Here is a 114,488-nt window from a genome sequence, read left to right as displayed (position 1 = left end):
CAGCGGTCACGTGCCCTCATCCCCCTGGACATTCAGCATCTTGAATATTTGCCGGTACCTATAGCGTTAACGCCGCCGACTGCGGTAGGTAACGGCCAGCGGGGCGACATATCTAGGCTGTGCGGGTGCCCGACGACTCCTTGCCGCTGAAGCCCGCCCCCCTCAACCCAGGTGACCAGGTGGTACTGATCTCCCCGGCCGGACCGGTCGCCCCCGAACACGTCGAACGCGGCGCCGCGCTGCTGCGCGAGTGGGGACTGTCCGTCACCATCGGGGCACACGCCTACGACCGGGACGGTCTGGTCGCCGGCACCGACAACGACCGGCTCGCCGACCTGAACACCGCCCTGGCAGACCCCGCGATCCGTGCCGTGTTGTGCACCCGCGGTGGCTATGGCAGCCAACGAATCGTCGGCGGGATCGATACGGCCCTGGTCCGGCGCGATCCGAAGATCGTGCTCGGTTTCTCCGACATCACCGCCCTGCACCTGGCGCTGTGGCGCGGCGCACGCCTCGCCACGCTGCACGGCCCGGCGCTGTCGTTGCGCACCGAGCCGGACCCGGTGACCCGCGCCGCGCTGCGGGCCGCCCTGTTCGACCCGACACCGGTACGAGTCGTCGCCGAACCCGCCGAGCCCACCACCGCGGTGACCACCTCCGGGTGCGCGCGCGGCCGGCTGCTCGGCGGCAACCTCGCGATGCTCGCCGCGACCGCCGGTACCCCGGACGCGCCGGACCTGGCCGGCGCCGTACTGCTGCTGGAGGACATCGCCGAGCCCGCCTACAAGGTGGACCGGATGGTGCTGCAACTGGAGCGCGCCGGCCTGCTCACCGACCTGGCCGGCGTCGCGGTCGGCCAGTTCACCGACTGCCCCGCCGGCCACCCGTCGGTACCGGAGGTCCTCGCCGACCGCCTGCACCGCCTCGGTGTCCCGGTGCTCGGCGGCCTGCCGATCGGCCACGGCGCGGTGCGGGTGACGGTGCCGCTGGGTACCCGGGCCGTGCTCGACGCCGACGCCGGCACCCTCACCGTGGACCCCGCGCTCCGACGGCCGTAGCCCGGCAAGCCGAGGAGGGGTACTCACCACGCTTTGCTCTGCGCACCTGGGTGCACCACGGATGGTGCATCAGGGTGCGCAGAGCAAAGGGGCGCGTGAAGGGGGTCCTGCCCCGACAAACGTGCCGGTCGGGCCCGGGTCGGCGGGCGAGCCGGTCGGGCCCGGTCCAGGTCGGCGAGCGAGCCGGTCGGGCCCGGTCGAGGGTGGCGGGCGAGCGGGTCAGGCCAGGTCGAGGTCGGCGAGCGAGTAGGCGGCGCGGTACTCCAGCCCGGCGGCGCGGACCGCATCGCCGGCGCCACGGTCGACGACGACGGCGACGCCGACCACCTCGGCGCCCTCCGCCCGCAACGCCTCGACCGCGTCCAGCACGCTGCCACCGGTGGTGGAGGTGTCCTCGACCGCGAGCACCCGGCGGCCGGCGACGTCCGGACCCTCGATCCGCCGCTGCAGGCCGTGCGCCTTGCCCTGCTTGCGCACCACGAACGCGTCGACACCGTGCCCGCGCGCCGCGGCCGCGTGCAGTACCGCGGTGGCGACCGGGTCGGCGCCCAGGGTCAGCCCACCGACGGCGTCGTACCCCCAATCGGCGGTCAGGTCGAGCAGCACCCGGCCGACCAGCGGCGCGGCGGCGTGGTGCAGCGTTATGCGGCGCAGGTCGACGTAGTAGTCGGCCTCCCGACCGCTGGACAGCACGACCTTGCCGTGCACCACCGCGAGGTCCTTGATCAGCTGACGCAGGTTCTCCCGATCCGACACGGCCACAGCTTACGGGTCGTCACTCCCGGGTGCGGCTGCCGCCCGCGCTCGGCATCCGGTGCAGCACCGCGCGGGGCAACCGGCTCAGCACCGCCGCGGCCGCCTTGTACCGCAACGACGGCACGCTGAGCAGCTTGCCGCGGCGCAGGTCACGCAGCCCCTCGACGACGACCCGGTCGGCGTCGAGCCAGGCGAAGCCCGGCACGCCGGACATGTCGATACCGGCGCTGTCGTGGAACTCGGTGTGTGTGTAGCCCGGGCAGAGCGCCATCACCCGCACGCCGTGCCGGCGCACCTGCGCCCCGATCGACTCGCTGAAGTTCGTCACCCAGGCCTTGCTGGCCGGGTATGTCGAGCCGGGCATCACCGCGGCGAACCCGGACACCGACGACACGTTCACGACCGCGCCGGAGCGGCGCGGCACCATCACCGCCAGCGCGGCGTGCGTCAACCGCAGCACCGAGCGGACGTTCAGCCACAGCAGCCGTTCCTCGTCGTCGGCGCTGTTGCTGGTGAACGGCTTGTGCAGGGAGATACCGGCGTTGTTGACCAGCAGCGCGACCGGCTGCTCGGCGCTGCCGACCCGGGCCTCGACCGCGCCGCAGCCGGCCGCGGTGGACAGGTCGGCGGGCAGCACCTCGACCGCCACCCCGTACCGCTCGGTGAGTTCGGCCGCCCGCTCGGCGAGCCGCTGCTCGGTGCGGGCGACCAGGACCAGATCCCGGCCGGTCCGGGCGAGCCGGTCGGCGAAGGCCGCGCCGATCCCCGCGGTCGCGCCCGTCACCAACGCGGTTGCCATCGCCACCTCCTGCTTCGGCCGGCGGTCCCGAGCCGCCGCCTACCGGGGCGGCCCGTAGCCGGGGCCGTCACCGTAACCGGGGCCGGACTGCGGCGGGCCACCGTAACCCGGGCCGGACGCCGGCGGGCCACCGTAACCGGGACCCGAGGCGGGCGGGCCACCGTAACCCGGACCCGAAGCGGGCGGCGTGCCGTATGCGGAGCCGTAGCCGGTACCCGGATCACCGTAGCTGGTCTGGTCGCCGTACGGGCTCGGCGCGGCGTAGCCCTGGTCGGGTGCTGCCGGGTAGCCACCCACCGGGCCGCCCGGGTACGAGGGGTGGTTGGGGCCCGGCCCGGCCGGCGCCTTCTTGGTGAAGTACTGGCTGGACTGTTTGATCGCGAGCAGCACGATCGCGGCGCCGTGGCAGAGCACCAGCAGCACGGCCAGCAGGGTCGAGACCGGCACGTACCAGCCGGGCATCATGCTGCTGGTGTCGACGTTCGAGGTGGTCGCGGTGTTGGTCAGGTTGCCGAGGACACCGCAGAACCCGCACACCACGAACAGGCCGGAGATCACGAACGTGGCGATCCAGGTGCCCCGCTTGCCGCGCAGGTTGCCCAGCGCGAGCAGCACGATCGTGACCGCGAGCAGCAGGTAGATGATGATCGAGACGACCTGGATGACCTTGAAGATCGAGGTCGCGGAGTCGACGGTGCTCTGCGACACACCCTGAGCGGCCATCCAGTCGCTGATCCGGGCGATCGCCAGCAGCGAGATCGCGACCGTCACCACGTTGACCAGGACCGCGGCGAGCATGCATGCGGCGGCGGCGGTCACGGTGGTCGGACGACCACCCGCCGCGGCGGAGAAGCCAGGCGCCGCGGGTGGCACCGATGGTGGGGGGTACATCATCGGACCTTTCTGTCTCGGGTGCGCCCACCGTACCGGGAGACGGCGATCAGTACCCGTACGGCCGGTACGGCTGGGCCGGTGCGGCGGGCGCGGCAGGCCGGGCGGCGCGGAACCAGGCGCCGACCGGGCGCAGCCCGACCACGATCATCGCGACCGTCACCCCGGCCAGCGCGAGCACCCCGAAGATGGCCGAACCGGCGATCTCCCACCCCGGCGCGAGCTGCGAGATCGACATGTCCGAGTCGGATGCGGCGCTGCCGACGGCCGCGTTGATCGCACCGAACATGCCGATCCCGGACAGGCAGCACAGCCGCAGCGCGGCGCACAACCCGCCGACCGACCAGATCAGGATCCGGCCGACCGGCTGCCGCCGGACGGTGAGCAGTGCGGCCAGCCCGAGACCGATCGTGACCAGCATGTTCAACACGATCGTGATGATCAGCCAGGGCTGCATGCTGGTGCCCAGCTCGCCGGTGCTGTCCAGCTCGCTGAAGGACTGGAAGATCAGGATCTCGAACACGGTCTCGGCCAGGGTCATCGCCGCCGCCGCGAACACCGCCAGGGCGCCGACCATCACCTGCACCGGCCGGCCCGGCGCCGGTGGTGGCGGCGCCGAGTATGCCGCGCCGTACATCCCGCCTCCCCACATTCGTCCCGGGTTGTCGGTGGGCGTACCACCACCGTTCGATGGGACCGTAGGCGAGGCACGCAAACGGCCGGAGCGGCAGCACGCCACTCCGGCCGTTCGTGGTGTTGCTCAGGCGCGGCCCACCAGCAGCCCGGAGCCGTCCTCGGCGGTACGCACCGAGACGGTGTCGCCGTCCCGCACCCCACCGGCGAGCAGCTCCTTGGCCAGCTGGTCGCCGATCGCCGTCTGGATCAACCGGCGCACCGGGCGCGCCCCGTACAGCGGGTCGTAGCCGTGCTCGGCCAGCCACTTGTGCGCGTCGTCGGCGACCCGCAGGGTCAGCCGGCGGTCGGTCAACCGCTTCGCCAGCCGGGCGACCTGGATGTCCACGATGGCCTCCATCTCGCTGGTGTCCAGCGCGTGGAAGACCACCACGTCGTCCAGCCGGTTCACGAACTCCGGCTTGAAGTGCTCCCGCACCAGCGACAGCACCGCCTGCTTCTTCTCCTCCTCGGCCAGCGTCGGGTCGATCAGGATCTGCGAGCCGAGGTTGGAGGTGAGGATCAGGATCGTGTTGCGGAAGTCGACCGTGCGGCCCTGGCCGTCGGTCAGCCGCCCGTCGTCCAACACCTGCAGCAGGATGTCGAACACGTCCGCGTGTGCCTTCTCCACCTCGTCCAGCAGCACCACCGAGTAGGGCCGGCGCCGCACCGCCTCGGTCAGCTGGCCGCCCTCTTCGTACCCGACGTAGCCGGGCGGGGCGCCGACCAGCCGCGCCACCGAGTGCTTCTCGCCGTACTCGGACATGTCGATCCGGACCATCGCCCGCTCGTCGTCGAACAGGAAGTCGGCCAGCGCCTTCGCCAGTTCGGTCTTGCCGACCCCGGTCGGGCCGAGGAACAGGAACGAGCCGGTCGGCCGGTTCTCGTCGGCGATGCCGGACCGGGCCCGGCGTACGCTGTCCGCGATGGCGCCGACGGCCTCGGACTGGCCGATGACCCGCTTGCCCAGCTCCTCCTCCATCCGGAGCAGCTTCGCGGTCTCGCCCTCCATCAGCCGGCCGGCGGGGATGCCGGTCCAGGACGCCACCACGTCGGCGATGTCGTCCGGGCTGACCTCCTCGTTCAGCATGGCGCCCTTGGCCTGCAGCGCGGCGAGTTCCTGGCCGGCGTCGGCGAGCTTCTTCTCCAGCTCCGGGATCCGCCCGTACCGCAGCTCGGAGGCGCGGCCCAGGTCCCCGTCGCGTTCGGCCAGCTCGGCCTCCCGCTTGATCTGGTCCAGCTCCTCCTTGGTCTCGGAGATCGCGCTGATGTGCTGCTTCTCGTTCTGCCACCGCTCGTTCAGCACGGTGAGCTGCTCGCGCTTGTCGGCCAGCTCCCGGCGCAGCTTCTCCAGCCGCTGCTTCGAGGCGTCGTCGTCCTCCTTGGACAGCGCCATCTCCTCGATCTCCAGCCGCCGCACCGCGCGCTCGATCTCGTCCACCTCGACCGGCCGCGAGTCGATCTCCATCCGCAGCCGGGACGCGGACTCGTCGACCAGGTCGATCGCCTTGTCCGGCAGGAACCGGTCGGTGATGTACCGGTCGGACAGCGCCGCCGCGGCCACCAGCGCGGCGTCGGTGATGCGCACGCCGTGGTGGACCTCGTACCGCTCCTTGAGGCCGCGCAGGATGCCGACGGTGTCCTCGACGCTGGGCTCGCCGACGAACACCGGCTGGAACCGCCGCTCCAGCGCCGGGTCCTTCTCGATGTGCTCGCGGTACTCGTCCAGCGTGGTGGCGCCGACCATCCGCAGCTCGCCGCGGGCCAGCATCGGCTTGAGCATGTTGCCGGCGTCCATCGAGCCGTCCGCCTTACCGGCGCCGACGACGGTGTGCAGCTCGTCGATGAACGTGATGATCTGGCCCTCGGAGCCGGTGATCTCCTCCAGCACCGACTTGAGCCGCTCCTCGAACTGGCCACGGTACTGCGCGCCGGCCACCATCGCGCCCAGGTCGAGCGAGACGAGCCGCTTGTTCTTCAGGCTCTCCGGCACGTCGCCGGCGACGACCCGCTGCGCGAGGCCCTCGACGATAGCGGTCTTGCCGACACCGGGCTCGCCGATCAGCACCGGGTTGTTCTTGGTACGCCGGGACAGCACCTGCACGACCCGGCGCACCTCGGCGTCCCGGCCGATCACCGGGTCGAGCTTGCCCTCGCGGGCCTGCGCGGTCAGGTCGATGCCGTACTTCTCCAGCGCCTTGTACGTCTGCTCCGGGTCCGGCGTGGTGACCCGCCGGTCGCCGCCGCGGACCACCGGGAACGCGGCCACCAGGTTGTCCTCGGTGGCACCGGCGTCCTTGAGCGCCTCGGCGACCTGGCCACCCACCCGGGCCAGCGCGGCCAGCAGGTGCTCGGTCGACAGGTACTCGTCGCCGAGCGGCCGGGCGATCTGCTCGGCGGCGTTGATCGTGTTGACGATCTCCCGCGACACGGTCGGCTCGGCGATGCTGCTGCCGGCGACGGTCGGCAGCTTCGCCAGCGCGGCCTGGGTGGCGCTCTCCACCCGACCCGGGTCGGCACCGGCGGCCCGCAGCAGCGCGGTCGCGGTCGACCCCTCGGTCGACAGCAGCGCGTCCAGCAGGTGCCAGGCCTCGACGGTGGCGTGCCCCTTGCCGGTCGCCGCGGACACGGCCGCGGCAATGACCTCACGACTCTTGGTGGTCAGGCGTTCGACGTTCATGCTCTCCCCGACTTCGGATCTCCCAGGCTTGTCAGCGCCCGCGGGCCGGCCCGCGGGGATGTGCTGCACTCCCTCGGTCCAACCTGGCAAGAGTTGAGTCTATTCCGCTCAACCTGAGGTGGGTACCGGCGCCGAGGATCCGGGCATGACATCGCCCACTCGGTACCACCGATCCCGGCCCGGCGCGGCACCGAAGCAGCACGACACCCAGGGCAGCGCGCCCGCCGACCCCGGCGCGGCATTGAGCAGCACGGCACCCGGGCAGTACCGGGGTGCCCCGGCCCCGGCGCGGCACCGGCCGGGGGCCGGGGCTCCCCGTCGCGCCGGGGTCGGGTGGGTGCTCGCCGTCGGGACGCGCCGGGCGGCCGGGTCAGCGTTCCGGGTCGGGGCGGCTGGCCAGTTCGGACAGACTCATCGCCATGGTCCGGTGTACCGCCGGGACCCAGTCCAGCGCGCGCAGCGCGGTGTTGCGGACCCCGCGCAGCGGAGCGGCGCCGACGGTGGCGACCCGGGTCATCCGGTGGGTGAACGCCACCACCTCCTCGGCCACCGGCCGCCGCTGGGCCTCGTACTCGTCCAGGACGGTCTCGGCGGCGCCGTCCCGCAGCACCGCGGTGAGCTTGTGGCCGAGCGTCACCGCGTCCTGGATGCCGGTGTTCATCCCCTGCCCGCCGGCCGGGCTGTGCACGTGCGCCGCGTCACCGGCGAGCAGCAGCCGGCCGGCCCGGTACCGGGCGGCGAGCCGGTGGTGCACCCGGAACCGGGAACTCCAGCCGACCTCGTCGACCCGGGCCGGGTTCGCCTGCGGCCCGCGGGCGTCCAGCAGCGCCTGCACGTCGGCCAGGCTCGGCTTCTCCGGCGCCTCGTCGACGGTGGCGACGATCCGGTGCCGGCCACCCGGCAGCGGCGCGACGACCGTCACCCCGTCGGCGGAGAAGTACAGGATGACCTGGTCGTTCGGTTCGGCCCAGGTCAGCCGCACGTCGGCCAGTACGAACGACTCCGGATAGCTGTCGCCGGTGAACTCGATCCCGGTCCGCTCCCGGACGAAGCTGTGCATCCCGTCGCAGCCCACCGCGTACCGGGCGCGCACCGTCTCACCGGTCGCCAGCGTGCCGCGCACGCCGCCGGCGTCGACGTCGAGGCCGACCAGCCGGTACGGCCGGTGCACGGCGCCGCCGGCCCGGCGCAGCCGCGCGGTGAGCACCCGCTCGGTGACGTCCTGCGGTACCAGCAGGGTGAACGGGAAGTCCGTGGGCAGCTCGGTGAACTCGACGGTCAGCAGCACCCGGTCGCGCTCCCGCACGGTGAACCGGGGTACCACGATGCCCTGCGCGATCAGCTCGTCGGCGAGGTCGATCTCGCGCAGCACCTCCAGGGTGCGGGCGTGCACGACGGCGGCCCGGGAGGTGTTGGTCGCCTCGGCCGCCTGGTCGACGACGACCGCGTCGATGCCGGCGTCGGCGAGCACGGTGGCGAGGGTGAGACCGACGGGTCCGGCACCGACGATCAGGGCGTCGGTGCTGCGCGGAATGTCCGGCACGTACTACCTCCTCGGATTGCGAACGTGTGTTTGCAAACAACCAGACGCTACAGTGCGCGTCATCGTTTGCCAACGCCCGGTTGCAGACCGGTGCTCGCATACACTCGGCGGCATGGCCTTCACCGAACGATCCGCCGCGGCACGGCGTGCGATCCTGGCCGCGGCCCGCGAGTCGTTCGCCACCACCGGGTACGAGCAGAGCACCATCCGGTCCATCGCCGCCGCCGCCGGCGTGCACTCCTCCATGGTCATCCGGTACTTCGGCAGCAAGTCCGACCTGTTCGTGGCCACCGTCGCGAACGAGTCGCCGATACCGGAGGTCGGCGACCTCGACGACTTCGGCGCCCGCTTCGCCCGCCGCTTCGTCGAGTACTGGGAGGGCAGCGACTGCGCCGGCCCCGGCGCCCTGCTCCGGGTGGCGCCGACCCACCAGGACGCGGCGGAGCAGGTACAGGCGGTCTTCGACCGGTTGATCGCCGGCCCGGTGCGGGTCGCACTGGCCGGCGACCCGGACGTGGAGCGACGGGTGGCGCTGCTGGTCGCCACCGCGGTCGGCTTCGTCTACACCCGGCACATCCTGCGTCTCGAACCCGTCGCCTCGATCCCGCCCGAGGCCCTGGTCCCCGCCCTCGCCGCGACCTTCCAGTCGCACCTCACCGGTCCGCTCGCTGCGGAGCCCGCCGGGCGGGGTGACGAGGGTCGCGGGCGGGAATAGTGGACCGGGCGTTCTAGTACCGGTAGCGTCCTCGGCGTGGGACGACCCAAGGAGTTCGACGTCGACGAGGCGGTCGACGCCGCGACGCAGGCCTTCCGGGACCGTGGCTACGAGGCCACGTCCACCCAGGACCTGTGCGACGCCACCGGGTTGTGCCGCAGCAGCATCTACCACACGTTCGGCAGCAAGCGTGAGCTGTTCGAGCGTTCCCTGACCCGCTACACCGAGCAGCAGACCGGCGAGCTGATCGACCTGCTGCACGCCGACACACCGGTACCGGAACGGTTGCGCGCGCTGTTCGACGCGATCATCACGGCCGGTCCGGACGGCTGCTTCACCGTCAACTCGGTGGTGGAGCTGGCCGGCCGGGACGACGAACTGACCGCGTGCGCGCTGCGCGGCATGGCGTCGCTGCGCGGCGAGCTGCGCTGCGCGATCGAGGCCGGGCAGGCGGCCGGGGAGATCCGCGCCGGGTCGTCGCCGGACGAGCTGGCCGACTTCGTCCAGGCGACCATCGCCGGCCTGCAGGTGATGGCGCGGGGCGGGGTGGACGGCACCGCGATGCGGCACGCCGCGAAGGTGGCGCTCGCCGCCATGTGACCGACCCGACGGGACCGACGGGTCCCGGCCCGGCCCGCAGGACGGCCGGCCACCCGCAGCGCGGGCCACCCGTTGCCGCGCCACCGACCAGCACCACACCGATCACCCCGGATCGTCGAACGAGCCGGGCCCGCCCACCGGAAAGCCTTGCCGGCCAACGACGTCCGGATATTAGAACGATCAGTCCAGAAACCTCGTCTCCGGGAGACCCGCCATGCCGCTCGCGGTCTACATCCTCGCGCTGAGCGTCTTTTCCCTAGGTACCAGTGAATTCGTCATCTCCGGGCTGTTACCCGAGGTGGCCGGCGACCTGCACGTGTCGATCCCGACCGCCGGGCTGCTCATCTCCGGCTTCGCGATCGGGATGCTCGTCGGCGCCCCGATCCTCGCCGCAGCCACTCTCAAGCTGCCCCGCAAGGTCACGCTGACCGGCGCGCTCGCCGTGTTCATCGCCGGCAACGTACTCGCCTCGATCGCCCCGAACTACCCGATGCTGTTCGGCGCGCGAGTGGTCACCGCGCTGGCCACCGCCGCGTTCTGGGCGGTCGGCGCGGCCACCGCGGTCAAGCTGGCCCCGGCCGGCGCGCACACCCGGGCGCTCGCCGTGATGGTCGGCGGGCTGACCGTCTCCAACATCATCGGCGTACCGTTCGGCACCCTGATCGGCCAGCACCTCGGCTGGCGGGCGGCGTTCCTGGTGGTCGCCGGCCTCGCCGCGATCGGCCTGGTGGGGGTGCTGAAGGTGGTACCGGGTGGGCACTCCGCCGACCCGGCCGACCGGCCGAACCTGCGCGGCGAGCTGGCCGCGTTCCGCAGCGGCCGGCTGTGGCTCGCGCTCGCCACCACCGCGCTGGTACAGACCGGGTTCATCGCGGTGTTCAGCTACCTGACGCCGCTGCTGACCCGGGTCGCCGGGGTCCCCAGCGGGCTGATCCCGGGCGTGCTGCTGCTGTTCGGGCTGGGCAACCTGGTCGGCATCACGATCGCCGGCCGGTTCGCCGACGCCCGCCAGCTCGGCACCCTGTACGCGGCGATGTCCGGGATGATCCTGGTACTGGCCTCGCTGGCGCTGTTCGCCGGCTCGACCATCGCCGCGGTCGCGCTCGCGTTCGGGCTCGGCATGTTCGGTATGGCGTGCGCACCGTCGCTGAACGGCCGGGTCTTCTCGCTGGCCGGCGCCGCGCCGACGCTCGCGTCCTCGGTCAACGTGTCCGCGTTCAACGCCGGCAACACCATCGGGCCGTGGCTCGGCGGGCTGGTCATCGGCGGCGGCCTCGGGTACGCCTCGACCGCCTGGGTCGGCGCCCTGGTCGCGGTCGGTGCGCTCACCCTGGCCGTACTGTCCGGGCTGATCGACCGGCGGTCCCGCCGCACCGGGCCGGTGCGCACCGAGGTACCGGCGACCGAACTGGCCGACCTGGCCGCCTGACCGACGTAGCAGTCCGACCGATCTGGTCGGCCGGGCCACCTGACCCCCGGCCGACCTGGTCGCCCGACCGAACTGCTCGCCCGACCGAACTGGTCGCCCGACCGAGCGGGTCGCCCGACCGACGGGGCGGTCCGATCGGCGCGGGCCGGCACGAATCCCGCACCGCCCGGCACCGGGTGGTGCGGGATTCGTTGTCTGCCCGGCGGGCTGATGTTAGTGTCGATCACATTGTGAAAGCCACTAACATCGAGACGCCGGGGGACCCCGTGGAGATGCGTCGACTCGGCCGCAGCGACATCCGGGTCAGCCCGATCGGGCTGGGCTGCATGCAGTTCTCCGGCGGCGGGCTGGCCGGCCTCGCCATCCGCACCATCGGCCAGAACACCGTCGACCGGATCGTCGAGGTCGCCCTGGACGCCGGCATCACCTGGTTCGACACCGCCGAGATGTACGGCCGCGGCAGGTCCGAGCGGGCCCTCGCCGCCGCGCTGCGGGCGGCCGGCCGCGAACCCGGCGACGTCGTGGTGGCGACCAAGTGGCTGCCCACCGGGCGGTTCGCCGGCAACATCCCGCGCACCGTCGGGCACCGGCTGCGCGCGCTCGACCCGTACCCGATCGACCTGTACCAGATCCACGAACCGTTCAGCAGCCTGTCGTCGATGCCGGCCCAGCTGCGGGCAATGGCCCGGGTGCTGCGGGCCGGCAAGATCCGCGCGGTCGGCGTCAGCAACGTCGGCGGACGCCGGCTGCGGGCCGCCCACCGGGTGCTGCGCGACGAGGGCATCGAGCTGGCCGCCAACCAGTTGCAGATCAACCTGGTGCACCGGGCGATCGAGGACAACGGCGTGCTCGACGCCGCCCGGGAACTCGGCATCAGCCTGATCGCGTACTCGCCGCTCGCCGGCGGCCTGCTGACCGGCCGCTACCACGACGCGCCGGACGAGGTCGCCGCGCTGCGGCCGGGCCGGCGCTACACCAGCCGCGGCGCGTTCTCCGCCGCCGGGCTGGCCCGCACCCGGCCGCTGATCACCGAACTCCGGGCGATCGCCGACCGGCACCACGCCACCCCCGGGCAGGTGGCGCTGAGCTGGCTGATCCGGTACTACGGCGACACCGTGGTGGCCATCCCCGGCGCCTCGAAACCGCGGCACGCCACCGAGGCGGCCGGCGCGATGGACGTCCGGCTCACCGCCGACGAACTCGCCCGGCTCGACCAGCTGTCCCGGCCCGCCGTCCGGTGACCGTGCCGGCGATGCCGCACCGAACGCCGCCGCGGGCCCGGCGAGCCGGCCCGGCCACGAGCCCGCCACCAGGGCCCGAGTCGTAACCTTGCCGCGTGCGTCGAGCCGGCAGGAAACAGCACTACCACCACGGCGACCTGCGCGCCGCGCTGGTCGACACGGCGATCGAACTGATCGCCGAACGCGGCGTCGCCGGGTTCTCGCTGGCCGAGGCGAGCCGGCGGCTCGGCGTCGCGGTCAGCGCGCCGTACCGGCACTTCGCCGACCGGCAGGAGCTGCTCGCCGCCGTCGCGGTACGCGCCTGCGAGGTGCTCACCGACACCGTCGCCGCCGAGTCCGCCGACGCGCACACCTCGATCGAGGCGCTCGTCGCCGCGGCCCGCGGGTACGTCCGGTTCGGGGTCGAGCAGCGGGCGCTGTTCGAGGCGGCGTTCGGCAGCGCGCTCGACCGGCCCCGGCACCCCGAACTGGTGCGCGCCACCGGCCCGCTCAAGGACGCGTTCCTGGGCGCCGCACTGGACCTCTCCGACGGCGACCCGGACCGGGCGGGTGCGCTCGCCCTCGCCGTCGCCACCACCGCGCACGGGCACGCCGTGATGGCCCACCTCGGCGCCTTCGGTACCGGCCCGGACGCCGCCGAACTCGCCATCGGGCGAGCCGGCGACGCCACCCGGGCCCTGCTCACCGGACGCCGCGCCATCCCGCCGCTGCCCAACGCGCTGCACCTCGACACCCCCTGACCCCTCGCCGCCCGCACACCAGCCACCCCGGTACCGGCCGGTCCGGCCCGGAGGACGCACCCACGATCGCCTTGTAGGGTTGCCACTCCGGCCGAAGCAAGAGGACTGCAAGGCGGTGAACACCGTGCGGGTACGGGTCGAGAAGGCCGTGCTACCAGGCATCGGCGTGCGGCACGACCTGGCCACCACGTCCGGTCGCCGGATCGGCGTCGTCACGCACCGGTCGGGCCAACGCGACCTGGTCGTGTACGACCCGGAGGACCCGGACGAGAGCAGCGACACGGTGCCGCTGACCGACGACGAGGCCGACGCGCTCGCAGTGATCCTGGACGCGTCCCGGGTGCTCAGCCAGCTCGCCGGGCTGCACGACCAGGTGGCCGGCACCCTGGTCATCGAGCAGATCCCGGTCCGGGCCGGCTCGCCGTTCGCCGGCCGGGCGATGGGCGACACCCAGGCCCGCACCCGGACCGGTGCGTCCATCGTCGCGGTGCTGCGGCACGGCGAGGCCGTCGCGTCACCCACCCCCGACTTCCGGCTGGCCGGCGGCGACCTGATCGTCGTCGTCGGTACCCGCGAGGGTGTCGACGGGGTGGCCGACATCATCGCCCACGGTCAGCCGGGGTAGCCGGTGGACAGTGCCGCACTCCTCACCGAAATCGGTGCGCTGCTGCTCGGCCTCGCCCTGCTCGGCCGCGTCGCCCGGCGCGTCGGGCTGACCCCCATCCCGCTCTACCTGCTCGCCGGGCTCGCCTTCGGCCACGGCGGGCTGCTGCCGCTGTCGGCCAGCCAGGAGTTCACCGAGGCCGGCTCGGAGATCGGCGTCGTCCTGCTGCTGGTCATGCTCGGGCTCGAATACTCACCGAGCGAGCTGGTCGGCAACCTGAAACGGCACGCGCCGTCCGGCCTGCTCGACGCGGTCCTCAACGCGGTACCCGGCGCCGCGCTCGCGCTGATCCTGGGCTGGGGCCCGGTCGCCGCCGTGGTGCTGGCCGGCATCACCTGGGTCTCCTCGTCCGGCGTGATCGCGAAGGTACTCACCGACCTCGGCCGGCTGGGCAACCGGGAGACGCCGACGGTGCTGTCGGTGCTGGTCACCGAGGACCTGGCGATGGCGCTCTACCTGCCGATCCTGACCGCGGTGCTGGCCGGCTCCGGGCTGCTGATGGGCGGCCTGACGCTCGGCATCGCGGTCCTCACCATCACCGCGGTGCTGGTCGTCGCGATCCGGTACGGCGGGTTCATCTCGGCGCTGGTCTCGGCCAGGAACGCCGAGTCGTTCCTGCTCGGTGTGCTCGGCCTGACGCTGCTCGTCGCCGGCGTCGCGCAGGGGTTGAAGGTGTCGTCCGCGGTCGGCGCGTTCCTCGTCGGTATCGCGCTCTCCGGTGAGGTCGCCGAGCACGCCAGCCAGCTGCTCAGCCCGCTGCGCGACCTGTTCGCCGCGGTGTTCTTCGTCTTCTTCGGCCTGCACACCGATCCGCGGTCGATCCCGTCGGTACTGCTGCCGGCGGTGGCACTGGCCGTGGTGACGATGGGGACGAAGGTCGCGACCGGGTACCTCGCCGCGAAACGGGCCGGCATCGCACCACGCGGCCGGTGGCGAGCCGGGCTCGCCCTCACCCCGCGGGGCGAGTTCTCCATCGTCATCGCCGGGCTGGCGGTGGCGGCCGGGATCGAGAAGCAGATCGGGCCGCTGGCCACCGCGTACGTGATGATCACCGTGGTGGTCGGGCCGCTGCTGGCCCGGCTGACCGACATCGGCCGGCCACGCCGGCGGGTCCGGAGGATCGCCGCGCCGGCCGCCGCGGGCGCGCCGATCGCGGTCGACGACCTGATCGGCCCCGCGGAACACGCCGCGATGCTGCCCACGCAGCCCGCCCCGGCACGTGAACCGGACGCGCCCAGCGTGCTCGACGAGACCTCCGCCGAGCGCGACGACGTGCACTGACGCCACCACGCCGCGGTCGACCACCGCCGCAGCGCTGCTGCGCTGCGGCCGGCCCGATCGCCGCCGGCCGCCCGGCCAGCTCCAGCCGGGCAGGTCAGCTCCGGCCGGGCGAGTCAGCTCCGGCCGGACGGGCCAGCTCCGGCCGGACGGGCCAGTTTCGGCCGGGCGAGTCAGTTCCGGCCGGACGCGCCCGTGGCGCCGCCGGCCTGTTCGCCACCGGTCGGACCGGCGCCGCCCTGCTCCGAGCCCGGTGCCTGCTGGTCCTGCTCGGCGAACCGGTCCAGGCTGTCCTTGGCCCGGCCGACCCCGGTCCCGATCCTGTCGGAGTACTTCCCGCCGGTCTTCTCGTCGAGGAAGCCGGCCGCCCGATCCAGCTTCGCGTCGATCCTGTCGTTGTGCTCGGCCGCCAGCCCGCGGGCCCGGTCGGTGGCCTTGTCGGCCAGCTCGGTGGCCCGATCGGCGAACTCGTCGAACCTCTCCCACAAGCTCGGTCGCTGACGCTCGCTCATTCGGTGGAGCCCCTTCCGCATGATCGGTCGATCTCCATCGTGCCCCGCCGGTGCCGCGCCGCCCAGCCTCGCGGACCGAAACCGGGGTAAACCCGGGGTTGTCCCGCACACGAGAAAGGTCCTGGCCGCATCCGACGGATGCGGCCAGGACCGTGTTCATCGCCCCGAGGGGGACGATCAGCGATCGTCGCCCATGTTGCCCATGAAGTCCTTGCCCTTTTCGCTGGCGGCGTCCAGCTTGTCGTCGTACTTGCCGCCGGTCTTCTCGCTCGCCATGTCGCGGGCCTTGTCCACGCCCTGCTCGGCCTGATCCTTGTGCTCGCCGAGCATGTCCTTGGCCTTGTCCTTCATGTCGTCGAACTTGTCCTTCATCCCCATGACCCGTTGTCCCTCTCGTTGCGATCCGCGATGACCGGCCGGCCACCGCCACCACCCGGAAGGCGGCTCCGGTGACCGACGCTACCGAGCGGCAACGGGCTGGCCTCGATCTTCGACGTTTCGCCGGTACCGGCCACCCGGACGTGCGACACTGCCCCCACGCACGCGCCCGGCCGGGGAACGGCGCGTTCCCCGGCCGGGCGCGTGGTGGTGTGGGTGGGTCGGCTCAGCGGTCGCGGCGCCGCTGTTGGGCGGTGCGTGGCCGCCAGACGACCAGCGCGGTCTCCTGGGTCGGCACCAGATCCCGCCCGTACGACGGGGACATGGCCTGCATCTCGGCGAGCTGGTGGCGCGCCTCGATCAGCTGCTCCTCCAGCTCGGCGACCCGGCTCTGCATCAACCGGGTGGCCTGCTCCAGCTCGATGATCCGCTTGATCCCGGCGAGGTTGACCCCCTCCTCCTGGGACAGCCGCTGGATCTCGCGCAGCAGTGCCACATCGCGCGCGCTGTACCGCCGGCCGCCGCCCGCGGTGCGGCCCGGCTGCACCAGCCCGAGCCGGTCGTACTGCCGGAGGGTCTGCGGGTGCATCCCGGCCATCCGGGCGGCGACGGAGATGACGATGACCTTCGCGTCGGACGTCGACTCGATGTCGACGAAGAACTCCATGGCCATGCCCGACCTCCTCAGTGCTCCTGCCGGCGGACCCGGGCGTCGATCTGGTTCCGCGGCGCGGCCGGCGTCTCCGCCGCGAACTCGGCCAGCGCCTTGCGGGCACGTTCGGACAGCTCCGGCGGTACCGCCACGTCGATCGTCACCAGCAGGTCGCCGGCACCCGTCTTCGCCGGCACACCCTTGCCGCGGACCCGCAGCACCCGGCCGCTGGGCGTACCCGGCGGGACCCGCACGGTGACCACCCCGTCCACCGTGGGCACCCGCAGGTCGGCGCCCAACGCCGCCTCGGCGAACGTGACCGGCACGGTCAGCGTGATGTTCTTGCCGCTGCGGCCGAACAGGTCGTCCGGCGTGACGTGCACCAGCACGTACAGATCGCCGGCCGGGCCGCCGCGGCCACCCGGCTCACCCTTGCCCCGCACCCGGATCCGCTGCCCGTCCGACACCCCGGCCGGCAGCCGGACCGACATCGTCCGGGTCTTGGTGACCCCGCCGCTGCCGCGGCACTCCGGGCACTTCTCGTCCACGATCGACCCGGTACCGGAGCAGTCCTTGCACGGCTCGGAGAAGCTGAACGCCCCCTGGTTGCTGGAGGTCAGCCCGCTGCCGTGGCAGGTCGGGCAGGTGCGCGGCGAGGTGCCCGGCTTCGCGCCCGTTCCGTGGCACAGGTCGCAGACGCCGGGCGAGCGCAGCGACAGCGGCAGCGTCGTGCCGAGCACCGCGTCGGTGAACCCGACCGACACCTCCGCCTCGATGTCGCGCCCCATCCGGTCGGTCGGCGGCGCGTTGTGCCGGCCGCCGCCGAACAGCGAACCGAACAGGTCGGTGAACCCGCCCGCCCGGTTCTGCGCGTTGCCGATCAGGTCGGACAGGTCGAACGGCATGCCGCCGCCACCCGGCGCCCCGCCCGGCATCCGGCCGCCCAGGCCGCTGCCGAACAGCGACCTGGTCTCGTCGTACTCCTTGCGCTTCTTGTCGTCGGAGAGCACGGAGTATGCCTCGGAGACGTCCTTGAACCGCTCCCGGGCGGCGTCGTCACCGGGGTTGTGGTCGGGGTGCAGCTCCCGAGCCAGCTTGCGGAAGGCCTTCTTGATGTCGCTCGCCGGCGCATCCTTCGGCACCCCGAGGACCTCGTAGTAGTCCTTCTCCAGCCAGTCCTGTTGGCTCACCGCAGCAGCCCCCCTTCCACCTGTCCACGCAGCGGACCGGTCAGCTCTCCGACCCGTCCGTGCTCGACTCGTCCGTGCTCTTCTGGTCGCCGGCGTCGGCGGCCTTGCCCGACTCGGTCGCCGCCTCGGCCGGCGGCGCGTCCGGGTCCGGGTCGGCGACCGCGACCATCGCCGGTCGCAGCATCCGCTCGCCGTGCCGGTAGCCGCGCCGCATCACCATCACGCAGGTCGGCTCCGTCACGTCCGGCGACAGCGAGTGCGCCACCGCCTCGTGGTGCATCGGGTCGAACGGGTCGCCGGCCTCGCCGTACGGCGTGAGGCCCGCCTTGGTCAGCGCCGAGACGAGCTGGTCGGCGACCGCGCCGAACGGACCGACCAGGTCACCGTGCTCGCGGGCCCGGTCCAGGTCGTCCAGCACCGGCAGCAGCGACGCCAGCACCGCGCCGGTCGCCTGCTCGGCGGCCACGTTGCGGTCCCGCTCGACCCGCCGCCGGTAGTTCGCGTACTCGGCGACGACCCGCTTCAGGTCGGCGGTGCGCTCAGCGAGCTCGGTACTCAACTTCTCCACCTCACCGGCGTCGGGCGCGGCGGTCGGCTCCGACGTACCAGCCGCTGCGGGCTCGGCATCCGCCGCCGCGGGCTCGGCATCCGCCGGGGCGGCGGTCTCCGTACCCCCGCGGGGCGAGGTGCCGTTCGGATCGATGCGACGCCGGTCGCGCACGACTATCCGCTCCTCCTGCTCTTCGTCCTCGCGCGGGCCGGTGCCCCCGGCGGCCGGGGGCACCTTTCCTGCGTCGGCGCTGTTGCGCTCGGTCACTTCTTGTCGTCCTCGTCCACGATCTCGGCGTCCACGACGTCGTCCTTGCCACCCGCGGCGGAGCCGGCCTGCGCCCCCGCGTCACCGGTCGCACCGGCGCCGGCGGCACCCTCGGCGCCCGCCGAGGCACCCTCACCGGCGGCCTGGGACGCCGCGTACATCGCGGCACCGGCCTCCTGGGAGACCTTCGCGAGCTTCTCCTGCGCCGTCTTGATGGCCTCGATGTCCTGGCCGCCGAGCGCGCCACGCAGCTCGCCCAGGGCCTCCTCCATCTCGGACTTCTTGTCGGCCGGGATCTTCTCGCCGTTCTCCGCGAGGAACTTCTCGGTCTGGAACTGCAGGCCCTCCGCCAGGTTGCGGGTCTCCGCCTCCTCGCGACGCTTCTTGTCCTCGTCGGCGTGGTCCTGCGCCTCGCGCATCATCCGCTCGATGTCCTCCTTCGGCAGCGAGGAGCCGCCGGAGATGGTCATCGACTGCGCCTTGCCGGTCGCCTCGTCCTTGGCGGACACGTTGACGATGCCGTTCTCGTCGATGTCGAAGGACACCTCGATCTTCGGCACGCCCCGCGGCGCCGGCGGCAGCCCGGTCAGCTCGAAGGTGCCGAGCTTCTTGTTGTACGCGGCGATCTCGCGCTCGCCCTGGAACACCTGGATGAGCACCGACGGCTGGTTGTCGTCGGCGGTGGTGAACACCTCGGACCGCTTCACCGGGATCTTGGTGTTGCGCTCGATCAGCTTGGTGAACACGCCACCCTTGGTCTCGATGCCCAGCGACAGCGGGGTCACGTCGACCAGCAGGACGTCCTTGACCTCGCCCTTGAGCACGCCGGCCTGCAGCGCGGCACCGACCGAAACGACCTCGTCCGGGTTGACGCCCTTGTGCGCGTCCTTGCCGACCAGCTCCTTGACGACCTCGTTCACGGCGGGCATCCGGGTGGAGCCGCCGACCAGGATCACGTCGTCGATGTCGGACACCTTGATGCCGGCGTCGCGCACCGCCTGCTCGAACGGGGCCTTGGTGCGGTCCAGCAGGTCCTGGGTGAGGCGCTGGAACTCGCTGCGGGACAGCGAGATGTCCATGTGCAGCGGGCCGTCCGGGCCGGCCGTGATGTACGGCAGGTTGATCGTGGTGTTCGTGGTGGCGGACAGCTCGATCTTGGCCTTCTCCGCAGCCTCCTTGAGGCGCTGCAGGGCCATCTTGTCCTTGCCCAGGTCGACGCCGTGCTGCCCCTGGAAGGTCTGCACCAGGTGCTTGATGATGCGCTCGTCCCAGTCGTCGCCGCCGAGGTGGTTGTCACCGTTGGTGGCGAGCACCTGGATCACGCCGTCGCCGATCTCCAGCAGCGAGACGTCGAACGTACCGCCGCCGAGGTCGAAGACCAGCACGGTCTCTTCCTTGTCGCCCTTGTCCAGCCCGTACGCCAGGGCGGCCGCGGTGGGCTCGTTGATGATGCGCAGGACGTTGAAACCGGCGATCTCGCCGGCCTCCTTCGTCGCGGTGCGCTGCGCGTCCTCGAAGTACGCCGGGACGGTGATCACTGCGTCGGTGACCTGCTCGCCCAGGTAGGCCTCGGCGTCGCGCTTCAGCTTCTGCAGGGTGCGGGCGCTGATCTCCTGCGCGGTGTACTTCTTGTCGTCGATGTCGATCGACCAGTCGGTGCCCATGTGCCGCTTGACCGACCGCACGGTCCGGTCCGGGTTGGTGATCGCCTGCCGCTTGGCGACCTCACCGACGAGGACCTCGCCGTTCTTGGCGAACGCGACGATCGACGGGGTGGTGCGGGCGCCTTCGGCGTTCGCGATGACGGTGGGCTCGCCGCCCTCCAGGACGCTGACCACAGAGTTGGTGGTGCCGAGGTCGATGCCGACCGCACGTGCCATGTTGTCTTCCTCCGATACTGATGCCAGGTGGCCGTTTTCTGGTGCCATGTGGCGAAGTTGAGTGCGCTTGACTCAATGTTGACGCGACCGTGGACCGATCGTCAACTCGGGTTGAGTCTGTCTCACGCAACCTTCATGGTCACACAACGCGGCACCCGGGGTTCGCATTCCCCCGGACGGTGCCGGAACACGGCTACGACCAGTGACGGAGCACACCGGGCGACCCATCCGGGCCGACCCGGTCGGCGGTAGCGGGTCGGAGGCGCCGGGCAGGTCAGTGCCGGCCGGCGTCCCCGGCGGCGCGCAGCGCGCGGGGCAGGTTACCGAGCACCGGCAACTCCTGGGTAGCGCGGGCACGGTGCCCGACCAGACGCTCGGCCGAGCGCTCGATCGGCACCTCGGCAGCGTCGGCGGGGTCCGCGCGGCGGCGCCGGCCGCGGGTCGGCGCGCCGGCCCGGGTCGCCGGGACGAGACCGGCCGCACGCTGCGCGAACGACGGCCGGTCCGCGGCCACGGCATGCCGGCCGGTGCCCTGCGCGGGCAGTTCGGTGACCTCCCGGCCGGGGTCCGGCTCGGCGGCATGGGTCGCCGGGTCGATGCCGGCCGCCGCGCCGGCCGGCCGCAGCGGCGGCGCGGCCGACCGCACCACTCGCCCGGCCGCGCCGGCGTCGCCGGTCGCCCGGGGCGCGCCGGCCCGCCGCACCACGCTCGCCGCCCCGGAGTCGGCCGCCCGCCGAGAACCGCCGGCCGCCCCCGCGGCGTCCGACCGCCGCAGCCCGCCAGCCGCCCCGGGGTCGGCCGCCCGCCGCGGCGTCGTACCCGGTGGGCAGACATCGGCGAGGATCGAGTCGGCGACCTCCCAGCTCGGGCACGGCCACGAGCTGTGACATTCGGCGCACTCGGTACCGAGCAGGCTGTCCGGCTGGTGCCCGTACCAGATGTCGGCGGCGAGTGCCCACGCCGTCACCTCGACGACCGCCGCCGGTGGCTGGCGCGGCGGCGGATCATCCAGCGTGTACGGACTGCGCATGGCTGCGGGTACCTCCTCGGCCGCGGCGCGGCGTCCCCCTGCCGGTCGCCGGCCACTCGGCTCTGTTCGAGTCGCCGGCGGGCGGCCCGCCGCACGGCTGGTTTGCGGGCCGCGCCCGAAGCCGTACGGATTCCGGGGCCACCCCTGGCGCCTCTACTGCTAACGCAAAACCACCGAGGGCGGTCACGCAAGCACTGTCCGTACCGGTGATTGCGGAAGGCCAGGTTGCCCGGGGTGAACACGTAGGGTGTGAGCGTCGGATCGGACCCGTTCGGCCGGAGTTCGCGGGTTCGCGCGCCCGACCGGACAAACCCGGCCGCGCGGGGCCGGTCGGCGGCCGGGCGGCGGGCCGGACCCCACGTGCTACCGGCGAGTAATAAGCTGTCGGCAGCCCACACCCGCAACCCGGGAGGAACGCGGACCATGCACGCGCTCCAGATCGTCGCCACCGCGGTGGCCTGGCTGGTGTTCGCCGGCGCCGTCGTGATGGCCGTCCGTGCCGCGCGATACTTCGTCCGGCTGTTCCGGGTCGGCGCGAGCGACCCGAGCCGGTTCGTCGCCAAGGGCCAACGCACCGCGACCATGCTGCGCGAGATCCTCGGCCACACCCGGATGCTCAAGTGGACCCGGGTCGGCGTCGCGCACTGGTTCGTGATGGTCGCGTTCGGCTCCCTGCTGTTCACCATCGTCGAGGCGTTCGGCGAGGTGTCCAACCCGCGGTTCGAGTGGCCGGTGATCGGCCACTGGACGGTGTACGGCCTGCTCATGGAGCTGATCGCCGGCCTGTGCTGGGTCGCGATCACGGTGCTGATCATCATCCGCCAGGTGAACCTGCCGCGCCGGCGCAGCCGGTCGCGGTTCCTCGGCTCCACCGCCTGGCAGGCGTACTACGTGGAGTGGACGATCTTCGCGATCTGCGCGTCGATCTTCGCCATCCGCACCTTCAAGATCGCCGCCGGCGACTTCCCGTACCCGACCTGGGCGACGCCGCTGTCGCACGCGTTCGGCTCGATCTTCACCGGCATGTCCACCGACACCGCGCTCACCCTGGTCACGGTCTGCGCCCTGGTCAAACTGCTGGTGTCGTGGGTGTGGTTCATCGTCATCGGGCTGAACCTGACGATGGGTGTCGCCTGGCACCGGTTCCTCGCGTTCTTCAACATCTTCTTCAAGCGCAACTCCGACGGTGCCGCCGCGCTCGGCCCGCTGCGGCCGATGATGGCCGACGGCAAGCCGCTCGACTTCGAGGAGGCCGACCCGGAGAAGGACCCGTTCGGGGTGGCGCAGGTCGAGCAGTTCAGCTGGAAGGGCCTGCTCGACTTCACCACCTGTACCGAGTGCGGCCGGTGCCAGTCGCAGTGCCCGGCCTGGAACACCGGTAAGCCGCTGTCACCGAAGCTGATGATCCTGTCGCTGCGCGACCACGCGCACGCGAAGGCGCCCTACCTGCTCGCCGGCGGCGGCAAGGACGCCACCGGCGAGGAGAAGGCGAGCCAGGAACAGCTGGCCGGGGTGGACGCGCTGGCGCTCGCCGAGGCGGACCGCCCACTGATCGGCGGCCCGGACGAGAACGGCGTCATCGACCCGGACGTGCTGTGGTCCTGCACCACCTGCGGCGCCTGCGTCGAACAGTGCCCGGTGGACATCGAGCACGTCGACCACATCGTCGACATGCGCCGCTACCAGGTGCTGATCGAGTCGAGCTTCCCCACCGAGGCCGGCGTGATGCTGCGCAACCTGGAGAACAAGGGCAACCCGTGGGGTGCGAACCCCAACACCCGGGAGGACTGGACCAAGTCGCTCGACTTCGAGATCCCGCGGGTGGGGAGCGACGAGGCCGCGGACTTCGAGTACCTGTACTGGGTGGGCTGCGCCGGCGCGTTCGACGACCGGGCGAAGAAGACCGCGAAGTCGGTGGCCACCCTGCTGCACGAGGCGGGCGTCAGGTTCGCGATCCTGGGCGAGGGCGAGACCTGCACCGGTGATCCGGCCCGGCGGATGGGCAACGAGTTCGTGTTCCAGATGCTCGCCCAGCAGAACGTGGAGACGCTGAACGAGGCGTTCGAGGGCCGGGAGAAGGCGCAGCGCAAGATCGTCGCGTCCTGCGCGCACTGCTTCAACACGCTGGCCCGGGAGTACGAGCAGCTCGGCGGCGAGTACGCGGTGGTGCACCACACGCAGTTGCTGGCCGACCTGGTGTCCGCCGGCCGGCTCACCCCGGTCACCCCGGTCGACGGCGGTGTCACCTACCACGACCCGTGCTACCTGGGCCGGCACAACCGGATCTTCGAGCCGCCGCGCGAACTCGTCGGTGCCGCCGCCGGCAACGGTACGGCCGGGGACGGCGCGGCGGGCGGGCTGACCGAGATGCCACGGTTCGCGGAGCGCTCGTTCTGCTGCGGCGCCGGTGGCGCCCGGATGTGGATGGAAGAGCGGATCGGCAAGCGGATCAACGTGGAGCGGGTCGAGGAGGCCCGCTCGACCGGGGCGAAGACGCTCGCGGTGGCCTGCCCGTTCTGCATGACGATGATGTCCGACGGGGTGAACGCCACCAAGCCGGACGGGGTGGACGCCGAGGACGACATCGAGGTGCTCGACGTCGCGACCGTGTTGCTGCGCTCCATCCAGCCGGCCGAGCGCGGTGGCGCGCCGGCACAGCACGGGTAATCTGCACGTCGTGGAGCACGCAGCCGGCGGCGACGATCGACCTGGTCCGGGTCGATCGTCGGCCGAGCCCGCCCCGGCCGCGGCCGGCCGGGCGAACGGGAAGCACCCCGTGCTGCGCGACGACCCGCTGCAGCCGGGTGACGACGAGCCCTCCGAACAGCCGGACGATCCGGACCAGCCGATCTGGCAGCGGCACCGGCCACCGATCTGGTACCAGCCTCGGGTGCTGCTGGCGGTGCTGATCGTGGTGGTGTTCGTCGGTGCGGTGGCGCTCGCCGCCCGGCACGGCACCTGGCCGCCGAAGGCGCAGTGTGGCACGCCCAAGATCACCGGTTCGGTCGGCCACGTCAAGAAGGGCAACCCGGTGTACTGGGCGGCCACCGGCAGGACCGCCGAGTACGCGGTGACCTTCGGCGCCACGTCCGCCCGGGTGGTCGGCGGGACCGTCCAGCCGGTCGGCAGCGAGTCGATGGCGGACGGCAAGGCGTTCGTGGTGCGGCAGCCCGCGACGCTGTCCGGCTGCCGGTACATCGGGCACTTCGCCATGCCGTTCCCGACCGGCGAGTACCACCTGCGACTGTTCCGGATCGACGGCTCGACCGTGACCCAGGTGGCCAGCGCCCGCGTCGACTCGGACGGGTGATCACGCTGTCGACGGTTCTACCGCTGGCCGCATTCGTGCTGCTCACCGGGGCGAACGCCTTCTTCGTGGTGGCCGAGTACGCGCTGGTGACAGCAGACCGGGCCACCATCGAGCGGCAGGCGACCGGCGGCGACCGGCGGGCCCGGCAGGTACTCGCGGCGTTTCGCCGGCTGTCGTTCCAGCTGTCCGGGGCGCAGCTGGGGGTCACGCTGTCCGCGCTGCTGACCGGCTACCTGGCCCAGCCCGCGCTGGCGAGGCTGCTCCGGCCGCTGTTCGACGGCCTGGGTGGCGAGGTCGCGGCGAACATCGCCGCGGTGCTGGCGCTGGTGATCGCGACGCTGTTCTCGATGCTGTTCGGTGAGCTGATCCCGAAGAACGCGACGCTGGCCCGGCCGATGGGCGCGGTTCGGGCGGTGACCCCGATCCTGCGCGGCTTCTCGGCGGTTTTCGGGTGGCTGATCCGGATCCTGAACGGCTCGGCGAACGCGGTGGTGCGCCGGTTCGGGGTGCAGCCGCAGGAGGAGCTGGCGAGCGCCCGGTCCGCGGAGGAGCTGGGGTTGCTGGCCGCGATGTCGGCGCGGGCCGGGGCGCTGCCGCGGGAGACCGCGATGCTGGTGCAGCGGACGATCCGGTTCGGTGACAAGCGGGCGGCGGAGGCGATGACGCCCCGGGTCGACGTGGTGGCGCTGCCGGCCGAGTCGACCGTCACCGACATGCTGGCGCTGGCCAACGAGTCGGGGCGCAGCCGCTTCCCGGTGTACGTGGACACGCTCGACTCGATCGTCGGGGTCGCGGTCATCTCCGACGTGCTCGCGGTACCGCCGGATCAGCGGCGGGCCACGCTGGTCCGGCGCTACGCGCGCGAGCCGGTCTTCGTGCCGGAGAGCCTGCGGCTGGACAAGGTGCTGGAGGCGCTGCGGCAGGGCGGTCGCGACCTGGCCGTGGTGGTCGACGAGTACGGCGGTACCGACGGCGTGGTGAGCCTGGAGGACCTGGTCGAGGAACTCGTCGGCGACATCGAGGACGAGTACGACCGGCCGGAGGAGGAGTCGGCGTCGGCGCAGGCGGTGGAGATCACCGCGCCCGGTGTCGACCCGGCGAAGCTGGTGCCCGGCGTGTTGCGCGCCGACGAGCTGTACGAGCAGTGCGGCTTCCGGCTGCCCGACGGGCCGTACGAGACGCTCGCCGGGTTCGTGCTGGCCCAGCTGGGGCACATCCCGGTCGCCGGGGAGAGCGCCGAGCACGACGGCTGGGAGTTCACCGTCACGTCGGTGGAGAAGCACCGGATCGAGCAGGTCCGGGTGCAGCCGCCGGTCGGCTGGGAGCCGCCCAGCGAGTACGTCCCGCAGGACCCGTCGTGACCGCCCCGAACCGGCGCACGGCGTCGACGCGGGCGTCACGTGGCGGTACGGGCGTGGAGGTGTCACGGTGAGTGTCGGGGCGCTGGTCGTCACGGTGGTGCTGCTGGCCGGCAACGCGTTCTTCGTGGCCGGCGAGTTCGCCATCATCGCCTCCCGGCGTACCCAGATCGAGGCGGAGGCGGGCCGATCGCGGCGCGGCCGGTGGACGCTGTCCGCGATGAGCCAGCTGCCGCTGATGGTGGCCGGTACCCAGCTGGGCGTGACGATCTGCTCGCTGGGGCTGGGTGCCGCGGCCGAGCCGGCGTTCGCCCGGCTGCTGCGGATCCCGTTCGAGGCGGTGCACGTACCGGACGGGTTGGTGCATCCGGTGTCGTTCGTGCTGGCGCTCGCGATCGTCACCTACCTGCACACGGTGCTGGGCGAGATGGTGCCGAAGAACCTGACCCTGGTCGGGCCGGAACGCGCGGTGCTGTGGCTGGCGCCGCCGCTGCTCGGGTTCTGCACGATCACCCGCCCGGTGCTGATGGCCGTGCAGTGGCTGGCCCGGCTGGTACTCAAGCTGTTCCGGATCGAGCCGCCGGACGAGGCGAAGTCGGTCTTCAACGCCGACGAGTTCGCCGGGCTGGTCAGCGAGTCGCGTACCGAGGGGCTGCTGGCCGAGCCGGAGCACGCCCGGCTCGCCGGCGCGCTGGCGCTGGGCCGGCTGACCGCGGCCGACGCGCTGCTGCCGTGGATGGACGTGGTGGCGGTGCCGGACGACATCTCACCGGCGGCGCTGGAGCTGACCGCGAACCGCACCCACCGGTCCCGGTTCCCGGTGGTGGCCCGGTCGTCCCGCCGGGTGCTCGGGTTCATCCACGTCAAGGACGTGCTGGAGGTGACCGGCCCGGCCCGGCGCAAGCCGCTGCCGGCGACCGCGATCCGGCCGCTGCCGGTGGTGGCACCGAACCGGACGCTCGCCGACCTGCTGCTGTCGATGCGCCGCGGCCGGCACCACATCGCCCTGGTCGGTACCGAGGGTGCGCCCATCGGCATCGTCACCCTCGACGACGTGCTGTCCGCCGTCGTCGGTACCTCCGAGTCCGCCGCCCCCCGAACCCGCTGACGACCCGGTTTCCGTTGTTCGACGATCGGCGGTTTCCGGGCCGATTAGCCTGAGTACGGGCACGTCGCGGGTGCCGGTGTGGCCGCCAGCGGGCGATCGGAGCGCCCGGACCGGGCTGAGGTGGGGCGGCGTCGGCGGTTCGCGGCGCGCTGCAGCGCGGGCCGAGGAACGGGGACGGGGCGATGCCGAAATCCGGCCGGTCACTGGTGTCATGGCGTACTCGCTGGCGGGTCTACGAGTACCTGCGCAACACGCTGTGGATCGTCCCGTTCGGGTGCGTCGTGCTGGCCGTGGTGTTGGCGGTCGTCATGCCCGACGTCGACCGGCACACCACCGCCACGATCGGGATCCGGTTCGGCTCGGACGCCGCCCGCGGCGTGCTGGGGGCCGTCGCCAGCGGCATGATCACCTTCACCGGTTTCGTCTTCTCGATCCTGCTGCTGGCCGTGCAGTTCGGTTCGAACCAGTTCTCGCCGCGGATGTTGCGGCGGTTCCTGCGCGATCCGACCACCAAGATGGCGCTCGGCACCTTCATGGCGACCTTCGTGTACGCGCTGATGGTGTTGCGCGTGGTGGGCACCGGGAACGATGCGAACTTCGTCCCGGACAACTCGATCTCGGTCGGGCTGCTCCTTCTGCTGTTGAGCATGCTGATGTTCCTGCGGCTGCTCAGCCGCACCACGCAGGGGCTGCGGGTGGCCGCGGTGCTCGCCGATCTCGGCCGCGACGCGCGGCGGGTGATGGACCGGATGTACCCGGATCCGGCCGGGGCCACCGAGTCGCCCGGCCCGGAACCCGGAGACCCGGCGCGGGCCGTCGGTTACCGCGGTGGTCCGGCGATCGTGCAGAGCGTCGACCTGCCGAGCCTGGTCGAGCGGGCCCGGCAGGCCGACGCGGTGATCGAGTTCGTGCCCCGGTTCGGTGACCTGGTCGCCGACGGGGCACCGCTGTTCCGGCTGTACGGGGACCGCGCCGCCGCCATCGGCGACGACTGGCTGCGCTCGACGGTGGCGACCGGCGACGAGCGGAACCTCCGGCACGATCCGGCGTTCGCCTTCCGCCTGCTCGCGGACATCTCGGCCAAGGCGCTGTCGCCGGGTGTGAACGACCCGACGACGTCGGGCCAGGCGCTCGACCAGATCGAGCTGCTGTTGCGGCAGATCGGTGGCCGCCGGCTCGGACCGGGCGTCGGTGTCGACGCCACCGGCTCGGTCCGGGTCCGGTACCGGGTGCCGTCCTGGGAGGACTACCTGAGCCTGGCGATCGACGAGACCCGCCAGTTCGGCGCCGGCTCGATCCAGGTGGTGCGCCGGCTACGCGCGCTGCTGCGCAACGTTCGCGCCGCGGTCCCGGAAATCCGGTGGCCGGCGATCGACGCGGAGCTGGCGACGTTGAACGCGTCCGCCGGACGGATGTTCCACGAGGAGTCGGACCGGCTCGTCGCGGCGGCCAGCGACGGGCAGGGCCTCGGCGCGACCGACGACCCGGGCCCGCCGCCGCCGTCGGCTGCCTGACCGGCGCAGGCGTGGGAGGGGCGTCGCCCCTTCCCGCGCCTGCGCCGGGTTGCCGCCGACCTTCCCGCGGCTGCGCCGGGTTGCCGCGGCGTACGGGGCTGGCCGTTCGTCCACCCCGGCATCGTGCCAGCGCGTTACACGGGCCGTACCGTCACCTGGTCGGCGCGGACGAAGCCGATCCGGTGCCCGAACTGGATCTCGTAGTACCGGTCGTGCCCGACCACGACGGTGTGGTCGTCCGGCAACGAACTGTCGATCGTCTTCGCGTAGTAGTAATCGGTGACCACGTTGGTCAACCCCAGCGGGTAGCGCTGCCCGGCGCTCATCGTGTAGCCGAGATCGGTGACCGACTGCACCGGCACGGCCGTGCCGTCGTAGGCGCTCGCCTCCGGGTACGCCTTGCCGTAGATCGGCACCGTGGCGCCGCGCTTCGGCGTCGCGACGAACCCGTGCGCCGCGGTCGCGGTGCGGCTGCGGTGCGGGTCGAGGAACCACGCCTTGACCCCCGCGTACCAGATCGCGGTCCAGTCACCGGACCGGCCGGCGAGCGCGAACTGCTGGCCGTCGACCGCGCGGGCCGCCCAGTCGGCGATGTCGGTGGTACCGGGGCCGGCGTGCAGGCCCGGGTCGGACACCAGCGGCGAGTCGGCGCTCGGCCCGGTGTGCAGGTAGACGAAGTTGGTGCCCTGCGCCGCGCACGGGGTGCCGGAACCGGACTTGTCGCACCCGGTGACCGGCTGCTGGTTGGTGGCGAAGTCGGGCGAGATCGTCACCAGGCCGCCGTGCCGGCTGCCGCGCTGGGTGTGCCCGCGCACCAGCTCCATGTAGTGGTTCCAGTCCCAGTAGGGGCCCGGGTCCCAGTGCATGTTCCGGATCCCGCCGGCGGTGGTGGCCGGTACGTTGTCGTGCCCGATGATGTGCTGCCGGTCCAGCGGGATCCGGTACTTCGCGGCGAGGTAGCGCACCAGCTTCGCGGACTGCCGGTACATCGCCTCGGTGTACCAGGTCGCGCCGGTGGCGGCGAACCCCTCGTGCTCGATGCCGATCGAGTGCGCGTTGATGTACCAGTTGCCGGCCTGCCAGGCGACGTCGGTGTTGCGCACCATCTGCGTCACGTGGCCGTCGGAGCTGCGCAGCTCGTAGTGCGCCGCCGCGTACGCCGCCGGGTTCTGGAACCAGCTCAGGGTGCCGTTGTAGTAGCCCTCGTTGTCGTGGATGACGATGTACTGGATCTTCAGCTTGCTCGGCCGGTCCGCGGTGTCGTAGTTGCCGTAGTCGGCCTTGTCCGCGCTGTTCAGCGCGTAGGCGGCCGGCACGAAGTCGCAGTCCATGCTGGCCGGGCACGCCGGCTTCGGGGTGTCCGCGTCGGCCTTCGCCTCGGCCAGGTGCAGCGCCGCGAGCTGGCCGGTCTTCGGGGCCACCGACGGCTGCGCGGCCAGCCGTACCGGGTCGCCGCTGTCCGTGCGGCGGGCCTCGCCGTCGCGGATGACCTGGTACACCTCGTCGGCGAACTCGCGCGCGCCGGCCGCGTCGGTGGCGCCGGAGTAGCGGGCGACCGCGCCGTACCAGTCGGCGGCGGCGCTGCCCGTCGCGCCGAGCTGCCGCTGGTAGTCGGCGAGCAGCGCGGCACCGGCGTCGATGTTGGCCGCCGGGTCGGTCCGCAGGGTGCTGGTGCTCGCCCCGGTCAGCGCGGCGGCCGCGTCCATCGTGTGCAGCGCCGGGTCGTCGGTGGTACCGGCCGGCCGGGCCGGCGTGGTCATCGGCCGCGCACCGTCGCCACGGGCGTCGCCGCGCGCGGTCGGCGCGGCGACCCGGGACACGTCGGTCAGGTGCATCGGGCCGTACCCGCCGGCGCTGCTCGGCTGGCCCGGGTGCGCGTCCCACCGGGACTCCAGGTAGGAGACTCCCAGCAGGACGGACAGCGGCACGTGGTGGCGGGCCGCGGCGGCGGCGAACTGCTGCTGCCGGTCGGCCCCGGTCGCGGTCGGCGCCGGCGCCGCCGTACCGGCCGCTGCCGGTACCAGGGCGACCAGGCCGGCGGTGGCCGCGAACGCGGCGGCGAGTCTTCGGGATGGCGGTCGGTGCATCGGGTTCCTCCCTCACGGAGCCGCCCCGGGGTGACGGCGTCACCCCGGGGCGGGCAATGGCTGTCAGGCGGGGACGACGACCACGTCGGCGGCGTTCACGAACGCGATCCGGTGGCCCAGCTGGATGCGCAGGTACCGGTCGTGGCCGTGCACGTCGGTGTGATCGCCCGGGATGCTGTCGTCGATCGTCTTCGCGTAGTAGTAGTCGGTGACCGCCCGGCCTCCGTACACATAGGACTGTCCGGAGTGGATGGTGTAGGTGAGCGGGCTGATGCTCACCGGGGGGATGTCGGCCGGGAAGGCGGACTTCTCCGGGTAGGCGACGCCGTAGGTCGGGATGCTGTCCTTACCCGGCTTCGGCCGGACCACCAGCGCCCGGGACGGCGACGCCGCGCGGGTGCCGTCGAACCACACCTTCGCCCCGTCGTACCAGATCGCGATCCACTTGCCGTGCCGCCCGGCCACCACGTACTGCTGGCCGGCGCTGGCCTTGTCGCCCCAGTCGGCGGCGCAGTCGGTACCGCCGGTCTGCTGCGGGTCCAGCCCCGGGTCGTCGAACAGCGGCGCGTCGTCGCTCGGCCCGGTACGCAGCCAGACGAACGAGCTGCCCTGCTCGGCCACCGGCTGGTTCTGCTCGCAGTCGCGCACCTGCTGCCTGTTCGCCGCGAACCGCGGGTCGATCGTCACGACGTGCCGTCCCGGCAGCGGGATCGTCGGCCGGCCGAGCAGGTTCATGAAGTGGTTCCAGTCCCAGAACGGGCCCGGGTCCCAGTGCATGCCCGGGATGCCGGCGGCGCTGATGCCCGGCACGTTCTCGTGGCCGAGGATGTGCTGCCGGTCCAGCGGCACGTCGTACTTCGCGGCGAGGTAACGGACCAGCGCCGCGGTCGAGTGGTACAGCGGCTCGGTGAACCAGGTCGCGCCCTGGACCGCGAACCCCTCCTGCTCGATGCCGATCGAGTGCGAGTTGATGTACCAGTTGCCGGCCTGCCAGGCCACGTCCTTGGTGGGCACCATCTGCGTCACGTGCCCGTCGTTGGACCGGACCACGTAGTGCGCGGACACGTAGCTCGCCGGGTTGGTGAACGTGTCGAGGGTGTCGGAGAACGTCTCCTCGGTGTCGTGCAGCACGATCGTGTCGATCTTGACCTGCTTCGGCCGGTCGGCGACGTCGTAGTTGCCGTAGTTGCGCGGGTTCGAGCCGTCGCCGTCGAGCTGGTACGCGGCCGGTACGAAGTCGCAGTCGAGCACCCGCGGGCACTCCGGCCGGCGGCTGCTGGCCGGCTTCGGCAGGCCCAGCTCCGCCACCTCGGCGCGCTTCGGCGTCACCTTGCGGGCGGTCAACGTCAGGCGCTGGCCGTCCGCGGTGGTGGCGTGCGCGCCGGCGGCGATGGTCGCGTACACCGAGTCGGCGAAGCTCTGCGCGCCCTGCTCCGTGGTTGCCTGCGCGTACTTCGCGACCGCGCCGTACCAGCCGCCGACGTCGCCGGGCAGGCTGCCGTGCCCCAGGTCGCGGGCGTACTTCGCGAGCAGCGCGGCGCCGCCGTCGATGTTGCTGGCCTCGTCGCCGCGCACCGTCGCCGGATCCACCCCGAGCAGCGCAGCCGCGGTACGGGCGGTGTGCCGGGCGGCGCCGTCGGCGGTGCTGCCGCCGGCCGCGGCGCTCGGGCGGACCACGCCGTCACCGCGCTGGCTCCGCTCCGGCGCGGTGCCCTTCGCGCCCCGGGTCGCGGCGGCCACGTCGGTGAGCGCCATCGGCCCGTACGCGCCCGAGGTGCTCGGCGCGCCGCCGTGCGCCTCCCAGCGCGTCTCCTGGTAGGACACCGCGAGCAGCACGTCGGCCGGTACTCCGGCGCGGCTCGCCGCCGCGGCGAACTCGGCCTGGCGCCGGGCGGTCCCGGGCGTGTCCTGCGCGCCGGCGCCGGTGGCCATGGCCCCGGCGCCGAGCACTCCGGCCGCGGCGACCGCGGCAACTCGAACGATGCGTCGCACAGCCTCATCTCCTCGTCGGCGATGGTCACCCGTCGTTTCGGGTATGGCGGTTGATCAGACGCTAACCGCTTGTGGACACACTTGTCCGACCTTGCGCCGACGTCAACACCCGCCGGTCCAAGGGGTGGGTTTTGGAAGAATTTTTCACCGGCCGGTAACGGCAGCCCCTACCGAAGCGGCGGAAAACACCCCGGTGAGCGGCGGCGGGCATCACGGCCCGCTGCCGGGCCGAGGCGGGGCGGCGGCCGGAGCGGGACGGGGGTCAGCTGGTGGGCCAGGTGCGCCAGTTCTGCCAGGAACGGCTCGGTGTCGGGCCGCGCTGGCCCTGGTAGCGCGAGCCGTAGACGGCCGAGCCGTACGGCGCCGAGGCGGGCGAGGACAGCCGGAAGAGGCACAACTGCCCGATCTTCATCCCCGGCCACAGCATGATCGGCAGGTTCGCCACGTTGGACAGCTCCAGCGTCACGTGGCCGGAGAAACCCGGGTCGATGAACCCGGCGGTGGAGTGCGTCAGCAGCCCCAGCCGGCCCAGGCTCGACTTGCCCTCCAGCCGGCCGGCCAGGTCGTCCGGCAGCGTCACGACTTCCAGTGTCGAGGCCAGCACGAACTCGTTCGGGTGCAGCACGAACGGCTCGCCGTCCGGCACCTCGCGCAGGCTGGTCAGGTCGTCCTGCTGGCGGGCCGGGTCGATGTGCGTGTACCGCGAGTTGTTGAACACCCGGAACCAGCGATCCAGCCGCACGTCGATGCTGGACGGCTGGATCAGCGCCGGATCGTACGGGTCGAGGCGCAGCCGGCCGCCGTCGATCTCCTTGGCCAGATCCCGGTCGGACAGCAACATTCGCGCAGCGTACCGACCGCGCCGGGGTGGCACCCGCACCGGCCCCGGCGGCGCCGCCACGCCGGCCCGGCCCGTTCCGCGGTAGCCGGCTCGTTCTGTCGTTGCGCGGGCCCGACCGCGGCACGGCTCGTTCCGCGGGCCTGGCCGCGGCACGGCTCGTTCCGCGGGCCTGGCCGCGGCACGGCTCGTTCCGCGGGCCTGGCCGGCGAGGAAAACCTACAAGAGATGTTTTGAAACATCTGTTGTAGGTGTACCGTCACGGCCATGGACGATCAGGGCCCCGACATCCGCCTGGACACCGCGACGCTGCGGGTGCTGGCCCACCCGGTGCGGCTGACCGTGCTCAACCTGCTCCGCGAACGCGGTCCGGCGACGGCCACCGGCATCGCCGCCGAGCTGGGCATCAACCCGGGAGCGGCCAGCTACCATCTGCGCCGCCTCGCCGCCGGCGGGCTGATCGTCGAGGACGCGGACCTCGGTACCGGCCGGGACCGGTGGTGGAGGGCGGCGCACCGGCAGTCGATCCACGACCCGTCCGCCGGACCCGCCGAGCAACGGGCGGCCGGCCGGTCGTACACGCACGCGCTGGTGCTGTCCCGCATCGAGCAACTGCGCCGGGCGGCGGAGGAGGTGCCGCTGCTGCCACCGGAGTGGGCCGACGTCAGCACGTACGGGGACTTCACGCTCACGCTCGCCCCCGCCGAGGTGGCCCGGCTGCGCGCCGAGCTGTTCGACGTGATCCGCCGGTACCGGGACGCGCCCGCCAGCGCGGCCGGCGTACCGGTGTCGGTACAGGTCCAGGCGTTCCCGGTGCCGGGCACGGTGCCACTCGGCGGAGCGCCGGAATGAGCGAGCGCACCGCGGGCGCAGCGCCGTCCCACCGCACGAGCGAGCGCACCGCGGGCGCAGCGCCGTCCCACCGCACGAGCGACCACACCGCTCGGGCGGCGCGGCCCCACCATGCGAGCGTGCCCGACGGGCACCCGGCGCGGGCCCACCGCACGAGCACCGGCGCGCCGCCGGGACGCTCGTGAGCACCCCGACCGTGGTCGCCCGGCCAGCGCACCGCGATCCGAACGTGCTGCGCTGGCTCACCGCGTACACCGCCTCGGTGACCGGCGACGTGGTGTACTTCCTGGCGCTGTCCTGGGCCGCCACCCGGATCGCCGGCCCTTCGTACGTCGGGCTCGTGGTGGCGTGCGGCGCGGTGCCCCGGGCGGTGCTCATGCTCGCTGGTGGCGTGGTCGCCGACCGGTTCGGGCCGCGCCGGATCGCGATCGCCAGCGACACCACCCGCTGCGTCGTGATCGGCGCCGTCGCCGCGCTGATCCTGCTGACCTCGCCGGGCATCGGGGTGCTGATCGCCGTCGCGGTGCTCTTCGGGGTGGTGGACGCGCTGTTCATGCCGGCGGTCGGCGCGCTCCCGCCGCGAATCACCCGGGCCGACCAGCTCGCCCGGCTGCAGGGGATGCGCGGGCTGTCGGTCCGGCTGAGCAACGCGGTCGGTCCGGTGCTGGCCGGCGTCGTCCTCGCGGCCGGCGGCTCCCCGGCCGCGTTCGCCGCGGCCAGCGCGCTGTTCGCGGTCTCCCTGGTCCTGCTGCTCGTGGTGCGCACCACCGGGGCGTCGACCGCGCTGACCGCCGGCGCGCAGGGCACCCGGACCGGCCCCGACCGGGTACCGGCCTGGCGCGGGCTCGGCGAGGGCCTGCGCTACCTGCGCGGCCACCGGGTGTTGGCGCCGCTGGTCGTGGTCGTCGGGCTGAGCGAGATGTGCTTCAGCGGCCCGGTCGCCCTCGGTCTGGTGCTGCTCGCCGACGAGCGCGGCTGGGGCGCGACCGGGATGGGCTGGATCGCCGGCGCGTTCAGCGTCGGTGGTGCCGCCGCCGCGCTGCTGGTCGCGCTGCGCCGGCGGATTCCGCGGGCCGGACTGGTCGCGGCCGGCGCGCTGCTCCTGACGGCGGCGGACACCGCCGCGGTCGGGCTCGCGCCGAGCCTGCCGCTCGCCGTACTGCTCGGCGGGTCGATGGGGTTGACCAGCGGAATCACCAGCACCCTGACCAGTGCGCTGGTGCAGACCGAGGCGAACCCCGGCTACCTCGGCCGGATCACCTCGGTCACCACGCTGCTCACCCTGGGGCTCACGCCGATCCTGTTCCCCGCGGTCGGCCTCACCGTGGCCGCCTGGGGATCGGGCACGTTCTTCCTCGGCTGCGCCGCGATCTGCCTGCTCGCCGCCGCGGTCGGCCTCGCCGCCCGTGCCCTCCGGCGCGCCGAACTGCACCCGGCCGGTACGACCGGGTAGCCGGCGTGCGAAGGCGCAGCGCGGCCCGGTGCGTTCGGTAGGCTGCGCCGCCATGGAAGCATCGACGTCCTTCATCCATCACGTGGGCGTGTTCGCGTCGGACTTCGAGGCGAGCGAGCGGTTCTACACCGCCGCGCTGGAGACGCTCGGCATCGTCGCCGGGCACCGGAGCGAGACGGTGGCCGAGTACTGGCATCCGGAGCGGGACACCCCGTCGCTGTCGCTGGAGACCGCGGAGCGGGCGAGGGACACCACCCGCGGGATGCACCTCGCGTTCGCCGCGGACGACCGGGACGCGGTCGACGTCTTCCATGCGGTCGCCGTGTCGGCCGGCGGCACGTCCCGGCACGCGCCCCGCTTCTGGAGCGAGTACCGCGCCTACTGCGCGTTCGTCAGCGATCCCGACGGCAACAACATCGAGGCGGTACACAAGGAGATCGGGTAGCGGCCCGGGCCCGCCGACGCGTCAGCCGACCCGGCGGAGTGCGTCCGGGGTGAGGTCGGCGAGGGTCGGGTAGCCGTCGACCGCCATGATCAGGTCCAGCTCGGCGAGCAGCGAGCGCAGCACGTGCACCGCGCCCGCGGTGCCGCGCAACGCCAGCCCGTACGCGTACGGCCGCCCGATGCCGACCGCGGTGGCGCCGAACGCGAGTGCCTTGGCGATGTCCGCGCCGGACCTGATCCCCGAGTCGAACAGCACCGGTTTGCCGGCGCTCGCCGCGACGATCTCCGGCAGTACGTCCAGGGCCGGCAACCCGCCGTTGGCCTGCCGGCCGCCATGGTTCGAGCAGTAGACCGCGTCGGCGCCGCCGTCCAGCGCGCGGCGCGCGTCGTCCGGGTGGCAGATGCCCTTCACCACCAGCGGCAGCGTGGTCAGCGACCGCAACCACGGCAGGTCGTCCCAGGTCAGCGGGTTACCGAAGACCTGCACCCACTTGAGTACGGCGGCCCGCGGGTCCTGCTCCGGCGGCTGGTCCAGCAGCCGCCGGAACACCGGATCGGACGTGTAGTTCGTCAGGCACTTCCCGCGCAGCTGCGGGAAGTTGCCCGTCGCCAGATCGCGGGGCCGCCACCCGGTCACCCAGGTGTCCAGCGTGACCACGATCCCCTGGTATCCCGCTGCTTCGGCCCGGCCCACCAGGCTGGCGGCGAGCTCCCGATCGGTCGGCGTGTACAGCTGGAACAGCCCCGGCGTCGCCCCCAGCGCACCGGCGACCTCCTCCAGCGGATCCTCGCTCAGCGTCGACGCGACCATCGGTACCCCGGTCTGCGCCGCCGCCCGCGCCGCCGCCAGATCGCCGTGCCCGTCCTGGCTGCACAGGCCGAGCAGGCCGATCGGAGCCAGGAACACCGGCGCCGGCAGGTCCAGGTCGAACAGTCGTACCGAGAGGTCACGCTGCGCCGCGCCGACGAACATCCGCGGCACCAGCCCCCAGCGCTCGAACGCGCCGACGTTGGCCCGCTGGGTGTGCTCGTCGCCCGCACCGCCCGCCAGGTACGACCAGACCGACGGCGGCAACGCCTGCTCCGCCCGCGCCGCCAGCTCGGCGTACGCCACCGGCAGGTCCGGCGGGCTGCCGAGCAACGCCTGGAAGTAGAGCTCGTTCTGGTAGTCGCCGAATGCGGGCATGCGGTCTCCTCCTCGTCGCAGCGAGACTCTGCCACCTCACCGGCCGGTCCGCCGCCCGGCAGCCCGATTCGGTACCGCGGGCCGGCGCCCGGCCTCGACCACCGGGGCGGCGCCCGGCGCTGGCGGTGCTGGTACCCGGCGCGATCCTGCTCCGGCTGGCGCTCACCGACCCGGTCACCGCGGTAAGGACCGCCGGGCGGCGTCCGGCCAGGACGGCGGCGACGCGTCGGGCCGGGGTCGGGTCGGGCCGGGGTCGGGTCGGGCCGGGCCGGGCCGGGGTCGGGTCGGGGTCGGGTCGTCCGAACGGGGGGCCAAAACAGTGGTTGTTCGAACATATGTTCGATAGAATGAGACCCATGGTCACCTGGGCAGAGTTCGCCGACGCGGCACCCGAGCTGGCCGAGGCCATCCGCGACCTCGTGCACCAGTTCGGGCAGGGCTTCGGCTTCCTCGCCACGGTCCGGCGCGACGGCGGGCCGCGGGTCCATCCGGTCAGCCCGGTGATCACCGATGACGGGCTGTTCTGCTTCCTGATCGACTCGCCGAAGCGGGGCGATCTGGAGCGCGACGGGCGCTACGCGCTGCACGCGTTCCCGGCCGACGACCGCGACGACGAGGCATATCTCGCGGGTCGCGCGATCGTCGTTCGAGATCGCCGTCGGCTGGCCCGATTGGCTCAGCTCGGTCGCGCCGCCGGCACGGTCGACTGGCGCCTGTTCGAGTTCCTCATCGACGCCGCGATGGTCGGTCGCCGCGACCGCCCGGCCGTCACGCCCGGCCGTCCGGGCACCGGCTCCGCCCACCTCACCGTCTGGCGCGCGCCTAGCGCGCCAGGCAGCGCCACCGCGCTCCACCGTCCTGCCGCACCAGCCACGATCATGGAGGCTCCGTGACCAGCTTCGCCGCACCAGCCACCGGCGCCGGCATCACCCTGGTCGGCGAGATCGTCGACCTCGACTCCCGCAGCGGATCCGAGCTGTCCAGCATGTCCGTCCGCTGGCTCGGCGTCACCGTCGGCCCGTCCCGCGAGGCGCCGGAGCCGCCGGGCGACCGCGGCTCCGGCGCCGCGGGCGAGACGGGCGCTGCCACCGCCGACCCGGCCTGGGGCTCCGGCGCGTTCCTGGCGTCCGCGATGCGCGCCGCGGACGGCGGCGGCGCGTCGTTCATCCCGCCACAGCGCAGCGGCGACGACCAGGGGCGCGCCGACGGCCCGGACCGGGACCGGCGCGCCGGCCGCCGTGGGCTGACCGGTTCGATCCGTCGCCTCATCGACGGCCCGCAGGGCCGGCACCGCCGCACCCACCACTGACCGCACTCCTCGCCCCCGCCCGGCCCACCCTCCCCCGGGGTGGGCCGGGCGCCCCCGTCTCGGCCCTGTAGAGTGTGAGCGGTTCACTCGACCCGGTTGGGTGAGCACGCGGGTGTAGTTCAATGGCAGAACTTCAGCTTCCCAAGCTGACAGTGCGGGTTCGATTCCCGTCACCCGCTCCACACCGAAAGGCCAGGTCAGGGCACCCGCCCGACCTGGCCTTCACTGTTTCCACAGCGTTTAGTTGATCTTGTGTGCCATTACCGTGCCCTTAGCCGGCCGGTACCAGGGCACCTGCGGGCGGGTCCTCCGGTTCGTCGCCGTCCCCGCCGAGAAGCGTCCGGTCGAGCGCATCAGCGATGCCCGGTCCGCCTGCGACGTCGCGTGCTGGTCAAAGCGTCGCGCCGGCGCGACGGCAGTAAGGCCCGGCCTCGCCGGCTACGCCTCCGGGGGGCCGGAGCGCCGCGGCAGAACTGGCGCCCGAACGGCCCAGCGACACAGGACCACGAGACCGCTCCGGGGTAGCAGCCTGCGATCGCCCTGCGCGGTCACCGTTGCCCGTGCTCCCGGGCGATCGACGCCAAGGCCGAACCCGGGAGCTGCCACCAAGTGGCGGCACCGGAGTCCCTCAGGGCGCCTCGTGCGCACCGGTGTGCCACGCTCACTGCCGTGTCCGACTCCGCCTGGCCCGAGCTGCGCGCCGCCATCGCATCGGCGCCCTACCCGACTGCCCTGTTGTCGACCGACGACGCGCGGGCCGAACGATGCCTGTCGACGCTGGGGATCACCACGCGGTCATGGCTAGGAGCCCTCACCCGGTACAGCGGTGGGCTGCTCGTCGACCACGGCTGGTTGCGCGTCAACGGAGGCGGTACCGACACGCTGCCCGACGTCGCCACCGCCGCCGACCCTGCCACCAGGATGCTGGTGATCGCGCACGACGTACTGGGCGGACAGTTCACCTGGATGCCCGCGCAGCCGGACGAGCCTCCGACGGTGCACTACTTCGGACCGGACGACCTCGGTTGGCAGGACCTCGGTACCGGCTACGCCGACTGGCTCAGTGCCGTCCTCACCGGCTCGCTCACCCGCTTCTACGAGAACCTCCGCTGGCCGGGTTGGGAGGACGAAGTCTCCACCCTGCGACCCGACCAAGGCATCCACACCTGGCCACCACCCTGGTCCGCAGAAGGGCAGGACCTCGCCACCGCATCCCGCAAGCCGATACCGATCGACGAACTGATCGCCTACCACCACGAGACGGCACGGCAGCTCGACCAACAGTGACGCCCGCTGGAGCGCCCGCGCGTCCCAGCGACGTGCCATTCGAGGTGGCCAATGAGGGGCAGTCCGGGCCGGTACCGGCCACGTGAACGCGCAGACCAACGGCTTGACGGAGGATCGTGGCGCGGGTTCGGTTCCCGTCAGCCGATCCACACCGGAAGGCCAGGTCAGGGGCACACGCCCGACCTGGCCCTCGGTGTTGCCACGGCATCTAGTTGATCTTGTGGGCGATGTGCCGTGCCATAGCCCTTCGGCATCAGGGCATCAGTGGGCGGGCCTCCGGCTCTGGGGCGCTGCAAGGGACCCGCCGGTTGCCTCGGCGATGAACCACTCCGACTCGCAGGTCGCATGCTGGTAGATCGGCGCCCGCGGTCAGGCTCGAACGGCTACTCGGCGGGGCAGCGCATCCGGCCGGCCGTACGCCAGGATGCGCGGCAGGTGTTCCCGAAGCTGCGCGAGTTGGTCGGCGGGGGCCTCGATCGTCGCCTCGATCTCGGGATCGTCAAGGCCAAGATCCTCCAACGCCGAACGGTCGAGCGACACCGTGAGCACGTTGCCGGCCAGCACGGCTTCCCGCACGCACCCGTACGCGGCGCCCTCGTTCGCCGTGACCACGCAGTGCGTATCGAACCCGAGCGCAACATCCTCTTCGTCGAGCTCGGCGTCGGCGCACTGGAACAGCAGGATGAACCCACTGCCATCGGCACCCTCGGCCACCCCGGCGGCCGTGAAGTCGCCATCGGGGTCCACTTCCACGCCGGCCGTACGCGCGACGAACCGAAAAGTCATGACAGGTTCTTACCAGAACAGCCCGTCCTGGGGCTGTCGCCCGGACAGCCACGCACCGGCCCGCTACCTGGCTGTCGCCCGGACGGCCGGATAGCGGGCCGGTGCCAAACCAAGTCGTGGCGGTCCGCGAGGAGAGCCGTGCCGGATGGCCGACACGGATCGTGTCAGCCGGTCGGGCGGGGGCGTGGTCGTCGTGCCAGCGCTCGCTCGACGCCTCGGCGCATTCGCCGCGAGGCGCCTGGTTGGCGCTGCACGAGGCGGACCTCGTGGGGTTCCAGCTCGGGGCGGCCGGCCAGCGCGATCGCGGCGGCGTAGGGCCGTGCGTCGGGTTGGTTCAGCAGGTCGGCCGTGTCCGTCAGGACCGTGAGCAGGACGGCACGGTCGGCGCGCGGGTGTTGCGCGACAAGGCGAAGCAGGCAGTTGTGCTCCCACGTGTCGAACTCGCCGACCAGCAGCTCGGTCAGCGCCACCGCATCGGTACGCGGGTCCTGGGCCACGGCACGCCGCACGAACGAGTACGGGCTCCGGGCCAACACCCGCAACGCGTCCCGATCGAGGCGAGGATCGGCGACGAGATCCAGGTAGTCGCGCGGTGTGCGGGTGTGGGGAAGCAGTTCCTCGATGTCCACCCCGCACACGCTCCTGCACGCCGTTCGACGAGCACAAGGCCAGCACCACGGGTCGTGCATCCAGCACGTCCGCGGCAGCCGACCCAGCCGGGTTCGGCGGGATGCGGAACCATGCTTCTTCCTCGTTCGCGTACGCGGCTCGACACCCGAGGCCGGATCCCACACCAGCGCAGCGAACCCGCGGGCCGCGGTCAGGGGAGGATCTAGGCTCGGGCGGTGCGTAGTCCGACCCAACGTGTGCTGTCGCAAGGCGATCTCGGTTCCCTGGTGGCCGAGGGGCTGGGCGATGTCGGCGTCGTCGCGGCGGCGGAGCTGAGCGGGGGTACCTTCGCCGCCGTCTGGCGGGTGAGGCTGACCGACGGCCGGGATGTCGTGGTCAAGGTGGGGCCGCCGCCGGGGACGCCGGTGCTCCGGTACGAGCGGGGCCTGGTTGCGGCCGAGGCGACGTACTTCCGGCTGGTCCGCGAGCGGGCGCCCGCCGTGCCGGTGCCGTCGGTGCTGGCGGCGACCGACGACTGGATCATCACGACGCTGCTGCCGGGTCGCCCACTGGCCGAGACGGACTCGCCCCGGGCCCGTACCGAGCTGGGTGCCGCGGTCGCCGCGGTGCACGAGATCTCCGGCCCGTACTTCGGGTACACCGGGGGCCGGCCGAGCGCGCCGGACTGGCCAGCGGCGTTCACCGGAATCGTGGCCGCGCTGCGGGCCGACGCCGCGGCGTGGAACGTGCCGCTGCCGCCGCTGGACGGGGTCGTCGAACGGCACCGCGACGTGCTGGCCGCGGCGACCCGCCCGGCACTGCTGCACTTCGACCTGTGGGACGGCAACGTACTGGTGTCCCCGTCCGGTGGGCTCGCCGGGCTGGTCGACGGCGAGCGCCACCTGTACGGGGATCCGTTGCTGGATCTGGTGTCCCCGGCGCTGTTCCGGCGCATCGAGGACGAGCCGGACCATCCGTTCCTGCGCGGGTACCGGCCGGGGCCGTTCGACGCGGCGGCCCGGATCCGGCTGTCGCTGTACCGGCTGCACCTCTACGTCCTGATGATCACCGAGGGCCCGAGCCGGGGAATCGCGCGCGCCGACGGCCGCCACGACCGCCTCACCGACCTCCTGAACGCCGAACTCACCCTGCTCACCGCGTGACGCCACGGGGCCGACGTGCTGGCGCGCCGGACGGGGGAACGGCGAGGGGAGTCACCTGCCGCTGGGCGGAATCCGGTCAGGTGGCGGTCTGGAAGTCCTGGGTGCCGATGACGCGGAGCAGGTCGAGCTTCGCGCCGTCGTCGGCCGGGTCGACGGGGAAGAACACCAGCAGCTGCACGCCCTCGTCCGGGGTGAGCAGGATCTCGCAGCGCAGGTGGATCAGGCCGACCTCGGGGTGCAGGAAGTCCTTCCGGTCGGAGCGGCGCACCGACACCTCGTGACGTTCCCACAGGTCACGGAACTCGGCGCTGCGGTCGAGCAGGTCGTGCACCAGTTCGGTGACGTCGCGGTCGCCGGCGCGGCGGGAGTACGTGGCGCGCAGGTCGCTGACGCTCGTGGCCGACAGCCGCGCCCAGTCGGCGGAGGGCAGCCGTTCCCGCGAGGACGGTTCGGTGAACCAGCGCCAGATGATGTTGGCGTCCCGGCCGGGGCGCAGCTCGCCCAGCCCGCCGACGGCGGCGAACAGCGCGTTCTGCCACACCACCTCGCCGAGGTCGGTACTGATGCAGACCGGTACGTCCACCAGCCGGCTGGCGAGGTCGATCAGGCCCGGCCGGACGTGGTTGCCGGCGACCCGCGCCGGCGCGGACAGCCCGGCCAGGTGGTACAGGTGGTCGCGTTCGTCGATGTCGCAGCGCAGCGCGCGGGCGAGGGCGGCCACCACCGACTCGGACGGCGCCGACCCGCGGGCCTGCTCCAGCCGCGAGTAGTGGTCGGTGGACACGCCGGCGAGCTGCGCCACCTCCTCGCGCCGCAGGCCGGGGGTACGGCGGCGGGCGCCTGCCGGCAGGCCGACGTCGGCCGGCCGCAGCGTCTCGCGCCGCCGGCGCAGGAAGTCGGCCAGCCCGGAACGGTCGATCACCGCTCCAGTCTGCGCGCCCGTCGGGGCCGTTGCCAGGGAGAGGCGGTCCCTGGATGCGTTGTGCCTGTATGCGGCTGCCGGACCGGGTGACGCTGGCGGTATGACCACAGCACTCGACACCCGCACCCTGGGCCGCAGCGGCCCGACCGTCAGCACACCCGGCCTCGGCTGCATGGGCCTGTCCGGCGCGTACGGCCGCGTCGACGAGGACGAGGCGGTCCGCGTCGTGCACGACTACCTGGACGCCGGCGGCACCCTGCTCGACACCGGCGACTTCTACGCGGCCGGGCACAACGAGCAGCTGATCGCCCGCGCGCTGCGCACCCGCAACCGGGACGACGTCGTCCTCTCGGTCAAGTTCGGGGCGCTGCTCGCCCCGGGCGGCGGGATGCGCGGTTTCGACGCACGGCCGGACGCGGTGCGCAACTCGCTCACCTACTCGCTGCAGCGGCTCGGCACCGACCACGTCGACATCTACCGGCCGGCCCGGCTGGACCGGACGGTACCGATCGAGGACACCATCGGCGCGATCGCCGAGCTGGTCGACGCCGGGTACGTGCGGCACATCGGGCTGAGCGAGGTCGGCGCGGAGACCATCCGGCGGGCCGCGGCGGTCGCCCCGATCACCGACCTGCAGATCGAGTACTCGCTGCTCAGCCGCGGCATCGAGGACGGCATCCTGGCCACCTGCCGGGAACTGGGCATCGGCATCACCGCGTACGGGGTACTCGCCAAGGGGCTGATCGGCGGTAGCCCCGCCAACGGCGACGCGCGCAGCATGTTCCCGCGGTTCCAGGGCGACAACCGGGAACACAACGACGCGCTCGTCGCCCGGCTGCGCGACGTGGCCGAGGCGAAGGGCGCGTCGCTCGCGCAGCTGGCGATCGCCTGGGTGGCGGCGCAGGGCGACGACATCGTCCCGGTCGTCGGCGCCCGCCGCCCCGACCAGGTCGACACGATGATCGGCGCGCGCCGCGTCGTGCTGGACGCCGCCGACCTGGCCCGGATCGAGGAGCTGGTACCGCGCGGTTCGGCCCGGGGCGACCGCTACCCGGCCGCGCACATGGCCGACCTGGACAGCGAACGCTGACCGTGCTGCGGCGCCGTGCCGCGCCGATCGCGACCTCGCGCGCGGCGCGGCGCCGATCAGGACCTCGCGGGCGGCCGGGAGCGGGTCGGGGGCCTCGCGTGCGCGGGTCGCTCGCGACCGCTCGGGCCGGCCCGAAAGACGGCGGCTCGGCACCGCGCCCGGTGGCTACTCGGCCGGGCCGAGAAGCCGGCGGGTCAGCGCGGCGTGCAGCGTCGCGAGGCCACCCACCAGGTAGGGGACCAGCAGGAACGCGGCGAGTCCACCGGCCATGTGCAGCGCCACGGCGCCGAGCTGGGTCGGGCCGCCCCAGGAGGTGCTCAGGTCCACCGCCCACGAGTAGACGAACGGGAACAGGACCAGGTTCCGTACCGACACCAACACCCAGAACACGACCAGCCCGAGGCCGATGCCGCCCAGCGGCGCGGACAGCAGCAGGTGCGCCACCGCCCGCAGCAGCCCGCGCCGCCGCCGCGGGACGGTGCTGCCGATCAGTCGCTGGCGGCGGCGTTCCAGCCAGGCCGCGGGCAGCGCGAGAGCGAACGCGAGCGCGACCGCCGCCGGTACCCCGAGCGCCGCCAGCCGGGTACCGGACAGCGCGGTGACCGTCGCGATCGCCAGGGCGAACCAGGCGACGCCGGTCAGCGTGGTCAGCGCGTAGAGGTGGCGCCGCCAGGCCCGCAGCGGGGCGAACAGCGGTCGCAGCATGCCGTGACCGGCCGGGTTGATCGTCGTCTCGCTCATGTCGGCATCCTGCGGCCCGGCGCCCCCATGGCGCGTCACCATCCGGAGCCAGCTCGGACCCCCTACCCGGGTACGACGGCGCGCTGACCGACCCGGAGCACGGTGAGGTGGCGGCGCGGCGCCCGGTCGCCGAGCCGGGTGCGGATCCGGTCGGCGACGGCGTCCAGCAACGGTTCGCGCACCTCGGCGGGCAGCCGGCGGTACGGCGACATCGAACGCAGCAGGTCGGCGAACCCGGCGCCGTCGAACCACTGCACCCCCGGGTACCAGCGGACGGTCGTCGGGCCGAACAGCCGGCCGGGATCCTCGACCTGCCCCCAGCCGGCACCGGTGGCCCGCACCTGGTCCTCCAGCGGCGGGTGGCCCCAGTCCGGGTTGCCGGGAGCGTACCGTTCGTGCAGGTCGGCGGTCTCCGCGTAGACCTCCGGTTCGCCCGGCCGGCGCACCACCACGTGCCCCAGCAGCGCCACCCAGCCGCCGGGCCGCAGCACCTGGTACGCCCGGGGCCAGCCCACCGCGGGATCCACCCAGTGCCAGGACGACGCCGCGACCAGCGCGTCGAACCGCCGGCCACGGTCGTCCCAGCGTTCGAACGTCGACGTCTCGATCTCGACGTCGCGCCGACCGGCCAGCCGGCGCCGGGCCAGCGCCGCCAGTTCCGCGCCTGGCTCGACCGCGGTCACCTGCCAGCCGCGTGCGCGTCGCCTGGCCGGTACCGCAGCCGACCTCCAGCACCGTGGATCCTGCCGCCAGCCCGGCGATGCCGGCGAGCTCGGCGAACAGCTCGTCCGGGTAACCCGGACGCACCCGGTCGTACAACTCGGGTACCTCGTTGAACACCCGCCCGAGATCGCGCCGCCCGCCAGTCACCGGTACACCTCCGAAGCCCAGGCCGCCGAGTCTCGCAGACCGGCGGACGCGGTACCGCCGGAGCCGGCGCGCGCGGTTGCCGGTCTGCGGTGGGTCACCCCGGGACGGCCGAGAGAACCCGCTGCGGCCTCCGCCTCGTTCAGCGGTCCGCTGGTGGCCACGAACGGTGGCCCAGGAAGGTGGTCACCCGGGCCTCCGCGTCGTTGTCGAACGAGAGCTGCAGCCCGACGAAGACCGCCACGGCCAGCGCCACGAGCGGCGTCAGCAGCCATCCCTCGGACAGGGTGCCGATCGTGCTCTGCCACGCCGGTTCCGGCGGCGCGGCGGCCAGCACCGCGTCGGCGACCTCGCTCTGCGTCGTGTAGTCGATGCAGCAGCCGTTCCCGATGCAGCACAGGCCACCGATGCCGACCACGACGAACGCCACCACCCGGGATGGCCGGCTGCGGGCGAGCAGCAACCAGATCCCGCCGAGCAGGAACAACGGCGCCATCACGAGCGAGTAGATCATCATGTCCCGGGCGATCGCGGCCATCACGGCGGTGGCCTCGGCGGCGTCGGCGGCGGACACCGAATGCCCCACGGCCGCCGCGGCCACCGACCGCCCGGCCGATCGCATCTCCCACCGGGCGCAGCAGGCCGCGACGAGCAGTAGCACGCCGTGGCCCAGCAGCAGGGACCCGGCCAGCCGGCCCGGCCATTGCGCGGCCGGCGCCGGCGCGTTGGGCCCCGGCGCGTTGGGCGCCGGCGCGTTGGGCCCCGGCGCGTTCGGCTCCACCCCAGTGAACATGGCCGGGAGCGTAGGTCGGCGCCGCGTCCGACGACCGGGCTCACGCCGGTTCGCCCGCAGACCCGCCCACGTCCTCCACATTCGGCACCGCGACCCCACAGATGCGGGTGCGCCGAGCTGCCGGCGCGAGGTCGTTCGCGGTGGGTTGCCGGCATTCCCCGCCGGCCTGGAGTTACGTTCGGCTTCTCGGCCGATCTTGGGGTTCGGTCGGCGATCCTCGTACGGCACGCCGCCACGGCCCCATGCTCGGCGGCGGAAGCGGGCGCAGGGCCTCGACCGACGCGCCGGCCGGAAACAGGTTCCCGAGCACGGGACCGGGCAGGCACGACGTCATCGTCGACCGCGCCGGGATGCACGACGTCAGGGCAGTGCCGCGGCCCAGACGGGAAACGGCGGTACCCGCACCGCGGGTTCGTCTGCATTCGAGTCGGCGAGCGCCGCCCAGGCGACAAGGCCCGGCGTCTGGTCGGCCGCGGCGAGAGCAACGACGTCGGTGGCGCGGGCGACCAGCCGGTACCGACCGCCGAACGCAAGCCGGTCCGGCGGTGCGGAACTCAGCGAACACCGGACCTGCCCGGCCTGTTCGTCGTACCACGCGTAGCAGGTGCCCACCTCACCACGTCGGGAAAGCCGGCCACCCAACTCGCTCGCCACCTGGCTCAGGGCCGACCCGACGGCGGGCACGTCGATCTGCTCGGGCGGTACCGCGTAACCCCAGGTGTTCGTCCGGGTCTCCGCGGCCGGGTCGCCCGGTGTCAGCGCGACGTCTTCATCGTCCAAATAGGACAGAACCAGGGCTGCCAGGGAGTCGCCGGCCACAACGTCCATCCTGTCACTGGGCCGGCGGGCCGCGGTCGAACGGCACGCCGGCCTTCGCTGGCCGGAGCCGGCGGACCGGGGGCGCTATTCGGGGCGGCCGCCGAACTGCCAGTTGTGTACCTCGATCGACGCGTACCGGTCCGCCGTCAGCACGGCTCGCGCGGCGTCCGGGTCAGGGGCGCGCAGCAGCGCCGCGGTACCCAGCCAGCGCGCACCGTCGTCGGACAGCAGCGGCCCGTACCCGACGAGCTCGTCCGCCGCGTCGGGCGGGACGTCGTCGGCGGGTTCCCCGGCACCGAGGCCGAGCACCAGGTAGCGGTTGCCGCCGGTACGGCCACCCGGGAACTGCCACATGGTGCGCCCCAGCACGTTGCGCCACCGGCGCAGCAGCACGTCCCGGTAGACGCCGGCCTGGTAGTTCGGTTCGTCGAAGGCGAACGCCCGGGCCGCGGCCGGGTCCGGCAGGTCGAGGGCGTGCACGCTGCCGGTCGGGGTGTCACCGTCGTCGGCCAGGGTCGGCCCGCGCGCGATCATCGCCGCCGCGAACCCGTCCATGTACGACCAGTGCGCCTCGACCAGCGCGTCCCGCAACTGCACGGACCCCGGCCGGTCCCGGTGGTGACAGAGGAACTCCATCCGCCCAGTGTCCCCGCCACCGGTCTCCTCCGGCACCGGGCCGGTGCCAGGTGCGTCCGGCACCGGGGCGGTGCCAGGTGCGTCCGCGGCGCGACCCGCGAGCGGGCTCAGCCGGGCCACCGGCGGACCGGCTCGGCCCCCGGCCGGCTCGGCCGCGCGCCGCCCGCGGGCCGGCTCTGTGGCGCGCCCCGCGGGCCGGCCCAGTGGCACCGCCGGTAGGCCGGCTCAGCGGCACCGCCGGTGGGCCGGTCGAGTGGGACCGTCGGCGGGACTGTCAGCGAACCAGCGAGTAGCCGGCGGCGGCGAACAGCGCGACGCCGGACAGCACCCCGGACACCAGACTGACGACCGGCGCGCCGGCGCCGGCCGCGTCGAGGACGAAGCCGGCCACACCGAGGGCGGTCATCGCGGCGCCGAGCAGATGGAAGCGGCCGAGCCGGAAGGCCCAGCCGAGCCCGAAGAAGTGCACGCCGACCACGACCGCGATCCAGGCCACCGCGACCTCAGGGTGCCCCAGCACGCCGTTGATCACGTACAGCCCGGCGAACAGGGCGACCGCCTCGGCCGCGACGATCAGCCAGAACCGCCGGTACCCGAAGAACGTCGAGCCACCCGGACCGTCGCCGCCACCCGCCCGGTCGGTGTCCGCGGGCGCCGGGCGACGGCGGCCGGCGAGCAGGGCGACCAGCAGCACGGCCGCGACCGCGAGTCCGGCGATCCGGACCAGCACCGGCCAGGGTGCGGCCAGGCCACCGCTGTTGACGACGACGAACACGACCCCGAAGACGATCGCGACGAGCGACCCGACGACCTGGCCCGGATTACGCACCGTACCGGTAGACATGCCACCATCCTGTCCTGCCGCCGCCACACCACGACTCGTTTCCGTACCGAGCGGGTCGCGATCCGCGGCGGACCCGCCGGTACGCTGCGCCGAATGCGGTGGCTGGAGGTACGACGACACTCGCTGACCAAGAAGGGCCCGGCCCGTGGCCGCGGCAGCGCGCTGTCGGCCGACGGGGTACGGCTGGCCCGAGCGGTCGGCGAGCGCATCGGGCCGTTCGAGTACGTGCTGGCGAGTACCGTCGGGCGGGCCGTCGAGACGGCGCTCGCGATGGGCTTCGCCTGCGACGACACCGCCGAGATGCCGTCCGGCTACTTGCCCGGCGTGGTGCCGCACCACGACCAGTGGCGGTGGCCAACGCCGTACTCCCGCTACGCCGCACTGCTTGCCGAGTCGGCCGAGCTGCGGTCGGTCGCAGCACGGCACCGCGCGCTGTGGACCGATGCGGTCCGCGCGGTACCGGACGGCGCAGCCGCGCTGGTGATCTCGCACGGGGGAGCGATCGAACCCGCCCTGGTGCACTGCCTGCCGGGCGCGGATCACGCCGCCTGGGGTGGCCCGCTGCGTCCGTGCGAGGGCGCCCGGCTCGCCTTCGATGGCAACGGATTCACCGCCGTCGCGTGGTGCCGCACCGACCCACCGCGGTACGGCGGGTGAGGTGTCAGCGGGCGTCCTCGACGTGCAGCACGCGCAGCTCGCGGGCGTCCCGGTCGCGCTTGCCGCGGCCGTGCAGGCCGACGACGAGGTCCGTCCCGTCCGGTACCTCGTCGGCGGCGACGTAGGTCAGGATGTCCGGGTGGTGGCAGGTGACCGCCCAGCCCGGGCCCGGTTGCAGCGTCACGACGTCGAAGTCGCCGGCCGGACTGCCGACGTGCACCGGGCCGTACTCGCGGAGCAGGTCGGTGGCCACCGTTGCGAGGTCCGCCGCCGGGTCGGGGTCCGGCAGCACCACGCAGGTGCCCTGCGCGAACACCACCCAGGACTTCCCGGCGCCGACGATGGCGCGCCGCCATGCCTCCGGATAGCTCTCAGCCATGCCCGCGATCCTGCCAGCCGCTCGCACCCCCGGCGACGGATGGCAGGCTGGGGGGCGTGCGGGTCATCGACAAGGTTGCCTGGTTGTGGTTGCGGGACGGGCAGATCCTGAGCACCCGGTCCCGGGGCAAGGACACCTACTACCTGCCCGGCGGCAAGCGGGAGCCGGGCGAGAGCGACGTGCAGACCCTGGTACGCGAGATCGCCGAGGAGCTGTCCGTCGACATCGTCGCGGCCAGCGCGGTGCACGCCGGCACGTACCAGGCGCAGGCGCACGGCCACCCGGACGGCGTGCTGGTGCGGATGACCTGCTACACCGCCGACCATGCCGGCACCCCGACGGCGAGCAGCGAGATCGAGGAGGTGCGCTGGCTGGGGTACGCGGACCGCGACCTGGTCTCCCCGGTGGACCGAATCATCTTCGCCGACCTGCACCGGTCGGGCCGGCTGCGCTGACGGTCGGCCGGCCGCACCGAGTCGACGTTCGGCCGCCGCACCGACGCGAGCCCGGTCCGCCGGCTCAGTGGTCCGTGGCGCACCGATCGGATCCGTGACCGGTCAACGTGATCCAGTAGCGGCGGGTGCGGCCGAGTTCGGTGTCCCGGACGTCCTCCAGCACGCCGCCGTTGCGCTCGATGGTGCGGGCGGAGGCGACGTTGTCGTCGGCGCAGGTGATCAGCACCCGGCCCATGTCACGGTCGCGGGCCCGGTCGAGGACGGCGCCGAGCGCCCAGCTCGCCAGGCCACGGCGGCGGGCCGACGGGCGCACGCCGTACCCGATGTGTCCGCCGGCCCGCAGCAGGAAGTCGTTCAGCCGGTACCGCAGCGAGATGGCACCGAGGTACTCGTCGCCCGCCACGAGCCACCAGTAGCTGGCGTGCACCCGGTCCGGCGCCACCGGTACCGACTCGTCCGCCTCCCGGCGCAGCCGCGCCACCCAGGCGGCGAAGCCGGCGTCGGAGTCCACGTCGTCGGTGTCGCGCAGCCCGCTGCCGTCCTGGTGCACCCCGCGGCCCCAGTCGTCCCGGGCGACCCGCCAGGACGCGGCCAGCCGGGTCGTCGGCTCGATCAGTTCGGGCATGCGCGGCAGCCTAGGCAGCGACCGCCGGTGCCGCCAGCAGTTTGCCGACCCAGAGCCCATCACCATTGGCTGCGAAGGGAATCCTCACAGTCAGTCGAGCACCGCGGCGGGCAGCGGTACCGCCGGGGCGAACCAGGCCGTGTCCGCGGGGTGCAGGGCGGCGGTGATGCAGGCCAGATGGCGGGGCGGGATGTCCGGCAGCCGGTCCGGCTCGAACCAGCCGGCGTCGATCGACTCGTCGTCGTTCACGTGCGGGTCGCCGGCCACGGCGCGGCAGCGGAACGCCAGGTCGAGCATGTAGACCTGATCGCCGTTCGGGCAGGTCATCAGGTCCATCGACTCGACCCGCAGCAGCCCCTCGACCTCGGCGACGACGCCGGCCTCCTCCCACACCTCGCGGACCACGGCGGTAGCCGGCTGCTCGGGCGGCTCCAGGCAGCCGGTGACCAGCGTCCAGCGGTGGTCGTCCGCCCTGCGTACCAGCAGGATCCGGCCGTCGTCGTGCCGGACGACGGCGGTGACACCGGGCAGCGGCAGCGGATCGTGGCCCAGCTTCGACCGGATGCGGGTGACGAACTCGGGTACGGCCATCCGCCGAGCCTACGAGGTCGCCGCGGCGCACCGGTGTCCGGTGACCGCGGGTCGATCACCGGCCCCGGTGGTTCAGCGCTCGACGACCGGCTGCCACTCCCGGACGGCGGTGACCTCGACACCGGCGGTCCGGTAGTACGGGTCGGCGGTGAGGATCTGCTCGACCACGTCCCGCTCGGCGGTGAACACCAGCAGGGCGCCGGAGTCGTCGGCCCAGGGGCCGGCGGCGAGCAGCACCCCCTCGTCCCGCAGCCGGGTCAGGTACGTGCGATGCGCCGGGCGGGCGGCGAGTCGTTCCGGCGTGGTGGTGAAGGCGAGTTCGACGACGACCATGCACCGACCGTACGGTGATCTCGTGACCGGGGCTGTAGCAGGCGATACAGCGGCGAGGCTGCGGGCCGTGCCGCTGTTCGCCGGGCTCGACGACGCCCGGTTGCGGGCCGTGCTCGACGGCTCGGCACCCCGCCGGTACCGGCCGGGCCAGCCGCTGTGGCACGCCGGCGACGCGGCAGGATCGTTGCCGGTCCTGCTCGCCGGTCGGGTCGCGGCGACGGCGGTGACCGCGGCCGGCCGTACCCTCCGGTTCGGCGAGTGGGCCGCGCCGTGCGCGCTGGACAAGGTCGCCGTGATCGACGCCGGGGGCCACACCGCCACGTTCGTCGCGCAGACGCCGTGCCGGGTCCGGCTGCTTCCCCGCGACCGGTTCCTCGCGCTGGTCGACAGCGCACCCGCAGTACGCCGGCACGTCCTGCAGCTCCTCGCCCAGCAGGCCCGGGGCCAGCAGGAACGCTGGGCCGCCGGGGTCGGCTCGGCGCAGGCCCGACTGGCCGGCTGGCTGCTGACCGAGGCCGGGACCCCGGCCGGCCCGAGGGAGGATGCGGGCCGGGCCGGGGCCCCGGCGGCCCGGTTCCGGGACGCGCCGAGCCGACCGCCGGGACCGGGCGTGGTCGTCACGCTGCCCGGCAGCCAGCAGGTGCTGGCCGACCTGCTCGGCGTCACCCGGGTCACCGTCAACCGGTCGCTGTCCCGGCTGCGCGCCGACGGCCTGATCGCCGTCGACGGCCGTACCGTCCGGATCCTCGCGCCGGAACTGCTCGCCCGCCGCGCCGCCTCCTGACCGCGTCCGCGACGGTCGCCGCGGCCCGTCGTCGGGCGGCCGGCGCGCGCGGCAGCCGTGGCGTCAGTGGCGCAGTTCGGCGATGCAGCACTTGACGGAGCCGCCACCGCGGTGCAGCTCGGTCAACTCCACCGGGATCGGCTCGTACCCGCGGGCGGCGAGCTTGCCGATCATCCCGGTCGCCGTCGAGTTGAGCACCACGTGCCGGTTGTCGCTGACCAGGTTCAGGCCGAAGGCGAGCGCGTCCGCCTCGTCGGCGAGCAGCGCGTCCGGGAACAGCCGCCGCAGCACCCGCTGCGAGGCCGCGCTGAACGCGCCCGGGTAGTACGCGATGGTCGCGTCGTCGATCGACGCCAGCGCGGTGTCCAGGTGGTAGAACCGCGGGTCGGTGAGGTGCAGCGAGATCACCGGCCGGGCCAGCGCCTCCTGCGCCTCGGCGTGCGCGGCGACCGCGGTCCGGAAGCCGTACCCGGCGAGCACCACGCCGCCGAGCCCCGGCACCGACGGCAGGTACGCGAAGTCGCCCTCGCCCTCGTTGGTGTGCTCCGGGATGTGGAAGTCCGACCAGCCGTTCGCCAGGTACCAGCCGCGGTGGTAGCCGGCCTCCGCCCGTCGCTGCTGGTAGCGGAACCGGGCGCCGTACACCGCGCCGTCCACCACGAACGCGCCGTTCGCCGCGTAGACCATGTCCGGCAGCCCGGGCCGCGGATCGAGCACGTGCACGGTGTGGCCGAGCCGGGTCAGCGTCTCCCGCAGCCCGTACCACTGCTTCACCGCCAGCTCGGCGTCGACCGGCTGCTCGGGATGCATCCACGGGTTGATCGCGTACTCCACCGCGAAGTGCTCGGGCGGGCACATCAGGTACTCACGGGTACGGACGGGGCGTGGCGCGGCGGTCACCGGCGCGGCGAGCGCGGAGTCGGCCGGTACCACGTCGTACTGGCCGGGGCGTGGAGTGTCGATCACGCTTAAGAACGGTAGATACGCTGGCGGTTCACGGATACGCGTTTCCGTTGCGGGATAGGGGCACTCCGTTGCGTCTTGACGAGCTCGATCGGCGGATCGTTGCGCTGCTCTGCGAGGACGCCCGCTTCTCGTACGCCGAGATCGGCGCCCGGGTGGCGCTGTCCGCGCCGGCCGTGAAGCGGCGCGTCGACCGGCTCCGCGCCACCGGCGTGATCCGCGGGTACACCGCGCTGGTCGACCCGGAGGCGCTCGGCTGGTCGACCGAGGCGTTCGTCGAGCTGTTCTGCACCGGGCGCACCACGCCCGCCGAGATCGAGCGCGCCACCCGGCGGCACCCGGAGGTGGTCGGGTCGTACACGGTGTCCGGCGGCGCGGATGCGCTGGTGCACCTGCGCGCGTCCGACATCAGTCACCTGGAACAGGCGCTGGAGCGGCTGCGCGCGGAGCCGTTCGTGACCCAGACCCGGTCGATGATCGTGCTGTCCCGCCTGGTGGATCGGCCCGCCTCGGGGCTCACGCCGCCCTGACCCCGGCGGTATCCGACGGGATGGTGCCGTGCGCTCGCCCCGGCCGGGGATGCTGTCGTGCGGTCGCGCCGGCCGTGGATCGTGTCGTGCGCTCGCCCCGGCCGTGGATCGTGTCGTGCGGTCGCGCCGGCCGTGGTGCCACCCGCCGCGGCGGGCGCAGTCCCGCGATCCGCGCGGGGCTGCGATCACAGCCAGCGGGACTGCGATCAGAGATACATGCCGGTGCGCTCGGCGCGGCTCACTCCCTTGTCGCCCTCGCCGAAGAACCGTTTGCCGCCGAAATCGCCCTGCAGCCGGTCGTCCAGCTCGTCCGCCAGCCGGGTCATCACCTGCAGCGCGAGCAGCAGGTGGGTCGGCTGGAAGTCGCGGCCGAAGACCGGGACCGAGGCCCACACGGTGCCCTCGGTGCAGTACAGCCGGCCGATCGGCATCCGCTGCGTCAGCTGGGACAGCCGCTCGTACAGCCGCTCGTCCGGCTCGACCTCGGTCAGGATCGGCGAGTACACGTCGACCAGGCGCGGGTTGTCGTTGATCCGGACGAACACCATCGCCGAGCCGGCCCGCACGCTGAACTCGCCGTCGTCGTCCGGGTTGAGCGCGTCCGGATCGGTCTTCATCAGGCTCGCCACCACCGTGCGAACCTGCTCCTCCAGCGGGATGTCGATCGCCGCGACCGCCGACGACGGCGGGTGCGCGGCGAGGACCGTACCCGCGGCGACCGGGCGCGCCGAGCCCAGCGCCGGCAGCACGTCGTCGCCACTCACCGTGTACGTCAGGAACGCCGGGTGCGGCGCCCCGTACACGTCCCGCAGGGTGCGGGTGACCACGCTGGCGACACCGGGCGCCTCGTCCATCGGCACCCGCAGCCCGAACCGGTCCGCGGTCTCCTCGACCACCCCGGGCGGCGACCAGCCGAGCGCCACCAGATCGCCGACCGCAACCCGGTCCAGCCGGTAATCCTCCGGCAGGCCCGCGTTGCCCACCGCGTCGGCGTGCACCACCGACTGTGGCAGCACCCGCAGCACCACGTCGTACACCGCCTCGCCGGTACCGGTGGCGGTCGGGTCCAGGGTCACCGTGAGCCGGCTGCCGACCGGCATCGCCGGCAACGCTGCCTCCATCGCGGTGCGAAAGTCGGACCAGGCACCGTCGACCTTGCCGCGCAGGTCGACGGTGGCCGAGTCACCGATCAGCGTGCGCTGGGTCAGCGGCGCGCGGTCAGCGCGCGCAGGTTCGGGCCGCTCGCTCACGTGGGTCTCCCCTCCCCGGGCCGACCCGCCGTCGAGCGCCGCCGGCGGGCCTCACGCGCCCACCCTATCCACTCCCGTCCGGCGCCCTGTCGGGTTGGTGCCACCAGGACGACCGGGGCGGAATCGGGCACCCAGCGCGCGCTGTCGGCGCCGACAGCGGTCACCGCGGGTGAGTGTGGGCGAGCCGGTGCTCGCCCCGGTCGGCGCTCCGGGAAGGAGCGTGGCGAGCCGGCGCTCACCCGGTCGGCGCTCCGGGAAGGAGCGTGGCGAGCCGGCGCTCACCCGGTCGGCGCTCCGGGAAGGAGCGTGGCGAGCCGGCGCTCACCCGGTCGGCGCTCGGCCCGCTCAGCGCACCGGCTCAGCGGGCGGTTCGGGCCAGGAAGCGGCGAGCCGGCCGACCCGGCCGGCCACTTCGGCCAGGTCACCGCCGGCACCCACCGCGAGACCGACCAGGTAGGCGGTCAGCGGTGCGGCCGGCCGGGCGACGCCGTGCGCGACCTCCTTCGTCAGGTCGAGAATGGCCGCCCGGTCGATCGGCTCGGCGATGCCGAGTTCCCGGCAGACGGTGTCGGTCCAGGTGTCGAGCGTGTTCCGGTCATCGGTCATGTCGTCATGATTCGCCATCCGCGCGCAGCGGCGGCGCGGACCGCCGGGATGTCGCACCGCGCAGGATTGCCGCGGCACGCTCGGCATCGGCGGGCGTGTCGCAGTCGTACCAGGGCGGCGGGTCGACCGCGACCGAAACCAGCACCGGGTGCAGCGAGGACAGCAGTGCTCGGACCGAGCTCCCGGCAAGCGCTTCCCCCTCGGGCCCGCCCGCTTCGACGCAACGGCGGGCCAGCGCCGGCAGCCGCCACACGCCACACAACAGCTGCGGACGACCGCCATCGACGTAGACGGCGCCGCCGACCCCGGCCGGCGCCGCCTGCGCGGCGTCGGCCAGGACCGCCACCGCTTCGGGCGACAGCAGCGGCTGGTCACCGGCGAGCACGGCGACGAGGGGCGGTTCGTCGCCCGGCGCCGGCCCGTGCGGGCCGCGGGAGTCGTACGGCGCCCGCCGCGCGGCGAGCACCGCGGTGGTACCGGCCGCGATCGCCGCGGCCGGGCCGCCGAGCGGTGGGTTCTCACGCACCATCACGACGTCGTCCGGGACCGCTTGGGCCGGGCCCACCACGACTCGGGGCCAGGCGCCGGCCACGGCGGCCAGCACCCGGTCGAGCATCGGCGTGCCCGCGACCGGGACCGCCGGTTTGTGCCGGCCGCCCCATCGGCGCGCGGCGCCACCGGCGAGCACGATCGCCGCAAGGTCCGAGCCCACGCACCGAGCCTATGGCCCGTCGGGATTCTTCGTCGTCGCCGGCTCGCACCGAGGGAAAGGATCGTCGGTCAGCCGCAGGCGCCGGAGCGTGCCGGCGGACGGATGGCCGGTGGCTGCCGCGGCTGGCCGGTGCCGGGTGAGGGGCGCGGCCTGCCTGGCAGCGGCCGCCGGGAGATGCCTGCGCTGGCCGGGCGGGAAGGTGAGGGCCGACGCCGGGGCCGGGGTGCGGGGTCGCGGGGGACGGCCCCCGGCGTCGGGGCTGGTACGGACGCGGTCGCGCGTTCCCGGCTGCGCCGGAGAAGTGGCAGGCCAGGACCATGCGGTCTAGCGTCTGGGGCGTGGGCAGGATGACGGATCGGCGGCCGACGGTGCGGGTTGTCGACGATCGGGCCTCGCATCGGCCGGACACCCTGGTGGTGGAGGAGCCGCTGGAGATCCGGGTGGGTGGCAGCGCGCTGGCGGTGACCATGCGCACGCCGGGGGACGACGTGGACCTCGCCGTCGGGTTCCTGTGCACCGAGGGTGTGGTGCGCTGCCGGGACGATGTGCGGACCGCACGGCACTGCGCCGGCAACGTGGTCGGTGAGGCCAATGCGGGCAACGTGTTGGACGTGGCGCTTGCCGCGGGCACCCCGGCACCGAGCGTCGATCCGACCCGGAACTTCTACACCACGAGCAGTTGCGGGCTGTGCGGTAAGGCGAGCATCGACGCGGTGCGCACCCGCAGCGTGTATCCGGTCGCCGACGACCCGTTGCGGGTGTCGGTGCAGGTCGTCGCGGCGCTGCCGGACCGGCTGCGCGCCGCGCAGCGGATCTTCGACCGCACCGGTGGGTTGCATGCGGCCGGCCTGTTCGCCCCGGACGGGACGCTGTTGTGTGTGCGGGAGGATGTCGGCCGGCACAACGCGGTCGACAAGGTGATCGGCTGGGCGCTGCGCAACGACCGGCTGCCGCTGGCCGGGGTCGTGTTGTTGGTCAGTGGGCGGGCCAGTTTCGAGCTGGTGCAGAAGGCCTCGATGGCGGGGATTCCGATGCTGGCCGCGGTGTCGGCGCCCAGCACGCTGGCGGTGGATCTGGCCGCCGAGGTGGGCATGACGCTGGTGGGTTTCCTGCGCGGCAACCGGATGAACGTCTACACCGGCCCCGACCGGGTCACGGCCGATCACGACCCGAGCCCGGGCTCGTCGGCGGCGCCGGAGGACCCCGCCGCGGTCGGCCGCCACGCCGCAGGCGGCAGCCCGCCGGCCAGCGCCTGGGAGAGCAGCAGCGCCATCGAATAGCTCGGATCCACCGCGAGCGCCCGGCCGAGCGCCATCATGCCGACCGCGCCGTCGCCCTGCTGCCAGCACACGAACCCGGTGAGCGCGGCCGGCGCCGGCAGGTACTCGTCGGTGACCCTGCGCATCACGTCCGTCCACAGTGCCCGGGCTCCGGCCAGATCGCGTTCGGCGAGCAGCCATGCCTCGTCCCGGACCTGGGTGGCAGCGAGCACCACGCCGAGCCAGGCGGCCTCGTCGTCGGTGAGCCGGGCGGCCGGGTCGGCACGGTACCGCCGGGCCGCGTCGCGCACCGCGGCCAGGCCGTCGGTGAGCATCCGTTCGGCCGCCGCGGCCGGGCTCGGCGCGCCGTCCAGCAGGGACTGGACGCGCAGTTCGGCACGGTGCGTGGCGCGTTCCATCGCGACCCGGTCCGGGCCGGTGATCGGCGCGATCTGGCCGGCCAACTCGTCGCGGGTCGGCAGCGCCACGAGGCCCGCGAGCGTCGCCTCGGCGGCGACCCGGGACGGTGCGGGAACCGGCCGCCCGCCCGGCGGGCAGCAGTCCGCCCGGTGACAGGCGGCGGACCAGAACCGGCCCCCGTGGGTACGCAGCCGGTCCAGCACCGGTTGCCCGGCGTCGGCGAGCGCGCGGGCGACCGCGTCGCCGACCGGCTCGACCCGCTCGGCCGGACCGTACCCGGCGAGGATGACGCCGGTCAGCGACTGCGCGGCGAGCATGGCGACGATGCGCTCCGTGGCGGGCGGGTCGGCCAGGTCCGCGCGGAAGCAGAAGCCGATCCGGCCGTCCTGCAGGCCGACCACGACCAGGCTGTCGGCCGGATGGAAGCCCAGCAGGTAGGGGATGACGGCCAGCAGGTCGGCTGGTCCGTTGAGACGGATGGCGGGCGGGTGCGGCGCGGCGGGTGGGACGGCGTCGGGGTGGGTGCGCGGGTCATGCGGCCCAGCGTCCGGCCGCGTCGCGACGCCGGCCACCGGCCGCCGCATCCGGTGGACAACTCGTCCACAGGGCGCACTGACAGTGATCGTCATCTACCCTTATTTACCGACCAAATACCCCAGGCTGTCACGACCCGTCACGGCCTCGATTGTCTACTGTGGACCCTCAGTACCGGAAGCGCAGGTCGTGCAGGTCGATGCCGTCCCGCCACTGCCGGCCGGACTCGCTCAGATCCAGCGTCAGCGTCAGGTGCGCGAGCACGTCGTACCCGGCGCGGTGGAAGGAACGGATCGCGTCCAGGTTCCGGGTCGACGGCGAGATGGACAGCTCGCTCAGCCGCCGTCGGCGGGCCTCCGCCGCGACCCGGTCCAACAACGCGCGCCCCACCCCGGCACCGCGGTACGGCCCGGCCACCACGATCGGGTCGACCTCGCCACGGCGGCCGTGCAGGATCAGCCCGACGAAGCCGATGACACCGGCTTCGGCGTGCTCGGCGACCCACATCCCGGACAGTTCCAGCCGCGCCATGAAGTGCTCGAAGCCGGCGCCCGGGTCGTCCTGGCGTGGCGCGTCGTAGCGGCGCCGGTCGTCGTCGGTCAGTTCGGCCCACAGATCCCGGCAGGCCCGGTGGTCCAGCGGGCGGAAGGACCGGATCGTGGTCTGCGCGTTGATCGGGGTTCCCGTCGCGGTCTCTGCCATGCCTTCTGCATACTCTCCCCGGGCCGTTCCCGCCTGCCGTTGCCGCCCGCCGCCGCCCCGACCGGCACCGGCGGTCCGGCGTGCCGTTCGGGGGTTTCGGCCGCAGTGCGAGCGGTGCCGGATGCCGGGGCCCGGCCGGTACCGAATCCGGAGCAGCACAGCAGGGCGAACCGGATTCCCGGGTACCCTTCCGGCGTGGACCTCGGTTACCTGCGGGCACATCCGGCCCAGCTCGCCACGTTCCTCAAGCACCAGCGCATCCGCACCACGCCGGTCGCCGGCGGCTCCATCTGCCAGGCCGAACGGCTCACCCTCGACGACGGTACGGACGTGTTCGCCAAGAGCCTGCCCGGCGCACCCGACGACTTCTTCGCCGTCGAGGCGGCCGGCCTGCGCTGGCTGCGTGACGCCGCCGGCGCGCCCGTCCCGGAGGTCCTCGCCACCACCCCGGACATGCTGGTACTGAGCTGGGTCCAGCCGGCCGAGCCGACGCCGGCGGCGGCCGAACGGTTCGGCCGGGAGCTCGCCGCGACGCACCGGGCCGGGGCCCCGTCGTTCGGCGCCCAACGGGACGGGTACCTGGGCACGCTGCCGCTGGACAACACCACCGGCAGCGCCTGGCCGGCCTGGTTCGCCGAGCACCGGCTCCGGCCGTACCTGCGGCGCTCGGTCGACAACGGCGCGCTGGACGGCACCGACGCCGGCCGGATCGACACGGTACTGGACCGCATCGAGACGCTCGCCGGCCCACCGGAGCCGCCGGCCCGGCTGCACGGCGACCTGTGGCCGGGCAACGTGCTGTGGTCGGCGGAGCGGGCCTGGCTGGTGGATCCGGCCGCGCACGGCGGGCACCGGGAGACCGATCTCGCGCTGTTGCGGCTGTGGGGCGGGGTACCGCACCTGGAACGGGTGCTCGCCGCCTACCAGGAGGCGTGGCCGCTCGCCGCCGGCGCGGCGGAGCGCGTCCCGCTGCACCAGCTGTACCTGCTGCTCGCACACACCGCCCTGTTCGGCGCCGCGTTCCGGGACGATGTCCTCGCCGCCGCCACCGCGCTGACCTGAGCCGCCACCGCACCGCACCGCACCACGCCACGCCACGCCACGACAGCGCGCCGCGCCGCCACCGCACCGCGCTCGAGGAGCGCTGAGCGTCACCGCGCCGCGCCACCACCACGCCGCGCCCGCAGCGCGCCGAGCCGCCACCGCACCGCGCTCGGGGAGCACTGAGCGCCACCGCACCCTGCCAGCCGCGCCGCGCCGCGCCGCGCCGCGCCGTGCCGTGCCGTGCCGTGCCGTGCCGCACCACGATCGCGCCGCAGGGCTGCGCAGTGGCGGGTTCGTTGCCGGGACGAGACCGATGGGCCACCTTCGGGTACCTATCGTGTCGCATGCGCAGGTTCACGGGGATTCTGCTGGTCATGATGGTGGTGCTCGCCGGCTGCGGGCAGGCGGCGGGCAGCGGCGGGCCGAGCCGGTCGCCGCGTGCCGCGCCGAGCCCGACGGCGAGTTGCCCGGAGGCCGGCGGGCGGCGGATCAGCTTCGGTTCGGACCACGCCACCGGCCCGCTGTACGGGTCGGGCAGCAGCGGCGTGGTCCTGGTCAACCAGAGCGACCTGGACTGGTGCGGCTGGTTCCCGCTGCCGAAGGCGCTCGCCGGCAAGGGCCGGATGTACCTCGGCTTCGACACCGCCGACGCCGGTACCGTCGCCGACATCGGCAACGCGGTCACCGAGCTGCGGCGCCGGGGCGCGAAGCACGTGGTGGTGGTGGGCGCCTCGGCGGGCGCACGCGACTCGCTGGTGGCCGCGACGAAGATCGCGCCGCGGGTGGACGCGGTGATCGCGCTGTCACCGGAGCGCCGCGACTACGTGCTGACCGCGGCGCCGAAGTTGCGGGTGCCGACCTTGATCGCGTCCGCCCGGCAGGACAGCTGGGTGCCGGCCGCCGACGCGAAGGCGATCGCCGCCGCGGTGCCCGCGCGGTACCGGCACCAGGTGCTGATCGACGGGTCCCGGCACGGCATCGACATGGCCAGCTACGACGCGCCGCGGGCGGCGCTGCGGACGATCTCGGCGTTCCTCGCCCGGTACGCCCCGGGCGGCTGACCCGGCCCGTGGTGCGTATGAGTGCGCAGAGCCGGCTCTGCGCACCTACCTGCACCACCGCATGTTGCAGACAGGTGTGCAGAGCAAAGGGCCGTGCACAACCGCTGACCGGTCAGCCGGGCTGGGTGCGCAGGTAGCGGGCGAAGTGCGGGACGGTGAACGCCACCGTGCCGCGCTCGCCGGAGTAGATCAGCCCCTTCTTGATCAGCGAGTCGCGCGCCGGGGACAGGCTGGACGGCTTGCGGCCCAACGACTTCGCGATCCCGGCGGTGGCCACCGGCGCGTCCGCGTCGGCGAGTTCCGCCATCCCGCGCATGTACTCCCGCTCGGCGGGTGTGGCCCGGTCGTACCGGGAGCCGAAGAAACCGACCGCGAGTTCCGCCTCCGCCTCCGGGCCGGCGACCCGGACGTCCGCCGCGGTGATCGGCGAGGTCGGCGCGTGGTCCCAGGTCGCCTTCCCGTACGCCTGGACGAAGTACGGGTAGCCGCCGGACAGCCGGTACAGCTCGGTCAGCGCGGCCGGCTCGAACGAGACGCCCTCCCGGGCGGCCGGCGCGGTCAGTGCGCGGTCCGCGGCGTCCGGGTCCAGCCGGTCGATCCGGGTGTAGCGGAACAGCCGCTCCGAGTAGGACTTCGAGGCGGACAGCACCGCCGGTAGGTGCGGCAGCCCGGCGCCGACCACGATCAGCGGTGCGCCCAGCTGGGACAGTTCGTGGCAGGCCGCGCACAGTGCCGAGGCGTCGGCCGGCCCCACGTCCTGCATCTCGTCGATGAACAGCGCGATGCCGGTACCGACGTCGGTCGCGATCGCCGCCGCGTCGGTGAACAGCTCGACCAGGTCGATCTCGATGTCGCCGGAGTCGGCCCGCCCGGTCGCCGCCGGTCCGTCGATGCCCGGCTGCCAGCGGTCCCGCAGCTTCGCGTTGGCCGGGTTGGACCGCAGCGCGAACGCCTTGAGTATGCCGAGGAACTCGTCGATGCGGTCCGGGGCGCGGTGCCGCGGGGCCAGCTCGCGCACCGCCATGTGCATCGCGGCGGACAGCGGCCGGCGCAGCTGCTGGTCGGGGCGCGCCTCGATCTTGCCGGTGCCCCACAGCCGGCCGATGGCCTGGCTGCGCAGCGCGTTCAGCAGGACCGTCTTGCCGACACCGCGCAGTCCGGTGAGCACCAGGCTGCGTTCCGGCCGGCCGCGGGCGACCCGCTCCAGCACCACGTCGAACGCGGTGACCTCGGTGTCGCGGCCGGCGAGTTCGGGCGGTCGCTGGCCGGCACCCGGTGCGTACGGGTTCCGGATCGGATCCACGTCTCGCACCGTATCGCACCGTCTAGCGCTGACACTAGATTTCGCTAGATGGGCATAGGCAGCTCGTGCAGGCCGGCGGTGAGGGTGTCGATGAGGATCCGGTAGCTGTCGTCGAGCTTCTCCGGCAGCCCGAACCCGCCGCCGATCTCCAGCAGCACGAACCCGTGCGCGGCGGCCCGCAGCCCCCGGGTGACGTGGATCGCGTCGGCGCCGGCCAGCCCGTACCCGCGGAGCACGGCGAGGAACACCGACACCGCGCGGTCACCGGCGCGGACCAGCTCCGGGTCGTCCGCCGGCTGCTGCGGCAGGGCGGCGTAGCGGTGCGGATGCTCCCGCGCGTACTGCCGGTAGGCGTGCAGCACCGCGGCCAGTGCCTCGTCGGCGCTGCGTCCCATCGCGGCCTGCTCGCAGCGCGCGGCGAGCTCGTCCAGTACCCGGACGCCGACCAGGTCGCGCAGCGCGCCGAGCCCCTTGACGTGCTTGTACAGCGAGGGGGTGGCGACCCCGGCATGCGCGGCGACCGCGGCCAGGGTCAGCCCGTCGACACCGGCCTCGTCGAGCACGGTCAGCGCGGCGTCGACGACCGCGGTCGGGTTGAGTCCGGCCCTAGGCACCGAACGCCTCCTTCAGCAGCTGCAGGGTGGCCGGCGCGACGACGTCGGGCGCCTCGGTCGCCGGGTAGTGCTTCACCCCGTCGACGAGCCGCACGGTCGCGTGCGGGAGCAGCTCCTGCGCCCGCTTCGCCTGCGCGGCCGGGTCCGGGAAGTCGGGATCCTTCGACCCGTACATGACCAGGGTCGGCACCTGCACCCTGGCCAGCGCCTTGTTCGCCTCGGTCTTGTCCGCCTCGCCCATCGCCCGGACGGCGGCCATCCCGGTCCGGCCGAAGCTACGCTTCACCAGCTCGCGGTAGCTGGCGAAGTCGTCGGGCACCGTCGCGAACAGCGACTTGTAGTACATCAGCCACAGCGCCCGGCGGCTCATCACCTGGCCGCTGACCAGCCGCATCATCGGGTTCATCGGCGGGTTGTCGGTGAACATGCTGAGCAGCACCAGCCCGGCGACCCGCGCCGGCGCCTGCGCCGCCGCCCAGGCTGCCGCGCTCGGCGAGAACGAGGTGGCGACGAGCACGGCCGGCCCACCGAGGTGCTCGATCAGCGCCAGGATGTCGGCGCCCGTCGCCTCCGGCTGGTAGCTGTCCCAGGCGGTACTCGACTCGCCCTGGCCGCGCAGGTCGACGCTGACCACCCGGTAGCCGGCGTCGGCCAGCCGGGGCGCCAGGAACCGGTAGCTCTGCCGCAGGTCGCCCATCCCCGGCAGGGCGATCACCAGCGGGCCGTCGGCCGGCCCGACCACGTCGTACGCCAGCTGTCCGCCCGGCACGTTCAGGAACTGTGTGTTCGTCGTGGCTTGCGCGTTCGCCATGACCCGTGTGTTCGTCATAGCCAATAAGCTAATGCCATTAGCTTCGATCGTCAACCCTCGGCCAGCAGGTGGGCGTTGATCTCGGCCACCTCGGCCCCCAGCTCGGGCAGTTGCACCACCGCCACGCCGGCATCGGCCAGTTCCCGGGCGCCGTCGCCGGCCACGAAGATCGCCGGCTCCCGCCAGGCGAAGACCACCCGATCCACCCCCGCGGTACGGATCAGCTCGGCGCAGGTGTGCGGCCGGGACGCGCGCTGCGAACACGGCTCCAGCGAGCTGTAGATCGTGCTGCCCGCCGGCACCCGCCCGACCCGCTGGCCACCCGACAACGCCACCGCCGACGCGGGGTTCACGGCGGCCAGCTTCGCCAGCGCCGACTCCTCCGCGTGCACCCGGTCGTCGCCCTCCCGCGAGTACCCGCGGGACAGCTCGGCGCCGTCCGGCCCGACCACGATCGCGCCCACCGAGAACGCCGTCGCCGACGGCGGGCAGCGCCGCGACTCCGCCACCGCCGCCGCCAGCCAGTCCCGATCAGCCATCCTCGTCCCCCAGCAGGTAGCGCAGCAGCACCACGTCGTCGAGCTGGCGCACCTGCGCCAACCGCATCCGGTGCCCGGCATCCCACCGGTACCGACCGGGGCCGACGAACCGTGGCGCCGACTCCTCGCCCACGAACAACGGCGCCACCACCAGCTGCAACTCGTCCGCCAGGCCGGCGGTCAGGAACGCGGTGTGCACCCCGCCGCCGCCCTCCACCAGCAGCCGTTCGATCCCCCGGTCGGCCAGGTCGGCGAGCAGCGCGGGCAGCTCGACCGACGCACCGGTGTCGACCACCGTGGTCGAACCGGGCAGCCGGTCCGCGAGCGTGGCCGCGGCGCCGCTCGGCGCGTACACCAGCTTCGAGGCGGGACCGAAGGTGAAGAACCGGGACTCCGGCGGCAGGTCGCCGGAGCCGGTCAGGGTCACCTTGACCGGTTGCGCCGGGCGGCCGTCGGCGGTGCGGTGCTCGGCCCGCACGGCGCCGACGACCAGGCGCGGATCGTCCGCCCGGACGGTACCGGCGCCGACCAGGATCGCGTCGCACTCGGCGCGCACCGCATCGACCCGGTCCAGATCGGCCGGGCCGGACAGGATGAGCCGTTCGTCCCCGGTGTCGTCCAGGAAGCCGTCGACCGACATCGCCGCACTGAGAATCACGTAGGGCCGGGAATCAGGCATGCCACCCCCTCCCGGCCGCGCGGCGGCCCCACCGGCACCGGCCGGGCCGCCGCACCCCCGGCAAACTCGGGGTCGATTCAGGGTGCCAGCACCATGGCGAAGCCGCTTCGAGCACGCACACTGGAGTCATGGGTACCATCATCGACCTCATCGCCACGGTCGTTGCCGTTGTCGGACTGCTCGTCGCGCTCGGCCACGACGGTTACCTGCTGCTGCTCGGTTCTGCCGCGAAGAAGCGGGCCGGCGGTGATCCGGTGGCCCGGTTCGTCCGGGGCCGCTGGCCGATCGCCGTGCTCGCCACCGTCGGCGCGTTGATCGGCCTCGCCTTCACCGGCGGCGGCGCGTTCGCCGACATCGTCGGCCTGCTGATCGGCGCGGGCAGTGGCTACGCCGCGGCCAAGTCACTGCAGAAGACCAGGAAGAAGTTCATCGACGGCCCGGGCTACCCCGAGCTGCCGGGGCGCTGAGCCCAGGCCGGATGCGGACCGGCCGATGCCGAGCCGACCGATGCCGAGCCGACCGGTGTCGAGCCGGCCGATTCCGAGCCGGCCCGTGTAGAGCCCGGCCGGATCGTCGGTGGCACGGATGCTGACCAGGCCGGAGACGCCGCCCGGGGCCGACGCTCAGCCGAGGCGCCAGGGAGCGCCGGCCGGCTCCCGGCGACCGCCCGGCAGGAACCAGGACGACTCACGCACCGCGCGCATCGCCTTGCGGCGCTCGGTCAGCTCCAACCGGTCCAGGTAGAGCAGACCGTCCAGGTGGTCCGTCTCGTGCTGCAGGCACTGCGCGAGCACACCGGTACCGCTGACCACCACCGGTTCGTTGCGCAGGTCGACGCCCCGGCACACGGCACGCACCGCGCGCACCGTCGGGAACCACAGCTCCGGCACCGACAGGCAGCCCTCGTCGATCTCCTGCCGCTCCTCGGACAGCTCGACGATCTCCGGGTTGAGCACGTAGCCGAACTGGTCGTCGACGTTGTAGCTGAACGCGCGCAGGCTCACCCCGATCTGGTTCGCGGCGAGTCCGGCCCGGCCGGGCAGCTCCACCGTCTCCAACAGGTCGGTGACCAGCTCCGCGGTACGCGGGCCGAAGTCGGTGATCGGATCGCAGATCGTCTTCAGCACCGGATCGCCGAAATACCTCAACTCCTGAACGCTCATGAGCGTTCCTCCTTCGTCGGAACCCTCACGAGGCACCCCACCGCACAGCACCCACGATTCACTCGCTCACGCTCGCTCATGAGCGTTCCTCCTTCGTCGGAACCCTCACGAGGCACCCCACCGCACAGCACCCACGATTCACTCGCTCACGCTCGCTCATGAGCGTTCCTCCTTCGTCGGAACCCTCGTGCGCCCCGACCGCACGGTGCTCCTGATGCGCTCGTTCATGGTTCAGTCCTTCGGCTCGGGTAGCGGCGTCTCGGGCAGCAGCGGGAACAGCCGGAGCACCGCGCCGACCGGGCCGGCACCGGCAGGGCGGGCGGCCGGGTCGTGCTCCCGCCCTGCGTACCGGTGCAGCACGGTACGGATCTCCCCGGCCATCGCCTGCAGCTCGTCCGGCGTCAGGTAGAGCACCGCGCTGTCGGCCGCGTCCCGCCGCCACTCCGGCGGTGCGTCGGCTCGCTGGGCCAGCCAGCGGCGGTACCCCTCGTCCTCCAGCTCCCGGGACAGCTCACCGAGCCCGGTGACCGGCGTCGGTTGCGGTGCCGGCACGCCGCGCAGCCGCCAGGGGCGCACCCGGCCGCGGGCCGGCGCCGGTTCGAGGTAGCCGTAACGGGCAAGTTGCCGCAGGTGGAACGAGCAGAGCCCGCTGCTGTGCCCGAGCCGGCGAGCGGCTTCGGTGGAGGTCACGGTGCCGAGCTCGCGCACCAGGTCGAGCAGCTCGGCCCGGATCGGGTGGCGGAGCGCCGCGTCGTCGACCCGCCGGGCCCGCTCCTCCTCCGTCATGCTTTGCAAAGCTACCAGCTTTGCAAAGAGCGTTGCGCCCGGACCGCGCCGGCCGCGCCCAGCACCGTCCCGGAGTTGCGCGCACGCCATCGAGCACGGAGCGTAACGGACAGGCGGGTCAGTGGCGGGCGAAGGTGGTCACCAGGTGCAGGTCCTTCGCCGGGCCGGTGACCGTCCAGTCCTGTACGAACGAGTCGGCCGAGGTCACCCGGAACTCGCCGGCGTACCCGTCCGCCCGGCACGGGTGGGTGACCGCCCAGGTGCCCTTTCGCAGGTCCAGGTCGTGAAAGAACCGGCCGTCCTCGAACTCGACGCGCACCAGTGCACCGTCCGCCCGGTACCGCAGCCGCCGCCACGCCGGGCCCCGGTGCGGGCCGAACGCCAACTCACCCCGTTCGGCGTAGTCGAGCCCGTCGGGTACCGGGACGAACTCGCCGACCCCGGTGAAGGTGCCGGTCACGCCGGCTCTGGCGTCGGCGAGCCGGCGGTCCAGCCGCCAGCGGCCGGCCAGGTAGCCGATCGTGTCCGGCACCGGGTGAGGCACGTCGTTCACCGCTCCAGCGTCGCATCCGGCGCGGCGGGCGGCGCCGCGGCGGCCGAAGACCTTGGTCGGTTTGTCCCGCACTGATACCGTCTGCCACCCGATGGCAGTGCGGCAGTCACGGACCCGTTCCAAGCGGACACCCACCCCGGGACTGCCCGGTCTGTGGCTGCCGCGCACGCGGCAGCCACGGACATCACTTGCCGCCGGACTGGGTGGCCAGACACAGCACGAACGACTTCTTGCTGTCCGAGTAGGAGGTGAACTTGTAGGTGTAGTTCGTCTGCGGCTTCGGGCACTTGGCGTCGTTGGTGGTGCCGTTGATCCGGTCGATGACCTTCAACGCACCCTTGGCCGAGCATTTCGCCGGGGTGACGCTGTTGCCGGTCTTGGGCGGCACCACGCAGTCGCCCTTCTGCACACCGGCCGCCTTCACCTCACCGCTCGCGCTGGCCGACGGGCTCGCCGAGGCCTTGCCCTTGTCGCCCTTCGCGCTGGTGGTGGAGTCGGACTTGCCGGGGCCGAAGAAGAAGTACCAGCCGGCGGCGCCGCCGCCCAACAGCAGCACGGCCACCAGCGCGATGACGAGGACCAGCGGGCCCTTGCCCTTCTTCGGCGGCTGCTGCGGGGGCGACATCGGCGCTCCACCGCCGTCCCACGGTGGCTGACCGCCGGGCGGGTTCGCCTCGAACCCGATGAATCCACCCTCCGTCGGGGCGGAACCGAAGCCGCCGTCCGCCGCTGGGCCGGGGCCGGGGCCGAAGCCGGGGTCCGGTGGCGGCGGGGCGCCGAAGCCACCGTTCGGTGTGGGGGCCGGCGGCGGGCCACCGAACGGGCTCGCCTCGTCCGGCATCGGGCCGGGCGGCGGAGGTCCGCCGAAACCGCCACCGGGCGGGCCGCCGAACGGCGACTGCTCCGGCGGGCCGGGGGGCGGCCCGGGCCAGGACCCGTCCGGCTGCCCGTACGGCCGGTCACCACCTGGCGGCCCGTAGTGCGACATCGATCCTCCTCGACAACATCCGCCTCCACGCGAACTGGACAGCAACGGTAACCGGCGCTGTCTCCTCGCCCGGTGCCGGTACGCACACCACACCGCCCGTCGGGAACGGCACTCGACGGACGGTGATGGTGCGGCTATTCAGGGTGTGATCGTGGCCGGGTCGAGGTCAGTCCTGCTTCTGCAGGCAGAGCACGAAGTCCAGGCTGGACAGGTCGCTACCGAACTTCTGGTAGTAGCTGCTGTCGGAGCCGGCCACGTCCTTGCACTTGTCGGTGTCGTGGGTGCCGCGGAACTTCTTCAGCACCTTGTACGTGCCCGCGGAGCAGTCGACGATCTTCAGGTCCGGCTTCGAGTCCGTGCCCTCGTTCTTGACGCACTGACCCTCCTCGACCGAGTACGCGTCGCCGCCGGGCAGCGTCACCGACGGGCTCGGCGACTCGGACGGGCTCGGGCTCTCCGAGCTCGGCGCCGGGCTGGCGCTGCTGCGCTGCGCGGTCGGGGTCGGGCCCGGGTCGGGTTTGTCGCTACCGCGCCCGAAGATCGCCCACGCTCCGACACCCACCACGCCGAGCAGCACGACCGCGACCACGACGATGATCGCGATCATCGGGCCCTTGCTCTTCTTCGGCGGCTGGTTGAACCCGCCCGGCCCCCAGCCACCGCCCCCGCCGTACGGCGGGGGGCCGCCACCGGGCGGCATGCCCGGACCACCCGGGCCACCGGGACCCGGCGGCATCGGTGCGGTCTGCCCGTACGGATCCTGGCCGTAGGGGCCGGGCTGACCGTATCCGGGCCCGCTGGACGGGTCGTAGCCGGCGCCGCTGGAGGGGTCCTGCCCGTACCCGGGCGGCCCGCTCGGCGGCCCGCCGTAACCCGGGCCGCTCGGCGGCCCACCGTAACCGGGACCGGACGGCTGGCCGTACGGCGGGGGGCCGGGCGGGTTCGCAGGATCCGGCGGCCCGTACGGTGAGGAACCGCCGGGTTGGCCGCCGCCCTGCTGCCACGGGTCCTGCGGCGCTCCGGGATAGCCGCCGGGCGGTCCGTAGTTCGACATCGTTCCTCCTCGCCACGGTCGCCGGCCCGAGGCACCCCGCCGTACCCCGCGTCGGTCGCCACACCGCTGCGAGGCATGCGACCGTTGTCCCCGTCACGGTAACCGGCCGGCACCTCCCGGTCGGAGACTGTCGGGGGATCGCACGGTCGGCGCGCGCCGGTTTCCGCTCGGCCGCCGGCCCGCACCGCCGCTCAGATGAGGCGCAGCTGCCGGGCCTGTGGCCGGCGCGGCTCCGGGTCGTCACCGATCCGGTCGTAGAGCCGGTGGTCGATCGCGGCGAGGAACGGTGAGGCGTCCGCCGGCCGCGGCTCACCGTCGCCACGGCGCTGCCGGCGGGCCGCGTGCGAGAGGTACAGCCGGTCCTTCGCGCGGGTGATCCCGACGAACAGCAGCCGGCGCTCCTCGGCGAGCTGCTCGTCGGTCGGTGGCCGGCCCGGCAGCCGGTGCGGCAGCAGCCCGTCCTCGCAGCCGACCAGGAACACCACCGGGAACTCCAGCCCCTTGCTGGCGTGCAGGGTGAGCAGCGTGACCCGGTCGGCGCGCGGGTCCCAGGTGTCCACCTCGGCGCCGGTGGCGAGTTCGGCGAGGAACGTCTCCAGGTCGGCGCCGCACCGGGCGGCGAGCGGCATCAGCAGCTCGACCGCGGTGTGGATGTCCGCGTCGGTCAGGTTCGCGTCGGGGCGGTCCCCGCGGCCGACGAGCACCTGGGCGGTGAGCCGGACCCGGGCCGCGATCGCGCCGTCGATACCGGTCGCGTACCGCAGCTCGTCGACGATGGCGGCCACCCCGGGCCGGTCCAGCAGCCGGTCGTGCGAGCGCTTCTGCACCGGCACCCCGGACCGCGACAGCGCGTCGATGATCGGCCCGGCCTGCGCGTCGGTGCGGTACAGCACCGCGATGTCGGCGAACGACACGCCGCCGAGCGGCCCGTGCTCGCGCGAGTCGACCCGGCCCGAGTCGAGCGCGTGGAACGACGAGCCACCGACCAGCGCATCGACGGTACGGGCGACGAAGTCGGCCTCGTCCGCCGGCGACGACGCCGAGTACCGGGTGATCCGGGCGCCGTTGATCGCGCCGCGCCGGGCCGGCGCCAGGCTGCGCCCGGCGACCAGGGTGTCCGGCGCGATCGCCTGCACCGCGGCGGCCAGGATCGGCGCGGTGGACCGGTAGTTGCGGGTCAGCCGGACCACCGTCGCGGTCGGGAAGTCCTCGGCGAACCGCAGGAAGTAGCCGACCTCGGCACCGCGGAACGAGTAGATCGACTGGTCCGGGTCGCCGATCGCGCACAGGTTGCCGTCCGCCGGGCAGAGCAGCCGCAGCAGCGCGTACTGGGTGTCGTCGACGTCCTGGTACTCGTCCACGAACACGTGCGTGAACCGCCGGCGGTAGGCGGCGACCAGCGCCTCGTCCTTGGACAGCAGCTGCACCGGCAGCCGCACCAGCTCGTCCAGGTCGACCAGGTCGCGGGCCCGCAGCGCCGCGGTGTAGTCCTTGACCAGGTCGGTCAGGTCGTCGGCGGGCTCGGGACGGTCGCCGGCGCCGGCGGTCGCCGAGCCGGGCCGGCCGTCGGTCGGTGCCGCGCCGCGAGCATCGGCCCGGAGCCGGCCGGCGTTCCGGCGGAACTCCTGCAGCTGCCGCAGCAGCCGCCGGGCCTGCGCGGTCTCGTCGTCCGGCAGGCCGGCCGCCTCACCCACCGCGTCGAGCTGCTCGTCCGCGTCGGCGATTCGGAAGCCGGCGGTCAGCCCGAACCGGTCCGGGTGCTCGCGCAGGATCGACAGCCCGAGCGCGTGGAACGTACTGACCGTCGCACCGGCCCCGGTCGCCGCGTCGCGCTGCTCCGGCTGCGCCGCCGCGAGCAGGAACCGCAGCCGCTCCCGCATCTCGTCCGCGGCCCGGCGGGTGAACGTGATCGCCAGGCACCGCTCGGCCGGCACCCCGCACTCGGCGATCAGGTGCCCGAGCCGCTGGATGAGCGTCCGGGTCTTGCCGGTACCCGGGCCCGCGATGATCAACACCGGACCGTCGGTGACCTGCGCGGCGGCCTTCTGGTCGGGGTCGAGCAGGTCGAGCAGCCCGGTACCGAGCCGCTCCATCCCGGTGATCACCGGCTCCACGTGGTCGAGGCCGGCGAGCGCCTCCGGCGGTGCCGTACCGTCGGCGGTCAGCAGCTCGTCCTGCGCCGGCACCGCGCGCTGCCGGGGCACCGACCGCGCCCTGGTACCGCCGGCGGAACGCTTGCGCGGCATCGCGTTCGGGTCCGGGCCCAGGTCGAACAGCGCGCCCGCGGACGGGTCGGACAGCTCGCCCGGCTCGAACAGCCGGACCCTGCCGTACTCGCCGTCGTACCCGCCCTCGCGGCGCACCTCGCCGCGGCGCAGCCGCGCGACGGCCTCGCCCAGCTCCGTGCCGCCGGCCCGGGTCACCTCGTCGATCGGCACCTCGGTGAGGATGGACAGCTCCGAGCCCAGCTCGGCGACCAGCGACACGACCTTCCCGTCGACGGTCTTGCTCTTCGGCCCGACACCGTGGATCTCGCCGAGGATCTCCGGCAGCGGTACCAGGTTGCGGAACGACGCCGCCCGCGGCGGCCGGTGCCCCTCGGGCCGGTCGGCGAGCGCCTCCACCCGGTGCAGGACGCCGACGGTCAGCGGCTTGTCGCAGGTCGGGCAGCGGCCGTCGAGCTTGCGGGTCTGCTCCGGCTCCAGCCGTACCGCGCACTTGCGGTGCCCGTCCAGGTGGTACTTGCCCTCCTCGGGGAAGAACTCGATGGTGCCGTCGAGACCGTCCCGGGTGCGCAGCGCGTCGCGCATCGCGAAGAAGTCGTACGGCGTGGTGAACCTGGTGGCCTCGCGGCCCAGCGCCGGCGGCGAATGCGCGTCCGAGTTCGACACCAGCGCGTACCGGTCCAGGGCGGACACCCGCCAGTTCATCGGCGGATCCGACGACAGCCCGGTCTCGATCGCGAAGACGTGGTCGGCCAGATCGGCGTAGCAGTCGGCGATCGCGTCGAACCCGGACTTCGAGCCGAGCGCGGCGAACCACGGCGTCCACACGTGCGCCGGCACCAGGTAGCCGTCCGGCGACGCGTCCAGGGTGATCTCCAGCAGGTCGCGGGAGTCCAGGCCGAGGATCGGACGGCCGTCCGAGCCGAGGTTGCCGATCCGGCCCAGCGCCGCGTTGAACCGGCCCACCGCGGCCAGATCCGGCAGGTAGACCAGGTGGTGCACCTTGCGGGTGGCGCCGTCCCGCTTGTAGATGGTGGAGATCTCCACGCTCAGCATGAACCGGGTGGTGCCCCGGCAGGACGGCGCGAGCTTCTGGTCGACCGCGCGTTCCAGCTCCGGCCGCAGCCGGTACAGGCCCGGTTCGGCCTCGACGAGCTGCTCGGTCAGCGCCGCGTGCCACGCCGGGTGGGTGAAGTCACCGGTACCCACCACGCCGATGCCCTTGCGCCGGGCCCACCAGGCCAGGTGCTCCAGGTCGCAGTCCCGGCTGCACGCCCGCGAGTACTTCGAATGCACGTGCAGATCAGCATGGAACCGGCAGCGCTCTGAAGAGCCCTGCCGACCAGAGGATGGGGCACTGTCGTGCGGCACGCCCGGCATCCTGCCACGAAACTCTGCGTAACCTGCCGGGGCTCGCCGGTACGGCACGGCCATCGGAGCTGGACGCTCGTTTGCCTCGGTGTCCGGCTCGATTCGAAGGCCCGGACCGACGCCGATCGCCGGTGAGCGACCATGACTGGGGTGGATGTGCTGGTGGATGGGGACCTGACGGTCCGGCCGATGGTCGACGACGACTTCGCGACCATGGCCGGATGGCTGTCGGATCCGCGGGTGTTGAGCTGGTTCGGCGGGCGGGACCGACCGATGTCGCTGCTCGACATCACCGCGAAGTACACGCCACGGCTCGCCGGCACCGTGCCGGTGCACTGCCTGATCGCCGAGTACCACGGGATGCCGGTGGGCTACCTGCAGTACTACCGGTGGCGTGACTTCACCGCGGACGCCGCCGCCCTCCGACTGTCCACTTTGGACAACCCGTACGGGATGGACCTGTTCATCGGCCGGCCCGAGCTGTGGGGCGCCGGGCTCGGCAGCCGGATGCTGCGGCTCGTACTCGACCACCTGTTCGGCACTCTCGGCGCTCGACGGGTGGCGCTGTCCGCAATGTCACACAACTACCGGGCCCAGCGCGCCTACCAGAAGGTGGGCTTCCGGCGGGTCCGGCTGGTTCCCGACGCCGAGGTGCACGAGGGCGTCGCCCGGGACGAATGGCTGATGGTCGCCGACCGCAACTCCTACACCCACCGCGACGCCGCGGACGCCACGCCCTGACCGGCCGCCGTCCGGATCAGTCGCAGTCGAGGAGGTTACGGGCGGCCGGCGGGGCGGTGCTCAGCGCGTGGCACGGGTACGACCCGACCGCCACCGCGTGCCAGCCGCCGGTGCCGTGCTGCAGCACCACCCGGATGGTGCCCGCCCGCGGCGCCGACAGGTCCGCCACCAGGTACTCGTCGGCGCACCGCCGGGACGCCACGGTGGTACCGGTGGGCAGCCCACCGGCCGCCTTCAGCGCCGCGAGGGTGAGGATCGTCCGGTCGCTCGGCGCGTACGCGGGGCACGCCGTCACGGCGGGCGCCGGCGGGCCGCCGATCGGACCGGTACCGGTGGGCAGCGGGATGGTGCCCGGCCCCGACGGGAGGCCGGTACCCGGCTGACCCGGCGTCGCCGACCCGCTCGGGCAGCCGGTCTCGCCGGGCACGCCCGGGTTCGGGGTGCCGATCCCGCCGCCGGTCGGCAGTCCGGTGGCCGGCGGACCGGCCGGCGGCCGGTAGCTGCCGGTCGGGTAGGGCGGGGCGGTGGCCGTCGGTGGCAGCGGACCGCCGGTCCCGCCACCGCCGCCGCTCGGCCGGGCGCCCGCGGTCGGCAGGCCGGCACCGGGTGTGGTGCCGTACGCACCGGGTGTCGGGCCGTCGGGCGTGACGCCCAGACCCGGCATCGCGGTCGGGGACGGGCTGCACCCGCTGGCGGACGGCAGCGGCCCCGGCGACTTGCTGATCACCGGCGACTCGGGCAGGTAGGTACGGACACATCCGGCGGTGACCAGCACGGCGCCGAGCGTCACCGCGCACAGTGCCGCTCGCCGGACTCCGCCTGCCATGCCCTGTGTGTACCGCAATCCGCGCCGAACCGAAAAGACCGCACCGATCTCATTCCGGTAAGACGCTGCAGAGCCACCGATCGGTTACTTGGCGACGACCACGACGAGCCGGGCGGTGTCCGTCTTGCCCTGCTCCTTGCCGGCCACCCCGACCTGCTCGTTCGCCTTGACCGCGGACGCGTCGGCGCGCTCCCGGTGCGCGCGGACCCGGGTGTCCCCGGTCAGCCGCCACGTCTCGGTGAAGCCGTCCGACGACTTGACGGTCAGTTCGGTCGAGGTCACCGACACGACCGTGCCGCGCTGCACCGCCACCGTCTGCGGACCCTTCTTCGTCTGCACCGTCACGGTGCCGTGCAGGGTGTGCCGCCGCAGGTACCGGCGCAGCCGCGGATGCTTTCGCCGGCCCTGCTGCCCGCCCGGCGAGGCGGACGGGTCCGGGCTCGCGGTCGCCGACACGTCCGAGGTGCCCGCCGACGAGATGCCGAGGGTGGACAGCGCCTGCTGGTCCACCGAGCTCGGGTCGGCCGAGGTGGTCGCGGCCGCGCCGCAGCCGGTGAGTACCACCAGGCCGGCCACGCCCGCCGTCGCGCCGAGCGCCCACCGCCGGCCCGTACGATTCCTGTCCCGCACCGCTCCTCCTTCGCCAGCCGATCACGACAGCCACAGCCTGCCGCCCGGTGGCGTGCCGGGCGTCAGGCGAATGTTCGGATCAGGTAAGGATCGGCAGCGTCACGGTGAAGGCGGCGCCGCCCTCGGCGGCATGGCCGGCGACGATCCGGCCGCCCAGCCGGGACACCAGCCGCGCCGCGAGCGCCAGCCCCAACCCGGTGCCGACCTGCCGGACACCGCGGTACTTGCGGTACAGCCGGCCCCGCTCGAAGGCGGTCGCGAGGTCGTCGTCGGACAGGCCCGGCCCGCCGTCGCGCACCTCCAGCACCGCCTGCCGCCCTCGGTACGCACCGCGAGAACCACCGGCCCACCCGCCGGGACCACCCGCAACGCGTTCTCCACCAGCCCGTCCAGCACCTGCCGCAGCCGGCCCGGGTCGGTCCGGACCCGGACCAGGCCCGCCGGTACCTCGGTGCGCAGCACCAGGCCGGTCGTCCGGCACCGGGGCGCCCAGGCGGTCGCCGCGGCGGCGACCAGCTCGACCAGGTCGACGTCGACCAGCTCGATCGGGAAGTCCTGCGCGGCCAGCCGGGCGAGCGCCAGCAGGTCGGTCACCAGCCGGTCCAGCCGCGCCGACTCGGCGAGCACGGTGGCGCCGGCGGAACGCACCGCGGCGTCGTCGGGCAGCACGCCGTCGGCGAGCGCCTCCCCGTAGCCGCGGATCGCGGTCAGCGGGGTGCGCAGCTCGTGCGACACCGACAGCAGGAACTCGCGCTGCCGGCCCTCGCTGTCGGCCAGCGCCCCGGCCAGCTGGTTCAGCGCCGACGACAGCTCCGCCACCTCGGCGGGGTCCTCCACCGGCAGCCGCACGCTCCGGTCGCCGGCGGACATCCGCCGCGCCGCACCGGCCGCCCGGCGGATCGGCCCGGACAGCCGGCGGGCCAGCAGCACCCCGGCCAGCAGGCCGGCGATCAGCCCGGCGACCAGCGCGAGCCCGACCGGCGGCACCGCCGCGGCGGGCAGCAGCCGGGGTACCGGCTGGGCCAGCACCACGCCGGCGCCGGCCCCGGTGGCCCGGCCGGCAAGCAGCAGGCGGCGCCCGCCCCGGCGGGTCGAGGCGTCCACCGCGTCGCCGCGGGCGACCCGGCGCGCCACCCGCGGCGGTACCCAGGCACGGTCGGCGGTGCCGTCCGTGACCACGGCGAGGTCCACCCCGGCCGCGCGCAACCGCCGCACCAGCATCGCGGTACGCACCGGCCGGCCGGTGCGGTTCGCCACCAGCGCGGCGACCACGTCGGCCTGCTGGCCGAGACCGCGCCGCTCGGCCCGGGTGCCGGCCGCGCGCGCCAGCGGTACCGCGACCGCCGCCGTCACCAGTACCGAGATCACCGCGACCGCGCAGGTCACCAGCATCGACCGCGCGACGATGCCGTGCCGGCCCGGCCGGCCGCGCGCGCCGACTCGTGCCCCGGGCGTACCGGACCCGGGCGGCACGGCGGCAGCCACCGGCCGTCCACCCCCGGACGAGCCCGACCCGGACGTCCCGGACGAGCCGGACGGGCCCAACCCGGAGCCCGACCCGGACGAGCCCGACCCGGACGAGCCGGACGAGCCGGGCCCGGACGAGCCGGACGAGCCGGGCCCGGACGAGCCGGACGAGCCGGGCCCGGACGCGCCGGACGCTGGACCGGATGGTGGACCGGGCGGCGGTGGGCCGGTCACGGCGCGGTCTCCGCGGCGTAGCCGACCCCCCGCACGGTACGGATCGGGCTCGCCGCGCCGAGCTTGCCGCGCACCTGCGCCACGTGCACGTCGACGGTACGGGTGCCGGCATGCGCGGCGTACCCCCACACCGCGGCGAGCAGCTCGTCCCGGGTGAAGACCCGGCCGGGCCGGGCCATCAGGTGCGCCAGCAGGTCGAACTCGGTGGCGGTGAACGGCACCGGCGCGCCGTCCAGGCTGACCCGGCGCCGCTCGGTGTCGACGCTGACCCGGCCCAGCCGGTACACCCGGTGGGTCGCCGGGCCGCTGGTGCGGCGCAGTACCGCGTGCAGCCGGGCGACCAGCTCGCGGGGACTGAACGGCTTGGTCAGGTAGTCGTCGGCACCCAGCTCCAGCCCGACCACCCGGTCCACCTCGTCGTCCGCGGCCGTCAGGAACAGCACCGGGGTCCAGTCGTCCGCGGCGCGCAGCCGCCGGCACACCTCGGTACCGTCGATGCCCGGCAGCCGGATGTCGAGCACCACGGCGACCGGCCGCTCCCGGCGCACCGCGGCCAGGCCCGCCTCGCCGTCGCCGTGGCAACTCACCCCGAACCCGTCCCGAAGCAGGTACATCCGGACGAGGTCGCTGATCGCCGGTTCGTCCTCGACGACCACGACCAGCCCGCGACGCTGCGTATCGGTCAGCGCATCCTCCCGAGTTCCGCCGGCCGGCACACCACTCGCCGGCACCGGTACCCGGCCATCATCCGCCGCGGGCCGCCCCGACGGGGGTCAGTGGACGGCGGCCGGGCCGGCCACCCGGCTGCGGCGGGCCCGGACGGCGCCGGCCAGCTCGTCGAGCACCGGCACCGTCGTCTCCCAACCCAGGCAGGCGTCGGTGACGCTCTGCCCGTAGGTCAGCTCGCCGGAGCCACCCTCGATGCCCAGCGACTGCCGGCCGTCCACCAGGAAGCTCTCCAGCATCACCCCGACGATGCCGCGCTGGCCGGCCGCCAGCTGACCGGCGACGTCCGCGGCGACCAGCGGCTGCCGGGCGTGGTCCTTGCCGCTGTTGCCGTGCGAGCAGTCGATGATCACCCGCTCCGGCAGCCGCGCGTCGCGCAGCTGGCCCAGCGCGGCCGCCACCGGCTCGGCGCCGAAGTTCGGGCCGGACCGGCCACCGCGCAGGATGACGTGGCAGTCCGGGTTGCCGGCGGTCTGCATGATCGCCGCCACGCCGTGCTCGGTCACGCCCGGGAAGACGTGCGGCACCGCCGCGGCGCGTACCGCGTCGATCGCCACCCCGACACCCCCGTCGGTACCGTTCTTGATCCCGATCGGCATCGACAGGCCGGACGCGAGCTGCCGGTGCACCTGGCTCTCCGCGGTCCGGGCGCCGATCGCGCCCCAGCTCACCGCGTCCGCCAGGTACTGCGGCAGGATCGGGTCGAGGTACTCGCAGCCCACCGGCAGGCCGAGCGCGCCGATGTCGAGCAGCAGCCGGCGGCCGAGCCGCAGCCCCTCGTTCGCCTCGAAGCTGCCGTCCAGCCGCGGGTCGTTGAGCAGGCCCTTCCAGCCGACCACGGTGCGCGGCTTCTCGAAGTACACCCGCATCACGATCGCCAGGTCGTCGCGCAGCCGGTCGGCCACACCCGCCAACCGCTGCGCGTACTCCAGGGCGGCGGCAGGGTCGTGCACCGAGCAGGGGCCGACGATCACGAGCAGCCGGTCGTCGGTACCGGACAGCACGTCGATCACGGCGCGCCGGCCGTCCCGTACGGTGCCGGCCACGTGGTCGGTGATCGGCAGCTCCTCGGCGAGCAGCGCCGGTTGCACCAGCGGGCGGACCGAGGCGATGCGGCGATCTCGGAGCGGTTCCATGGACTGACCTTTCCGCAGGCCGCACGCGGTCCCATCCGGCCGGCCTGCTGCGGGAAACACGAAAGGCAGGGGAGAATCCCCTGCCTTTGCCGGCTCTGGATGGTTGTCGAGGCGTCAGTGCACGGTGGCCCGCCCGACCCCACCCAGGGCCGGCGATGTAAACCACCAATACAGACGCGGCACGACGGCGACTCTACCAGCACGAGGCCGGTCCCCGCGGCATCGGGCGCCGGCCGGTCGTCGGGGCCGGTCAACGCTGGCGGGGGATGCGCCGGCCCGGCGCGTGCCGGCGGGCGGCCAGCTCGTCGGCGGTACCGGCGGCGAAGGTGCGGCCGAACACCCCGACGAGGTGCGCGAGCTGCCCCCGGTGTGGCGCCCGGACCCAGAGGTGATGCGCGGCGCCGCGGACCGTGAACCGGAAGTCGAGCAGCCCGAGCCGTTCCCGGGCGGTCCAGTCGATCTCGGCCAGCTCGGTCAGATCCGCGGTGATCAGCGGCCGGACCCGGTCGAACAGCCTGCTCTGCCGGGTGACGACCAGCCGCCGGCGGGTCAGCAGCAGGATCAGCCCGGCGTTGACGAAGCGGTCCGGATCGACGCACTGCGCCACCGCGAGCGTGGTGTCGTGTCGCCCGACGTCGCGACGGAACACCGGTACGTGCCGGCTGACGGTCAGCGTGTCGAGGCCGGCGTCGGCGGCGGCGGGCAGCAGCGAGAGCGAGAACGTGTCCATGAAGATCCTCCCAAATCCCGTACAACGGGGCGGAGCACCGTCGCGTCACGCGGGTCGACCGATCCGGTGACGGACACGCGGGGTCGGGCGACCCGGTGCCGCGACCGGACGGTGCCGGACAGGCGGGTCGCCGGTCTGCCGGCCCGGCCGATCCGGTGACGGACACGCCGAGGGCCCCGCACGCCGGTGCGGGGCCCTCGGTGTCGGCACTGCCCGGTCAGGTCAGCTTGTCCAGCGTGCCCTTCGCGCTCTCGATGGCCTGCGACCGCACCTTGTCCAGGTCGGAGTCGGACCACTTGCTGTCGTCCGAGTGGAACACCATCGGGCTCATCTGCAGCATGAAGGAACCCTTGAGCACCTGCACGTACAGGATGGCGCCGCCGTCCGAGCCGTCGCTCGACTCGCTGACGTACGAGCAGGCCTGGTCGCCGATGTCGGCGTCCTTCATCGACCCGCTCTTGACGTTGCTGGCGTCCGAACCGCAGTAGTAGCTGAACAGCTGGCTCGCGTCGCTGGCGGTGTCGAAGTACAGCCCGGCGACCGACACCGACGCGTACGTGGAGCCGCTGTAGCTGCCGAACGTCTGCGTCGCGCGCACCTGCGTCATGTTGTCGTCGCTCGACTTGCTGTTCGACACCGAGCCGGAGGACTTCCCGTACGCGTCCTCGAACGGCGACCAGTCGACCTTGTCGTCGATCTTGTCCGGCGGCTGGCCGGACGAGTCGCCGCCGTCGCTGCTCGCGCTGTCGCTCGGTGCGGGCGACGCGGACGCCGACGTCGAGGTGCTGCCCTGCGCGTCGGGCGGGGTGTCGTCCTTGCTGGACTTCGTCACCAGCAGCACCGTGATGACCACGATCGCCACCAGCACCAGCGCGCCGCCACCGATGATCCCGCCGATCAGCGGGCCCTTGTTCCCGCCGCCGGAGCCGCCGGTCGGCGGCGGCGGGTAGCCCGGCGCGCCGTAGCCCGGTGCGCTGGGCTGCCCGTACGCCGGACCACTCGCCGGATTGGCCTGGTAGCTCGCGTACGGGTCCGGGCCGTAGCCACCGGACACCGGCGCACCCGAGTTCGGCACCCCGGAGTACGGGGCGGCGTCCGGCTGCTGCCAGCCGGGATCCGGCTGACCGTAGCCGGTCTGGTCGTACGACTGAGGTTGCGGCTGGCCGTAGCCGGGCTGCTGACCGTACCCGGGCTGCTGACCGTAGTCGGGCTGCTGACCGTAGCCCGGCTGGTTCCCGTAGCCGGAGTACGGATCGTAGGGGGGCTGCGTCACGGCGATACCTGAGCTTTCGGACGGGTGGTACGCGATGGGGGTCTGGCGCGCCGCGGCCAGAGGGCCAGTGGCCCCGACGGCGGCACCGCCGGAGGCCCCGTGCGGACTTTCCTAGGCTCAGACCCTAGACAACCGGCGCCACTATCACATCATCGGCAGGCCGAGCCGGGACCAAGGACCCGGGGCGAAACCGGACGTCGATCATGCGAAGAGCGGAAACTGCGCCGCGGACGGACCCAGCAGCTCACGCTCCGTCGCGCTCAGCGGCGACCGGCCGGTGCCCTTCAACACATAGTCACGGTCCGTCCAACCGGGCCGGCGCACCCCGGCGCCGAGCAGGCCGTCGAGCGTGCGCCGGGTCAGCTCCAGCGGCAGCGGGTCCGGCGTCGGTGCCGCCAGCTCCACCGTCATGTCCAGCCCGTGTACGCAGGCCTCCACGGCCAGCGTGGCCAGCAGGTCGGGCAGCGTCAGGACGTGCTGCTGGGTACTGAGTCGCAGGTCGGCGTCGGCGGCCCGGGCGGCGTGTACCACCGCGGCGGACGTCTCCTCCCACAGCTGGATCAGGGTGCGCGGGCGGAACGCCGACGCGGCGATCCGGACCGCCCGCGCGTGCTCGTTCGCGCCGATGCGGGGCGACGCCGGGAAGGACCGCCAGTACGAGATGTAGTCGGTGTCGGCGACCCGGTCGTCCGGCGTGGCCAGCGCGATCAGCGCGCGCTGCGCGTCGAGCAGCACGTGGTAGAGCACGTCCAGCACCGACCAGCCGGTGCACCGGCTGGGGCGGATCAGGTCGGCGTCGGGGCGCTCCCGCACGATCACGGTGAGCTGCCGGTACGCCACGGTCAGCGCGGCGAGTGCCTGCTCCCGGGTGACCGCGGTCGGCTCCGCCGCCGGCGTCGGGCCGGGCTCCGGAGCCGCGGCAGCAAGGCCCGCCGGCCGGTGGCCGTGGCTGGCGTCCGGTTCGCGACGCGGGGTGCCGTCGCCGCCCTGCGGGGCCTGGGCGGCTCTCCTACCGTGCATGCGAACCAGCCCCGTTACAGTTGACAACGACCGATATAGGAAGAATATCCATCCAGCGGTACCGCTCGACTCTCGCACACCCGGCCAGGCCACGATGTCACCGGCATGACAGATCCACCGCGCCCGGGGTCGGCGTCATCGGGCAGCGCAGCTTACCGTTACCGAGGTCGAGGCGGGACCGACCGAGGCACCGAGGCGTAGCCCGCCGTACGGAGGGGCACCATGTCACGCATGCCGGAAACATACCGTTGTTACCGATATTGGCACCGCGCTGGGGCGGAAACCGCGGTCGTGCTCTGGCGTGTGCGTTGTCGGCCGCTTCCTCGATCGGGCACCCTTGAGCCGTGACGACGCAGCGGGACAGCGGCGTCGCGCCAGCCGGGGGGCGACAGTTCACCGAGGCCGGTCGGCAGCCTGAGCCAGGCGACCACCGCCCGACGGGCATCACGGAACCGAGCGGTTCCACGCATCGAGGCAACCCACCCGAGCCGACGCGCGCCGAGCGCCGGGAGCCGACGGAGCAGCATGCCCCGCCGGCCGCCGACCCCACCGCGCAGACCGGGTTCGCCGCGTCCGCCGTCCCCACCGGGACCGCTGGGCATGCCAGCCCCCGGCGGCCGGTGTCACCGGGACCACCGGCGCCACCGGGACCGCCGGGGCCGCCGGGGCGGAAACCGGCGCCGGCCGGCAGGCCGCCGCCGGTCCGGACGACCTCGGTAACCAGGTGCTCGGCGAGGCCCTGCAGCAGCTGCGGACCGCCGTCGCCGGCGCCCGGTTCGGCCTCGCCACCGCCGGCGCCGCACAGGCCCGCCAGGTGGCTCGGCGGGTCGCCGGCACCCTGGACGACTACCTGTCGCCGCGGCTCGCCGAGCTGGCCGGGCCGCTCCTGGTGGTGGTCTGCGGCCCCACCGGCGCCGGCAAGTCGACCCTGGTCAACAGCCTGGTCCGGGCCCCGGTCAGCCAGGCCGGCGTGCTGCGGCCGACCACCCGCGCACCGGTCCTGGTGGCCAACCCGGCGGACGCGTCCTGGTTCGGCCGGCCGCGGCTGCTCGCCACCTTCGCCCGCACCGGTGGATCCCCGCCGCAGGGCCGGCACCTTCAGGTGGTTGCCGCTCCGGCGCTACCCCGCGGGCTGGCGCTGCTGGACGCGCCGGACATCGACTCGGTCGCCGCGGACAACCGCGAGCTGGCCGACGAGCTGATGAGCGCCGCCGATGCCTGGCTGTTCGTCACCACCGCCAACCGGTACGCGGACGAGACGCCCTGGCAGCTGCTGCGCGCCGCCCGGGACCGCGACGCCGGACTCGCGGTCGTACTGGACCGGATGCCGGTCGGCGAAGCACGCCGCATCCGCAGCCACCTCACCCGGCTGCTCGCCGCCGACGGGTTGGCCGGCGTACCGCTGTTCGAGCTGGCCGAGTCCGCGATGGACCACGAGAACCTGCTGCCGGAGGAGCAGGTCGCCGGGCTGCGCGACTGGCTCGGCCGGCTGGCGGCCGACGGCGCGACCCGCGCCGCGATCGCCCGGCAGACGCTGGACGGGGCGATCGCCGCGCTGCCGGCGAAGCTCACCCTGCTCAGCACCGAACTCGCCGCGCAGCACCGCGAGTCGGACGCGCTGCGCGCCGAGGTGCGTACCAGCCACGCCCGCGCACTGTCCTCAATGGACGAAGCGGTACGGGAGGGCGGCCTGTTCGGCGGCGAACTCGCGGCCCGCTGGCAGGAGCTGGTCGGCGGCGGCGAGCTGGTCCGCGCCGTCCAGTCCCGCTCCGGCCGGCTGCGCGACCAGCTGCTGGTCTCGCTGACCGGCCGGGCGCTGCCCGGCCGGCACTTCGTCCCGGCGGCGCAGGCGGCGCTGCACAGCCTGATCGACGAGACCCTGGCCGACGCGGCCCGCCGGATCGCCGACGGCTGGCAGCGCGGCCCGGCCGGCACCGCACTACTGTCCGATGTGGACACTTTCGCCGCGCCCGACCTGGTCCGGCGGTGGTTCGACGACCTGCACGAACGGATCCGTACCGACGACGGGCAGCGCTCGGTGGCCCGGCAGACCGAGTACACCATCGCCGCCGTGCGGCTGCTCGTCCTGGTCGCGGTGCTGATCGCGCCCGCGCGTACGGACGCCACCGGATCCGAACGCGCCATGCTCGACACCGTCCTCGCCGACCCGGTGGTACGCCGCATCGCGGGCACCGCCCGCGACGACCTGATCAGTCGCTTCCGCGAGGTCGCCGACCAGCTGCGCAAGCGCTACGACGCCGTGCTCAACCAGCACGCGGTCGACGACGCCGCGGTGCTCGCGTTGAGCACGGCGGCGGAAGCACTGGTGCCCGCCCGTACCGCCGCGGCGCTGGTCACCGACCGCCGCTCGCTGCCACCGGTCACACCTCCGGCACCGCCGCCCACCCCGGCGCCGGCCGACGGGCTGCCCGGCCCGGACAGTCCACTCTTCCACCCCGCGACCGGCGCCACCGGTACCGACACCGGTACCGACACCGCCGACGGCGCGGCCGACACCGCAGGCGGCGCGGGCGCTGCCGACACCGCCGACGACAGCGCGGACAGGACCGCCACCGAGCCCGCACCCGCGGACGGCACCGCCGCGGCCCCACCCGCTATGGCGGAGGTCGAAGCCGACCAGAGCAGCACCGCCGACGGCCGCCCGACCACGACCGCCGCGGGCCAGACCAGCACCGCCCAAGCACGCCCGCGCGACGGCGCCGTGGAGCCGAGCATCCCGGCCGTCCCGCACCAGGAGGCCACCGGTACGACCGACTCGCGCCGGGCGGCCGCGACCGATGCGGCCGACCCTGGCGGCAAGGACGCCAGCAGGGGTGACGACGCTTCGAACGCCCGGGTCGATGGCGGTACGAGCGCCGGAGTCGACGACGGTACGGCGGATCCGGAGGCGACCACGGAGTCCGGCCCGGCCACGGAACCCGGCGTGTCCGCAGACCCCGACCCAGCCACGATGCCGGCCACGGCCGCCGGGCACCCGGAGACCACTGAGCCAGGGGAAACTCCTGAGCCGGGGCGGGCCGCTCACCGTGAGACGGAGCTGGGGAACGCCACGGAGCCGGCGGACGCCGTACCTTCCGGGAAGGCCACCGATCCCGGTGGCGCCGCAGATTCCGGGACGACCACGCATTCCGGCGATGCCGCAGCTTCCGAAGAGACCACCGATCCCGGTGGCGCCGCAGATTCCGGGACGACCACGCATTCCGGCGATGCCGCAGCTTCCGAAGAGACCACCGATCCCGGTGGCGCCGCAGATTCCGGGGCGACCACGCATTCCGGCGATGCTGCGGCTTCCGAAGAGACCACCGATTCCGCTGGCGGCACGGATTCCGGGACGACCACGGGGCCAGGGGACGTCGCGGAGCCCCAGGACGCCGCGGATGCAGCGGATGCCGGGGCGCCCGACGCGCCGCACCAGACCTCCGACTCCCACGCTGCCGGGAGCCGGATGGCCGCCCCGCACCCGGCGATGTCCGGGGGGCCCGGACGGACCGACGGCGCGTCGGCGACGGGTTCGAGGCCGTTCGCCGGCAACGGAGCCCCGGCGGGCTCGGCTGACCCGATCGGTGAGCGGGACGGAGCCGACGGCGGCGCATCGGCGGCGGGCGAGCCCGGCGACGTCGCACCGGAGGACGCGACCGGCGGGCCGGAGGAGGCAACCAGCGGCCCGGAGGACGCGACCGGCGGGCCGGACGGCGACGTGCGGCCGACCAGCGACGCTGCCGCCACCGACGACGGATCACAGGCCGACCACGACACCGCTCCGACGCCACGCGCCCAGGCCGAGACACCCGACCAGGCCGGCGGGTCGAACGACGCTGCCGCGTCGACGGCATCCGGCCAAGACGAGACATCTGAACGAACCAAGACCTCCGACCGGACCGAGGTACCGGGCCAGTCGGGCGAGTCGGGCGACAAGGCCGCGTCGACGGCACCCGACCAGGATGGGACGCCCGACCGGGCCGCGACGACCGACCGGACCGAAACACCAGACGCAGGAGAGCCAGACGACGCCGCCGCTCTGACGGCACCCACCGAGGCCGAGACGACCGACCGGGCCGAGACACCCGACCAGGCAGAACGGTCAGACCACGCGGCCTCTTCGACGGCACCCAATCGAACGGAGACACCCGGACCGGCCGACGCGCCCGACAGTGCCGGCGCGCCCGACGGGGCCGGCGCGCCCGACGGGGCCGGCGCGCCCGACGGGGCCGACGGGGCCGACGGGGCCGACGGGGCCGACGGGACCACGATGCTTGACGCCGACGGGGGGCGCGGCAAGGCGACCGGCGCGTCCGGGCCGAGTACATCGGTGCCCGAGGACGCCGCCGAGGGTGCCGGGGCGACGAGCCCGGCCCGGTCCGAAGCGACCGACGACGAGACGGCTCGGGGCGCGACCGAACCGGGCCACGGCGCGGACGAAGCCACCGCCGACGGCACGCCCGCCGACGCGTCGGCGCCGACGGACGGCGAGCGGAGCGACCCGGCCGGCGACGGCGGGGCCCACCACGCCGAGCGAGCCGCGACCGACCAGCGCACCGACGACGGTGCGACCGAGACGACGACCGATGGCACCGGCCAGGAGGACACGTGAGCCGGCCAGGAGCGGCGCGCACCGGCGCGGACGACGACGCCGATCCGGAGATGACCGCCTGGATCCAGCAGCTCTCCTCGGACGAGCCGCTGCCGGACGAGCAGCGGTCGGGCAGCGAGCCGGACGCGCAGCCGGCGGAGCAGGCCGAGCCGACCGCCGTACCGGACCGTGTCGGCCGGGCACGCCGGGGTTCGCACCGCCGTTCGAAGGCCAAGGCGCAGCCGGGAGACGACAGCGGCGCCGAGCGCACCGACAGTGACCGGCTCGGCGGCGCCGCAGCGGCGGCCGGCGGTCCGGAAGCGCCGGTCACCGCCCCGAACGGCCCCGACACGGCGGCCGACGCCGGCATCGGCCCGGCGGCCGCGCAGGGCGCGCCCTCCGCCGGAACCGACCCGACGAGCACCGCCGGCTCCCTGCCGCGGCACCGGACCGACCCGGCGGCGCCGCAACGGACCGACACTCGGTCGCCCCACCCGGCCGACACCGCGACGCAGCACCAGGCCGACACGACGCGGGGCCGGACCAGCGCGCCGCCGCACCAGACCGACAGCGCGCAGCGCCGGGCCGAGACGACGCCGCACCGGACGGACAGCGCGACGCCAGACCGGGCCGACCCCACGCAGCACCGGACCGAGGCGACACCGCGCCGGACGGACAGCGCGACCGACCCCACGCAGCGCCGGGCCGAGACGACGCCGCGCCGGACGGACAGCGCGACGCCAGACCGGGCCGACCCCACGCAGCACCGGACCGAGGCGACACCGCACCGGGCGGACAGCGCGACGCCAGACCGGGCCGAGGCGCCGCCGCACCGGACCGACAGCGCGCAGCACCGGGTCGACAGCGCGCAGGACCCGGCCGGCACGGCACAGCGCAGCGCGCAACACCGGGCCAACGAGACACGGGACCAGGCCGGCACGGTGGCGCAGCGGCCGGTGGACAGCACGGCAGCCGAGCCGCCTGCCGGAGGCGCAACGGAGCCGGCCCCGCCGGGACCGGCCGCGACCAGCGATGCCGGACCGAGCCGGCAGCCGGCGCCCGGCGCCGAGGTGCGCCCGGAGCCGGCGCCGACCGGCAGCGGTGCGCCGGCGGGCGCGGAGCCGGCGGAGCGTTACCCGGGCCCGGCCGCCAGCCAGGTGCCGCCGGGCGACCTTGCGGCGCGGCTGCGGGCGCTGACCGAGTTCGTCGAGGCCGCCGACGGGCGGGTGCCGGACGAGCGGCTCGCGCCGGTACGGGCGTTGCTCGCGCGGGCCGACGAGCGGCTGGCGCTGTCCGAGCGGCACACCGTCGTGGTGCTGGCAGGTACCACCGGGAGCGGGAAGTCGCGGCTGTTCAACGCGCTGACCGGGCTCGACCTGTCCCGCGTCGGCGCCCGCCGGCCGACCACCGCGGACCTGCATGCCTGCATCTGGGAACCGGCGGGCACGGGGCCGCTGCTCGACTGGCTCGGGGTACCGCCGGAGAACCGGACCGAGCGGGAGAGCGTGCTCGACGGCGATGCGCAGCGGGCGCTGCACGGACTCGTCCTGATCGACATGCCCGACTTCGACTCGATCGAGTACGGGCACCGGCCGATGGTCGAGCGGCTGATCGGCTCGGCCGACATGGTGCTGTGGGTGCTCGACCCGCAGAAGTACGCGGATCGCACCGTGCACGAGCACTACCTGTCGTCGCTGGTCGACCGGGACGCCGCGGTCACCGTGGTGCTGAACCAGGTGGACCGGCTGCCGGAGACCGACGTGGATCGACTGGCCGCGGACCTGCGCCGGTTGCTCGGCGAGGACGGCCTGCCGGCGGTACCGGTGCATCTCGCGTCGGCACGAACCGGGCTCGGCGTGGCGGCACTGCGCTCCACACTGGCCGACGCGGTCGCCGGCCGGCAGGCGGCCACCGTACGGATCGCCGCCGACCTGGCCGCGACCGTCGACGGCTTGGCGGACCTGGCCGACGCGGAGCCACCGACCGGCGTCGCCGCGGGGGAGCTGGCCGACCGGCTGTCCGCTCGCGTCGGGGTCGCCGGCCTGGTCGACGCCGCCGAGCAGGACCTGCGCCGCCGGGGTCGGCGGGCAACCGGCTGGCTGTTCATCCGCCGGGCACTCGGTGGCCGAAATCCGGACCGGATCCTCGCCCAGGAGCGGTACGACCTGGACTGGCTCGACGACACCACGCCGGCCGAACCGGCTCGGGCGAAGCCGGCGCTCGCCGGTGCGGACCCCCGACCCGGGCAGCCCGGCGTTCCGCAACCCGATGCCGCGCCACCCGAGACCGGCCGCACCGCGGCCGGCCAGACCGCAGCCGCCCGGATCGGAACGGCGCAGGCCGGGGATCTCGGGACGCGGGACGGCCGGGCCGGCGACGCCGGGGCGCCCGGGGAGGGCCAGCACCGGGACGAGCGCACCGGGTACGACCGGCCCGAAGGCTCCGGCAGCGGGGACGCGCCAGCCGGCGAAGCCTTGGCCGCGCCGAGCCCGGAGACCGGCGCCACCCGGGCCGGCGGCAGCGGAGCAGCCGGCACCGGCGGCGCCGCGAAGTCCACCGGTGCCGGCACCGGGCGGCAGGAGGCGGGCCCCGACCCGGCATCACCGGTACCGGAGGCGCGCCGGATCGACCTCGGTGGCGCGCTGCGGACGAGTCTCGGGCCGGTGTTCGAACCGCTCCCGATGCCCTGGCGGGACGCGCTGCGCGGCGCGCTGACCGAGCAGGTACCGGCGCTCGGCGGCCGGCTGGCGGGGCTGCCGGCCCAGGCAGCCCGCGGTACCCGGCCGGCGTGGTGGACGGTGCTCGGCGTGCTGCAGTGGATCTTCGGCGTCGCCGCGGTGCTCGGTGCCGGCTGGTTGATCGCCGCGACGGTGTCCGACGCGGTGCCGGACCCCGGGCTGGCGGCGCTGTGGCTGCTGGCCGGCGGCGTGCTGCTCGGCGTGGCGTCGTCGCTGGCCGCGCTGCCGCTGGTGGGCCGGGCGGCGCGGGCCGAGCGGGCCGGGCTGGACGCGGCCCTGCGAGCGACCGTCGCGGCCGCCGCGCACGACTGCGTGCAGGTACCGGTCGATGCGGAGCTGGCCGCCTACCGCACCGCGCACACCGCCCTGTCCGCGGCGCGGGGCCGGTAGCGGCTCGTTCCGCGCGGAGTTCGGCCGGGGCCGGCAGGCTCCGCCGGCGCACGCCGGAACCCGTTCGGCTCCGGTGCGTGCCCGCACCGGCAACGCCCGGAGCCGGCGGTGGTTGACGCAGGGCCGCCCGCCAGTGCGGCGCTGGCCGCCGCCCGAACAACGGTGGCCAGCCGCCGGGGTCGGTGCGGCCCGGCCTGCCGCCGGAGCCCGTTCGTTGGCCTGCGCGCGATGCCGACGGCGGGCCGGGAACACCCGACGGCCGATCTCCGGCACGGCCGCGGCGGTGGGTCGGAGCGCCGTGGCGGCCAACCGGGAGCGCGGCCGGCGACGGCGGGCTGGGGACGCTGCGGCGGCACGTAGGCTGGGCGGATGTCCGTCTCCGGGAAGCAGCAGGAATTCTTCGCGCCGATCCTGGCCGCGTGCGCGCCGATCGCCGACGTGGACACCGCGCTGGACGCCGAGTTCGCGGTGTCCGCGCTGCTCGGCGGGGCGTACGCGGCGGCCGACGAGGATCGCGCCGCCGCGGTCGCCCGGTTCGCCGACGATCTGGTGTCGGTGCTGGACGGCCGGGGCGACGCACTGGCCGGCGCGCTGCTGGCCGGGCTCTCCGGGGTGGCCCCGGCCGAGGCGGCCGCTCGGGCCGGCGCCGCGCTCGACGCGGAGAGCCGGCCGGCCTGGGCCGCCGAGATCGGTACCGCCCGGTGCACGGACGCCTGGGCGATGAGCGACGTCTACGGCGACCAGACCGAGTTCGTGCTGATCTTCGAGTTCGCGGACGGCCGGTTGGGTGGCGCGCCGCACGCCTGCTGCGTGCTGACCGACGCGAATCTTTCCGTGGTGAAGGACTGCTGGGCGTCGACCGAGCCGGAGCGGGTGTTGGCCGACTGCCGGCGCAGCGCGGCGGACAACCACGACCTGCGGCTCGTCGAGGTGGCACCGAGCACCGCCCGGTCGACGATCGAACCGCTGCTGGCCGGTACCGACGAGTTGCCCGAACTACCCGACTCGACGGAGTTCGCCGAGGACCGTGCGCTGCTGCTGGCCCGGCTGGCGACGCTGCCGGCCGCGCCAGCCGCCGGCGCCGGGGCGGCTGCCGACCCGGTGGCCGAGTTCCTGGCCGCGCCGGAGGCGTCGATCGAGGACGCTCCGGACGGCGTGGTCGAGGCGTGCGCCCGGCTGATCGCCGAGTACGCGCCGGCCGACCCCCACCGGTGGAGCCCGACCTCGGCGGAACGGTTCCTGGTCGACTGGGTGCCGGCGTCCGCCGTCCTGGACGCCGAGTGCGTCGACTGGCTGCCGACCGTCCTGCTCGCGTTCGTCACGTACTCCGGGCACCGCCGTGGTCTCCCCGAGGACGCCGTGATGGCCACCCAGGAGGCGATCCGGGGGCGCCTGGACGACTTCGCCGCGGCGATGGCGGACGCGGGCGGCAACGCGGCGACGGCCGCCCAGGTGGCGCGGGCGATGCTGTCCGACGGCGTCGACCCGACCGATCAGGACGCCGTCCGTAGCTGGCTGGCCACCAACCTGCCGCGCTGAACTCGGCGGGTCAGCGCCGGTCCGCGGCGGCGGGCGGCGCGCCGCGACTCGGCCTCGCGCTCCGGTTCGGCGGGCGGCTCGCCGACGGGTTCGTGCTCGCCCGGGTGGCCGGCGCGACGCGAGCCGGGGAGCGGCTGCGCTTCGCGCTCACCTGCTGGTCGTGGCCCGCCGGCTCGGCCCGCTCGGCCCCGGCCGGCCGGCCGCCGGTGCCGTGCTCGCCGGCCGGCGGCCACGCGCACCAGCCGCCGCACCGGAGCCGTCGGCGGTCGCACCGGACCGGTCGGCGGTCGTACCCGCGGTGCCGGTCGGCCGAGCCGGGGCCACCGCGCGCCGCCCGCCGTCGGTCGCGCCGCGCCCGCCGGGTTCGGGGTGTTCCGCGCTGGCCGCCTGCCCGCTGCCGGTCACCGCGGCGGGGTCGGTACCCGGGCCCCGGCCGGTACCGCCGGTGCCGGCCGCGCCGGCGCCCCGCTGCGACCGGTCGGCCGCTGTATCGCCGCTCGGGGCGGCGGCCGTACCCGCGCGGGTCCGCGTCGCCGCGGTGGCCGCGCTGGTACCGGCGATCGCCGCCGGATCGACACCGGCCCGCGCGGACGGGTCGGCACCGGCCCGCGCGGACGGGTCGGCACCGGCCCGCGCGGACGGGTCGGCACCGGCCCGCGCGGACGGGTCGGCACCGGTCCGCGCAGCCGGGCCGGCGTCCGCGCCAGCGGTCGGTGCCGGATCCGTGCCGGCAGCCGCATCCTGGTCCGCGCCAGCGGCCGGCGCATCGTCCGTACCGGCGGCGAGTGCCGTGCCAGCGCCCGGTGCATCGTCCGTACCGGCAAGTGCCGTGCCCGCGCCCGGCGCCGGCTCCCCGCCAGCGTCGATGCCGCCAGCCGGAGCGAATCGGGGCCGCGCGGTGGCGATCGGCGAGTCGCCGGTGGACGCCGGCAGGTCGCTGGACCGGTGGGTGCCGGTGGATCGGTCGCCGGCGAACGGACCGGTGCGGTCGAGGCCAGGCCCGGGTGCGGCATCCCGGTCGCGGGTGAACGGACCGGTGCGGTCGAGGCCAGGCCCCGGTGCGGCATCCCGGTCGCGGGTGAACGGACCGGTGCGGTCGAGGCCGGGACCGGGTGCGGCGTCGCCGGCGGACGAACCGGCCGTGCCCGCCGCGACCGGGCCGGCGGTGACCCCGGCAGCGCCGCCAGGTACGGCCGGATCGTCGGTCGATGCACCGGGGTCGGCGGTCGAGGCGGCGCCCGGGGCCGGCCGGGCCGGGTCGCTGGTCCAGGCCGAGCCGGACGGCTCCAGCACGGTCCACGCCGCCCCGTCCGGGCTGGTCACGGTGGCGGCGGCCGGGGTGGCGCCGGTCGGCGTGACGGCCGGGCGTGCCACCAGCCAGGCCGGGGCGGTCTGGCTCGCGGCCGGCGGGACGCGGGGCCCGGTCGGCGCCGAGCCGGGGCTGCCGGCGGCGGACGGCAGCAGTACCACCGGGGTGACGCGGTCGCCGGTGACGACGAAGCCGGTCATCGCGGTCGGGTCGGTGGCCAGCGGCCCGGTCTTGTCCGGCGGCGGGACCACCGGGCCGAACACGAGTGGCCCGTCGGTCCCCTCGGGCCGGGCGCCCTGCTCGCCGATCGGCGGGAGCACGAGGCGCAGGCCGGCGTAGGAAACGATGATGGTGCCGTGCGGGCCGGGCTCGACGACGGGCTGGTCGGGGCTGTCCGGGGACGTCCGGCCGGTGTGGTCGCTCTCGCGTTCGCGGCCGGCGGGCGCTCCGCCACGGCGATCGTCCGGGGCACGCCGGCCGGTGGTACGGCCGCTGTCCCGGCGCCGTGCCCCGCCGGCGACGTGCGACCGCGCGTCGCCGCGGCCGGAGGCACCGGGCTGGCTGGCCTGGCCGGAGCCGTCGTGGCCCGCCGCGGGGCCGGAACCGCCGGGCCGGGCCGGGTCGGCGTCCTTGTGGCTGGGGTCGGGCACCACCACCGGCGCGTTGCCGGGGCTCTTGAGGAACGGTGTGGTCTCGGCGAGCGGTGCGCTGCGCAGCCGGTCGGCGCCGGCGGCCATCAGCACGGTCGAGGCGGCGACGGTGACCGCGACGAGGCTGACCAGCACCAGGGTGATCTTGCGGCCCGCGACGCCGCCGGCCGCGGCCCGCCACCGAGACCGCAACCCCGCGGCGATCCGCCCCATCAATCCGGAAATATAGGTATGCAGAGCGCCGATCAGGGCCGGGATTCCGGTGCCGCGCGCAAGGTGCGGCGTCTCGGTCCGCTCGGCCACGCCGGTGAGGTTAGCGCCATCGGCAGGCGCATCGTCAGCCCCGGACCGGCCTTTCATGGGCGGATACGCGTCGAAAGTGGTGACGGTCACTCGCACACCGCTCGCCTCCTCGCCTCCGTACCGTGGCCTCTCCGGGCCGGAGAGGCGTCGCGTGGACGCCGGAACGTCCCCGCTGTGCCGTACGTCGGCTTGGACCGGTACGAGCGGCTGCTCCCCGTTCCTGCCGCACTAGCTGAGTATTGTTGCACTTCGTGAGGCCTGTGTATACACACAGTTGTTTTTCCTGCGTCAAGCCGCCTCCCGGCCCGGCGGCACCCTGAACGCTGGTAAAGGATGGTTACGGTCGCGTAGGTTCTCGGTGGACCCCTGGAGAGCCGCACTGGGCGTGCGGTTCGCCGCTGCGACAGTCACGAGCGTGGGGGTCGCGAGGCCGTTCCACAGCCAACCGGCTGGTGCCGTCGCGACCACCGGAGCCCGTACGATGGCGGCACGGGATGTGGCGGCCATCACCCTCGATGGAGTCGCATCCGAGCTGACATGCTGTTGGGCAATCGGCAACGGGGCCGATGATCGCGCACACCCGCGGTCCGGCCCCTGCGCCGACGCTCCCGCCGGGCGAACCCCCAACCGGGGTCCGCGCGGCACGACGGAGACGTCGACCGGTGCGGTAACCCCACGCCGGCGACGCAAGCAGAGGGAGAGGGATCGGACATGGGTGACAAGCCCGCGACGAAGGGGCGGCCCGCCACCAAGGCCCGGTCCGGTGCTCGGCGGTCACGCCCGGCATCGACACCGGCCGGCGAGGCGGCGCTCCAGGGGTCCGCGCAGGAGCCGGAGTTCGTACAGCTGCTCACCCCGGAGGGGGAGCGGGTCGAGCACCCGGACTACTCGGTCGACTTCACCGACGAGCAGCTGCAGGGGCTCTACCGCGACCTGGTGATCGTGCGCCGGCTCGACCTGGAGTCGACCGCGCTGCAGCGCCAGGGCCACCTCGCGATCTGGGCCAGCCTGGAGGGCCAGGAGGCGGCACAGATCGGGTCCGGGCGGGCGCTGCGCAAGCAGGACATGGCGTTCCCGACGTACCGCGAGCACGGCGTGCTGTGGTGCCGCGGCGTCGACCCGACCGCACCGCACGGGCTGTTCCGCGGCAACGACCACGGCGACTGGGATCCGGCCGAGCACAACGCCAACCTGTACACGCTGGTCATCGGCGCGCAGACGCTGCACGCGGTGGGCTACGCGATGGGCATCAACTACGACGGCAAGGTCGGCAGCGACGACGGTGAGGCGTCGATCGTCTACTTCGGTGACGGCGCGTCCAGCCAGGGCGACGTGCACGAGGCGTGCGTGTTCGCCGGCGTCTACCACGCACCGGTGGTGTTCTTCTGCCAGAACAACCAGTACGCGATCTCCGAGCCGGTCGAGCGGCAGACCCGCACCCCGATCTACCAGCGCGCCGCCGGCTACGGCTTCCCCGGCGTGCGGGTGGACGGCAACGACGTGCTGGCCTGCTACGCGGTCGCCCGGCACGCGCTGGATGCGGCCCGGCACGGCCAGGGCCCGACGCTGATCGAGGCCTACACCTACCGGATGGGCGCGCACACCACGACCGACGACCCGACCCGGTACCGCACCGGCAGCGAGGTCGAGTCCTGGAAGCAGCGCGACCCGATCACCCGGATGCGCACGTACCTGGCGAAGGCGGGCATCGGCGACGACGACTTCTTCGCCTCGGTCGACGCGGACGCGGACCGCATCACCGGCCGGCTCCGCGAGTTCGTGATCGGCCTGCCCGACCCGGATCCGAGCCGGCTGTTCGAGCACGTGTACGCGGAGGAGTCGCCGCTGCAGGACGCCGAGCGCGCCTGGTTCGAGCAGTACCAGAGCAGTTTCGTCGGGGAGGGGGCGCACTGATGGCCAAGCAGCAGGGACCGCTGACCGGTACGCAGACGTTGACCATCGGCAAGGCGCTCAACCTCGGCCTGCGCCGGGCGTTGGAGGACGACCCGAAGGTGCTGCTGATGGGCGAGGACGTCGGCCGGCTCGGCGGCGTCTTCCGGATCACCGACGGGCTGCAGAAGGACTTCGGTGAGGACCGCGTGCTCGACTCGCCGCTCGCCGAGGCCGGCATCGTCGGTACCGCGATCGGGCTGGCCATGCGCGGCTACCGGCCGGTCTGCGAGATGCAGTTCGACGGGTTCTCCTACCCGGCGTTCGACCAGGTCACGAACCAGCTGGCGAAGATGCACTACCGCTCCCGCGGTCGCATCACGCTGCCGGTGGTGATCCGGATCCCGTTCGGCGGCGGCATCGGCTCGGTGGAGCACCACTCCGAGTCGCCGGAGACCTACTACATGCACACCGCCGGCCTGAAGGTGGTCACCCCGTCGACCGCGGTCGACGCGTACTTCATGATCCAGCAGGCGATCCGGTCCAACGACCCGGTGATCTTCCTGGAGCCGAAGGCCCGCTACTACGAGAAGGGCGAGGTCGACCTGGACGCCCCGGTCACCGCCGCCGAGCCGCTGCACCGCTCCCGGGTGGTCCGGGCCGGCACCGACGCCACCGTCGTCGGCTACGGCCCGACCATGCGGGTACTGCGGGACTCCGCCGACGCGGCGGCCGAGGACGGCCGTTCGCTGGAGCTGGTCGATCTGCGCACGCTCTCCCCGCTCGACCTGGACCCGGTGTACGAGTCGGTCAAGCGCACCGGTCGGCTGGTCGTGGTGCACGAGGCACCGACGAACCTCGGGCCGGCCGCGGAGGTCGCCGCGCGGGTGCAGAGCGAGTGCTTCTATTCGCTGGAGGCGCCGGTGCAGCGGGTGACCGGCTTCGACACGCCGTACCCGGCGTCGAAGCTGGAGGAGCACTTCCTGCCCGACCTGGACCGGGTGCTCGACGCCGTCGACCGCACCTTCAGCTACTAGGAGCCGCCCGGATGTCGCGCGTCAAGCAGTTCCCCCTGCCCGATCTCGGTGAGGGCCTCACCGAGGGTGAGATCTTGAAGTGGTTCGTCGCGCCGGGTGACCGGGTCACGTTGAACCAGCCGATCGTCGAGGTGGAGACCGCCAAGGCGGCGGTCGAGATCCCCTGCCCGTACACCGGTGCGGTGGTGGAGATCTTCCACGGCGAGGGCGAGACCGTCGATGTCGGTGCGCCGATCGTCGCGTTCGACACCGACCCGGATGCGGGCCCGCTGCCGGAGCCGGAGTCCGGCGGTCCGGCCGAGGTCACCGGGCCGCTGATCGGCGAGCAGAGCGCCGACGGTCGCACCGCGGTGCTCGTCGGGTACGGGCCGAAGGAGTCCGGCGGCAAGCGCCGGGCCCGCCGCCCGGTCAACGGTGCCACGGCCCCGGCCGCACCGGCTGCTCCCGCCGCCCCGGCTGCACCGGCCGTCCCGGCCGCACCGGCCGTCCCGGCCGCACCGGCCGTCCCGGCTGCATCGGCCGTCCCGGCTGCATCGGCCGTACCGGCCGCACCGGCCATACCGGCGACCCCGGTCGCGCCGGTCGCGCCGGCACCGGCGGTACCGGCGCAGCCGGCGAGCGTCCGGGTGCTGGCCAAGCCGCCGGTCCGCAAGCTGGCCAAGGATCTCGGCGTCGACCTGACCACGCTGACCCCGACCGGCCCGAACGGGTCGATCAGCCGGGACGACGTGCTGGCCGCGCAGTCCGCGCCGGCCGCACCGGCGGCGGTCGCCGCCCCGTCGTTCGGCCCGGACCGCGAGCAACGCATCCCGATCAAGGGCGTCCGCAAGCTCACCGCGGCGAACATGGTGGCGAGCGCGTTCACCGCGCCGCACGTGACGGAGTTCCTGACCGTGGACGCCACCCGTACCGTCAAGGCGGTCGAGCGGTTGCGCACCATGCGCGACTGGCGGGACGTGCGGATCTCGCCGCTGCTGCTGGTGGCCAAGGCGGTGCTGCTCGCCGTCGGCCGGCACCCGCTGGTCAACTCGACCTGGGACGAGGCCAACGGCGACATCGTGGTCAAGGAGTACGTGAACCTCGGTATCGCGGCGGCCACCGACCGCGGCCTGATCGTGCCGAACATCGCCGACGCCGGCCGGCTGTCCCTGCGGGAGCTGGCAGATGCGATGAACGACCTGGTCGCCACCGCGAAGTCGGGTCGCACCGCGCCGGCCGCGATGCAGGGCGGCACGTTCACCATCACCAACGTCGGCGTGTTCGGGGTGGACACCGGTACTCCGATCCTGCCGCCGGGGGAGACCGCGATCCTGGCCTTCGGCGCGATCAAGCAGCAGCCGTGGGTGCACAAGGGCAAGGTCAAGCCGAGGTACGTGACCACGCTCGGGCTCTCGTTCGACCACCGCATCGTGGACGGCGAGCTGGGCTCCCGGTTCCTGGCCGACATCGGCGCCTTCCTGACCGATCCGGAGGCGGCGCTGCTCGCCTGGGGCTGACCCACGCAGTACGGCATGTGACGGCCGCGACCCGATCCGGGTCGCGGCCGTTACTCGTTTCCGGCGTGACCGTCGACACCACGGTTACTTCCCTTGCCGTACCGAAGGATGTTAGGCATGTAAGCGCCCTCACCATAGATTCTTTTGCAGTGAACCGGTCATCTGCGCTCTAATGGAGGTACCGGAGATACATCCAGCAGAGGTGAGGCACTGATGAACAACCTGCTCCAGAAGTACCGGGAGCGTCGCACGGTGGTCCGTCGGACGCGCGCCATCGAGCGGGCGCTGTCGCGCTGCCCGTCCAGCGCGATGCGCGACGAGCTGCTCACGATCGCCAACCGCGACTGATTCCCTCACTCCTCCGCGACCCGCGGCCGGGGGGCCGCCGGACGTCGCCGCCCAGACACCGCCCTCCTCGACATCGAGTCGAGGGGGCGGAAACGTGTCCGGCCCCGGAGATGGTGGACGACCGCCCCGCTCGGCCGGCTCCCGCAGCCGGGTAGCGTGAGACGCCCGCGGCCCGGGACGGCCGGGCGACGGCGATGCGACGGAGGTGGCGCGGTGCAACCGGACGGCGCGTCCGCACCCGACCGGGACGGCCACCCCGAAGACCCCGGCGCCGGCCCAGCGCCGCACGGCTACCAGCCCGGCGCCCCATCGCCGGCCGGCCCGCCGTCACCGGGCCACCAGCCCGGCGGCACACCACCGCCCGGCGGGCCGCACCTCCCGCCCGGCGGCACGCCACCGCCTGCTGGGCCGCCCCTGCCACCCGGCGGCACGCCACCGCCCGGCGGGCCGCCTCCACCCGGCTATCCACCCGGCGCCGCGCCGCCGGGGTGGCCGATGCCGGTGCCGGTGAAGCCACCACGGCAGCCCAGACGCACCCTCGTACTCGTGATCGCCGGGGTGGTGGTCGTCGCTGCGGCCGTGGTGTCGGTGCTGCTGCTGCGTGGCCGGCAGGACGACTCCTTCCCGGTGGGGTCGTGCGTCACCGCGGCCGGCGGCAGGGCGGTGCCGGCCTCCTGCACCAAGCCCGGGGCGTACAAGGTCACCAAGGTGACGTCGAGCCGGGCGAAATGCCCCGACCCGACCGGACCGGCGGTCGAGCTGCAGGGTGCGTCCGGCGACCGGTTCCGCTGCCTCGCCCCGGTGAAGTAGCCGCCGGGCCGGGCCGGGCAGCAGCCGCCGGCCCGGTGCGGTCGCCGGTCGCGGTGGCAGCCGCCGGCCCGGTGCGGTCGCCGGCCGGGGCAGCAGCCGCCGGCCCGCGCTGTCGCGTTCGCCACGCTGCCGGTGGGCGCCGCGCCGCGCCGCGCCGCGCCGCGCAGAATGGTCGGCATGGCCTACCACCAGGATGATCGTCGTGCCCGGGTGCGGGCGCCGGAGCTGCGTGGCCGCCGCTGGCTGAACACCGGCGGGCGCGAGCTGAGCCTCGCCGACCTGCGCGGGCGGATCGTCCTGCTCGACTTCTGGACGTTCTGCTGCATCAACTGCCTGCACGTCATCGACGAGCTGCGCCCGATCGAGCAGAAGTACGCCGACTCGCTGGTCGTGATCGGCGTGCACTCGCCGAAGTTCGAGCACGAGAAGGCGCCGGACGCGGTGACCGCCGCGGTCGAGCGGTACGGGGTGCACCACCCGGTGCTGGACGACCCGGACCTCTCGACCTGGCAGCAGTACGCGGCCCGGGCCTGGCCGACGCTCGCCGTCATCGACCCGCAGGGGTACGTGGTGGCGAGCATGGCCGGCGAGGGGCACGGCGACGGGCTGGACCGGCTGCTCGCCGAGCTGGTCGCCCAGCACACCGCGGACGGCACCCTGATCCGCGGCCAGGGGCCGTACGTGCCGCCCCCGCCGGAGGACACCGTGCTGCGGTACCCGGGCAAGGTGGTGCGACTGCCCGGCGGGACGCTGCTGGTCAGCGACTCGGCCCGGCACCAGCTGGCCGAACTCGCCGCCGACGGCCGGACCGTGCTGCGCCGGATCGGCAGCGGCGACCGCGGCGCTGCGGACGGCCCGGCCGACCAGGCGTCGTTCAGCGAGCCGCAGGGGCTGCTGGTGCTGCCGGCGACGGTGGCCGAGCGGGTCGGGTACGACCTGCTGGTCGCCGACACGGTGAACCACCTGCTGCGCGGGGTGCGGTCGGCCGACGGCGCGGTACGCACCGTGGCCGGCACCGGCGAGCCCTGGCGCTCCGATCACCGCACCGACGCCGGCGAGGGGCCCGGCGACGCGCTCACGGTGCAGCTGTCGTCGCCGTGGGACCTGGCCTGGTACCAGGGCGCGGCGGTGATCGCGATGGCCGGCATCCATCAGCTCTGGCGGTTCGACCCGGTCGCCGGCACCGTGTCGCGCTGGGCCGGGACCACCACCGAGAGCCTGCGCGACGGACCGGTCGGGGAGGCGTTCCTGGCGCAGCCGTCCGGGCTGGCGGCCGACGGCGACCGGCTCTGGGTCGCCGACTCCGAGTCCTCCGCCCTGCGGTACGTGCAGGACGGCGAGCTGCACACGGTGATCGGGAGCGGCCTGTTCGACTTCGGCCACGCCGACGCGCCGGGGGGTGAGCCGGCGCCCGACGGGGTGCCGGTCCCGGCACCGGCGGCCATGCTGCAGCACCCGCTCGGGGTCGCGGTGGCGCCGGACGGCGCGGTGCTCGTCGCCGACACGTACAACGGGGCGATCCGGCGGTACGAGCCGGCGACCGGTGCGGTGACCACGCTGGCCAGCGGCCTGGCGGAGCCGTCCGACGTGCTGCCGGACCCGGACGCGACCGGCTTGTTGGTGGTGGAGTCCGGGGCGCACCGGCTGGCCCGGCCCGACCTGGCCGCCAGCGCGGCACCGGCCACCCGGTACCAGACCGAGCGGCCGGCCACCGCGGTCGCCGACGGCCCGGTCACGCTGGACGTCGTGTTCGACCCGCCGCCCGGGGCGAAGCTGGACGACAGCTACGGGCCGGCGACCCGGCTGGAGGTCACCGCGACACCACCGTCGCTGCTGGCCGAGGGCTCCGGGGTGGGCAGCGAGCTGTCCCGCCGGTTGGTGTTCGCGCCGGGCGCGAGCGGCGTGCTGTCGGTGACCGCGCAGGCGGCCACCTGCGACGCCGAGGCGGAGAACCCGGCCTGCCACCTGACCCGGCAGGACTGGGGCGTGCCGGTGACGGTCACCCACGGTGCCGACGAGACCCTCGCCCTGGTTCTCCGCGGCTGACCGGGTGCACGCCGGTCAGCCGTGCCGAACCCGGTAGGTGAGGTTGGCGAAGCCGTTGTCGTCCCGGCTCAGCTGGGTCAGGGTGAGCGAACGGGACGTGAGCCGGCGCGGCAGTACCGGCGCGCCGGCGCCGAGCGTCACCGGCGCCACCCCAGGATGATCTCGTCCAGCAACCCGTGATCGGCGAACTGGCCGACCAGGCCGCCACCGCCGATCAGCCAGATGTTGCGGCCGGCGGCCGCCTCGACCATCGCCGCGTGCGTACCCACCACGTCGTCGGCCACGAAGTGCAGCGGGATGCCCGGCACCGCCGGCAGCTTCCGGTGGGTGAACACCCACGCCGGGGTCTGCCCGTACCAGCCCTGCCACTTCTCCGGGTGGTCGAGCATCCGCTCGTGTTCCAGCATCCACTCGTACGTGGTGGCGCCGAGTGCCATCGCGCCGATCCCGGCGAAGAACCGGCGGAACCCGTCGCCGGCCGGCTCCTCGGCGGCGCCGTCGGCTCGGTCCTCCCCGCTCGAACCGTCCGCCTCGAACAGCCAGTCGAGGCTGTTGTGCTCGTCCGCGATGTACCCGTCGATGCTGGTCGCGGTGAAGTACTGGGTCAGTGTCATACGGTCAGCGTGCCGCCTCGCCCTGACAACCCATGTCAGTTCGCCGGAACGTCCCGCCGACCGCCACGGCCGGACCGCCGGAGGCCAGCCGGTCGACCACCGCCGGTCGCCGCGGTCGGACCACCGGGAGGCCAGCCGGTCGACCACCGCCGGTCGCCGCGGTCGGACCACCGGGAGGCCAGCCGGTCGACCACCGCCGGTCGCCGCGGTCGGACCACCGGGAGGCCAGCCGGTCGACCGCCGCCGGTCGCCGCGGTCGGACCACCGGGAGGCCAGCCGGTCGAGCCTGCCCGGACGGCCGCCCAGCGCCGCGACCACCCAGCCGCTCAACGCGATGGCAGGCCGCCCAGCCGCTCGGCGCCGCAACGGGCCGCCCAGCCGCTCAACGCCGCAACAGGTCGCCGGGGGCGAACGGGGTGAGCGACAGCCCGGCCTCGGTCAGCGCCGTGCGCAGTCGCTCGGCCAGCGCCACCGCCCCCGGCGTGTCCCCGTGCACGCACAGCGAGTCGATCGCGATCGGCAGCGTGGCGCCGTTGACCGCCACCACCTCGCCGCCGACCGCCATCCGCAGCGCCCGCGCCACCACCTCGTCCGGGTCGGTGACCAGCGCGCCCGGCTCGCGCCGGGACACCAGCGTGCCGTCCGGGGCGTAGCCGCGGTCCGCGAAGCCCTCCGCGACCGTCCGCAGCCCGGCCTCGGCCGCACACCGCAGCAGTGCGGAGCCGGGCAACCCCAGCACCGGCAGGCTCGGGTCGTACTCGGCCACCGCCCGGGCGACCGCCGTCGCCTGCGCCTCGTCTCGTACCGCGGTGTTGTAGAGCGCGCCGTGCGGCTTGACGTAGGTGACCCGGGTACCGGCGACCCGGCAGAAGCCGTCCAGCGCGGCGAGCTGGTAGAGCACGTCGTCGGTCAGCTCGGCGGGGTCGTAGTCGATCCGCCGCCGGCCGAACCCGGCGAGGTCCCGGTACCCGACCTGCGCGCCGACCGCCACCCCCTGCGCCGCCGCGCCGGCACACACCCGGCGCATCGTCGCCGGGTCGCCGGCGTGGAACCCGCAGGCCACGTTGGCGCTGGTCACGATCGTGAGCAGGGCGTCGTCGTCGCCGAGCGTCCAGCGCCCGAAACCCTCGCCGAGGTCGCTGTTCAGGTCCATCCGGACACTCCTTCGACGGGCTCGAACCGCACCGGCGTACCGGGCCTCGCCTGCGCGGCGGCCGGCACGTCGGCGGGGTCGACGACGGCGATCACCGGGTAGCCGCCGGTGGTCGGGTGGTCGGCCAGGAACACCAGCGGTTCGCCGCTGGCGGGCACCTGCACCGCGCCGAGCACGACACCCTCGCTGGGCAGCTCCGCGTCGACGCTGCGGGCCAGCGGCGGCCCGGTCAACCGCATGCCGACCCGGTTGCTGGTCGGCGACGCCTGGTAGTCCGCGGACAGCAGCGTGCGTACCGCCGGCGCGGTGAACCAGCCGACTCGCGGCCCCGGATGCACCCGCAACACCACCGTGCGCCGCGCGCCGGGCGGCGTCGAGCCCCCCGATCCGGTACCGCCCGGCACCGTCTCGGCCGAGCGCGGGCCGGCGGATGCGGTACCGGCGGGCGCGGCGGCCGGCCCTCCCGGCGCGGGGGCCACCGGTGTGGCGCCGACCGGGACGGTGTCGCCCTTGCGGAGCGGTGCCGGGCCGAGCCCGGACAGGGTGTCGGTGGCGCGGCTGCCGAGTACCGGCGGGACCGCGATGCCGCCCGCGACGGCAAGGTAGCTGCGCAGCCCGGTGCGAGCGGTGCCGACGGCCAGCTCGGCGCCGGCCGGCACCGGTACCGCCGCGCCGTGCGGCACCTCGGCGCCGGCGACCCGGACCGGTGCCGGCGCGCCGGTGACCGCGACGAGCAGCGACTCCTCGGCCCGCAGTACCGCGCCGGTGACGGTGAACTCCAGCCCCGCCGCGGCCGGATCGTTGCCGACCAGCCGGTTCGCCAGCTCCAGCGCCGGCAGGTCGGCGGCGCCGGACCGCGGTATCCCGAGGTACGCCAGGCCGGGCCGGCCACGGTCCTGCACCGTGCTCAGCAGCCCCGGCCTGAGCACCGTGAACGCCCTCATCCCGGCACCGCCCGGAACCGCACCCGGGTACCGGGGGTCAGCAGTGCCGGCGGCGACGCGGACGGGTCGAACAGCACCGCGCCGGTACGGCCGATCAGCCGCCAGCCGCCCGGCGACGGCGACGGGTAGACGCCGGAGTACTCGCCGGCCAGGCCGACCGCCCCGGCCGGGACCCGGGGGCGGGGGCTGTCCCGGCGCGGCACGGCGAACTCCGCCGGCAGCCCGGTCAGGTAGCCGAAGCCGGGGGAGAAGCCGCAGAACGCCACCCGGAACTCGGTACCGGTGTGCCGCGCGACGACCCCGTCGACGCTGGTGCGCCACAGCTCCGCGACCTCGGCCAGATCCGGCCCGTCGTACACGCAGTCCAGCTCGACGGCCGTCCCGGGCTCCGGCGGGGCCGCCCGCCCGGCCGACATCGTGGCGAGGCTCTCCGCCAGCCCGGCGGGATCGGCGACGCCGTCCACCAGCACCGTACGGGCGGCCGGGACCAGGTCGGTCGCGACCAGCGCACCGGAGTCCAGGCGCCGGCGCAGCTCGGCGTGCCAGGCGGCGACCTCGGCCGCGTCCGCGCACTCCAGCAGGATCGCGCGCGGCCCCGCCGGCCGGGTTCTCATGCGCTCGGCCGGCGGCCGGGGCCGGCGGCCGGGGCCGAATCGACGGACCTCACGCGCCTCACCATACGGCGTGCGGCGCGACGACGACGCCGGCGCGGCAAGGTCGAGTCACGCCCTCGGTGCCCGCGCCGCGCCGGACCGGTGCCGCCCGTGCGGTGCGGGCCCGGGTCGTCGGTGTCGCTGCGGCCGGCACCAGGGAGAACCTCGAGAAGGCCACGGACACCTGGCCGACCTGTGACTCAGCGCGGGGTGAGGACCACGTGCGTGTCGACCCGCCGGTATCCCAGGCGGCGGTAGATCCGGGCCGGCCCGTCCTCGGCGTGCAGCCACACCGGGCCGCCGGTCAGCTCCGTCGCGGCGGTCGTCGCCGCCACCGAGATCGCGGCGCCGATGCCGCGCCGGCGGTACTCCGGCCGTACCGTCACGGCCGACACGTAGGCGCTGTCGCCGGCTCGCTGGGCCAGCGCGCAGCCCACCGGCTCGCCGTCCAGCCGGGCCACCAGGAACCGGTACCGCGGGCTCGCCAGGTGCCGCGCCGTCGCCAGCGGCGCCAGCGACGCACCGTAGACGGCCAGGAACTCGGCCGGATCGCGCGGTGCACCGATCGACAGCCCCGGCACCCGTACCGCCCCCGCCGGCTCGGCCAGCACGTACACCGGGAGCACCAGCCACTCGGTGAGCCCCCGGTACGCCGGCGCGGCGGTGTCGGCGGCCGACACCTTCACCGACCACGGACCGCCGCGGCTGGCCAGCCAGTCCACCACCGGGCCCAGGTCGCCCGGCGGCGTCACGGGACGCGCCCAGGTCGCCCACGGCTGGTCGATGCCGTAGCTGGCACAGGCGATCCCGGCCACGGTCGCCGAGTCCCCGCCGACCTCCGCGAGGTCGGCCATCGCGGCCTCGCCGCGGGCCAGCCGCGCCGGCAGCGGCGTGGTCACGCCGGCCAGCCCGACAGGTACCGCCAGCCGTCCGCGTCGTACTCGACGACCACGACGTCACCGGGGGCGAGCGGGGCGGCGTGCACCCGTGCCGGCGACAGGCCGGCGCACAGCGCCGCGAGCGGTAGTTCCAGCCCGTCCGCGAGCACCGCGACGGTCTGCCCGCGATGCCGGTCGGCGATCTCCGCCAGCGTCCCGGCGAACCGGTCCACCACCTGCTGCCCGCTCTCGCCGCCGGCCGCGGGCGCGGCCAGCTCGCCGGCCAGCAGCCAGCGGTCGCGCGGCGCCAGCCCGGGGCCGGCCAGCCCGGCCCGCTCCTCCACCGGCGCGTCCACCGCGCCGGCGAGCCGTGGCCCGTCCGGCGCCACGTAGAGCCGGACCGGCCGGTACGGGGCGAGGGCCGCGGCCTCGCCACCGACCAGGCACAGCACCCGGGCCGCGCACATCATGTCCGCCACACCGCGACCCTACGGCGCCCCGCCCCGCACCCACCATCGCCTCTCGCCGTCCGGCCCGAGCGGTTCCCGGCGGAACGGGACGGAACGCACCGACCCCCGTCGCGCGGACGCGACGGGGGTCGGTGGGGCGGGAGGACAGGCCCGGTCAGAACGCTTCTTCGGGGAGGTCCATCGGCTCCAGGGTGGCGGCCTCGACGACGGCGCGGTCACCGGCCAGCCGGGGCAGCACCTCGGCGGCGAAGAAGCTCGCGGTGGCGACCTTGCCCTGGTAGAACAGCCGGTCGTCGGCGGACACCTCGCCGTCCAGCTTGGTCAGCGCGACCTCGGCCTGGCGGGCCAGCAGCCAGCCGATGACCAGGTCGCCCATGCCGAGCAGCAGCCGGCGCAGGTGCAGCGCCGCCTTGTAGATCGAGCGCGGCTCGCCCTGCTGGGCGGCACCGGCGTACTCGAAGATCTTGCCGAGCATGCCCTGCACGTTCTCCAGGGCGGTGTTCAGCGAGGCGCGGACCTCCTTGAGCCGGCCGTTGCCCGCCTCGGCGTCGATGAACGCCTTGATGTCGCCGGCCACCTGCATCAGCGCCTTGCCCTGGTCCTTCACGATCTTGCGGAAGAACAGGTCCTGGGACTGGATCGCGGTGGTGCCCTCGTACAGGGTGTCGATCTTCGAGTCGCGGATGTACTGCTCCAGCGGGTAGTCCTGCAGGAAGCCGGACCCGCCGAAGGTCTGCAGCGACTCCGAGCCGAGCAGCTCGTACCCGCGCTCCGAGCCGCAACCCTTGACGATCGGCAGCAGCAGGTCGTTGACCCGGCGGGCCAGCTTGGCGGCCTTCTCGTCGCCCTCGGCCTCGGCGACCAGCGCCACGTCCTGCCAGTTCGCGGTGTAGGCGACCAGCGCCCGCAGCCCCTCCGCGTACGACTTCTGCAGCAGCAGCGAGCGCCGGACGTCCGGGTGGTGGGTGACGGTCACCCGCGGCGCGTCCTTGCCGGGGTTGGTCAGGTCGGCGCCCTGCACCCGGGACTTCGCGTAGTCGAGCGCGTTGAGGTAGCCGGTGGACAGCGCCGACATCGCCTTGGTGCCGACCATCATCCGGGCGTACTCGATGATGTGGAACATCTGCTTGATGCCCTCGTGCACCTCACCGAGCAGCCAGCCCTTGGCCGGCGTGCCGTCGCCGAGGGTCAGCTCGCAGGTGGTGGAGACCTTCAGCCCCATCTTGTGCTCGACGTTGGTCACGTAGGCGCCGTTGCGCTCGCCCAGCTCGCCGGTCTTCGGGTCGAACAGGAACTTCGGCACCACGAACAGCGACAGCCCCTTGGTACCGGGGCCGCCCGCGCCCTCGACGCCGACCGGCCGGGCCAGCACGTAGTGGATGATGTTGTCGGCCATGTCGTGCTCGGCGGACGTGATGAACCGCTTCACGCCCTCGATGTGCCACGACCCGTCGTCCTGCCGGTACGCCTTGGTGCGGCCGGCACCGACGTCCGAGCCGGCGTCCGGCTCGGTGAGCACCATCGTCGCTCCCCAGCGCTTGTCGGCGAACAGCTTCGCCCACTCCCGCTGCTCGGGGGTGCCCAGGTTGAACAGCGTGCCGGCGAAGCTCGGCCCCGCGGCGTACATGAAGGCGGCCGGGTTGGCGCCGAGGATCAGCTCGGAGGTGGACCACCAGAGGGCGCGCGGCACCGGGGTGCCGCCCATCCCCTCCGGGATGTCCATCCGCCAGTACTCGGCCTCCATCATCTGCCGGAACGGCTTGGCGAACGCCTCCGGCACGTGCACCGAATGCGTCTCCGGGTCGAACACCGGCGGGGTCCGGTCACCGGCGGCGAACGACTCGGCCAGGTCCTCCCGGGCGAACCGGTCGATCTCGGTCAGCAGGCCGCGCGCGGTGTCCGCGTCGATCTCCGGGAACGGCTGCTTGCCCAGCCGGTCCGCGGTCCCGAACATCTCGAACAGGTTGAATTCGAGGTCCCGCAGGTTGCTCTTGTAGTGCCCCATGTGCACGCTCCCGGACTGCTGGCTGCCAGTCGGCGACCCCGATCCACCGCCGACCCGTACTCTTCGGTAACCAACTGTATTACTCATCGGTAACCGTGGGCAAGCCAGTCCCGCCGTGCGGGCGCACCGTGACCCGCGTCACCGCGTTCCGGTCGACTCGTTGGTACCGACGGAGTGCCGGGTCGGTTTCTCGAACCGTCCGCCGAGACGCGGAGCCCGCGCAGGTCCACCGACGCACGCCGCCCGCCGGCCCCCACCGGCGACCCGCGGCCGGCCGGGAGGAGGCCAGGACGATGTTGACCATCCTGCTGAACAGGCTCCGTCGAAACCGCTACATCGGCCGGCACCGCGCCAGCACCGTCGCACTCGCCCTGCGCTCGGACTGACCGCAGCGCCCGACACCCGGGTCGATCATGGTGTCGTCTGCCGCAGCAAGCGCATTCCGGCCCGACAACACCATGATCAACCGAGCGGGCGAGGCTCAGACCTCACGGACACCGGGGTTGGCGACGTCGCCGACCTCCCAGGACGGGGTCGCACCGCGCGCCTCGCCGGACAGTCCGGCCCCGGTGTATTCCAGCAGCACCAGCGCGATGTCGTCGTCCAGCAGGCCGTTGACCCATTCGAGCAGCGCCGCCTCCAGCGACGCCAGGCCGTCCTGCACGGTGCCGTGTCCGAGCAGCCCCCAGGCGCGCTCCTCGATCGGGAAGAACTCGCCGTCCCGGCGCGCCTCGGCCAGCCCGTCGGTGTAGAGCAGGATCCGGTCCCCCGGCTCCAGCCGCTGTACCAGCGGGCGGGCCAGCGGCATGAACCCCAGCGGCGGCGCCGGTGCCGGCGGCGCCAGGGGGATCACCCGGCCCTGGCGCAGCAGCAGCGGCGCCGGATGGCCGCAGTTGAGCACCGTCAGCGTGCCACCGCGCTCCTCCACCAGCGCCGCCGTGACGAAGTCCTCCAGGCCGACCGAACGGGCCACCGCCCGGTCCAGGTCGGCCAGGATCGCCCGCAGGTCGGCCCGCTCGTACGCGACGTGCCGGTACGAGCCGAGCACGACGCTGGCCAGCCGGACCGCATCCAGGCCCTTGCCCCGGACGTCACCGATCAGCAACCGGACCCCGTAGGTGGTGTCGACCGCCTCGTACAGGTCGCCGCCGATGTCGGCCTCGGCGCTCGCCGACACGTACCGCGCGGCGAGCGGCAGGTCGCCGACCCGCGGGCCGAGCGGGCCGAGGATCGCCTTCTGCGCCACCGAGGCCAGCCGGGACAGCGCGGCGAACCGCGCCATCTGCCGCTGCCGGATCGCACCCACCGCGGCGGCGATCGCCGCCGCGATCACGACCGCACCCACGTTGACCGCGACCGCGGTCTGCGGGCCGGTCGGCGAGGTGACCCAGAACAGCGCGGCGAGCAGCACCGACAGCAGACCGACCGGCAGCACCGTGCGCCAGGACCCGAACGCCGCGGCGATGAACGGCGGCACCGCCAGCAGGCCGACGTAGCTCGGCGACCGGCCGTCGGCGACCTCGACCGCACAGACCATCGCCAGCAGCACCAGGCCGGCGACAAGGCCGGCGCGCGCGTCGGGGCGCATCATGCGGCGGGCCTTGCTTCGTGGCATCGTCTTCAGGTCCCCGGGACAGGATGGGCGAGGTCGGCGCCGCGGCGGATCGCGGCGCCTCCCCAGAGTGCCGTGCACTGCTGGGAAGAATCTCTACAGTCCGAGAATGACTGCACCTTCGAGAATGCCCTGCGGCGGGGTGACGCGCGAGCCCACATCGGCGCGGCGCGGCGCCGAGTCACGACCGGGGTGGGTCGGCCTGGTGCAAAGCGGTCAGTACAGCACCTGGTAGTCGACCGTCGCGGTGTCGCTGTCCAGCGACGCGATCTTCGCGTACGCCCCCGAGGTGAGGAGGAAGCAGCTGTCCCCCGAGTACGGCCCGCGGTCGTTGATCTTGACGGTCACCGACTTGCCGTTGCTCGGGTTGGTGAGCTGCACCTTGGTCCCGATCGGGAGCGTCATGTTCCCCGCGGTCATCGCGTTCGCGTCGAACTTCTGGCCGCTCGCGGTGGTGGACCCGGTCGAGGTGTAGACGGCCTTGCAACTGCCGCTGTCCCCGGTGACGGCGGTGTGCACGGAGCCGTCGTCCTTCTTGGCGGCGTCCGAACCCTGCTTGCCCTGGCTGTCGGGGGAGGCGGAACCGGTGGGGCGGGCCTTGCCGCGGGATGCGCGCTTCTCGAGCGACTCCCGGTCGGGCTGGCTCTGCTTGTCCGCGGCGGCGGCCGGCTTGGTGGTCGGCCCCTCGTTGCCGGTCAACGCGAAGGACACACCGCCGATGGCCATCGCGGCGACGGTGGCTCCGACCGCGATCGGGAGCACCGGCCGGGGAAACCGCCGCCGGACGTGTTTGCCCTCCACGCTGCCCCCTTCGCCTCAACAGGTCCCGCGGAACATAACGAACGGGTCACCCGGCAGGCAACCCCGCCAGCGTGTTCTGTCCGACGCGTGGAGTGACGATCGACGAGTACTCGCCGGTAGGGCCCGGTTTTACGCTCGGAGCAGCGAAGACGATTGTTTTCCAGGTCACGCCGAGCCGGGGCGTACCGTGGCGCGCACCACTCGTACGGTGACGGAACGTACGTGTCGGGCGGTACGGGAGGAGACCGGCCCGGGCCGCGGCACCCCGCCGGCGGGGCGAGCCGGCGGACGGATCAGCGGCCGAAGGAGCGGCGCTGCCGCCGCAGCCGCAGCGGGACCAGCGCCGACTCCAGCTGCACCGTGAGGCTCATCTTGGAGGTGCCCCGGGCCCGCTCGTCGAACCGGATCGGCACCTCGACCACCTTGTGCCCGCGCAGCACCGCCCGGTAGTTCATCTCCACCTGGAAGCTGTAGCCGTTGCTGCCGATCGACTCCAGGCGCAGGTCCCGCAGCGTCCCGGCGCGCCACAGCTTGAACCCGGCGGTGACGTCCCGGATCCGCAGCGACAGCAGCCGCTGCACGTAGAAGTTGGCCCAGGCGGAGAGCAGCCGGCGGTGCACGCCCCACTCCTCGGCCAGCACGCCACCGGTCACGTACCGGGAGCCGATGACGACGCCGGCCCGGGTGGCGAGCAGCGTGCCGAGCATCTCCGGCAGCGCCTCCGGCGGGTGCGAGAGGTCGGCGTCCATCTGGACCACGAAGTCGGCGCCGGCGTCCAGCGCGCGGGTCATGCCGTCCACGTACGCCCGGCCGAGGCCCTCCTTGGCGGTCCGGTGCACCACGCTCAACCGGCCGTCGTACTCGGCGGCCAGCCGGTCGGCCAGCTCACCGGTGCCGTCCGGGCTGTTGTCGTCGACCACCAGCACCCGCAGCTGCGGCAACGGCAGCGCGAACAGCGCCCTCGTGATGATCGGCAGGTTGTCGACCTCGTTGTAGGTGGGCAGCACCACCGTGACGGCCGAGTCGCACCACGGCTTCGGCAGCTCCACCGCGGTGACGGCACGCTCGACCACCGGGTCGGCCGGCGCGGTGGCGGGCTGGACCCGGTCCGCGGCCGGCGCCGACAGAGGTTCAGACGACATGTCCTGATCGTCCACCACGTCGTTCTGCATCGTTGCGGTACCTCCGTGGTCGACCCGACTGCCCTACCGTTCACCGACCGAAGCCCCCACCGAGGGTGATCGGCCTGCCGGAGCAGCGTAGTTCATCCGTACCGCCCGATTCGGCGTACCGATCCGTTCTCTTGCCGACGCTTGACTTCGACCGAACGTGAGGTTCAACGATGAGCGGGCAGGCAACGATGCTGGATGGGGGCAAGATGATGGCGGACGGCGTGCTGGACGAGGCGTACGAGCGGCTGCACCGCACCGGGCCCGAGCGGCAGGGCTGGCTGTCCAACCACGCCCCGATGGCCGTCGAGGTACTGGCCCGGCACGGCCACGGCGGCGACGTGCACGGCTGGCTCGACTGGTACCGGCCGAAGCTGGAAGACATGCCCGCCCGGTACGAGCCGATCGACGCGGCGCGGTGGCGGCCGGCGCTGGGCGACCCGCGGCGGATCGCCGACTGGGTGGACCTGCTGGTCGGTCAGGTCTCCGAGCACCCCTGGCCGGACGTGCTGGCCGAGTGGTGGCCGCGGCTGCTGCCCGGCATCGCGGCCGGCGCCACGCACGGGGTGATCCGGGTCGGCCACGCGGTACGCACCCTGCGCCACGGCGACGAGAGCCCCGCCGCGCTGGCCGAGCTGGCGCACGCCCTCGGGTACTGGGCGGCGCGCTGGCAGACCGTCGGTGGGGTGCGGGCGCCGCGCGGCGGGCTGACCCCGGCCGCGGCGCTGGACCAGGTGCCGACGCTGCCGGAGCAGACCGGCGGGATCCGGGACCGGCTGGCCCGGCTGGATGCCCTCGCCGGCTGGCCGGAATCGGTGGCCGCCGCCGGCCCGCCGGACGACCCGGACGGTGCCCGCGACTGGCTGACCGGGCTGGTCGACGCCGCGGTCCGCCGGTACGGCCGGTACGGGTACGGCTCGCCGGTGATGCTGGTGCACTCGGCGACCGCGCCGAACGCGGTGCTGCGCACGCTGCCGGCGCTGCCGCGGGCGATGTGGCTGCCCAGCGTCGCCGCCGCGTGGGCCGCCTCCGCGGCCGTGACCAGCGTGTACGCCCCGGCGGAGCCGATGCCGGCGGACCAGCTCGGCACCGGCCCGAGCGGTACCGATCCGCGCACCGAGGTGCTGGACCGGGCCGCGGCGCACCGGGACGAGCACGTGCTCAAGTTCGTCGACACCGCGCTGGACACGCACGCGCGTACCGGTGACCCGGCGGCGCTGGTCGCCGCCAGCGACGTGATCACGCTGATCGACCGGGAGTGACCGACCAGGACGGTCGAGGCGGATTCGTACCGGCCCGGGACAACGCAAACACAGCAGGTACTCAACGGATCACCAATTCTCCGGGTCGGTGGGCCGGCGGTGGCGGCCGGTGCGTAGGCTCCGTCGGGTGTTCGTGGTCGACAGCGCAGTGCGACGGGTGCCGGAGCCGATCCGGTCGCTGATCATCAAGCACCACGAGGGACTCAAGTTCCTGATCGTCGGTGGTACCTGCTTCCTGATCACCGTGGCGATCAACTACACGCTGAAGCTGACGATCCTGCACGAGAAGCCGGTGACGGCGCTGACGGTGGCGACCATCATCGCCACGATCGTGTCGTACATCCTCAACCGGGAGTGGTCGTTCCGCACCCGCGGCGGGCGCGAGCGGCACCACGAGGCGCTGCTGTTCTTCCTGGTCAGCGGGTTGGGCGTGGGCGTCAACGACATCCCGCTGCTGATCTCCCGGTACCTGC

At 73.9% G+C, this 114,488-nt stretch carries 107 protein-coding genes, 1 tRNA gene and 2 pseudogenes (2 of these 110 only partly in view); 42 read left to right on the top strand and 68 right to left on the bottom strand.

The features are described 5' to 3' along the window. Position 1: a 1-nt sliver of an ArsR/SmtB family transcription factor gene (locus Athai_RS32440; protein ID WP_203966626.1), read on the bottom strand. Its footprint begins 368 nt before the window's first position; only 1 of the gene's 369 nt is visible here; the start codon is cut by the window's left edge — 1 of its three bases falls inside, at position 1; its stop codon lies beyond the left edge, outside the window. A gap of 124 nt (positions 2–125) precedes the next feature. On the opposite strand from Athai_RS32440, the gene Athai_RS32435 reads away from it, so the two are divergent. After that, positions 126–1,058, top strand: a complete 933-nt coding sequence (locus tag Athai_RS32435) for a S66 peptidase family protein (RefSeq protein WP_203964999.1) — start codon at positions 126–128, stop codon at positions 1,056–1,058. A gap of 219 nt (positions 1,059–1,277) precedes the next feature. On the opposite strand, the gene pyrE is transcribed toward Athai_RS32435, so the two are convergent. From pyrE to Athai_RS32405, 6 genes are all read right to left on the bottom strand, one after another. Further along, entirely contained in the window at positions 1,278–1,814 is a 537-nt protein-coding gene (gene pyrE, locus Athai_RS32430; protein WP_203964998.1) for an orotate phosphoribosyltransferase, read from the bottom strand. A gap of 19 nt (positions 1,815–1,833) precedes the next feature. Beyond that, on the bottom strand, positions 1,834–2,613 hold the full coding sequence (locus Athai_RS32425; RefSeq protein ID WP_203964997.1) for an SDR family NAD(P)-dependent oxidoreductase: 780 nt from the start codon (positions 2,611–2,613) through the stop codon (positions 1,834–1,836). A gap of 39 nt (positions 2,614–2,652) precedes the next feature. Beyond that, positions 2,653–3,504, bottom strand: coding sequence for a hypothetical protein (locus tag Athai_RS32420; RefSeq protein WP_203964996.1), 852 nt, complete (start codon positions 3,502–3,504; stop codon positions 2,653–2,655). 49 nt (positions 3,505–3,553) lie between these two features. Next, positions 3,554–4,141, bottom strand: coding sequence for a hypothetical protein (locus Athai_RS32415; protein WP_203964995.1), 588 nt, complete (start codon positions 4,139–4,141; stop codon positions 3,554–3,556). Positions 4,142–4,264: 123 nt separating this feature from the next. After that, positions 4,265–6,856: an ATP-dependent chaperone ClpB gene (gene clpB, locus Athai_RS32410; protein WP_203964994.1), complete on the bottom strand. Its 2,592-nt coding sequence runs from the start codon at positions 6,854–6,856 to the stop codon at positions 4,265–4,267. 370 nt (positions 6,857–7,226) lie between these two features. Then, positions 7,227–8,399: an FAD-dependent oxidoreductase gene (locus Athai_RS32405; protein ID WP_239157300.1), complete on the bottom strand. Its 1,173-nt coding sequence runs from the start codon at positions 8,397–8,399 to the stop codon at positions 7,227–7,229. A gap of 112 nt (positions 8,400–8,511) precedes the next feature. Between Athai_RS32405 and Athai_RS32400 the strand changes: the two genes are divergently transcribed. The 7 genes and pseudogenes from Athai_RS32400 to Athai_RS32370 form a co-directional block, all read left to right on the top strand. Continuing rightward, positions 8,512–9,114 (top strand): TetR/AcrR family transcriptional regulator, encoded by a 603-nt coding sequence (locus tag Athai_RS32400; protein ID WP_203964993.1) that lies wholly within the window; start codon positions 8,512–8,514, stop codon positions 9,112–9,114. 36 nt (positions 9,115–9,150) lie between these two features. Then, positions 9,151–9,714, top strand: a complete 564-nt coding sequence (locus tag Athai_RS32395; RefSeq protein WP_203964992.1) for a TetR/AcrR family transcriptional regulator — start codon at positions 9,151–9,153, stop codon at positions 9,712–9,714. Between the two features lie 214 nt (positions 9,715–9,928). Further along, positions 9,929–11,143 (top strand): Cmx/CmrA family chloramphenicol efflux MFS transporter, encoded by a 1,215-nt coding sequence (locus tag Athai_RS32390; RefSeq protein WP_203964991.1) that lies wholly within the window; start codon positions 9,929–9,931, stop codon positions 11,141–11,143. 272 nt (positions 11,144–11,415) lie between these two features. Next, the gene (locus tag Athai_RS32385) at positions 11,416–12,384 is read left to right on the top strand and encodes an aldo/keto reductase (RefSeq protein ID WP_203964990.1); all 969 of its coding nucleotides are present in this window, start codon (positions 11,416–11,418) and stop codon (positions 12,382–12,384) included. Between the two features lie 95 nt (positions 12,385–12,479). Next, on the top strand, positions 12,480–13,124 hold the full coding sequence (locus tag Athai_RS32380; RefSeq protein WP_203964989.1) for a TetR/AcrR family transcriptional regulator: 645 nt from the start codon (positions 12,480–12,482) through the stop codon (positions 13,122–13,124). A 124-nt stretch (positions 13,125–13,248) separates the two neighbouring features. Next, positions 13,249–13,749: a cation:proton antiporter regulatory subunit gene (locus tag Athai_RS32375; protein ID WP_203966617.1), complete on the top strand. Its 501-nt coding sequence runs from the start codon at positions 13,249–13,251 to the stop codon at positions 13,747–13,749. A 3-nt stretch (positions 13,750–13,752) separates the two neighbouring features. Further along, positions 13,753–14,952, top strand: a pseudogene (locus tag Athai_RS32370) (cation:proton antiporter); the annotation flags it as partial. 287 nt (positions 14,953–15,239) lie between these two features. On the opposite strand, the gene Athai_RS32365 reads toward Athai_RS32370, so the two are convergent. From Athai_RS32365 to Athai_RS32335, 7 genes are all read right to left on the bottom strand, one after another. Further along, positions 15,240–15,578 carry an antitoxin gene (locus Athai_RS32365; RefSeq protein WP_203964987.1) on the bottom strand — a complete coding sequence of 113 codons (339 nt, stop codon included), beginning with the start codon at positions 15,576–15,578 and terminating at the stop codon, positions 15,240–15,242. Positions 15,579–15,755: 177 nt separating this feature from the next. Beyond that, the gene (locus Athai_RS32360) at positions 15,756–15,956 is read right to left on the bottom strand and encodes an antitoxin (RefSeq protein WP_239157299.1); all 201 of its coding nucleotides are present in this window, start codon (positions 15,954–15,956) and stop codon (positions 15,756–15,758) included. Between the two features lie 226 nt (positions 15,957–16,182). Then, positions 16,183–16,629 carry a heat shock protein transcriptional repressor HspR gene (locus tag Athai_RS32355; RefSeq protein ID WP_275422618.1) on the bottom strand — a complete coding sequence of 149 codons (447 nt, stop codon included), beginning with the start codon at positions 16,627–16,629 and terminating at the stop codon, positions 16,183–16,185. Positions 16,630–16,640: 11 nt separating this feature from the next. Further along, on the bottom strand, positions 16,641–17,798 hold the full coding sequence (gene dnaJ / locus Athai_RS32350; RefSeq protein WP_203964986.1) for a molecular chaperone DnaJ: 1,158 nt from the start codon (positions 17,796–17,798) through the stop codon (positions 16,641–16,643). A 40-nt stretch (positions 17,799–17,838) separates the two neighbouring features. Beyond that, positions 17,839–18,519, bottom strand: a complete 681-nt coding sequence (gene grpE / locus Athai_RS32345) for a nucleotide exchange factor GrpE (protein ID WP_420829858.1) — start codon at positions 18,517–18,519, stop codon at positions 17,839–17,841. Positions 18,520–18,611: 92 nt separating this feature from the next. Next, a complete protein-coding gene (gene dnaK / locus Athai_RS32340; protein ID WP_203964984.1) occupies positions 18,612–20,495 on the bottom strand; it encodes a molecular chaperone DnaK in 1,884 nt (627 codons plus the stop codon). 274 nt (positions 20,496–20,769) lie between these two features. Continuing rightward, complete coding sequence (locus tag Athai_RS32335; RefSeq protein WP_203964983.1) at positions 20,770–21,525, bottom strand: hypothetical protein; 756 nt, start codon at positions 21,523–21,525, stop codon at positions 20,770–20,772. Positions 21,526–21,948: 423 nt separating this feature from the next. Between Athai_RS32335 and Athai_RS32330 the strand changes: the two genes are divergently transcribed. The 5 genes from Athai_RS32330 to Athai_RS32310 all read left to right on the top strand — a co-directional run bounded on the left by Athai_RS32330 (position 21,949) and on the right by Athai_RS32310 (position 28,815). Further along, positions 21,949–24,192 (top strand): (Fe-S)-binding protein, encoded by a 2,244-nt coding sequence (locus Athai_RS32330; protein WP_203964982.1) that lies wholly within the window; start codon positions 21,949–21,951, stop codon positions 24,190–24,192. A 109-nt stretch (positions 24,193–24,301) separates the two neighbouring features. Further along, the gene (locus Athai_RS32325) at positions 24,302–24,835 is read left to right on the top strand and encodes a hypothetical protein (RefSeq protein WP_203964981.1); all 534 of its coding nucleotides are present in this window, start codon (positions 24,302–24,304) and stop codon (positions 24,833–24,835) included. Beyond that, a complete protein-coding gene (locus Athai_RS32320; protein ID WP_239157298.1) occupies positions 24,832–26,196 on the top strand; it encodes a hemolysin family protein in 1,365 nt (454 codons plus the stop codon). The genes Athai_RS32325 and Athai_RS32320 overlap by 4 nt, the downstream gene beginning before the upstream one ends. Before the next feature lie 67 nt (positions 26,197–26,263). Then, a complete protein-coding gene (locus Athai_RS32315) occupies positions 26,264–27,301 on the top strand; it encodes a hemolysin family protein (RefSeq protein WP_203964980.1) in 1,038 nt (345 codons plus the stop codon). Positions 27,302–27,507: 206 nt separating this feature from the next. Further along, entirely contained in the window at positions 27,508–28,815 is a 1,308-nt protein-coding gene (locus tag Athai_RS32310; protein ID WP_203964979.1) for a DUF2254 domain-containing protein, read from the top strand. Positions 28,816–28,949: 134 nt separating this feature from the next. On the opposite strand, the gene Athai_RS32305 is transcribed toward Athai_RS32310, so the two are convergent. The 3 genes from Athai_RS32305 to dcd all read right to left on the bottom strand — a co-directional run bounded on the left by Athai_RS32305 (position 28,950) and on the right by dcd (position 33,735). Then, positions 28,950–30,902 carry an N-acetylmuramoyl-L-alanine amidase gene (locus Athai_RS32305; protein ID WP_203964978.1) on the bottom strand — a complete coding sequence of 651 codons (1,953 nt, stop codon included), beginning with the start codon at positions 30,900–30,902 and terminating at the stop codon, positions 28,950–28,952. A gap of 63 nt (positions 30,903–30,965) precedes the next feature. Then, entirely contained in the window at positions 30,966–32,894 is a 1,929-nt protein-coding gene (locus tag Athai_RS32300; RefSeq protein ID WP_239157297.1) for an N-acetylmuramoyl-L-alanine amidase, read from the bottom strand. Between the two features lie 262 nt (positions 32,895–33,156). Next, positions 33,157–33,735, bottom strand: a complete 579-nt coding sequence (gene dcd, locus Athai_RS32295; protein ID WP_203964977.1) for a dCTP deaminase — start codon at positions 33,733–33,735, stop codon at positions 33,157–33,159. Between the two features lie 264 nt (positions 33,736–33,999). Between dcd and Athai_RS32290 the strand changes: the two genes are divergently transcribed. The 3 genes from Athai_RS32290 to Athai_RS32280 all read left to right on the top strand — a co-directional run bounded on the left by Athai_RS32290 (position 34,000) and on the right by Athai_RS32280 (position 36,482). Continuing rightward, the gene (locus Athai_RS32290; RefSeq protein ID WP_203964976.1) at positions 34,000–34,584 is read left to right on the top strand and encodes an ArsR/SmtB family transcription factor; all 585 of its coding nucleotides are present in this window, start codon (positions 34,000–34,002) and stop codon (positions 34,582–34,584) included. 181 nt (positions 34,585–34,765) lie between these two features. Then, positions 34,766–36,037 (top strand): MFS transporter, encoded by a 1,272-nt coding sequence (locus Athai_RS32285; RefSeq protein ID WP_203964975.1) that lies wholly within the window; start codon positions 34,766–34,768, stop codon positions 36,035–36,037. Positions 36,038–36,089: 52 nt separating this feature from the next. After that, on the top strand, positions 36,090–36,482 hold the full coding sequence (locus tag Athai_RS32280; RefSeq protein ID WP_203964974.1) for a VOC family protein: 393 nt from the start codon (positions 36,090–36,092) through the stop codon (positions 36,480–36,482). Positions 36,483–36,503: 21 nt separating this feature from the next. Here the strand turns inward: Athai_RS32280 and Athai_RS32275 are convergent, their stop codons facing one another. Then, positions 36,504–37,667 carry an alpha-hydroxy-acid oxidizing protein gene (locus Athai_RS32275; RefSeq protein WP_203964973.1) on the bottom strand — a complete coding sequence of 388 codons (1,164 nt, stop codon included), beginning with the start codon at positions 37,665–37,667 and terminating at the stop codon, positions 36,504–36,506. Positions 37,668–38,023: 356 nt separating this feature from the next. Between Athai_RS32275 and Athai_RS32270 the strand changes: the two genes are divergently transcribed. The 4 genes from Athai_RS32270 (at position 38,024) to Athai_RS32255 (ending at position 40,263) form a co-directional block, all read left to right on the top strand. Next, entirely contained in the window at positions 38,024–38,560 is a 537-nt protein-coding gene (locus Athai_RS32270) for a pyridoxamine 5'-phosphate oxidase family protein (protein ID WP_203964972.1), read from the top strand. Further along, positions 38,557–38,976: a hypothetical protein gene (locus Athai_RS32265; RefSeq protein WP_203964971.1), complete on the top strand. Its 420-nt coding sequence runs from the start codon at positions 38,557–38,559 to the stop codon at positions 38,974–38,976. The genes Athai_RS32270 and Athai_RS32265 overlap by 4 nt, the downstream gene beginning before the upstream one ends. A 108-nt stretch (positions 38,977–39,084) precedes the next feature. Continuing rightward, a tRNA-Gly gene (locus tag Athai_RS32260) sits at positions 39,085–39,158 on the top strand. Between the two features lie 487 nt (positions 39,159–39,645). Beyond that, positions 39,646–40,263, top strand: coding sequence for a DUF2625 family protein (locus Athai_RS32255; protein ID WP_203964970.1), 618 nt, complete (start codon positions 39,646–39,648; stop codon positions 40,261–40,263). Positions 40,264–40,632: 369 nt separating this feature from the next. Here Athai_RS32255 and Athai_RS32250 read toward each other — a convergent pair whose 3' ends face one another. Both Athai_RS32250 and Athai_RS32245 read right to left on the bottom strand, forming a co-directional pair. Continuing rightward, the gene (locus tag Athai_RS32250; protein ID WP_203964969.1) at positions 40,633–41,049 is read right to left on the bottom strand and encodes an Imm10 family immunity protein; all 417 of its coding nucleotides are present in this window, start codon (positions 41,047–41,049) and stop codon (positions 40,633–40,635) included. A gap of 164 nt (positions 41,050–41,213) precedes the next feature. Further along, positions 41,214–41,678, bottom strand: coding sequence for a hypothetical protein (locus Athai_RS32245; protein WP_203964968.1), 465 nt, complete (start codon positions 41,676–41,678; stop codon positions 41,214–41,216). A 216-nt stretch (positions 41,679–41,894) separates the two neighbouring features. Here Athai_RS32245 and Athai_RS32240 point away from each other — a divergent pair, with 216 nt between their 5' ends. Continuing rightward, complete coding sequence (locus Athai_RS32240) at positions 41,895–42,821, top strand: phosphotransferase family protein (protein WP_203964967.1); 927 nt, start codon at positions 41,895–41,897, stop codon at positions 42,819–42,821. Positions 42,822–42,897: 76 nt separating this feature from the next. Here Athai_RS32240 and Athai_RS32235 read toward each other — a convergent pair whose 3' ends face one another. Continuing rightward, positions 42,898–43,743 (bottom strand): helix-turn-helix transcriptional regulator, encoded by an 846-nt coding sequence (locus tag Athai_RS32235; protein ID WP_239157296.1) that lies wholly within the window; start codon positions 43,741–43,743, stop codon positions 42,898–42,900. A gap of 100 nt (positions 43,744–43,843) precedes the next feature. Between Athai_RS32235 and Athai_RS32230 the strand changes: the two genes are divergently transcribed. Then, complete coding sequence (locus tag Athai_RS32230; protein ID WP_203964966.1) at positions 43,844–44,833, top strand: aldo/keto reductase; 990 nt, start codon at positions 43,844–43,846, stop codon at positions 44,831–44,833. 165 nt (positions 44,834–44,998) lie between these two features. On the opposite strand, the gene Athai_RS32225 is transcribed toward Athai_RS32230, so the two are convergent. From Athai_RS32225 to Athai_RS32200, 6 genes are all read right to left on the bottom strand, one after another. Further along, a complete protein-coding gene (locus Athai_RS32225; protein WP_203964965.1) occupies positions 44,999–45,574 on the bottom strand; it encodes a sensor domain-containing protein in 576 nt (191 codons plus the stop codon). A 62-nt stretch (positions 45,575–45,636) separates the two neighbouring features. Beyond that, a complete protein-coding gene (locus Athai_RS32220) occupies positions 45,637–46,425 on the bottom strand; it encodes a methyltransferase domain-containing protein (RefSeq protein ID WP_275422678.1) in 789 nt (262 codons plus the stop codon). A gap of 158 nt (positions 46,426–46,583) precedes the next feature. Beyond that, complete coding sequence (locus Athai_RS32215) at positions 46,584–47,234, bottom strand: hypothetical protein (protein ID WP_203964963.1); 651 nt, start codon at positions 47,232–47,234, stop codon at positions 46,584–46,586. Between the two features lie 360 nt (positions 47,235–47,594). Continuing rightward, positions 47,595–48,062, bottom strand: coding sequence for a hypothetical protein (locus Athai_RS32210; RefSeq protein WP_203964962.1), 468 nt, complete (start codon positions 48,060–48,062; stop codon positions 47,595–47,597). Between the two features lie 75 nt (positions 48,063–48,137). Beyond that, positions 48,138–48,689: a YciI family protein gene (locus Athai_RS32205; protein ID WP_203964961.1), complete on the bottom strand. Its 552-nt coding sequence runs from the start codon at positions 48,687–48,689 to the stop codon at positions 48,138–48,140. Between the two features lie 274 nt (positions 48,690–48,963). Next, positions 48,964–49,533: a hypothetical protein gene (locus Athai_RS32200; protein WP_203964960.1), complete on the bottom strand. Its 570-nt coding sequence runs from the start codon at positions 49,531–49,533 to the stop codon at positions 48,964–48,966. 93 nt (positions 49,534–49,626) lie between these two features. Between Athai_RS32200 and Athai_RS32195 the strand changes: the two genes are divergently transcribed. Next, on the top strand, positions 49,627–50,190 hold the full coding sequence (locus tag Athai_RS32195) for a histidine phosphatase family protein (RefSeq protein ID WP_203964959.1): 564 nt from the start codon (positions 49,627–49,629) through the stop codon (positions 50,188–50,190). A gap of 4 nt (positions 50,191–50,194) precedes the next feature. Here Athai_RS32195 and Athai_RS32190 read toward each other — a convergent pair whose 3' ends face one another. After that, complete coding sequence (locus Athai_RS32190; protein ID WP_203964958.1) at positions 50,195–50,569, bottom strand: hypothetical protein; 375 nt, start codon at positions 50,567–50,569, stop codon at positions 50,195–50,197. Positions 50,570–50,625: 56 nt separating this feature from the next. Between Athai_RS32190 and Athai_RS32185 the strand changes: the two genes are divergently transcribed. Next, the gene (locus Athai_RS32185) at positions 50,626–51,024 is read left to right on the top strand and encodes an NUDIX hydrolase (protein ID WP_203964957.1); all 399 of its coding nucleotides are present in this window, start codon (positions 50,626–50,628) and stop codon (positions 51,022–51,024) included. A 64-nt stretch (positions 51,025–51,088) separates the two neighbouring features. Here the strand turns inward: Athai_RS32185 and Athai_RS32180 are convergent, their stop codons facing one another. The 3 genes from Athai_RS32180 to Athai_RS32170 form a co-directional block, all read right to left on the bottom strand. Further along, on the bottom strand, positions 51,089–51,649 hold the full coding sequence (locus Athai_RS32180) for a GNAT family N-acetyltransferase (protein ID WP_203964956.1): 561 nt from the start codon (positions 51,647–51,649) through the stop codon (positions 51,089–51,091). Between the two features lie 90 nt (positions 51,650–51,739). Then, positions 51,740–52,240, bottom strand: a complete 501-nt coding sequence (locus Athai_RS32175) for an NUDIX hydrolase (protein ID WP_203964955.1) — start codon at positions 52,238–52,240, stop codon at positions 51,740–51,742. Positions 52,241–52,312: 72 nt separating this feature from the next. After that, the gene (locus Athai_RS32170) at positions 52,313–52,573 is read right to left on the bottom strand and encodes a YciI family protein (RefSeq protein ID WP_203964954.1); all 261 of its coding nucleotides are present in this window, start codon (positions 52,571–52,573) and stop codon (positions 52,313–52,315) included. A gap of 22 nt (positions 52,574–52,595) precedes the next feature. Here Athai_RS32170 and Athai_RS32165 point away from each other — a divergent pair, with 22 nt between their 5' ends. Then, positions 52,596–53,357 carry a Crp/Fnr family transcriptional regulator gene (locus Athai_RS32165; RefSeq protein ID WP_203964953.1) on the top strand — a complete coding sequence of 254 codons (762 nt, stop codon included), beginning with the start codon at positions 52,596–52,598 and terminating at the stop codon, positions 53,355–53,357. Positions 53,358–53,420: 63 nt separating this feature from the next. Here the strand turns inward: Athai_RS32165 and ddaH are convergent, their stop codons facing one another. Continuing rightward, on the bottom strand, positions 53,421–54,257 hold the full coding sequence (gene ddaH, locus Athai_RS32160; protein WP_338028193.1) for a dimethylargininase: 837 nt from the start codon (positions 54,255–54,257) through the stop codon (positions 53,421–53,423). A gap of 134 nt (positions 54,258–54,391) precedes the next feature. Between ddaH and Athai_RS32155 the strand changes: the two genes are divergently transcribed. Then, a complete protein-coding gene (locus tag Athai_RS32155; protein WP_203964952.1) occupies positions 54,392–54,850 on the top strand; it encodes an Lrp/AsnC family transcriptional regulator in 459 nt (152 codons plus the stop codon). 206 nt (positions 54,851–55,056) lie between these two features. On the opposite strand, the gene Athai_RS32150 is transcribed toward Athai_RS32155, so the two are convergent. From Athai_RS32150 to mobA, 3 genes are all read right to left on the bottom strand, one after another. Continuing rightward, positions 55,057–56,100, bottom strand: a complete 1,044-nt coding sequence (locus Athai_RS32150) for a YbjN domain-containing protein (RefSeq protein ID WP_239157295.1) — start codon at positions 56,098–56,100, stop codon at positions 55,057–55,059. A 345-nt stretch (positions 56,101–56,445) separates the two neighbouring features. After that, positions 56,446–56,706 carry a DUF6457 domain-containing protein gene (locus tag Athai_RS32145; RefSeq protein WP_203964951.1) on the bottom strand — a complete coding sequence of 87 codons (261 nt, stop codon included), beginning with the start codon at positions 56,704–56,706 and terminating at the stop codon, positions 56,446–56,448. 4 nt (positions 56,707–56,710) lie between these two features. Further along, positions 56,711–57,418, bottom strand: coding sequence for a molybdenum cofactor guanylyltransferase (mobA, locus tag Athai_RS32140; protein ID WP_203964950.1), 708 nt, complete (start codon positions 57,416–57,418; stop codon positions 56,711–56,713). A 338-nt stretch (positions 57,419–57,756) separates the two neighbouring features. Here mobA and fdhD point away from each other — a divergent pair, with 338 nt between their 5' ends. Beyond that, positions 57,757–58,698: a formate dehydrogenase accessory sulfurtransferase FdhD gene (gene fdhD / locus Athai_RS32135; RefSeq protein WP_420829809.1), complete on the top strand. Its 942-nt coding sequence runs from the start codon at positions 57,757–57,759 to the stop codon at positions 58,696–58,698. Here fdhD and Athai_RS32130 read toward each other — a convergent pair. Continuing rightward, the gene (locus Athai_RS32130) at positions 58,581–59,726 is read right to left on the bottom strand and encodes a DUF4192 domain-containing protein (RefSeq protein ID WP_203964949.1); all 1,146 of its coding nucleotides are present in this window, start codon (positions 59,724–59,726) and stop codon (positions 58,581–58,583) included. The two genes, fdhD and Athai_RS32130, sit on opposite strands and share 118 nt — an antisense overlap. A 73-nt stretch (positions 59,727–59,799) precedes the next feature. Next, positions 59,800–60,333 (bottom strand): GNAT family N-acetyltransferase, encoded by a 534-nt coding sequence (locus Athai_RS32125; protein WP_203964948.1) that lies wholly within the window; start codon positions 60,331–60,333, stop codon positions 59,800–59,802. A gap of 195 nt (positions 60,334–60,528) precedes the next feature. Here Athai_RS32125 and Athai_RS32120 point away from each other — a divergent pair, with 195 nt between their 5' ends. Together Athai_RS32120 and Athai_RS32115 are read left to right on the top strand one after the other, a co-directional pair. Beyond that, the gene (locus Athai_RS32120) at positions 60,529–61,395 is read left to right on the top strand and encodes a fructosamine kinase family protein (RefSeq protein ID WP_203964947.1); all 867 of its coding nucleotides are present in this window, start codon (positions 60,529–60,531) and stop codon (positions 61,393–61,395) included. Between the two features lie 326 nt (positions 61,396–61,721). Next, positions 61,722–62,438 (top strand): alpha/beta hydrolase, encoded by a 717-nt coding sequence (locus tag Athai_RS32115; protein WP_203964946.1) that lies wholly within the window; start codon positions 61,722–61,724, stop codon positions 62,436–62,438. 112 nt (positions 62,439–62,550) lie between these two features. On the opposite strand, the gene Athai_RS32110 is transcribed toward Athai_RS32115, so the two are convergent. The 5 genes from Athai_RS32110 to Athai_RS32090 are packed head-to-tail and all read right to left on the bottom strand — an operon-like array spanning position 62,551 to position 66,384. After that, the gene (locus tag Athai_RS32110) at positions 62,551–63,741 is read right to left on the bottom strand and encodes an ATP-binding protein (RefSeq protein WP_203964945.1); all 1,191 of its coding nucleotides are present in this window, start codon (positions 63,739–63,741) and stop codon (positions 62,551–62,553) included. Positions 63,742–63,785: 44 nt separating this feature from the next. After that, positions 63,786–64,355 carry a TetR/AcrR family transcriptional regulator gene (locus tag Athai_RS32105; RefSeq protein ID WP_203964944.1) on the bottom strand — a complete coding sequence of 190 codons (570 nt, stop codon included), beginning with the start codon at positions 64,353–64,355 and terminating at the stop codon, positions 63,786–63,788. Beyond that, positions 64,348–65,184, bottom strand: a complete 837-nt coding sequence (locus Athai_RS32100; RefSeq protein ID WP_203964943.1) for an alpha/beta fold hydrolase — start codon at positions 65,182–65,184, stop codon at positions 64,348–64,350. Before Athai_RS32100 ends, Athai_RS32105 begins: the two co-directional genes overlap by 8 nt. Positions 65,185–65,216: 32 nt before the next feature. After that, positions 65,217–65,705 (bottom strand): cytidine/deoxycytidylate deaminase family protein, encoded by a 489-nt coding sequence (locus Athai_RS32095; protein ID WP_203964942.1) that lies wholly within the window; start codon positions 65,703–65,705, stop codon positions 65,217–65,219. Then, positions 65,698–66,384, bottom strand: coding sequence for a RibD family protein (locus Athai_RS32090; RefSeq protein ID WP_203964941.1), 687 nt, complete (start codon positions 66,382–66,384; stop codon positions 65,698–65,700). Before Athai_RS32090 ends, Athai_RS32095 begins: the two co-directional genes overlap by 8 nt. Positions 66,385–66,512: 128 nt before the next feature. Here Athai_RS32090 and Athai_RS32085 point away from each other — a divergent pair, with 128 nt between their 5' ends. Beyond that, the gene (locus Athai_RS32085) at positions 66,513–66,851 is read left to right on the top strand and encodes a hypothetical protein (protein ID WP_203964940.1); all 339 of its coding nucleotides are present in this window, start codon (positions 66,513–66,515) and stop codon (positions 66,849–66,851) included. 156 nt (positions 66,852–67,007) lie between these two features. Here the strand turns inward: Athai_RS32085 and def are convergent, their stop codons facing one another. The 6 genes from def to Athai_RS32055 form a co-directional block, all read right to left on the bottom strand. Next, positions 67,008–67,547 (bottom strand): peptide deformylase, encoded by a 540-nt coding sequence (def, locus tag Athai_RS32080; RefSeq protein WP_203964939.1) that lies wholly within the window; start codon positions 67,545–67,547, stop codon positions 67,008–67,010. A gap of 231 nt (positions 67,548–67,778) precedes the next feature. Further along, positions 67,779–68,333 carry a winged helix-turn-helix domain-containing protein gene (locus Athai_RS32075; protein WP_203964938.1) on the bottom strand — a complete coding sequence of 185 codons (555 nt, stop codon included), beginning with the start codon at positions 68,331–68,333 and terminating at the stop codon, positions 67,779–67,781. 118 nt (positions 68,334–68,451) lie between these two features. Further along, on the bottom strand, positions 68,452–68,886 hold the full coding sequence (locus tag Athai_RS32070) for a DUF6314 family protein (RefSeq protein WP_203964937.1): 435 nt from the start codon (positions 68,884–68,886) through the stop codon (positions 68,452–68,454). 184 nt (positions 68,887–69,070) lie between these two features. Beyond that, positions 69,071–69,511, bottom strand: a complete 441-nt coding sequence (locus Athai_RS32065; protein WP_203964936.1) for a flagellar basal body-associated FliL family protein — start codon at positions 69,509–69,511, stop codon at positions 69,071–69,073. A 529-nt stretch (positions 69,512–70,040) separates the two neighbouring features. Beyond that, positions 70,041–70,928: an LppU/SCO3897 family protein gene (locus Athai_RS32060; RefSeq protein ID WP_203964935.1), complete on the bottom strand. Its 888-nt coding sequence runs from the start codon at positions 70,926–70,928 to the stop codon at positions 70,041–70,043. Positions 70,929–71,119: 191 nt separating this feature from the next. After that, the gene (locus Athai_RS32055) at positions 71,120–74,533 is read right to left on the bottom strand and encodes a UvrD-helicase domain-containing protein (protein WP_420829808.1); all 3,414 of its coding nucleotides are present in this window, start codon (positions 74,531–74,533) and stop codon (positions 71,120–71,122) included. Positions 74,534–74,665: 132 nt separating this feature from the next. Here Athai_RS32055 and Athai_RS32050 point away from each other — a divergent pair, with 132 nt between their 5' ends. Beyond that, the gene (locus Athai_RS32050) at positions 74,666–75,265 is read left to right on the top strand and encodes a GNAT family N-acetyltransferase (RefSeq protein WP_203964933.1); all 600 of its coding nucleotides are present in this window, start codon (positions 74,666–74,668) and stop codon (positions 75,263–75,265) included. 16 nt (positions 75,266–75,281) lie between these two features. On the opposite strand, the gene Athai_RS32045 is transcribed toward Athai_RS32050, so the two are convergent. The 8 genes and pseudogenes from Athai_RS32045 to Athai_RS32010 form a co-directional block, all read right to left on the bottom strand. Further along, positions 75,282–76,091, bottom strand: a complete 810-nt coding sequence (locus Athai_RS32045; RefSeq protein WP_203964932.1) for a hypothetical protein — start codon at positions 76,089–76,091, stop codon at positions 75,282–75,284. A gap of 84 nt (positions 76,092–76,175) precedes the next feature. Continuing rightward, positions 76,176–76,721, bottom strand: coding sequence for a hypothetical protein (locus Athai_RS32040; protein WP_203964931.1), 546 nt, complete (start codon positions 76,719–76,721; stop codon positions 76,176–76,178). Between the two features lie 79 nt (positions 76,722–76,800). After that, positions 76,801–78,113, bottom strand: a pseudogene (locus Athai_RS35440) (HAMP domain-containing sensor histidine kinase). A gap of 305 nt (positions 78,114–78,418) precedes the next feature. Then, positions 78,419–79,108 (bottom strand): response regulator transcription factor, encoded by a 690-nt coding sequence (locus tag Athai_RS32030; protein ID WP_275422677.1) that lies wholly within the window; start codon positions 79,106–79,108, stop codon positions 78,419–78,421. 87 nt (positions 79,109–79,195) lie between these two features. Next, complete coding sequence (locus Athai_RS32025) at positions 79,196–80,284, bottom strand: 3-deoxy-7-phosphoheptulonate synthase (protein ID WP_203964930.1); 1,089 nt, start codon at positions 80,282–80,284, stop codon at positions 79,196–79,198. 250 nt (positions 80,285–80,534) lie between these two features. Beyond that, the gene (locus Athai_RS32020; protein WP_203964929.1) at positions 80,535–81,014 is read right to left on the bottom strand and encodes a hypothetical protein; all 480 of its coding nucleotides are present in this window, start codon (positions 81,012–81,014) and stop codon (positions 80,535–80,537) included. A 217-nt stretch (positions 81,015–81,231) separates the two neighbouring features. After that, positions 81,232–82,287, bottom strand: a complete 1,056-nt coding sequence (locus Athai_RS32015; RefSeq protein WP_203966810.1) for a hypothetical protein — start codon at positions 82,285–82,287, stop codon at positions 81,232–81,234. A 201-nt stretch (positions 82,288–82,488) separates the two neighbouring features. Next, complete coding sequence (locus Athai_RS32010) at positions 82,489–83,307, bottom strand: maleylpyruvate isomerase N-terminal domain-containing protein (RefSeq protein ID WP_203964928.1); 819 nt, start codon at positions 83,305–83,307, stop codon at positions 82,489–82,491. 724 nt (positions 83,308–84,031) lie between these two features. Here Athai_RS32010 and Athai_RS32005 point away from each other — a divergent pair. From Athai_RS32005 to Athai_RS31995, 3 genes are all read left to right on the top strand, one after another. After that, positions 84,032–87,919 carry a hypothetical protein gene (locus tag Athai_RS32005; protein ID WP_203964927.1) on the top strand — a complete coding sequence of 1,296 codons (3,888 nt, stop codon included), beginning with the start codon at positions 84,032–84,034 and terminating at the stop codon, positions 87,917–87,919. Next, entirely contained in the window at positions 87,916–91,026 is a 3,111-nt protein-coding gene (locus tag Athai_RS32000) for a GTPase (protein ID WP_203964926.1), read from the top strand. Before Athai_RS32005 ends, Athai_RS32000 begins: the two co-directional genes overlap by 4 nt. Before the next feature lie 369 nt (positions 91,027–91,395). Next, positions 91,396–92,565, top strand: a complete 1,170-nt coding sequence (locus Athai_RS31995; protein WP_203964925.1) for a hypothetical protein — start codon at positions 91,396–91,398, stop codon at positions 92,563–92,565. 147 nt (positions 92,566–92,712) lie between these two features. Here Athai_RS31995 and Athai_RS31990 read toward each other — a convergent pair whose 3' ends face one another. Next, the gene (locus tag Athai_RS31990; RefSeq protein ID WP_203964924.1) at positions 92,713–94,827 is read right to left on the bottom strand and encodes a hypothetical protein; all 2,115 of its coding nucleotides are present in this window, start codon (positions 94,825–94,827) and stop codon (positions 92,713–92,715) included. A gap of 711 nt (positions 94,828–95,538) precedes the next feature. Here Athai_RS31990 and pdhA point away from each other — a divergent pair. The 6 genes from pdhA to Athai_RS31965 all read left to right on the top strand — a co-directional run bounded on the left by pdhA (position 95,539) and on the right by Athai_RS31965 (position 102,454). Next, the gene (gene pdhA / locus Athai_RS31985) at positions 95,539–96,741 is read left to right on the top strand and encodes a pyruvate dehydrogenase (acetyl-transferring) E1 component subunit alpha (protein ID WP_203964923.1); all 1,203 of its coding nucleotides are present in this window, start codon (positions 95,539–95,541) and stop codon (positions 96,739–96,741) included. Then, a complete protein-coding gene (locus tag Athai_RS31980) occupies positions 96,741–97,754 on the top strand; it encodes an alpha-ketoacid dehydrogenase subunit beta (protein ID WP_203964922.1) in 1,014 nt (337 codons plus the stop codon). Before pdhA ends, Athai_RS31980 begins: the two co-directional genes overlap by 1 nt. Positions 97,755–97,765: 11 nt before the next feature. Then, entirely contained in the window at positions 97,766–99,250 is a 1,485-nt protein-coding gene (locus Athai_RS31975; RefSeq protein WP_203964921.1) for a dihydrolipoamide acetyltransferase family protein, read from the top strand. A 213-nt stretch (positions 99,251–99,463) separates the two neighbouring features. Next, on the top strand, positions 99,464–99,598 hold the full coding sequence (locus Athai_RS34990) for a hypothetical protein (protein ID WP_275422616.1): 135 nt from the start codon (positions 99,464–99,466) through the stop codon (positions 99,596–99,598). A gap of 546 nt (positions 99,599–100,144) precedes the next feature. Continuing rightward, complete coding sequence (locus tag Athai_RS31970) at positions 100,145–100,408, top strand: LppU/SCO3897 family protein (protein WP_203964920.1); 264 nt, start codon at positions 100,145–100,147, stop codon at positions 100,406–100,408. A 177-nt stretch (positions 100,409–100,585) separates the two neighbouring features. Further along, positions 100,586–102,454, top strand: a complete 1,869-nt coding sequence (locus Athai_RS31965; RefSeq protein WP_203964919.1) for an NHL domain-containing thioredoxin family protein — start codon at positions 100,586–100,588, stop codon at positions 102,452–102,454. 15 nt (positions 102,455–102,469) lie between these two features. On the opposite strand, the gene Athai_RS35155 is transcribed toward Athai_RS31965, so the two are convergent. From Athai_RS35155 to Athai_RS31915, 11 genes are all read right to left on the bottom strand, one after another. After that, positions 102,470–102,604, bottom strand: coding sequence for a dihydrofolate reductase family protein (locus tag Athai_RS35155; protein ID WP_338028170.1), 135 nt, complete (start codon positions 102,602–102,604; stop codon positions 102,470–102,472). Continuing rightward, complete coding sequence (locus tag Athai_RS31960) at positions 102,592–103,068, bottom strand: dihydrofolate reductase family protein (protein WP_338028169.1); 477 nt, start codon at positions 103,066–103,068, stop codon at positions 102,592–102,594. Before Athai_RS31960 ends, Athai_RS35155 begins: the two co-directional genes overlap by 13 nt. A 382-nt stretch (positions 103,069–103,450) precedes the next feature. Further along, on the bottom strand, positions 103,451–104,221 hold the full coding sequence (locus Athai_RS31955; protein WP_203964918.1) for a LamB/YcsF family protein: 771 nt from the start codon (positions 104,219–104,221) through the stop codon (positions 103,451–103,453). Further along, entirely contained in the window at positions 104,212–105,165 is a 954-nt protein-coding gene (locus Athai_RS31950) for a 5-oxoprolinase subunit C family protein (protein ID WP_203964917.1), read from the bottom strand. Before Athai_RS31950 ends, Athai_RS31955 begins: the two co-directional genes overlap by 10 nt. Continuing rightward, positions 105,162–105,779, bottom strand: coding sequence for a 5-oxoprolinase subunit B family protein (locus tag Athai_RS31945; protein WP_203964916.1), 618 nt, complete (start codon positions 105,777–105,779; stop codon positions 105,162–105,164). The genes Athai_RS31950 and Athai_RS31945 overlap by 4 nt, the downstream gene beginning before the upstream one ends. A 239-nt stretch (positions 105,780–106,018) precedes the next feature. Next, complete coding sequence (locus Athai_RS31940) at positions 106,019–106,717, bottom strand: GNAT family N-acetyltransferase (RefSeq protein WP_203964915.1); 699 nt, start codon at positions 106,715–106,717, stop codon at positions 106,019–106,021. Continuing rightward, positions 106,714–107,166 (bottom strand): histidine phosphatase family protein, encoded by a 453-nt coding sequence (locus Athai_RS31935; protein WP_239157503.1) that lies wholly within the window; start codon positions 107,164–107,166, stop codon positions 106,714–106,716. The genes Athai_RS31940 and Athai_RS31935 overlap by 4 nt, the downstream gene beginning before the upstream one ends. Before the next feature lie 154 nt (positions 107,167–107,320). Beyond that, positions 107,321–109,171, bottom strand: coding sequence for an acyl-CoA dehydrogenase (locus tag Athai_RS31930; RefSeq protein ID WP_203964913.1), 1,851 nt, complete (start codon positions 109,169–109,171; stop codon positions 107,321–107,323). Between the two features lie 481 nt (positions 109,172–109,652). Further along, the gene (locus tag Athai_RS31925; RefSeq protein ID WP_203964912.1) at positions 109,653–110,786 is read right to left on the bottom strand and encodes a PP2C family protein-serine/threonine phosphatase; all 1,134 of its coding nucleotides are present in this window, start codon (positions 110,784–110,786) and stop codon (positions 109,653–109,655) included. Between the two features lie 213 nt (positions 110,787–110,999). Further along, on the bottom strand, positions 111,000–111,509 hold the full coding sequence (locus Athai_RS31920; protein WP_203964911.1) for a septal ring lytic transglycosylase RlpA family protein: 510 nt from the start codon (positions 111,507–111,509) through the stop codon (positions 111,000–111,002). 368 nt (positions 111,510–111,877) lie between these two features. Continuing rightward, the gene (locus Athai_RS31915) at positions 111,878–112,726 is read right to left on the bottom strand and encodes a polyprenol monophosphomannose synthase (RefSeq protein WP_203964910.1); all 849 of its coding nucleotides are present in this window, start codon (positions 112,724–112,726) and stop codon (positions 111,878–111,880) included. Between the two features lie 200 nt (positions 112,727–112,926). Between Athai_RS31915 and Athai_RS31910 the strand changes: the two genes are divergently transcribed. Both Athai_RS31910 and Athai_RS31905 read left to right on the top strand, forming a co-directional pair. Next, positions 112,927–114,015: a questin oxidase family protein gene (locus Athai_RS31910; protein ID WP_239157293.1), complete on the top strand. Its 1,089-nt coding sequence runs from the start codon at positions 112,927–112,929 to the stop codon at positions 114,013–114,015. Between the two features lie 127 nt (positions 114,016–114,142). Then, positions 114,143–114,488 carry the 5' portion of a GtrA family protein gene (locus Athai_RS31905; RefSeq protein WP_239157292.1) on the top strand. 212 nt of this gene lie beyond the right edge of the window, so only the first 346 of its 558 coding nucleotides appear in the window; its start codon is at positions 114,143–114,145; its stop codon lies beyond the right edge, outside the window.

The sequence above is a fragment of the Actinocatenispora thailandica genome, from assembly GCF_016865425.1.
GTDB classification, from domain to species: Bacteria; Actinomycetota; Actinomycetes; order Mycobacteriales; family Micromonosporaceae; genus Actinocatenispora; species Actinocatenispora thailandica.
The sequence above is the reverse complement of the archived record's forward strand: the minus strand, read 5'-3'. Positions and strand labels throughout refer to the sequence as shown.

Excerpts from the sequence above, each read along its gene's own strand:
- Athai_RS32425 (WP_203964997.1), bottom strand. The coding sequence starts at position 2,613 with ATGGCAACCGCGTTGGTGACGGGCGCGACCGCGGGGATCGGCGCGGCC.
- Athai_RS32420 (WP_203964996.1), bottom strand. The coding sequence starts at position 3,504 with ATGTACCCCCCACCATCGGTGCCACCCGCGGCGCCTGGCTTCTCCGCC.
- Athai_RS32415 (WP_203964995.1), bottom strand. The coding sequence starts at position 4,141 with ATGTACGGCGCGGCATACTCGGCGCCGCCACCACCGGCGCCGGGCCGG.
- clpB (WP_203964994.1), bottom strand. The coding sequence starts at position 6,856 with ATGAACGTCGAACGCCTGACCACCAAGAGTCGTGAGGTCATTGCCGCG.
- Athai_RS32400 (WP_203964993.1), top strand. The coding sequence starts at position 8,512 with ATGGCCTTCACCGAACGATCCGCCGCGGCACGGCGTGCGATCCTGGCC.
- Athai_RS32390 (WP_203964991.1), top strand. The coding sequence starts at position 9,929 with ATGCCGCTCGCGGTCTACATCCTCGCGCTGAGCGTCTTTTCCCTAGGT.
- Athai_RS32385 (WP_203964990.1), top strand. The coding sequence starts at position 11,416 with ATGCGTCGACTCGGCCGCAGCGACATCCGGGTCAGCCCGATCGGGCTG.
- Athai_RS32365 (WP_203964987.1), bottom strand. The coding sequence starts at position 15,578 with ATGAGCGAGCGTCAGCGACCGAGCTTGTGGGAGAGGTTCGACGAGTTC.
- Athai_RS32360 (WP_239157299.1), bottom strand. The coding sequence starts at position 15,956 with ATGGGGATGAAGGACAAGTTCGACGACATGAAGGACAAGGCCAAGGAC.
- Athai_RS32355 (WP_275422618.1), bottom strand. The coding sequence starts at position 16,629 with ATGGCCATGGAGTTCTTCGTCGACATCGAGTCGACGTCCGACGCGAAG.
- dnaK (WP_203964984.1), bottom strand. The coding sequence starts at position 20,495 with ATGGCACGTGCGGTCGGCATCGACCTCGGCACCACCAACTCTGTGGTC.
- Athai_RS32335 (WP_203964983.1), bottom strand. The coding sequence starts at position 21,525 with ATGCGCAGTCCGTACACGCTGGATGATCCGCCGCCGCGCCAGCCACCG.
- Athai_RS32330 (WP_203964982.1), top strand. The coding sequence starts at position 21,949 with ATGCACGCGCTCCAGATCGTCGCCACCGCGGTGGCCTGGCTGGTGTTC.
- Athai_RS32305 (WP_203964978.1), bottom strand. The coding sequence starts at position 30,902 with ATGCACCGACCGCCATCCCGAAGACTCGCCGCCGCGTTCGCGGCCACC.
- dcd (WP_203964977.1), bottom strand. The coding sequence starts at position 33,735 with ATGTTGCTGTCCGACCGGGATCTGGCCAAGGAGATCGACGGCGGCCGG.
- Athai_RS32290 (WP_203964976.1), top strand. The coding sequence starts at position 34,000 with ATGGACGATCAGGGCCCCGACATCCGCCTGGACACCGCGACGCTGCGG.
- Athai_RS32280 (WP_203964974.1), top strand. The coding sequence starts at position 36,090 with ATGGAAGCATCGACGTCCTTCATCCATCACGTGGGCGTGTTCGCGTCG.
- Athai_RS32275 (WP_203964973.1), bottom strand. The coding sequence starts at position 37,667 with ATGCCCGCATTCGGCGACTACCAGAACGAGCTCTACTTCCAGGCGTTG.
- Athai_RS32270 (WP_203964972.1), top strand. The coding sequence starts at position 38,024 with ATGGTCACCTGGGCAGAGTTCGCCGACGCGGCACCCGAGCTGGCCGAG.
- Athai_RS32250 (WP_203964969.1), bottom strand. The coding sequence starts at position 41,049 with ATGACTTTTCGGTTCGTCGCGCGTACGGCCGGCGTGGAAGTGGACCCC.
- Athai_RS32230 (WP_203964966.1), top strand. The coding sequence starts at position 43,844 with ATGACCACAGCACTCGACACCCGCACCCTGGGCCGCAGCGGCCCGACC.
- Athai_RS32225 (WP_203964965.1), bottom strand. The coding sequence starts at position 45,574 with ATGAGCGAGACGACGATCAACCCGGCCGGTCACGGCATGCTGCGACCG.
- Athai_RS32215 (WP_203964963.1), bottom strand. The coding sequence starts at position 47,234 with ATGTTCACTGGGGTGGAGCCGAACGCGCCGGGGCCCAACGCGCCGGCG.
- Athai_RS32210 (WP_203964962.1), bottom strand. The coding sequence starts at position 48,062 with ATGGACGTTGTGGCCGGCGACTCCCTGGCAGCCCTGGTTCTGTCCTAT.
- Athai_RS32205 (WP_203964961.1), bottom strand. The coding sequence starts at position 48,689 with ATGGAGTTCCTCTGTCACCACCGGGACCGGCCGGGGTCCGTGCAGTTG.
- Athai_RS32200 (WP_203964960.1), bottom strand. The coding sequence starts at position 49,533 with ATGTCTACCGGTACGGTGCGTAATCCGGGCCAGGTCGTCGGGTCGCTC.
- Athai_RS32195 (WP_203964959.1), top strand. The coding sequence starts at position 49,627 with ATGCGGTGGCTGGAGGTACGACGACACTCGCTGACCAAGAAGGGCCCG.
- Athai_RS32190 (WP_203964958.1), bottom strand. The coding sequence starts at position 50,569 with ATGGCTGAGAGCTATCCGGAGGCATGGCGGCGCGCCATCGTCGGCGCC.
- Athai_RS32180 (WP_203964956.1), bottom strand. The coding sequence starts at position 51,649 with ATGCCCGAACTGATCGAGCCGACGACCCGGCTGGCCGCGTCCTGGCGG.
- Athai_RS32175 (WP_203964955.1), bottom strand. The coding sequence starts at position 52,240 with ATGGCCGTACCCGAGTTCGTCACCCGCATCCGGTCGAAGCTGGGCCAC.
- Athai_RS32170 (WP_203964954.1), bottom strand. The coding sequence starts at position 52,573 with ATGGTCGTCGTCGAACTCGCCTTCACCACCACGCCGGAACGACTCGCC.
- Athai_RS32145 (WP_203964951.1), bottom strand. The coding sequence starts at position 56,706 with ATGACCGATGACCGGAACACGCTCGACACCTGGACCGACACCGTCTGC.
- Athai_RS32130 (WP_203964949.1), bottom strand. The coding sequence starts at position 59,726 with ATGACGATCACTGTCAGTGCGCCCTGTGGACGAGTTGTCCACCGGATG.
- Athai_RS32125 (WP_203964948.1), bottom strand. The coding sequence starts at position 60,333 with ATGGCAGAGACCGCGACGGGAACCCCGATCAACGCGCAGACCACGATC.
- Athai_RS32115 (WP_203964946.1), top strand. The coding sequence starts at position 61,722 with ATGCGCAGGTTCACGGGGATTCTGCTGGTCATGATGGTGGTGCTCGCC.
- Athai_RS32100 (WP_203964943.1), bottom strand. The coding sequence starts at position 65,184 with ATGACGAACACACGGGTCATGGCGAACGCGCAAGCCACGACGAACACA.
- Athai_RS32095 (WP_203964942.1), bottom strand. The coding sequence starts at position 65,705 with ATGGCTGATCGGGACTGGCTGGCGGCGGCGGTGGCGGAGTCGCGGCGC.
- Athai_RS32090 (WP_203964941.1), bottom strand. The coding sequence starts at position 66,384 with ATGCCTGATTCCCGGCCCTACGTGATTCTCAGTGCGGCGATGTCGGTC.
- Athai_RS32085 (WP_203964940.1), top strand. The coding sequence starts at position 66,513 with ATGGGTACCATCATCGACCTCATCGCCACGGTCGTTGCCGTTGTCGGA.
- def (WP_203964939.1), bottom strand. The coding sequence starts at position 67,547 with ATGAGCGTTCAGGAGTTGAGGTATTTCGGCGATCCGGTGCTGAAGACG.
- Athai_RS32075 (WP_203964938.1), bottom strand. The coding sequence starts at position 68,333 with ATGACGGAGGAGGAGCGGGCCCGGCGGGTCGACGACGCGGCGCTCCGC.
- Athai_RS32065 (WP_203964936.1), bottom strand. The coding sequence starts at position 69,511 with ATGTCGCCCCCGCAGCAGCCGCCGAAGAAGGGCAAGGGCCCGCTGGTC.
- Athai_RS32060 (WP_203964935.1), bottom strand. The coding sequence starts at position 70,928 with ATGTCGAACTACGGACCGCCCGGCGGCTATCCCGGAGCGCCGCAGGAC.
- Athai_RS32055 (WP_420829808.1), bottom strand. The coding sequence starts at position 74,533 with ATGCCGGGCGTGCCGCACGACAGTGCCCCATCCTCTGGTCGGCAGGGC.
- Athai_RS32050 (WP_203964933.1), top strand. The coding sequence starts at position 74,666 with ATGACTGGGGTGGATGTGCTGGTGGATGGGGACCTGACGGTCCGGCCG.
- Athai_RS32045 (WP_203964932.1), bottom strand. The coding sequence starts at position 76,091 with ATGGCAGGCGGAGTCCGGCGAGCGGCACTGTGCGCGGTGACGCTCGGC.
- Athai_RS32025 (WP_203964930.1), bottom strand. The coding sequence starts at position 80,284 with ATGGAACCGCTCCGAGATCGCCGCATCGCCTCGGTCCGCCCGCTGGTG.
- Athai_RS32020 (WP_203964929.1), bottom strand. The coding sequence starts at position 81,014 with ATGGACACGTTCTCGCTCTCGCTGCTGCCCGCCGCCGCCGACGCCGGC.
- Athai_RS32010 (WP_203964928.1), bottom strand. The coding sequence starts at position 83,307 with ATGCACGGTAGGAGAGCCGCCCAGGCCCCGCAGGGCGGCGACGGCACC.
- Athai_RS31995 (WP_203964925.1), top strand. The coding sequence starts at position 91,396 with ATGTCCGTCTCCGGGAAGCAGCAGGAATTCTTCGCGCCGATCCTGGCC.
- pdhA (WP_203964923.1), top strand. The coding sequence starts at position 95,539 with ATGGGTGACAAGCCCGCGACGAAGGGGCGGCCCGCCACCAAGGCCCGG.
- Athai_RS31980 (WP_203964922.1), top strand. The coding sequence starts at position 96,741 with ATGGCCAAGCAGCAGGGACCGCTGACCGGTACGCAGACGTTGACCATC.
- Athai_RS31975 (WP_203964921.1), top strand. The coding sequence starts at position 97,766 with ATGTCGCGCGTCAAGCAGTTCCCCCTGCCCGATCTCGGTGAGGGCCTC.
- Athai_RS34990 (WP_275422616.1), top strand. The coding sequence starts at position 99,464 with ATGAACAACCTGCTCCAGAAGTACCGGGAGCGTCGCACGGTGGTCCGT.
- Athai_RS31965 (WP_203964919.1), top strand. The coding sequence starts at position 100,586 with ATGGCCTACCACCAGGATGATCGTCGTGCCCGGGTGCGGGCGCCGGAG.
- Athai_RS31960 (WP_338028169.1), bottom strand. The coding sequence starts at position 103,068 with ATGACACTGACCCAGTACTTCACCGCGACCAGCATCGACGGGTACATC.
- Athai_RS31955 (WP_203964918.1), bottom strand. The coding sequence starts at position 104,221 with ATGGACCTGAACAGCGACCTCGGCGAGGGTTTCGGGCGCTGGACGCTC.
- Athai_RS31950 (WP_203964917.1), bottom strand. The coding sequence starts at position 105,165 with ATGAGGGCGTTCACGGTGCTCAGGCCGGGGCTGCTGAGCACGGTGCAG.
- Athai_RS31945 (WP_203964916.1), bottom strand. The coding sequence starts at position 105,779 with ATGAGAACCCGGCCGGCGGGGCCGCGCGCGATCCTGCTGGAGTGCGCG.
- Athai_RS31935 (WP_239157503.1), bottom strand. The coding sequence starts at position 107,166 with ATGATGTGCGCGGCCCGGGTGCTGTGCCTGGTCGGTGGCGAGGCCGCG.
- Athai_RS31930 (WP_203964913.1), bottom strand. The coding sequence starts at position 109,171 with ATGGGGCACTACAAGAGCAACCTGCGGGACCTCGAATTCAACCTGTTC.
- Athai_RS31925 (WP_203964912.1), bottom strand. The coding sequence starts at position 110,786 with ATGCCACGAAGCAAGGCCCGCCGCATGATGCGCCCCGACGCGCGCGCC.
- Athai_RS31920 (WP_203964911.1), bottom strand. The coding sequence starts at position 111,509 with ATGGCCATCGGCGGTGTGTCCTTCGCGTTGACCGGCAACGAGGGGCCG.
- Athai_RS31915 (WP_203964910.1), bottom strand. The coding sequence starts at position 112,726 with ATGTCGTCTGAACCTCTGTCGGCGCCGGCCGCGGACCGGGTCCAGCCC.
- Athai_RS31910 (WP_239157293.1), top strand. The coding sequence starts at position 112,927 with ATGAGCGGGCAGGCAACGATGCTGGATGGGGGCAAGATGATGGCGGAC.